Annotated in this window: 96 protein-coding genes and 2 tRNA genes; 44 read left to right on the top strand and 54 right to left on the bottom strand. The window is 48.9% G+C overall.

The genetic code is table 11. From position 1 onward, the window contains the following. Positions 1–202: 202 nt before the first annotated feature. The 3 genes from SE18_RS02775 to SE18_RS02765 all read right to left on the bottom strand — a co-directional run bounded on the left by SE18_RS02775 (position 203) and on the right by SE18_RS02765 (position 2,098). Positions 203–796: a hypothetical protein gene (locus SE18_RS02775; RefSeq protein ID WP_054532895.1), complete on the bottom strand. Its 594-nt coding sequence runs from the start codon at positions 794–796 to the stop codon at positions 203–205. 25 nt (positions 797–821) lie between these two features. Next, on the bottom strand, positions 822–1,160 hold the full coding sequence (locus SE18_RS02770) for a hypothetical protein (protein ID WP_054532894.1): 339 nt from the start codon (positions 1,158–1,160) through the stop codon (positions 822–824). Positions 1,161–1,480: 320 nt separating this feature from the next. Continuing rightward, on the bottom strand, positions 1,481–2,098 hold the full coding sequence (locus tag SE18_RS02765; protein ID WP_054532893.1) for a class I SAM-dependent methyltransferase: 618 nt from the start codon (positions 2,096–2,098) through the stop codon (positions 1,481–1,483). Positions 2,099–2,293: 195 nt separating this feature from the next. Between SE18_RS02765 and fsa the strand changes: the two genes are divergently transcribed. From fsa to SE18_RS02735, 6 genes are all read left to right on the top strand, one after another. Further along, entirely contained in the window at positions 2,294–2,959 is a 666-nt protein-coding gene (gene fsa, locus SE18_RS02760; RefSeq protein WP_054532892.1) for a fructose-6-phosphate aldolase, read from the top strand. Between the two features lie 108 nt (positions 2,960–3,067). Further along, positions 3,068–3,673: a CDP-diacylglycerol--glycerol-3-phosphate 3-phosphatidyltransferase gene (gene pgsA, locus SE18_RS02755; RefSeq protein WP_054532891.1), complete on the top strand. Its 606-nt coding sequence runs from the start codon at positions 3,068–3,070 to the stop codon at positions 3,671–3,673. 9 nt (positions 3,674–3,682) lie between these two features. Further along, on the top strand, positions 3,683–4,297 hold the full coding sequence (gene plsY / locus SE18_RS02750) for a glycerol-3-phosphate 1-O-acyltransferase PlsY (protein ID WP_054532890.1): 615 nt from the start codon (positions 3,683–3,685) through the stop codon (positions 4,295–4,297). Between the two features lie 99 nt (positions 4,298–4,396). Next, complete coding sequence (locus SE18_RS02745) at positions 4,397–5,047, top strand: uracil-DNA glycosylase (protein ID WP_054532889.1); 651 nt, start codon at positions 4,397–4,399, stop codon at positions 5,045–5,047. 59 nt (positions 5,048–5,106) lie between these two features. Further along, positions 5,107–5,628, top strand: a complete 522-nt coding sequence (locus SE18_RS02740; protein ID WP_054532888.1) for a hypothetical protein — start codon at positions 5,107–5,109, stop codon at positions 5,626–5,628. Positions 5,629–5,795: 167 nt separating this feature from the next. Beyond that, positions 5,796–7,505, top strand: coding sequence for a ribonuclease J (locus tag SE18_RS02735; RefSeq protein ID WP_054532924.1), 1,710 nt, complete (start codon positions 5,796–5,798; stop codon positions 7,503–7,505). A 105-nt stretch (positions 7,506–7,610) separates the two neighbouring features. Here SE18_RS02735 and SE18_RS02730 read toward each other — a convergent pair whose 3' ends face one another. Then, the gene (locus SE18_RS02730; protein ID WP_054532887.1) at positions 7,611–14,147 is read right to left on the bottom strand and encodes a carboxypeptidase regulatory-like domain-containing protein; all 6,537 of its coding nucleotides are present in this window, start codon (positions 14,145–14,147) and stop codon (positions 7,611–7,613) included. A gap of 839 nt (positions 14,148–14,986) precedes the next feature. On the opposite strand from SE18_RS02730, the gene leuS reads away from it, so the two are divergent. The 3 genes from leuS to SE18_RS02715 all read left to right on the top strand — a co-directional run bounded on the left by leuS (position 14,987) and on the right by SE18_RS02715 (position 19,280). After that, entirely contained in the window at positions 14,987–17,431 is a 2,445-nt protein-coding gene (gene leuS, locus SE18_RS02725) for a leucine--tRNA ligase (protein WP_054532886.1), read from the top strand. A 108-nt stretch (positions 17,432–17,539) separates the two neighbouring features. Further along, positions 17,540–18,355, top strand: a complete 816-nt coding sequence (locus SE18_RS02720; protein ID WP_054532885.1) for an STAS domain-containing protein — start codon at positions 17,540–17,542, stop codon at positions 18,353–18,355. Positions 18,356–18,464: 109 nt separating this feature from the next. Further along, complete coding sequence (locus SE18_RS02715) at positions 18,465–19,280, top strand: STAS domain-containing protein (RefSeq protein ID WP_054532884.1); 816 nt, start codon at positions 18,465–18,467, stop codon at positions 19,278–19,280. A gap of 2 nt (positions 19,281–19,282) precedes the next feature. Here the strand turns inward: SE18_RS02715 and SE18_RS02710 are convergent, their stop codons facing one another. The 5 genes from SE18_RS02710 to SE18_RS02695 form a co-directional block, all read right to left on the bottom strand. Continuing rightward, the gene (locus tag SE18_RS02710; RefSeq protein ID WP_054532883.1) at positions 19,283–20,806 is read right to left on the bottom strand and encodes a PAS domain-containing protein; all 1,524 of its coding nucleotides are present in this window, start codon (positions 20,804–20,806) and stop codon (positions 19,283–19,285) included. Between the two features lie 12 nt (positions 20,807–20,818). After that, a complete protein-coding gene (locus SE18_RS27365) occupies positions 20,819–20,995 on the bottom strand; it encodes a hypothetical protein (RefSeq protein WP_160319461.1) in 177 nt (58 codons plus the stop codon). Between the two features lie 235 nt (positions 20,996–21,230). Then, entirely contained in the window at positions 21,231–21,389 is a 159-nt protein-coding gene (locus SE18_RS27360; protein ID WP_160319460.1) for a hypothetical protein, read from the bottom strand. A gap of 11 nt (positions 21,390–21,400) precedes the next feature. Next, positions 21,401–22,033 carry a hypothetical protein gene (locus tag SE18_RS02700; protein WP_054532881.1) on the bottom strand — a complete coding sequence of 211 codons (633 nt, stop codon included), beginning with the start codon at positions 22,031–22,033 and terminating at the stop codon, positions 21,401–21,403. 74 nt (positions 22,034–22,107) lie between these two features. Further along, a complete protein-coding gene (locus SE18_RS02695; protein ID WP_152976535.1) occupies positions 22,108–25,461 on the bottom strand; it encodes a hypothetical protein in 3,354 nt (1,117 codons plus the stop codon). A gap of 886 nt (positions 25,462–26,347) precedes the next feature. On the opposite strand from SE18_RS02695, the gene SE18_RS02690 reads away from it, so the two are divergent. The 10 genes from SE18_RS02690 to SE18_RS02645 all read left to right on the top strand — a co-directional run bounded on the left by SE18_RS02690 (position 26,348) and on the right by SE18_RS02645 (position 33,157). Then, the gene (locus tag SE18_RS02690) at positions 26,348–27,250 is read left to right on the top strand and encodes a poly(ethylene terephthalate) hydrolase family protein (RefSeq protein ID WP_054532879.1); all 903 of its coding nucleotides are present in this window, start codon (positions 26,348–26,350) and stop codon (positions 27,248–27,250) included. 139 nt (positions 27,251–27,389) lie between these two features. Next, positions 27,390–27,962, top strand: coding sequence for a hypothetical protein (locus SE18_RS02685; RefSeq protein ID WP_054532878.1), 573 nt, complete (start codon positions 27,390–27,392; stop codon positions 27,960–27,962). A 161-nt stretch (positions 27,963–28,123) separates the two neighbouring features. After that, a tRNA-Leu gene (locus SE18_RS02680) sits at positions 28,124–28,210 on the top strand. A 109-nt stretch (positions 28,211–28,319) separates the two neighbouring features. Beyond that, positions 28,320–28,994 carry an adenylate kinase family protein gene (locus SE18_RS02675; protein WP_054532877.1) on the top strand — a complete coding sequence of 225 codons (675 nt, stop codon included), beginning with the start codon at positions 28,320–28,322 and terminating at the stop codon, positions 28,992–28,994. 97 nt (positions 28,995–29,091) lie between these two features. Next, positions 29,092–29,433 carry a thioredoxin gene (gene trxA, locus SE18_RS02670; protein ID WP_054532876.1) on the top strand — a complete coding sequence of 114 codons (342 nt, stop codon included), beginning with the start codon at positions 29,092–29,094 and terminating at the stop codon, positions 29,431–29,433. Positions 29,434–29,561: 128 nt separating this feature from the next. Beyond that, positions 29,562–30,071 carry a glycine/sarcosine/betaine reductase selenoprotein B family protein gene (locus SE18_RS02665; RefSeq protein WP_054532875.1) on the top strand — a complete coding sequence of 170 codons (510 nt, stop codon included), beginning with the start codon at positions 29,562–29,564 and terminating at the stop codon, positions 30,069–30,071. An 18-nt stretch (positions 30,072–30,089) separates the two neighbouring features. Continuing rightward, positions 30,090–30,398, top strand: coding sequence for a hypothetical protein (locus tag SE18_RS02660; protein WP_054532874.1), 309 nt, complete (start codon positions 30,090–30,092; stop codon positions 30,396–30,398). Positions 30,399–30,481: 83 nt separating this feature from the next. Beyond that, entirely contained in the window at positions 30,482–31,975 is a 1,494-nt protein-coding gene (locus SE18_RS02655) for a sensor histidine kinase (RefSeq protein ID WP_054532873.1), read from the top strand. Further along, positions 31,972–32,388 carry a response regulator gene (locus tag SE18_RS02650; RefSeq protein ID WP_054532872.1) on the top strand — a complete coding sequence of 139 codons (417 nt, stop codon included), beginning with the start codon at positions 31,972–31,974 and terminating at the stop codon, positions 32,386–32,388. Before SE18_RS02655 ends, SE18_RS02650 begins: the two co-directional genes overlap by 4 nt. Positions 32,389–32,413: 25 nt before the next feature. After that, complete coding sequence (locus tag SE18_RS02645) at positions 32,414–33,157, top strand: hypothetical protein (protein WP_054532871.1); 744 nt, start codon at positions 32,414–32,416, stop codon at positions 33,155–33,157. On the opposite strand, the gene SE18_RS02640 is transcribed toward SE18_RS02645, so the two are convergent. Further along, positions 33,158–33,985: an alpha/beta fold hydrolase gene (locus tag SE18_RS02640; protein WP_054532870.1), complete on the bottom strand. Its 828-nt coding sequence runs from the start codon at positions 33,983–33,985 to the stop codon at positions 33,158–33,160. It abuts the gene before it with no gap. 144 nt (positions 33,986–34,129) lie between these two features. On the opposite strand from SE18_RS02640, the gene SE18_RS02635 reads away from it, so the two are divergent. Further along, positions 34,130–35,101, top strand: coding sequence for an A/G-specific adenine glycosylase (locus SE18_RS02635; protein ID WP_054532869.1), 972 nt, complete (start codon positions 34,130–34,132; stop codon positions 35,099–35,101). 662 nt (positions 35,102–35,763) lie between these two features. On the opposite strand, the gene SE18_RS02630 is transcribed toward SE18_RS02635, so the two are convergent. The 4 genes from SE18_RS02630 to SE18_RS02615 are packed head-to-tail and all read right to left on the bottom strand — an operon-like array spanning position 35,764 to position 42,254. Next, positions 35,764–36,969 carry a Wadjet anti-phage system protein JetD domain-containing protein gene (locus SE18_RS02630; RefSeq protein ID WP_054532868.1) on the bottom strand — a complete coding sequence of 402 codons (1,206 nt, stop codon included), beginning with the start codon at positions 36,967–36,969 and terminating at the stop codon, positions 35,764–35,766. Next, complete coding sequence (locus tag SE18_RS02625) at positions 36,947–40,228, bottom strand: ATP-binding protein (RefSeq protein WP_054532867.1); 3,282 nt, start codon at positions 40,226–40,228, stop codon at positions 36,947–36,949. The genes SE18_RS02630 and SE18_RS02625 overlap by 23 nt, the downstream gene beginning before the upstream one ends. Continuing rightward, positions 40,225–40,857 carry a DUF4194 domain-containing protein gene (locus SE18_RS02620; RefSeq protein WP_054532866.1) on the bottom strand — a complete coding sequence of 211 codons (633 nt, stop codon included), beginning with the start codon at positions 40,855–40,857 and terminating at the stop codon, positions 40,225–40,227. The genes SE18_RS02625 and SE18_RS02620 overlap by 4 nt, the downstream gene beginning before the upstream one ends. Then, on the bottom strand, positions 40,854–42,254 hold the full coding sequence (locus tag SE18_RS02615) for a Wadjet anti-phage system protein JetA family protein (RefSeq protein ID WP_054532865.1): 1,401 nt from the start codon (positions 42,252–42,254) through the stop codon (positions 40,854–40,856). The genes SE18_RS02620 and SE18_RS02615 overlap by 4 nt, the downstream gene beginning before the upstream one ends. A 326-nt stretch (positions 42,255–42,580) precedes the next feature. Between SE18_RS02615 and SE18_RS02610 the strand changes: the two genes are divergently transcribed. The 4 genes from SE18_RS02610 to SE18_RS02595 all read left to right on the top strand — a co-directional run bounded on the left by SE18_RS02610 (position 42,581) and on the right by SE18_RS02595 (position 47,186). Further along, positions 42,581–43,000, top strand: a complete 420-nt coding sequence (locus tag SE18_RS02610; RefSeq protein ID WP_054532864.1) for a MarR family winged helix-turn-helix transcriptional regulator — start codon at positions 42,581–42,583, stop codon at positions 42,998–43,000. A 104-nt stretch (positions 43,001–43,104) separates the two neighbouring features. Then, positions 43,105–45,519 carry a 3-hydroxyacyl-CoA dehydrogenase/enoyl-CoA hydratase family protein gene (locus SE18_RS02605; RefSeq protein WP_054532863.1) on the top strand — a complete coding sequence of 805 codons (2,415 nt, stop codon included), beginning with the start codon at positions 43,105–43,107 and terminating at the stop codon, positions 45,517–45,519. A 205-nt stretch (positions 45,520–45,724) separates the two neighbouring features. Beyond that, the gene (locus tag SE18_RS02600) at positions 45,725–46,015 is read left to right on the top strand and encodes a four helix bundle protein (RefSeq protein ID WP_083469684.1); all 291 of its coding nucleotides are present in this window, start codon (positions 45,725–45,727) and stop codon (positions 46,013–46,015) included. Continuing rightward, positions 46,008–47,186 (top strand): acetyl-CoA C-acyltransferase, encoded by a 1,179-nt coding sequence (locus tag SE18_RS02595; protein WP_054532861.1) that lies wholly within the window; start codon positions 46,008–46,010, stop codon positions 47,184–47,186. The genes SE18_RS02600 and SE18_RS02595 overlap by 8 nt, the downstream gene beginning before the upstream one ends. Positions 47,187–47,272: 86 nt before the next feature. Here the strand turns inward: SE18_RS02595 and SE18_RS02590 are convergent, their stop codons facing one another. Then, positions 47,273–48,241, bottom strand: coding sequence for a C45 family autoproteolytic acyltransferase/hydolase (locus SE18_RS02590; protein ID WP_054532860.1), 969 nt, complete (start codon positions 48,239–48,241; stop codon positions 47,273–47,275). 184 nt (positions 48,242–48,425) lie between these two features. Between SE18_RS02590 and SE18_RS02585 the strand changes: the two genes are divergently transcribed. Together SE18_RS02585 and SE18_RS02580 are read left to right on the top strand one after the other, a co-directional pair. Next, on the top strand, positions 48,426–49,586 hold the full coding sequence (locus tag SE18_RS02585) for an acyl-CoA dehydrogenase family protein (RefSeq protein ID WP_054532859.1): 1,161 nt from the start codon (positions 48,426–48,428) through the stop codon (positions 49,584–49,586). Positions 49,587–49,672: 86 nt separating this feature from the next. Further along, complete coding sequence (locus tag SE18_RS02580; RefSeq protein WP_054532858.1) at positions 49,673–50,098, top strand: hypothetical protein; 426 nt, start codon at positions 49,673–49,675, stop codon at positions 50,096–50,098. 175 nt (positions 50,099–50,273) lie between these two features. Here SE18_RS02580 and cobS read toward each other — a convergent pair whose 3' ends face one another. Together cobS and topA are read right to left on the bottom strand one after the other, a co-directional pair. Next, the gene (gene cobS / locus SE18_RS02575) at positions 50,274–51,023 is read right to left on the bottom strand and encodes an adenosylcobinamide-GDP ribazoletransferase (protein WP_054532857.1); all 750 of its coding nucleotides are present in this window, start codon (positions 51,021–51,023) and stop codon (positions 50,274–50,276) included. 73 nt (positions 51,024–51,096) lie between these two features. Next, positions 51,097–53,478 (bottom strand): type I DNA topoisomerase, encoded by a 2,382-nt coding sequence (gene topA, locus SE18_RS02570; RefSeq protein ID WP_054532856.1) that lies wholly within the window; start codon positions 53,476–53,478, stop codon positions 51,097–51,099. A 508-nt stretch (positions 53,479–53,986) separates the two neighbouring features. Between topA and SE18_RS02565 the strand changes: the two genes are divergently transcribed. The 4 genes from SE18_RS02565 (at position 53,987) to SE18_RS02550 (ending at position 57,467) form a co-directional block, all read left to right on the top strand. Further along, a complete protein-coding gene (locus tag SE18_RS02565; protein WP_054532855.1) occupies positions 53,987–56,062 on the top strand; it encodes a serine carboxypeptidase in 2,076 nt (691 codons plus the stop codon). A gap of 115 nt (positions 56,063–56,177) precedes the next feature. Then, positions 56,178–56,600 (top strand): zinc ribbon domain-containing protein, encoded by a 423-nt coding sequence (locus SE18_RS02560; RefSeq protein WP_054532854.1) that lies wholly within the window; start codon positions 56,178–56,180, stop codon positions 56,598–56,600. Between the two features lie 125 nt (positions 56,601–56,725). After that, positions 56,726–57,028, top strand: a complete 303-nt coding sequence (locus tag SE18_RS02555) for a hypothetical protein (RefSeq protein WP_054532853.1) — start codon at positions 56,726–56,728, stop codon at positions 57,026–57,028. A gap of 61 nt (positions 57,029–57,089) precedes the next feature. After that, complete coding sequence (locus tag SE18_RS02550; RefSeq protein ID WP_054532852.1) at positions 57,090–57,467, top strand: PH domain-containing protein; 378 nt, start codon at positions 57,090–57,092, stop codon at positions 57,465–57,467. A gap of 45 nt (positions 57,468–57,512) precedes the next feature. On the opposite strand, the gene SE18_RS02545 is transcribed toward SE18_RS02550, so the two are convergent. Both SE18_RS02545 and SE18_RS02540 read right to left on the bottom strand, forming a co-directional pair. Continuing rightward, positions 57,513–59,264 carry a PA domain-containing protein gene (locus tag SE18_RS02545; protein ID WP_054532851.1) on the bottom strand — a complete coding sequence of 584 codons (1,752 nt, stop codon included), beginning with the start codon at positions 59,262–59,264 and terminating at the stop codon, positions 57,513–57,515. A 23-nt stretch (positions 59,265–59,287) separates the two neighbouring features. Continuing rightward, positions 59,288–60,121, bottom strand: coding sequence for an alpha/beta fold hydrolase (locus SE18_RS02540; protein WP_054532850.1), 834 nt, complete (start codon positions 60,119–60,121; stop codon positions 59,288–59,290). A gap of 154 nt (positions 60,122–60,275) precedes the next feature. On the opposite strand from SE18_RS02540, the gene SE18_RS02535 reads away from it, so the two are divergent. Beyond that, positions 60,276–60,956 carry a hypothetical protein gene (locus SE18_RS02535; protein ID WP_054532849.1) on the top strand — a complete coding sequence of 227 codons (681 nt, stop codon included), beginning with the start codon at positions 60,276–60,278 and terminating at the stop codon, positions 60,954–60,956. Positions 60,957–61,080: 124 nt separating this feature from the next. Beyond that, the gene (locus SE18_RS02530; protein ID WP_054532848.1) at positions 61,081–61,440 is read left to right on the top strand and encodes a single-stranded DNA-binding protein; all 360 of its coding nucleotides are present in this window, start codon (positions 61,081–61,083) and stop codon (positions 61,438–61,440) included. Positions 61,441–61,488: 48 nt separating this feature from the next. Here SE18_RS02530 and SE18_RS02525 read toward each other — a convergent pair. Next, a tRNA-Thr gene (locus tag SE18_RS02525) sits at positions 61,489–61,564 on the bottom strand. Positions 61,565–61,784: 220 nt separating this feature from the next. Here SE18_RS02525 and SE18_RS02520 point away from each other — a divergent pair. Then, the gene (locus tag SE18_RS02520) at positions 61,785–62,000 is read left to right on the top strand and encodes a KTSC domain-containing protein (RefSeq protein WP_054532847.1); all 216 of its coding nucleotides are present in this window, start codon (positions 61,785–61,787) and stop codon (positions 61,998–62,000) included. 60 nt (positions 62,001–62,060) lie between these two features. Here the strand turns inward: SE18_RS02520 and SE18_RS02515 are convergent, their stop codons facing one another. Next, positions 62,061–65,627, bottom strand: a complete 3,567-nt coding sequence (locus tag SE18_RS02515) for an ATP-binding protein (protein ID WP_054532846.1) — start codon at positions 65,625–65,627, stop codon at positions 62,061–62,063. 11 nt (positions 65,628–65,638) lie between these two features. Further along, a complete protein-coding gene (locus SE18_RS02510) occupies positions 65,639–66,592 on the bottom strand; it encodes a hypothetical protein (protein ID WP_160319459.1) in 954 nt (317 codons plus the stop codon). A gap of 504 nt (positions 66,593–67,096) precedes the next feature. Between SE18_RS02510 and SE18_RS02500 the strand changes: the two genes are divergently transcribed. Both SE18_RS02500 and SE18_RS02495 read left to right on the top strand, forming a co-directional pair. After that, positions 67,097–67,975, top strand: a complete 879-nt coding sequence (locus tag SE18_RS02500) for a CPBP family glutamic-type intramembrane protease (protein WP_054532843.1) — start codon at positions 67,097–67,099, stop codon at positions 67,973–67,975. Further along, positions 67,975–69,525, top strand: a complete 1,551-nt coding sequence (locus SE18_RS02495; protein ID WP_054532842.1) for a PP2C family protein-serine/threonine phosphatase — start codon at positions 67,975–67,977, stop codon at positions 69,523–69,525. The genes SE18_RS02500 and SE18_RS02495 overlap by 1 nt, the downstream gene beginning before the upstream one ends. Here the strand turns inward: SE18_RS02495 and SE18_RS02490 are convergent. The 25 genes from SE18_RS02490 to SE18_RS02370 form a co-directional block, all read right to left on the bottom strand. Next, entirely contained in the window at positions 69,522–72,038 is a 2,517-nt protein-coding gene (locus tag SE18_RS02490) for an ATP-binding protein (RefSeq protein ID WP_054532841.1), read from the bottom strand. The two genes, SE18_RS02495 and SE18_RS02490, sit on opposite strands and share 4 nt — an antisense overlap. Before the next feature lie 9 nt (positions 72,039–72,047). Next, on the bottom strand, positions 72,048–73,832 hold the full coding sequence (locus SE18_RS02485; RefSeq protein ID WP_152976534.1) for an ATP-binding protein: 1,785 nt from the start codon (positions 73,830–73,832) through the stop codon (positions 72,048–72,050). A gap of 3 nt (positions 73,833–73,835) precedes the next feature. After that, positions 73,836–74,924, bottom strand: a complete 1,089-nt coding sequence (locus tag SE18_RS02480; protein ID WP_054532839.1) for a tetratricopeptide repeat protein — start codon at positions 74,922–74,924, stop codon at positions 73,836–73,838. A 71-nt stretch (positions 74,925–74,995) separates the two neighbouring features. Beyond that, positions 74,996–75,514, bottom strand: a complete 519-nt coding sequence (locus SE18_RS02475; RefSeq protein WP_054532838.1) for an adenine phosphoribosyltransferase — start codon at positions 75,512–75,514, stop codon at positions 74,996–74,998. Further along, positions 75,511–75,948, bottom strand: coding sequence for a hypothetical protein (locus SE18_RS02470; protein WP_054532837.1), 438 nt, complete (start codon positions 75,946–75,948; stop codon positions 75,511–75,513). The genes SE18_RS02475 and SE18_RS02470 overlap by 4 nt, the downstream gene beginning before the upstream one ends. A gap of 65 nt (positions 75,949–76,013) precedes the next feature. Then, positions 76,014–76,754, bottom strand: a complete 741-nt coding sequence (pxpA, locus tag SE18_RS02465; protein ID WP_054532836.1) for a 5-oxoprolinase subunit PxpA — start codon at positions 76,752–76,754, stop codon at positions 76,014–76,016. After that, a complete protein-coding gene (locus SE18_RS02460) occupies positions 76,751–77,539 on the bottom strand; it encodes a mechanosensitive ion channel family protein (RefSeq protein ID WP_054532835.1) in 789 nt (262 codons plus the stop codon). Before SE18_RS02460 ends, pxpA begins: the two co-directional genes overlap by 4 nt. Before the next feature lie 20 nt (positions 77,540–77,559). Continuing rightward, complete coding sequence (locus tag SE18_RS02455; protein WP_054532834.1) at positions 77,560–78,222, bottom strand: DUF4230 domain-containing protein; 663 nt, start codon at positions 78,220–78,222, stop codon at positions 77,560–77,562. A 132-nt stretch (positions 78,223–78,354) separates the two neighbouring features. Next, positions 78,355–80,025 carry a C40 family peptidase gene (locus SE18_RS02450; RefSeq protein WP_054532833.1) on the bottom strand — a complete coding sequence of 557 codons (1,671 nt, stop codon included), beginning with the start codon at positions 80,023–80,025 and terminating at the stop codon, positions 78,355–78,357. A gap of 454 nt (positions 80,026–80,479) precedes the next feature. Continuing rightward, positions 80,480–81,616: a glycosyltransferase family 4 protein gene (locus tag SE18_RS02445; protein WP_054532832.1), complete on the bottom strand. Its 1,137-nt coding sequence runs from the start codon at positions 81,614–81,616 to the stop codon at positions 80,480–80,482. 64 nt (positions 81,617–81,680) lie between these two features. Further along, the gene (locus tag SE18_RS02440) at positions 81,681–81,995 is read right to left on the bottom strand and encodes a hypothetical protein (RefSeq protein ID WP_054532831.1); all 315 of its coding nucleotides are present in this window, start codon (positions 81,993–81,995) and stop codon (positions 81,681–81,683) included. Positions 81,996–82,054: 59 nt separating this feature from the next. Beyond that, positions 82,055–82,822 (bottom strand): 3-hydroxyacyl-CoA dehydrogenase, encoded by a 768-nt coding sequence (locus SE18_RS02435; protein ID WP_054532830.1) that lies wholly within the window; start codon positions 82,820–82,822, stop codon positions 82,055–82,057. A 173-nt stretch (positions 82,823–82,995) separates the two neighbouring features. Then, complete coding sequence (locus tag SE18_RS02430) at positions 82,996–84,150, bottom strand: thiolase family protein (protein ID WP_054532829.1); 1,155 nt, start codon at positions 84,148–84,150, stop codon at positions 82,996–82,998. Positions 84,151–84,506: 356 nt separating this feature from the next. Then, on the bottom strand, positions 84,507–85,787 hold the full coding sequence (serS, locus tag SE18_RS02425) for a serine--tRNA ligase (RefSeq protein ID WP_054532828.1): 1,281 nt from the start codon (positions 85,785–85,787) through the stop codon (positions 84,507–84,509). A 19-nt stretch (positions 85,788–85,806) separates the two neighbouring features. Next, on the bottom strand, positions 85,807–86,388 hold the full coding sequence (locus SE18_RS02420) for a hypothetical protein (RefSeq protein WP_054532827.1): 582 nt from the start codon (positions 86,386–86,388) through the stop codon (positions 85,807–85,809). Continuing rightward, the gene (locus SE18_RS02415; RefSeq protein WP_054532826.1) at positions 86,385–86,846 is read right to left on the bottom strand and encodes a hypothetical protein; all 462 of its coding nucleotides are present in this window, start codon (positions 86,844–86,846) and stop codon (positions 86,385–86,387) included. The genes SE18_RS02420 and SE18_RS02415 overlap by 4 nt, the downstream gene beginning before the upstream one ends. After that, positions 86,843–87,358: a hypothetical protein gene (locus tag SE18_RS02410; RefSeq protein WP_054532825.1), complete on the bottom strand. Its 516-nt coding sequence runs from the start codon at positions 87,356–87,358 to the stop codon at positions 86,843–86,845. The genes SE18_RS02415 and SE18_RS02410 overlap by 4 nt, the downstream gene beginning before the upstream one ends. Before the next feature lie 525 nt (positions 87,359–87,883). Then, a complete protein-coding gene (gene pxpB, locus SE18_RS02405) occupies positions 87,884–88,489 on the bottom strand; it encodes a 5-oxoprolinase subunit PxpB (protein WP_054532824.1) in 606 nt (201 codons plus the stop codon). 446 nt (positions 88,490–88,935) lie between these two features. Further along, positions 88,936–90,828 carry a hypothetical protein gene (locus SE18_RS02400; RefSeq protein ID WP_054532823.1) on the bottom strand — a complete coding sequence of 631 codons (1,893 nt, stop codon included), beginning with the start codon at positions 90,826–90,828 and terminating at the stop codon, positions 88,936–88,938. Next, on the bottom strand, positions 90,822–91,979 hold the full coding sequence (locus SE18_RS02395) for an iron-containing alcohol dehydrogenase (RefSeq protein WP_054532822.1): 1,158 nt from the start codon (positions 91,977–91,979) through the stop codon (positions 90,822–90,824). The genes SE18_RS02400 and SE18_RS02395 overlap by 7 nt, the downstream gene beginning before the upstream one ends. 216 nt (positions 91,980–92,195) lie before the next feature. Next, the gene (locus SE18_RS02390; RefSeq protein WP_054532821.1) at positions 92,196–93,143 is read right to left on the bottom strand and encodes a CpXC domain-containing protein; all 948 of its coding nucleotides are present in this window, start codon (positions 93,141–93,143) and stop codon (positions 92,196–92,198) included. Positions 93,144–93,155: 12 nt separating this feature from the next. Then, positions 93,156–93,788, bottom strand: a complete 633-nt coding sequence (locus tag SE18_RS02385; RefSeq protein ID WP_054532820.1) for a CpXC domain-containing protein — start codon at positions 93,786–93,788, stop codon at positions 93,156–93,158. Positions 93,789–93,808: 20 nt separating this feature from the next. Continuing rightward, positions 93,809–95,545 (bottom strand): long-chain-fatty-acid--CoA ligase, encoded by a 1,737-nt coding sequence (locus SE18_RS02380; protein WP_054532819.1) that lies wholly within the window; start codon positions 95,543–95,545, stop codon positions 93,809–93,811. 70 nt (positions 95,546–95,615) lie between these two features. After that, positions 95,616–95,804, bottom strand: a complete 189-nt coding sequence (locus tag SE18_RS02375) for a hypothetical protein (RefSeq protein WP_054532818.1) — start codon at positions 95,802–95,804, stop codon at positions 95,616–95,618. Positions 95,805–95,967: 163 nt separating this feature from the next. Beyond that, positions 95,968–97,404 carry a glycosyltransferase family protein gene (locus SE18_RS02370; RefSeq protein WP_054532817.1) on the bottom strand — a complete coding sequence of 479 codons (1,437 nt, stop codon included), beginning with the start codon at positions 97,402–97,404 and terminating at the stop codon, positions 95,968–95,970. Positions 97,405–97,622: 218 nt separating this feature from the next. Here SE18_RS02370 and SE18_RS02365 point away from each other — a divergent pair, with 218 nt between their 5' ends. The 5 genes from SE18_RS02365 to SE18_RS27915 all read left to right on the top strand — a co-directional run bounded on the left by SE18_RS02365 (position 97,623) and on the right by SE18_RS27915 (position 102,217). Further along, on the top strand, positions 97,623–98,582 hold the full coding sequence (locus SE18_RS02365) for a TIGR00266 family protein (protein WP_083469680.1): 960 nt from the start codon (positions 97,623–97,625) through the stop codon (positions 98,580–98,582). A 316-nt stretch (positions 98,583–98,898) separates the two neighbouring features. Beyond that, a complete protein-coding gene (locus SE18_RS02360) occupies positions 98,899–99,342 on the top strand; it encodes a GNAT family N-acetyltransferase (RefSeq protein WP_054532816.1) in 444 nt (147 codons plus the stop codon). Between the two features lie 83 nt (positions 99,343–99,425). Next, positions 99,426–100,460, top strand: a complete 1,035-nt coding sequence (locus SE18_RS02355; RefSeq protein ID WP_152976533.1) for a hypothetical protein — start codon at positions 99,426–99,428, stop codon at positions 100,458–100,460. Positions 100,461–100,613: 153 nt separating this feature from the next. After that, on the top strand, positions 100,614–101,735 hold the full coding sequence (locus SE18_RS02350; protein WP_054532814.1) for a Fic family protein: 1,122 nt from the start codon (positions 100,614–100,616) through the stop codon (positions 101,733–101,735). A 38-nt stretch (positions 101,736–101,773) separates the two neighbouring features. Then, on the top strand, positions 101,774–102,217 hold the full coding sequence (locus SE18_RS27915; RefSeq protein WP_054532813.1) for a hypothetical protein: 444 nt from the start codon (positions 101,774–101,776) through the stop codon (positions 102,215–102,217). 96 nt (positions 102,218–102,313) lie between these two features. Here SE18_RS27915 and SE18_RS02340 read toward each other — a convergent pair whose 3' ends face one another. The 4 genes from SE18_RS02340 to SE18_RS02325 form a co-directional block, all read right to left on the bottom strand. Continuing rightward, positions 102,314–102,910, bottom strand: a complete 597-nt coding sequence (locus tag SE18_RS02340; RefSeq protein ID WP_054532812.1) for an ANTAR domain-containing response regulator — start codon at positions 102,908–102,910, stop codon at positions 102,314–102,316. Between the two features lie 745 nt (positions 102,911–103,655). Beyond that, positions 103,656–104,192 (bottom strand): bifunctional nuclease family protein, encoded by a 537-nt coding sequence (locus SE18_RS02335; protein ID WP_054532811.1) that lies wholly within the window; start codon positions 104,190–104,192, stop codon positions 103,656–103,658. Positions 104,193–104,358: 166 nt separating this feature from the next. Continuing rightward, complete coding sequence (locus SE18_RS02330; RefSeq protein WP_054532810.1) at positions 104,359–105,429, bottom strand: quinone-dependent dihydroorotate dehydrogenase; 1,071 nt, start codon at positions 105,427–105,429, stop codon at positions 104,359–104,361. Positions 105,430–105,793: 364 nt separating this feature from the next. Further along, positions 105,794–106,708, bottom strand: a complete 915-nt coding sequence (locus SE18_RS02325) for a 5-oxoprolinase subunit C family protein (protein ID WP_160319458.1) — start codon at positions 106,706–106,708, stop codon at positions 105,794–105,796. A gap of 375 nt (positions 106,709–107,083) precedes the next feature. On the opposite strand from SE18_RS02325, the gene SE18_RS02320 reads away from it, so the two are divergent. The 4 genes from SE18_RS02320 to SE18_RS02305 all read left to right on the top strand — a co-directional run bounded on the left by SE18_RS02320 (position 107,084) and on the right by SE18_RS02305 (position 112,886). Then, positions 107,084–109,279 (top strand): Kelch repeat-containing protein, encoded by a 2,196-nt coding sequence (locus SE18_RS02320; RefSeq protein ID WP_054532808.1) that lies wholly within the window; start codon positions 107,084–107,086, stop codon positions 109,277–109,279. 460 nt (positions 109,280–109,739) lie between these two features. Next, entirely contained in the window at positions 109,740–110,249 is a 510-nt protein-coding gene (locus SE18_RS02315) for an HD domain-containing protein (protein WP_054532807.1), read from the top strand. Positions 110,250–110,376: 127 nt separating this feature from the next. Further along, positions 110,377–110,862, top strand: a complete 486-nt coding sequence (locus SE18_RS27095; RefSeq protein ID WP_152976532.1) for a hypothetical protein — start codon at positions 110,377–110,379, stop codon at positions 110,860–110,862. 122 nt (positions 110,863–110,984) lie between these two features. Continuing rightward, positions 110,985–112,886, top strand: a complete 1,902-nt coding sequence (locus SE18_RS02305; RefSeq protein ID WP_236706790.1) for a bifunctional metallophosphatase/5'-nucleotidase — start codon at positions 110,985–110,987, stop codon at positions 112,884–112,886. Between the two features lie 42 nt (positions 112,887–112,928). Here the strand turns inward: SE18_RS02305 and SE18_RS02300 are convergent, their stop codons facing one another. From SE18_RS02300 to SE18_RS02290, 3 genes are all read right to left on the bottom strand, one after another. Then, entirely contained in the window at positions 112,929–113,963 is a 1,035-nt protein-coding gene (locus tag SE18_RS02300; protein WP_054532805.1) for a hypothetical protein, read from the bottom strand. Then, on the bottom strand, positions 113,963–114,307 hold the full coding sequence (locus SE18_RS02295) for a hypothetical protein (RefSeq protein WP_054532804.1): 345 nt from the start codon (positions 114,305–114,307) through the stop codon (positions 113,963–113,965). Before SE18_RS02295 ends, SE18_RS02300 begins: the two co-directional genes overlap by 1 nt. Positions 114,308–114,646: 339 nt before the next feature. Further along, positions 114,647–115,343: IS982 family transposase (locus SE18_RS02290; RefSeq protein ID WP_054532803.1), on the bottom strand; the 697-nt coding region annotated here is incomplete at its 5' end.

Genomic DNA, 115,343 nt, shown 5'->3' with positions numbered 1-115,343 from the left:
CACAAAACGAGCCGCTCTGGCCATGCACCGTTGAGGCTGCTCAAACGAGGCTGGCGCTGCATTGCGCATCTCAATTGATATTGTGAAGTATAGTGCAAACTATGGAGATGTCAAGCGCTTTTAGGCGATTCTAATGCTCCGTTTAGCTAGTGCAGGCCAACATTTTACGGTTATTGGCTGATTCGCAAACTGTCGTTAACTATTATTGAGGCGGCAATCCATACTCATTAATCATCCCCTCGTTAGTATCAATAATTTGAACTTTGAGCGCTGGATTGGTCAAGGGCAATACCCGCACTTGCAACCCAGAATGAGCCTCGAAATAAAATACCTCACCATTTGCCAAATAGATTTTGGCCATTTGATCGAAATCATTGGGCATGTATCCATAAACTGCGTATTGATCTTGCTCGGGTAGCTTAAATTGCGCAATCGGGGCCTCAGGAACTTCTGTCCATAAGTTGATTAAAGGACAATGCTTACTAGTTTCTTGACCCTTAGCATCAAATGTACGTTCGATAAAACCAAGACATAATCCAGAATCGCAAATAAACGCGAAGCTAAAGATTTGGTTATCGTTTAAACTAGCGATTGCTTGCACAACCACATTGCGAACATTTTGCGACGAAAACGATTGATCAAGCCATTCTGCAAGCAATTGCTCAACCGATTGTGCTCCGGTGGAAAACTGTTCATGTGTTTGCAGGGTCACAGGTGCACGACGAGCAAGCCTTAAACGGCTAAGCAGAAACCCACCAAGGATCAAACAGACAATCAGGATATAAAGATAGGTCATCGGCTACTCCTCTCTCTTTCTGACTTTAGGCTAATGCCTTGAGGTCTTCGACTGTTAATGGTTTTTGGCGAAACCATGGATACTCAAAAACTCGTTCAAGCTCTTGATCCATATCCACTGTTTCCGAAGGAAAGCCCGTACTCGGAGTACCCTCAGCTTTGCGCACTACCAAAATTGTAATTTGAGGTAGTCCTTGGTTGGTACAATAGCGCAACAGATGCTCCAAGTAATTTCCCAAAAAACGGTGTGGGAGATCAATCAATTGCCCCAAGGTTTCATATGTGAGGGTCTTGCGTTGGTAAGCAAAGCTCATCAACACTTGATAAATTTGCAATCCTCGCTCGTAGGTTGTCATTCCCGGCATAACGGCTCCTTGCTTTGCGGTCGAATCCAAGATCGATTATCAAGCATTTGCAGCCTACTCGTCAAGAAGGGCAGGCTATTAGCTTTTGGCTATAGAAACAGTAATCAAGCGAATCTGTGGAATCTTTGACTAAAAGTGGATTGCTTTTAACGCAGAGGAAGGAGGGCTATCGGCTCTAGGCTTCAGGCTAGCACAATAGATTTACAATTTCCAATAATCTCTTATCCCCAAAGCCCAAAGCCCAAAGCCATATCCTTCGCTATCTATGTGCTCTTCGCAGTTACACTGATCCCCGATCCCCAACAACCGATCCCCAGAACCTAAATCCGTTCGATACAGGCAGCTAGCGCAGCAACTGGTGGCCCGACCCGATTGAGAAATTCGGCTGGATGCAAGGCCAGAATGCGCCAACCACGCTCAGGAGTAAAGCGGTTGCGAATTTCATCCTCGGTGATGGCACGAGGCACATTGACGCTAGCGAATTCAACCCCAAACGCCAATAGATAATAGCGGCCTTGCGGTTGTAGAGCTTGAGCTAAATCAGCAATAAATGGCTCGCTATCAGCTTGATTGAATAAGTGGTAAAAGCCTGTATCGACGATTGCGCCAAATTTGGTTTCGAGCAATGAAGGTTTGAGGCCATCGCCAACTTCAAAGCTTAGCCGTTGGGCAACCTCGGCGGGCAAGGCTGCAACTTTCGTGCGCGCTTGCTCAATCGCGCTTGGCACAAAATCGACCCCAACAACGCTATAGCCAAGTTGAGCAAGGCCAATTGCCAAATCACCCGAACCACAACCAACATCAAGAATAGGATTCTGCGGTGGAAAAGCCTTGATCAGGTCGATCAACGCTGGTTGGGGTACGGTCACATCCCACGGTGGCACATCAGTATAGACATGTTTAAAAAATTCCAGCGGTTCTTCGCCAAATCGGCCCATCACACACCTCCCAATAATTAACGCTTTTAGGAACTATAACAAAGTAGCGTAGGTCAAAACTCAGCCCTGATACCGAATTTATTGAACTTCATATCCAAAGCTGCATAGGTATAATGCAGCGCATTATGCTGCTATAATGCAAGAGGAAGTCTGAGAGGCATAGGTTCTAACCAGGGCAATCAAAGGAGCAACTGGATGAAAATCTTTTTGGATACTGCTGATGTAGAAGAAATTCGCCAAGGTGTGGCGATGGGCGTTGTTGATGGTGTGACCACCAACCCTTCATTAGCAGCAAAAGCAGGCCGTAACTTCCGTGATGTAGTTTTAGAAATTGTTGAAATTTGCCCAGGCCCAGTCAGTGCTGAAACCGTGGCCTTACAAGCAGATGAAATAGTCCGCGAAGGCCGCATTTTGGCCAAATGGGCACCAAACATTGTGGTTAAAGTTCCCTTGATGGCCGAAGGCTTGAAAGCTGTCAAGCAATTGACCAGCGAAGGCATCAAAACCAACGTAACCTTGGTGTTTTCGGCCTCACAAGCCTTGTTGGCAGCCAAAGCTGGCGCAACCTTCGTTAGCCCATTCCTTGGGCGGCTCGACGATATCGGCCAAGATGGCATGATTTTGATTCGCGATATTGTGCAAATCTTCAAGAATTACAATCTCCAAACCGAAGTTTTGGCTGCCTCAATTCGCCACCCAGTACACGTGCTGCAATCGGCATTGGCTGGCTCGCATGTTGCTACTATGCCGTTCAAAGTGCTGCAACAATTGGTCAAGCACCCGTTAACTGACAAAGGCATCGAAACCTTCTTAGTTGATTGGAAACAAGTTCCCGATGCCGCAACTGTGTTTGCTGAGTAATCAATGAGTAATGCACCTTCATCAGGGCAATCACCCGCTCCGCGTTTTCAACGCAGTAAACGCCCCCCGCTGCTTCGTAGGAAGGAGCGGGCTGGGCGTAAGCCTTGGGTGAACCCATGGAACTGGGCCAACATTTTAAGTTCGATTCGGATCATCGCAACGATTCCGTTGTTGATGTTGTTGCTTAACGACACTGCCGTCAGCTATTTCTGGGCATTTTGGTTTTATGCAATCGTCGCAATCACCGATTTGCTTGATGGCCAATTGGCCCGCAAATATGGCTGGGTCAGCAACTTAGGCATCTTCCTTGATCTCACTGCCGATAAAATTTATACTGCCGGCATTCTGATTTGTTTGGTTGCAACCAACCTGCTTGCGCCTTGGGCGGCGATTATTATTTTGGTGCGCGAATTTGTGGTTACTGGTTTGCGCTCGCTAGCTGCTTCCGAAGGCGTGGTTATTCCATCGGGGCGCTGGGGCAAGCTCAAAATGATCATCACGATTATTGCGCTTGGCTGGATTATGGTTCGCGCCAATATCGACCGCGCTGGCTGGTTCAATGCAATTGATTTTGGTGGCGGCTTGACGTGGCTTAGCCATTTATCATCAATTGTCTTGTGGCTGGCGGTGTTGCTCACCATCATGTCGGGAGTTGAATATATTTGGGCTGCTCGCGAGATTTTCCGCCAACCACCACGCCAAAACCAAGACTAAGGAGGCTGCGTGAATTACCTGCTGATTACTGTAATCAGTTATTTGCTTGGGTCAATTCCTTTTGGATTGCTGATTGGGCGCATGGTTGGTGGGATTGATGTTCGGTCGTTTGGTTCCAAGCGCACCGGCGCGACCAACGTGCTGCGCACCATGGGGCCGCGCTATGGCGGTTTGGTGTTTGTGCTCGATGCGCTCAAAGGCATTGCAGCAATTTGGGTCGCGCGGTGGCTCTTGCCCGATAATGCTTGGGCCATGGTGCTGGCAGCAATTATTGCCGTCGTTGGCCATATCTACCCAATTTTTGCAGGCTTTCATGGCGGGCGCGGCGTGGCCACTGGCTTGGGCGGTGTTTTAGGCCTGTTCCCTTGGGGCTTTGTGGCAGCGGCCATAGTTTGGTGGCTGGTTGTTTGGTTGACCCGCTATGTTTCGTTGGCCTCAATTTTGGCGAGCATCGCGGCGGCAGTTACTGCTGGCATATTTTTTGCGCTCGATCAAACCCACATCGCAATTGTGACCTACTGTGGCTTGATTGCCTTAGCGGTGGTTGTTTCGCACCGCGATAATATTACCCGCCTCCGCAACGGCACCGAAAGCAAGTTTGGTCAGCGGGTGAGTGTCAAATAGCTATCCAGAATCAGACAAGCTTAAATTCGTGTACAATATCAAAACATGCAAACGATGTTTGATTAAGGTTTTGAGCAACTCTGGGTTTAAATTGCGCCTATGACCGATGCAGCAGCAACCTTGGCACTGATTGCTGAAGAAGTCGCCCACTGCACTGCTTGCCCACTTTGTCGCACCCGAACCAATGCAGTGCCGGGCGAAGGCCCAGCCGATGCCGAAATTTTGTTAATTGGTGAGGGGCCTGGCCAACGTGAAGATGCGCTTGGTCGGCCTTTCGTTGGGCCTTCGGGCGACTTACTGGAACAATGGCTGGCCGAAATTGGCCTTACCCGTGAACAGGTGTTTATCGCCAATGTGGTCAAATGTCGGCCACCTGGCAACCGCGACCCTGAGCCAAGCGAAATTGCCGCTTGTGCCCAATTTTTAGATCGCCAAATTGCGGCCTTGGCTCCCAAGTTGATTGCGACCCTTGGGCGGCATTCGATGAACAAATTTTTCCCTGGTGGCAAAATTACTAAAATTCATGGCATTCGGGGCGTGAAACGGGTTGGCCAAACAGTATTTTTACCCTTGTTTCACCCAGCCTATGTGCTGCGCAACATGAACGCCATGCCCGATGCAATCGCCGATATTCGGCTGGTTCCACGGCTAATTGCGCGGCTCAACCAGCGCTTACACGAAGAAGCAGGCCAACCAAGCGAGCCTGAAAACGACCAGCCAACGCCGCCACACCAAACATCAATGTTTTAGGTCTCAGTGCAGAAACCACAGAACATCCGAATTGGTTGATTTAGCGAAGAGGATTATGCATGAGCTTTTTTCGGCAACGCAGATCATTAATTGGGCTGGGTTTGCTGAACACTGGCTTATTAATCGCCACATGGTGGTTGCTATTTAATCTGTTGGGCTTAGAATTAAGTGCCTTGTTTCGTTCATGGCAACAGCAAGCGCCAACTTGGACTGCTGGTCAAAAAACCACAGCCTTTCTTTTGCTGAGTTTGGGCTTGAGCTTGCCACGCATGCTGTGGCAATTGCTCTTGGAATGGCAAACCAGCTATCAATTTGAAGCTGATGGCTTGACGATTCGCACAATTGGCTTGCTACAATTTTATCCGTGGCAGGCAGTTGAGCAATTGCGGCCAGCCTATAGCTACGATGATTATGTGCAGCGCATCGATGTGCTGATGACAGACGCATTCGGCAAAGCGCCATGGTATCGGCGTTGGTTTTATCGCCATTATTGCAATAAAGTGCCGTTGTATGCCACATCTGGCCAATTAACCAGCTTGTTAAGCCAAATCAAGCAGCATTGGCCCAATAATGCAGTTTAGGTCAGCTGGCCTACGCTGTGATCTGAAGAACTGCTACTCATCGTTATGTGGAGTGGTACGACCAAGAAGCTTTATTTAACAACTATCTCAGCCAATGGGGTTGGGATTATCCATGAAAGGAGCCATGACGACAGTGCGAGCCTGCTTGCACTGTGGTTTGTATTCGTATGACTAAAAACAAATTACGGGTTATCCCACTTGGGGGCGCATCGGAAGTTGGCCGCAACATGTGGGTTTTTGAGTATGAAGAAGATATTATCATCTGCGATATGGGCGTGATGTTTCCCGAAAGCGAGATGATGGGCGTGGATTTGGTGTTGCCCGACATTACCTACCTACGCGATAAAGTTGCCAATATTCGCGGCGTGTTGCTCACCCACGGCCACGAAGACCATATTGGGGCTGTGCCGTGGTTGATTGGCGATTTGGGCTTTCCCACGGTCTATGGCACGACTTTGACCTTGGGCTTGCTCTCGAATAAGCTCAAAGAACATCGCTTGACCGATAAAGTTTCGACCAAAACAATTGCCCCAGGCGATAAATTCCAGCTTGGCTGCTTCACGATTGAGCCATTCCACATTGCCCACTCCATCCCCGATTCGGTCGGCTTTGGCTTGACCTCGCCAGCAGGCTTGGCCTTGTATATCACCGACTGGAAGCTTGACCACACGCCAGTTGATAACTGGCCAACCGAAATCGATCGCTTGGTTGATTTTGGCCGCCGCAATCCCATTGTTCTGGTGACCGACTGTGTGCGGGTGGAATCGAAGGGCTACACGCCATCGGAGCGCGTGGTTGGCGATGCCTTTGATCAAATTTTTGCTACCGCACCTGGGCGGGTGATTATGGCCACCTTTGCCTCGAATATTTCGCGGGTGCAAATGGCGATTAATGCAGCGATTGATTATGGCCGCAAGGTCGTGCCTGTTGGCCGCTCGATGGAAAATAACACCTCGATTGCGCGCGAATTGGGCTATTTGGAAGTACCCGATGGCGTGTTGATTCGGCCAGGCGATATGAAAAACCTGCCTGATGATCAAATTGCCATTGTCTGTACTGGCAGCCAAGGCGAACCAATGGCGGCGCTTTCGCGCATGGCCAACCGCGATCATCGCCAAATTTCGATTCAGCGTGGCGATACGGTCGTTATTTCGGCCTCGCCAATTCCAGGCAACGAAGTTTCGGTCTACAAAGTGATCGACAACTTGTATAAACTTGGCGCGAATGTGATTTATGGTTCAGATTTGCCAGTCCACGTTTCGGGGCACGCAGCCCAAGAAGAGCTAAAAATGTTGCTCAACTTGGTGCAGCCACAATATGTCATCCCGTTCCACGGCGATTATCGCCACCTTGCGCGTTACAAGCAATTGGCCGAGGGCATGGGCTTTAATGGCGACAATGTGCTGATTGCCGAGGGTGGCTCGATTATGGAATTCAGCCAAAACTATGGCAAATTGGTTAGCCGTGCGCCAGTTGGGCATGTCTTTGTTGATGGCGTTTCGGTTGGCGATATTGGTGGCGCCGTGGTTCGCGACCGCCAAATGTTGGCCAAAGATGGCATTTTGATGGTCGTTGTTTCAGTCGAATTGCAAACTGGCAATTTGGTAGCCGGGCCAGATATTGTCAGCCGTGGCTTTGTATCGACCCGTGACTCAACTGATTTGATCGAGGGAGCCAAGGAAGCAGTGCGGGCTTCGTTTAGCGAAAGCTACGTTGTGCCAGCGCGGGCCTTCAGCGATGGTGAAGAAACCGCCGAGGGCAACTCGCCAGCAGTTTCATCGCCAGCAGCGCGCAAAATCAAAGAAGTGGTTGGGCGCTATCTCTACGAACGCACCCGCCGTCGCCCAATGGTTATTCCGGTCGTAATGGAAGTCTAAAAAAACAGCTAATGAAAGCCCGCCTTGGAGAACTTCCAAGGCGGGCTTTTTGGTTAACCAAAGCCATTGGCGGCTCCTGAGCAAGCCCAGGAGCCGCCAAGGATTTTAGTTCTTGTTCACCCAAGGCAAGTAGACCTTGCGGGTTGGGTCAACATTCTCAGTCACGTTGATCGTCACTGGAATTTGAACGTTTGGCTTGGTTGTGTCGTTCGATTGAACACACAGGTTGACCGTGTGGAGACCAGCGGCCAAGCCGTTGGTGTTGAATTCAAGTGCCACATTAGCTGAGCCATCGGCTGCAATCGTGCCGCTATTTGGCACTGCGCGAACCCATGAAGCTACGTCTGGCGTACATGAAGCGCTAGCACCACCCATATCGAGCGAAACATCGTCGATAAAGAAGTTGGTGTTACCACTTGCATCTACGAACGAGTCAAACAGCAATGTATGGCTGGTTGTATCGGCCAAGACTGCCGCAGTAATTGGCACTTCAATCAAGGTATAACCTGTGAAGTTTCCAGCTTGAGCATTGGTTACCGTATAGACAGTTGTACCATCGATCTTGACCTTGAGATAGTCACTGGCGGTACCACCGTCGTCAACGACATTTAACCAGAATGATAAGGTACCAGAAGCATTACCATTAGCGGTAAAGGTTTGTGACAAGGTACCAACTTCATCATCTGGGGATTGAGCTGGATCAAGCCCGCCGAACCAAGCGTACCATGTTCCGGTATGTGGAATATCGTTACTACCAGTTGAACAACTGGTTGTACACAACACAACGCCGAAGTTGGTTGAGCTTTGGCTCCAGAACTGATTGGTGTTGCCATTGCCAACAGCAACGGTTGTCTCGAAGCCACCATCCTGAATGACTTCTTCAGCAGGAGCGGTTTGCTGGCTAGCAGCAGGACGTTGGCTTGCCGTTACTGGGTTTCGGCTGAGCACACCTTCACCACGTGGGGCTGGGCGGCCATTTGCAGCCAATTCACCAATCGTCCAAGTCAATGGTGCAGCACCATTGTTTTCCAAGGTGAGGGTTTGGGTCGTGATGGTGTTGATGCCAACAGTTTCGCTGATTGGCGTGGTATCCACATCCAAACATGGCGCGTTCAAGCGCAGTTGGGCATTTTGGGTTACAGCACCACTTGCCGGAACCGTCACGGTGAAGGTTTGGGTCACATAGCCAGCTTTAGCAATGGTAACCGTGTAGGTTCCAGCAGCCAAGCTATAGCTATATGCGCCAGCAGCATTCGTTGTTAAGACGGTTGGGGTTGCAGTGTTGATCGTCACGGTTGCGCCACTTAATGGAGCAGGTGAGACATCACATGCAGCCAAGCCTTGAACCGTACCGCTGACCGTACCGAAGTTGGCAGGCGCAGTAACCGTCAAGGTAACTGGAATGGTTACTGCTGGTTGTGGGCTGTTGTGGGTCAAGATCAAGTTGCCAGTGTAGACCCCAGCTTGGGTCAGACCAGTGGTCGAGAAGACGACATTGACAACTTGGTTGCTTGGTGGCGTACCAGCCAAGCCAGTAATCGTGGTTGGCGATTCGCTCAACCATGAAATCCCATCACAGGTTGCCGAGACACACAAGGCCATTTCGTTGCGCACCCGTGGTTGGTTGAAGCTGTATTGAACAGCTTGCGCCGTGGTTGCGCCGCGAACACCAACGGTTGCGCTAGCACCATTGTTGAAGGCTGCATCGCCGTAATCGACATCCTTGTATTGGTAGACCATGCCACCTTGTTCTTTGATCACAACTTGGAACGTGCCGCTACCAACGTTTTCGTAGTGGGCGCGGTTATTCCATTGAACAATCAATGAACGATTTGGCGCAGTGCCAATAACTTTCCAGAAGACTCCGCCAGCGCCGTCATCAATATCATCCCAGAATGGAGCGATGAGATTGTTGACGCTACTCGTCAGTAACGAGCCATTGCTTGCTGCAACATCGCCAGTCGTCGCCCCAACCAAAATCCCACCATTATTGCCGACCCGCAGGTTGCGGCTACTGGTGTTGAAAATGGTAACGGTGAATGGGCTGGTGATATTGGCTGCGCCATCATCAGTCAAAGCCAAGTCAGTGCCATCGTTCGCTTCGATCCAGCTATAGGGAACTTCAGCAATGGTGTAGCCAGCTTGGCTAACGGCGCTGAGGCTTTGTTCGCTGATGGTTGCGTTGAGTGGCTGAGCACCCTTGCTGGTCACAACCAAGGTTTGGGTTACTGGAGCAGCACCCAAGACCAGTGAAGCGCTCAATGAACTTGGGCTAACCGTCACACAAGGCTTGTTCAAGCGCAAGGTGAAGTTTTGGGTCACATTGCCACCGTTAGCCACTGTTACACTTTGTGATTGGCCAAGGTGGTCAAGGGCACTAGCAGCAACCGTGTAGGTGCCACCTTCTGGCACGAACAAGCTATATTGACCAGCTGCGTTCGTGGTAGTAGTTGCGGTCAAGCCACTGGTGTAGGTAATGACGATCTTCGCGCCGCTTGCAGGAGCAGGCACAGTATCACAGACACCAGACGAAACAACCGTACCCGAGATTTGGGCTTGAGTTGCTGATGGATTGACGACCATCGTCACTGGAACATTGAAGGTTTGGCTAATCACTGATGAGTAGCTAAGGCTCAAGCTACCAGTGTAGGTACCTGGCTGAGTTACCGCCGATGGATACCAACCAATGGCAACATTGGTCGTATCACCACTAGCAATCACGCCAGTTACTGGTACTTCATTCAGCCAAGCTAAACCATCGCCACCAACAAGGGCTTGCAAGACACGCCCAAGCACAGTGCGCTCGATCGTTTCGCCAACAGCAGTTGTACCAAGGTTGACGAAGTCGGTTGCAAGGTAAACAGCTTTGTAGCCATTACGTTGGATGAAGCTACCGCCAACTGCGTTATTCACATAGCGGAAGATCACGGTTGATGAGCTACCTGGGGTGTAGTAGTCAGGGAAGCTATCGCCTGATGCTGTATTTACCCCAGCCATGAAACCAGCGCCAGTTAAGGCCCGGTTAGCAGAGCCTGGATCGTCGCCACCATAGGTTGAGTCAAGCATGGTCTTGTAGAACACGCCAGGGTTGGTGTAGTAACCAAGGTCGTTATCGGCGATAAACAGCTTGCCGCCAGCATTCAAGTATTCGGTCAGCTTGTTTTCGCTGGGGTTCGGGCTACTGCCAGTACCGCCAGTTGCACCGAAGTAGAGCACTGCATCGAAGGTTTGCAGGTTGGCCAAGCTACGGGCTTCGAAGGCAACATTATCGATTGATTCGAAGGTATAGCCAAGCGCGGTCAAAGCAGTCGTTGCAGCCGTGGCCGATGTGGCCGAAGAGCGTTGAACGACCAAGATTTTACCGGTCGAATTGCCAACGCGCTCGCGAATGGTGTAGGTAAATGGTTGGGTGTCATTGTTGGTCAATGTCAAACCAACCGTATCGGTGAATGGAGCATCACCAAAGTTAAAGGTGCGGCTCAAGCTGGCTGGGGTGTAGCCAAACGCTGGGGTAATTGCCAGATTTTGGGTTGCAGTAACCCCATTCGTAATCGTTAAGCTTTCGCTGTCAGCAGCAAAGCCAATTTTTGAAGCAGTCAGGGTATAGCTGCCTGGCTCCAAGCGAATTGCAAAGCTACCATCAGCTTTGGTTTTCACATATTGGTTGCTAATTGCCACGGTTGCATCAGCCACCGGAGCACCGTTAGCGCTGTTGGTCACAATCCCTGCGACCGCACCAGCGGCTAAGCTGAAGTCTTGGGTAGCGTTGGTTGCATCAGCTACCGTCACAGTTTGTGATTGGGTAACATACTTCGGAGCGCTAACCGTAACCGTAGTTGAGCCAACGTTTGCCACTGGAATGGTGTATTGACCAGCAGCGTTGGTGATGGTGCTATACCCGGGCACCGAAACGGTTGCCCCAGCAACAGCGTTACTTGGGGTAAAGGCATCACGCACCGTCCCACTGATTGAGCCATAGCTCAAAGTGAAGTTTTGGGTCGTGGTGACATTTTGGGTAATCGTTACGCTTGGTACAGCTTGGAAAGCACCTTGCAAGCTGGCAGTTACTGCATAGGTACCAACTGGTACAACCATGCTGTAGTTACCGCTGGCATTGGTCAAAGCGCTTGCGCCAGCGCTAGTCCGCACAGTTGCTCCAGCAACTGGGTTGTTGTTGCTTTGGGCAACGCGACCAGTCAAAGTGCCCGTTGGGCCAACTGAGCCGTTGTAAACATACAAGGCAAAGTCTTGGTCAGTGGTATCGGCATTGCCAGGAATTGCATCGCCAGCAATATTGCGGGCAATAACTTTCACTTGGATGGTGCCGGTGGTACCTGCTGGCAAGTACACGCCTTCAACGTTGTTTTTGTTATCGGCGGTGCCACCAGTAGTCGAAAGGGCGCCGTTGAAGACGTTACCTTTGTAGGTTTGGCCACCAGCGGTTACTTCAAGGTCAAGATCGTTGACATAGCTGTTACCAGTTGTGCTGCCAGCTGCGTCAGTCCAGGCCAAGGTAATCCGAACGGGCTTGGTTGATTCAGCAATTTGACCAACTTGGGTGAATTCTTCCCCAGTTGCGCCAAAGGTGCGGGTTTGGTCAACCAAAATCCGTTGGGTGCTATCCAAGGCTGGCGTCAAGTTCACATCGCCCCAACCTTGGGTATTTGATGGCAAGCTGCCACCGGTATTTGCGCCATTCAGGTAGCGGGTTGAAGCCAACATATAGGCTTTCAACATTGCTGGGCTTGGAGCAACCCCACCGCCGAAGCTGGTGCGATATTTGGTGTAGAGCAACGAAGCCGTGCCTGCAACCGCTGGGGTTGAGTGGCTGGTACCGCTCGACCAGGTGTAGAGGGTTTGGCCGTTTGGATAGTGGGTACCACTAGCTGGCCCACAAACGCCAGTTCCGTCAAAGCTACCGATTTGCGGAGCAGGTCCCATCACGTGCGTCCCAGGAGCCATAATGTCAGGCTTGATCCGGGCATCATCGGTTGGGCCGCGGCTTGAGAAGGTCGCTAAATCATCAGCATTATCAGCATCCGGAATGTTACAACCATCAAGCACGCCTTGATCGCGCACGTTTTCGGTTGCACCAACGGTGATAACGTTTTTGGCAGTCCCAGGCGCACCAATTGTGTTAGCGCCTGCGCCATCGTTACCAGCAGCAATAATGTGGGTCATTTGTTGGTTGCCAGCAGTCGTGCTGCTTGCATCGCGGGTGCCTTGGTCGAAGGCTTGCGACGAAACGCTATAAGCACCACCAGTGCTTGCACCCCAACTATTGGATGAGATTGCAGCGCCATGGCTATAAGCCATTTCGATAATCCCAAAGTAGTTGCTACCACCACCACAGTTGGTTAGGTTGAAGATCCCAGCGTTATTGAAGATTTTGGTGCTGGCCATCCGACCGAATGGCGAAATACCTAAGCCAACCCGATAGCCACCGGTAATCCCAGAGCTAGCGCCATCAACGTAGGGCGAGCCAGTCAGATTATTGTAGCCGCCAACAATCCCAATATTGAGATTCCCGTGGCCTGCTTGGCCGTTACCGGTTGAATCGTTGGTACAGTTACCAACGGCGGTAATCCGCGAAGCACCTGGCATGGTTCCATTGACATAGAAATCAGGATGGCCTGGCGAGGTCGTGCCGTTATCCAAACCATCATCGACAACATCGACAATTGGATATTGGTTAGGATCAGTTGGCACGCCTTGGCTTTGCAACCATTGAAGGTAGCCTGGGCCACTTGGCACAGTTTTGCCACCAGTGGTGGTTACGTTGCCAGCCAGAATTTGGCCTTGGCGTTCGTCAAATTTTTGGGGAGCTTGCCACGACTCAACGTTGTAGACATTGGCGCGGCGCGCAATTGGCCCCAATGCGTCTTCGCTCACTTGCACCGAAATCGTGGTGAAGTTGAGCACTTGCCATGGTGTTGCATAAACTTGAGCGCTGGCTTTCAGCACTTCGTTCACATCTCGCTCAACCGTGGCACTGTTGTAGAACTGAATCGTGACATCGACCAGGCCCTTTGCGTCGGGATTGCTGGCTTTTTGGCGCAATTCAGGTGCCAAGCGATATTCTGGGTGATAGGCACCAGCCCATTGAATCGCTACATTGCTCTTGCTAAGCGAATCGAGTTTGGCCAAGGTTTGGCCGTTTGCCCAAATGAGGTAGGCGTTATTGGGCATGTAGATGACACGTTCGGCCCCGGCTTTGGTAATTTCATCCAACCACGCATCCTTGAGCGGCCCCGCAAATTGCACCAACCACAGTTGTGGGTCGGCAGTTGGGCTTTGGCTCAAGCTTGATTGCACCGTGGGAACGTTCTTTAAAGGATTAAAGCTAATCCCGCGCAAGCCAATCGTATCGAGATCGGCGGCTTGGGCACCAGCTAATTGGTTTAGGCTGTTGACGTTACTATCAGCAACTTGCCAAACTGAAAAAGAACCATAATCGGCAATTAACGTGCCATTTGTGCGGACAAATTTATTAGCTGGGCTGTTGGGTTCAACGAGGAACTTGGTCGTCGCAGTCGGAGCACGCAATACTTCTGCACGGGCTGGTTGCGCCGCACCTTGAAGTCCCAATGAGAGCGTCATTGCAATGAGGGCTGCTTGCCGAATGAAGGGGAATTTGGCCATGCCATCCTCCACACACAAGTGTGTATGTAATACCAGTCAATTTCCAAGCGGTACGATGGTGAGCAAGTGGCTAAAATATCAAAATACGAATACTACGCTGCATCCCTCCTTTCATCAAAAGGGGATTGTCGCAAATTGGTGAGAGTTATAGCTTAAAGAAGCCCGTTCACTGGTTATGAGCGTATGGTAACGCTTCAGTTTGAGGCGCTATGGGGCAACAATCGCTTAAATTCGTATCCCGTTGGGGATGGGACTATTGTACTAGCAAGCATTTCTTTATGCAAATTTAACCTAACTGCTGATTCTAATCAGGAGAACCTTTACTTTGCTTAGCTTAAATGGCTTTCAAACGCTTGTTTGTAGCGATCTTAGGCCAATGAGTTTCAAAAGCGAGGTATGTAGTTAGTTATGATCACAGGTACCCAGCTAATCTTGGTTAGAACTAGTTCCTTTGTCACGTTCAGGCCTTTCGTTCTGATCAAGCAACGATTAGGCAAATAGCTCCATCCAAAGATTGATGGATGCTGATCAAGCCGTGGTATAATCGCGATTAATTGATAGTAATTGGTTGGCGGGAGTATTAAGCGCGTTTTTACAGAGAGTAGCTGGTTGGTGCAAAGCTACAGCAAGCGCCCAACTCGCCCGTTTATTGCCCCACCAGGGAACAGCCTCGGCTACGTAGTTGGTGGCGGGTGCGCCCGTTATTGCGCCTACAAGTGATGTGCTTCGGCTCATAAGCAGGGTGGTACCACGGGGTTTTGCTCCGTCCCTCGCATGGGTTCGGGGTTTTTTGTTTTAGATTTTTGCCAATTCAGATATGTTTAACTAAGGAGTTATGTATGGCCACTCGTTATGACAGTAGCGTCACCGAGCCAAAATGGCGCGAACGTTGGGAACGTGATGGAATTTATCGCTTTGAGCCAGATAGTGATAAACCAAAACATTATGCAGTTACCATGCTGCCCTATCCATCAGGCAACTTGCACATCGGCCACTGGTATGCCATGTCGCCCAGCGATGTGCATGCCCGCTATATGCGCATGCAGGGCTACAATGTCTTTTTCCCAATGGGCTTCGATGCCTTTGGCTTGCCCGCCGAAAACGCCGCCATCAAAAACAACTTAGATCCACGCAAATGGACTTATTCGAACATCGAATATATGCGTGGTCAATTGCAATCGATGGGAATGATGGTCGATTGGAATCAACAAATTATCAGCGCCGACCCTGAATATTATCGCTGGAACCAGTGGTTTTTTATTCAGTTTTTCAAACGTGGCTTGGCCTATAAAAAATTCTCAGCTGTCGATTGGTGTCCCAAGTGTAATACAACCTTGGCCCGCGAACAGGTTATTGGCGACGAACGCCGCTGCGAACGCTGCGATAGCTTAGTTACCAAGCGCGATTTGGATCAATGGTATTTCAAAATCACCTCCTACGCCGATGAATTGCTGGATTTCTCGGGCTTGGATTGGCCAGAACGCATTACGTCGATGCAACGTAATTGGATCGGGCGCTCGGAAGGTGCCGAAATCACCTTTAAATCTGAAGCTGGCGACCCAATCACGGTCTTTTCGACCCGACCCGATACCTTGTGGGGCGCAACCTTTATGGTCTTGGCTCCCGAACATCCATTAGTTGCCAAATTGACCAGCGCCGAGCAAAAAGCCAGCGTCGATGCCTATGTCGCCGAAGCAATTCGCAAAACCGAGGTTGAGCGCCAATCGACCGGCGACGAAAAACCCAAAACAGGAGTTTGGATCGGCGCTTATGCGATCAATCCAGCTAGCCAAGAGCGCGTGCCAATTTGGATTGCCGACTATGTGCTGATGACCTATGGCACTGGTGCGATCATGGCCGTGCCTGGCCACGACGAACGCGATTTTGCCTTTGCCACAACCTTTGGCTTGCCAATCAAGCGCGTGGTTATCCAAGCAGAACAAACTGCGGAAACACCCTTGGAAGCAGCAGAAGCAGCCTATGGCACGGTGGTTAATTCTGGCCAGATCGACGGCTTAAGCTCCGCCGATGCCAAAGAAGCAGTGATTAAGTGGTTGGAAGCTGAAAAATTGGGCAAGCGCGCAATTAACTATCGCTTGCGCGATTGGCTGGTGAGCCGCCAACGCTATTGGGGCACGCCGATCCCAATGATCTATTGCCCAACATGTGGTACTGTACCCGTGCCAGAAGATCAATTACCATTGCTGTTGCCTGATCAAGTCGATTTCAAGCCAACTGGCGAATCGCCCTTGAAATTGCACCCAACCTGGCGCTTTACCACCTGCCCCAATTGTGGCGGCGAAGCTGAGCGCGATACCGACACCATGGATACTTTTGTCGATTCATCGTGGTATCAAGCCCGCTACTTAAGCCCCCACGATGCCAACGCGCCATTTACCAAAGCCATCGCCGACAAATGGTTGCCAGTTGATCAATACACTGGTGGGCGCGAGCATGCAGTGATGCACTTGTTGTACACCCGCTTCTGGTGGAAGGCCATGCGCGATATGGGCTTGGTCAGCGCCAACGAACCAATGACCCGCTTGATCAACCAAGGGGTGATTTTGGGCGAAGATAGTAATAAAATGTCCAAATCACGTGGCAACGTGATTGACCCTGATATGTTGGTAGCCCAATATGGAGCCGACACAGTGCGCACCTTCTTGATGTTCATCGGCCCGTGGGAGCAAGGCGGCCCTTGGAACAATCGCGGGATCGAAGGTTGTGTACGTTTCTTGGATCGCGCGTGGCGCGTCGTAACCGATACGCCACAACGCCACGATGCAGCGGGCAATCCCAGCACGTTGGAACGCCAAACCCATCGAATCATTAAAAAGGTTGGCGACGATATTCAACGCTTTGCCTTCAACACCGCAATTGCTGGCTTGATGGAATTCGTCAACGAATTGATGAAAGCCCGCGAAACCGATGTTTATGGCAGCGAACAATGGCGCAAAGCCAGCGAGGCCTTAACCTTGTTGTTAGCGCCAATCGCGCCGCATATTGCCGAAGAATTGTGGGAATTCTTGGGCCATAGCGAAAGCGTGCATGTGCAAGCGTGGCCAAGCTACGACGAAGCCTTATTAATCGACGAATCAATTGAATTGCCAGTGCAAATCAATGGTAAAGTTCGCGGTAAAATACAGGTAGCCGCCAGCGCCGATGAAGCAACAATGATTGCAGCCGCGTTGGCCGATGAAAAAATTGCACCGTTGGTCGAAGGCAAGACCATCGTCAAGCAAATTGTTGTGCCAAATCGCTTGGTCAACATCGTCATCAAATAAGTGTTTGGAGTTGCAACGGAAGGGTCGTAGAGAAACCCTTCCGTTGGCCAAACCAGAAGCGAGATACCTTGGCAATCGGGAAACCTTGCCAGCATTCAAGGAGCCTGCATGACCAACTATTATCAAATGTTCAAGCAGCACGAAGAAGTCATTGTCGATCGCGTTATCAACGCCTTACAAAGCCAAATTCCCACCTACGGTTCAATGCCCAGAGATGATGTGCGTAAACGGGTAATAGCTGGGCTTGATCCATATGCCCGCGATCTCGATAACGACAAACCGCAGGCTTTCCCTGATTATTGGCGTCAAACCAGTTATGTACGTGCCCAACAAGGCATTCCTATTGGCGCGTTCTTAGAGGTATTGCTTGTTTCTACCGATATTATGATTAAAAGCTTGCGCGAAGCCTACAGCGATAGCCCCGACGATCAAATTAATGTGATTGAAAAAGGTCATCAAATTACCACCGCCGCAATCGCCGCAGTCTACGAGGGCTTTCAGCAGCACAAAGATGAAATTATTTCATCGCAAACTTATGCGCTCGCCGAAGTTTCATCGCCAATTGTACCTGTCTATGAGGGCGTGTTAGTCTTACCGTTAATTGGCTCCATCGATTCAATGCGCGCAGGCCAAATTATGGAATCGCTGCTTGAATCGATTAATACTTATAGCGCCGATGTGGTAATTTTAGATATTACCGGCGTACCAGTTATCGACACCGGGGTTGCCAATTATCTCTTACAAGCAGCCCGTGCCGCCCGCTTGCTTGGCTCAACCGTTGTTTTGGTGGGCATCGGGGCCGAAATTGCCCAAACAATCGTTCAATTGGGCATCGATTTAACTGGCATTATCACCCGCGCCAACTTACAATCGGGCATTGAATATGCCTTAGATTTACAAGGCTTGGCTATTCGCCCACGCTAATCACGCCCAAACGCTGTTAAATCAGCATAGTTAGAGACTCGGCAGATCGCAGTAGGTTGGTCTCTTGTATCGCAATCCATAAACCTAACTTTTAGGAGGGCTCGCAACTGTGGCAGATTTAGCAGCTTTTTATACCAAACACTTCGATGAAATTATCGACGCCACGATCGGGGTAATTCAAGCCAATGTAGTTGAATATAGCAAAATGCCGCGCGAGGAACTTAAAAAACGCACAGTTGCCTCAATGGATGCATTAATTCAAGATTTGCGTGATCCAGAGAAGCATGCCTATCAACAACATATGCGCGACATTAGCTACGATCGCTTTCGCCAAAATATTCCCTTGAATAGCGTGCAACAAGTGTTGCGTAGCGCCAACCAAGCCACTGCTAGCGTGTTGCGAAACTACTATGCAGATGATCCGGTCTTCTTGCTCGAAATGCTCGATCGCTTACATGAACTTACCGCCGAAGGCATGATGGGCATGTTCAACGGCTATGAAGATGCCCAAGTCGAAATTATCTCCAACCAAGAATCAGCCTTAGCCGAAGTTTCATCACCAATTGTGCCTGTTTATGGCGGCATTTTGGTGCTGCCCTTGATTGGATCGGTCGATTCGCGTCGCGCAGGCCAAATTATGGAAGCCTTGCTCGAAGCAATCAATACCTATAGCGCCGATGTGGTCATTTTGGATATTACTGGTGTGCCCGTTATCGACACTGGGGTTGCCAACTATCTCTTGCAAGCCGCCCGCGCTGCCCGCTTGCTTGGCTCAACCGTTGTCTTGGTGGGCATCGGGGCCGAAATTGCTCAAACAATCGTTCAATTGGGCATCGATCTAACAGGCATCGTAACCCGCGCCAACTTGCAAGCAGGGGTTGAATATGCGCTCGAATTGCAGGGCTTGGCAATTCGCCCGCGCTAATCTCAACATATAGGGGCCACATCAGCGAATTTTTGGTGCTTGATGTGGCTCTTGTTTGCAATAATTTGACCAATTGCTGCTTGCAAGGTTGCTGCTGTCGCTACAGTGTTCAACTCAGCTCCCATCCTTACCAATGCTTGCGCAACATCTGGCCGAACCCCAATCAATGTTGTTTGTGCTCCCAGCAAGTAGGCTGCACCCAAAATCCGTTGCATGCCAATTGCGCCCTGATCATCAATCGACTGAACCCCAGTTAAATCAATTAATAAGCGTTGCACCGCTTGCTGATTGAGCGTTTCCATCAAGACCCGCTGGCATTCAGCAATTCGCTGCTGATCGAGCACGCCAATCAACGGCATGACCAACACACCAGGTAAAACCGGAATCGTTGGAAACGAAAGTGCTTGTACTGCCTGCGCCAATTGATTGCGCTCTGCTTGTTCTTGCTCAAGTTGCGCTACTGTCGTACTCAGCCGCCACCGTTCCTGCTCAAGCAACGCCGTGCGCCGTTCCAATTCAGTAATATCGCGAATGAACAACATCGTGCCTTGAATTTGCCCAACATTATCCAACACTGGCGAAACAGTATTTTCAAGCAAGCGCAATGGCTCGCCTAAAGCCAGCGTTTGAGTGAAAGGCTGAAATGGATCGTGTGCTAATGCATGCTGCAATGCTGCGATATCATCAGTAGCAACCCCAATTGTGGCTAAATTGTGCTGAAGTGGTTGTTGATTCTGCAAACCAAGCTGTTGAGCAGCATAATTGAGATACACCAACATGCCTTCGCGATCAACCACAAGCATAGCCTCGCTCATTGTTTGTAGCGCCTGTTGCACCGCCACTTGTTTAGTTTGAAATAAACTCCCACGCAGCACAATATAGGTTAGGCTTACAACTAAGGGTACCGTTTGCAAAATACTTGCAAGCTGCCCGCTTGAATCCAACTTAATAATTCCCAAGACCGAGTTGGTAAGCACTGCAAATAGAATTGCGAACATGAGCCAGCTAATCGAGCGCCGCGTTGCTGGATTGCGCCAAAATGCCGTTGCCAACAAACCAAGCTGAACCAACCAACCAAGGCTGAATAACCCCAACATTAAGCCAGCCGCCGAACCAGCAATTGGCCGATAAATCCCTTTAGATAGCTCAATCCCCGCCGTAAACCAGCCAAATTGGCCAATCAGATCAAGCCCTACTATGCCAATTGCCCCACCATAAACCAGACTGATCAAACGAATTGGGCGCTTGCCTTCCCACCATTCAGGCATAAATAGCGCCGCAAACAGCAACAGCATTAATAAACACAAGCTGCCCAAGCTCATCAACGCAACACAAACCAGCTTATAAGAGATGATTGGATCAGTGGTTAAGTTACGGGCCAACGCCGTGCTATTGATCACCACCAAGCACAAGGTTAAGCAAAAGAAGATTCGGGCAGGCCGATACTGGCTTGCCCGAGCCAGAATAAACGTCCCTAAAGCAGTTTCAAGCACCACAAAGACCAAATTAATCCAATAAGCAAGCATCTAAACAGTATCCTAGGTTGATTGGCTAACCATGTTATGATAGCTGATCACCAAGAGCTTGCCCAGACTTGCCAACCCATAGCTATGCTCAATTTGGCCAATTGTAATCGTTTGATCATCCAGCATGTGACTGGTAGCACTGCTTGGTTCAACCAACGAGCCTATTTGCGCTTCTGCAACTTGCGCCATGGCTTAGCTCGATAGCATGCATACCACGCAAACATAGCCGAAAGCAGCGTTACCACAGCCCAACCAACTTGATCAGCATCACTAACGTCGACCTGCATAAATCCAAACATAAATCCATTTATCAGGATCAAAAGCCCCGCGAGAATTCCTAAACTTGTTGGCATATACTTCTGTTGCCAAATTAATGGATTTATCAGCAACAAACCAATTGGAAACCAGATGAATGATGCAAAATTCACTTGATGCCAAGGATCATCAACCCACCAACCAACGATATTTTCAGCTGTAAAATCAAGAGATAGATTGCTAATGAATATAGCCCAATATTAATAAGATAAAGATATTTTTGGACATGAACCTGTTGCCAACGGCGTGCTTTTCTAACTTGATACATAACAACTTCTCCTATTTACAAGAATCCTGATATTGCTCTTCTCGAAGCCTAATTGCCTCTTTAGCTTCAACATCGTTGATCATGCCACACCAATCCACTATTGCCTGATGGATTTCGCTAATATCTCCTTTTTGGAGCATAGATTCAGGTATTTCTTCAGTAAAATTTGTAAGATCATCGTACAATTGCTGAATTCGAGCACGACTTGCAACACTAACAGATCCTTCTTTTTCAATAATACTGCTAATATGACTTATTTCAACTGAATAATAATCAAATAATTGCACAAATCCAATCACATTGCCTGAACCTAAACTTAAATTCCACCATGGTTTAATAGGCCAATTTAGAGAAGCATTATAATTATAGATAAATTGTGAAGATGCTTCACAATGAAGTTGTGCATTAGAAAGATATTCTAAAACCTCTGTTTGAGCATTACGATCACTAGCTCTTAAAACCCAGGTAAGTTTATCAGCACAAAAATACCAACTAAACCATAATGATTGGCCTGTCGTCGCAATTTGCCCACGCTGGCGTGCTTCAATAACCTCTAAATTATGATTGATTGTATAACTATAAAAACTAAGCACCAAACAGCTAATCAGCGAGGCCGCCAGCAACCACCGTTGAAATGTGTTCATAGTCATTCCTTTGCTACTAGTAGGAATTAGCTTACCTTATAGGGGTAATCTAATTCCTACGCTATTCAAACTACCTAATTATTACAAGGACCACTCTTATAATCGACCAAAAAGCTTCTATTATATAAATTAACATTCAATTCTTTTCTGGAAACATTATCATAAAGTGGAATATCCCAATATATTTTCACCAACATATCTCGATTACTATTTTGTTTCTTACATGCAATGGTAGCAGAAACCATAAAATAATCTCGTTGTTTAACGAGTACAGATTGCTGAAATGGTACACGTAAGACTTTTATTTTTGTATTAGGATTATCATCCCAGTCATTTAATATCATACTATTTGATAAGGAAGGTTTATTTCCCATATCTGGTGTACTTTCTGGGAACAATTGTGATACATCACCAACAGTAATCGGGATTGAAAATAGTTTTGAAACCATATCAACCGATTTGATCAAATCGCCAATAAATTGATCAAACCAGAGTTGATTACCTTTAAATCGAGTAGCATCGCCCCCAAAGGTTGCATCACTCAAATAATCACCTTGGGCATCATTGCCCGTTAAATTGTTACCTGAGGACACAATTTTAACAGTCACGGGATCATCTCTAGAGCCTAAAGTAACGCCAGCATTATCAGCATCATAGATATCACATGAATCTGCTGGCCACGATTGTCCAGGTGTTACATAACCATTAGAGATTGATCCCAATACTTCCAGTTGACTTCCAAATTTGCCGCTATTTTGACCAATATTTCCATCTGGAACTGAAACTACGACACCAAAATCAAGCCGTTGTAATAATGTGCAATCTTTACCAATCGTGGTGCGCTTCCATGTCCACTTCTTTTCGTCAGGGTCACCTAATGCTTCAAAAGTAGATTGAGGTTCAAGAAGCTTGCCAAACCAGTAATCGTCAGCATAATTAGCACTAATAAGCGCTGGCAGCTCGAATATTGGGCTTAACAATGCACTCAGTGAATCATCTAAGCCTAGATCAATTAATGTAGCCTCTCGTGTTCCATGGCGTTGGAGATATAACGAGAGATTTTGATCAACGATTGAAGGATTGGCTTGAGGCCCAAATGGTTGTTGACGTAGAGCAAAATAAAGGGCTTCAAAGGTTCCAGTGGTGTCTTGAAGATCAGCCACAATATCACCAGGTGTTCCTAGACTAGAGTGATACAAATCACCAGTCAAGGCAAATGGATAAGTCTTATTGCTATAATGCACGTGACCTGCCACTTCCATATACTCATCATAAATAACTAAGGAATTTATTGTCATTGTCGTTGGGGTAGTAATTCCGGCTAATTCAGCAAGTGGTACATTCAAATATGTCACGCCAGGAACATTGATTGGGCCGGTAATGCTTGCTCGTGGATTGAGCAAGGCAACCTTATCAATCCGCACGATTGGGGCAGAAACCCAACCAGGGGCGATAAAGCGAATTTTAATCGTTTGATTTTGGAATTGCTGAATTGGCAATTGTGCGATCTTCCAGCCATCGTTAAGCGAATGATACAGTTGATACTGATCGATTCTGCTAATGGTTGTAAAATTAGCCCCTGAAAGTACTTCAACTGCCAAATGATGTTGCGCATTCCCATGATCTTTATTGCCAACTTGATAGACAAAACGCAAGAATTGACTATCGCTGGCGAGTTCAAAACTAGAACTCGTAACATACTGACCAGCGCGTGAGATTTCGATAAAAGCATGATCAGGAGCATCTTGGGCTGCTTGTTTTGCCCGCGTTTCGCCAGCAATTAACTGAAGATTATCCAGCCAAGAAGTCGAATAGCCATGACCTTGATGCTTAAATTGGAGCTTAATCGTTTGGCCTTGAAATTGAGCCAAGCCTAAGTGGGCTTCGTGCCAACCATTATTTGGGTCGTTGCCATAACCATAGACTAAGCCTGCATCAATCGGCGTAACGATTTCAAAGCCGTCGCCACTTAACACATAAACCTCAATCACCGAACGCCACCACGCATCAGGGTGTTGAGTTTTATAGTTAAATTGGAGAGCTTCAGTATCGGATAGCACAGTCCAGGCATCGCTGGTAAAACGCGCGTTACTGCCAGCAAATCGCACAACTTGGCGATTCGAATCACGGGTTTCAAGCATAATTGGCGTATGCTCGCTGCTCGACCAGCCAGCTAGAACGTGGCCTACTTGAAGATTATCTAACCGCAAATAGGCAGTATTATGGGCTTCTAAGGTGAATTGAAGCTTAATTGTTTGGTCTTGGAAGCGCTGCAAATCAAGCGCTACAGTTTGCCAGCCTTGATCGGTTGAACCAAGCAAAGAATCGGCTGGAAGCGCATGGACAATTTCAAAGGTATTGCCGCTCAAGATGCTGATTGCAACTCGCTGGCGTGCAGCAGGATTGTCGCTAAAGCCCGCTTGATAATCGAAGCGCACCTGTTGAGCAGTCAGCGGAACAGTAAAATCTAGCGAGGTTAGCTGCGTTGCATGGCCATACAGATATCCATAATTACCTTGGGTTGGATTGTGATCAATGCTAAGAAATTGATGATTCTGCACTTGCCAAGCAGGTACATCTTGAACAAGTTTGAACGCTTTAATCTGGCTGATTGGGCGCCCATACGCATCATTAATAAACTGGAGCTTGATGGTTTTCCCACGATAGCCAACCAAATCAATTCGACCTTGTTGCCAGCCTGCTTGGCTCGAACTTACAAAGGTATGACCTTGAGGAAATTCAAGAATTTCAAAGTTTTCGCCGCTCAATAGCGTTACCAGTAGCCGACGAGTATTATTAACATCATCAACATCGCCGACCATATATTCAAAATGAATACTGGTTGCTGCAGATGGCACGCCAAAATCAACACTACTTGCCCTCGTTTGCAGGCCTTCAAGATTGATCAGCGGCTGTTGTAGTTCAGATAGCACGAGTTGATCTTGTTCAAAATCAGGGTTTTCAATCACATCAAAGGCGATAAAATCTTGTTCAAAATCAACGTTTAATGGGGTTCCTGATGGGAGTGCTGCTGTATTAGTTCGCACAAAACTTGCATTTGAAATATCCCAACCAGGTACGGATCTATTAAATGTGAAACGATCAATCGCCGTAACTTGAGGATCGTGTGGCCACCAATCGTTGATAATTTTGATTTTAATCGTTTGACCACGAAATGCCTGAACATCCAGCACTGCTTCGTGCCAACCATCAGTTAATCGGCCTTGCAGCGTCCACTGATCAATATTAGTGACAGTTGCAAATGTTGTACCACTTAGAATCTCAACAAAAAGCGGTGCGGTACGATCGCTTTGCCAACGCCCAGTTCGGTAACGAAATGTCAGGCTTTGAACTTGCTGATTTAGATTGATGGGGGCAGAAATAAGACTAGCGCTGGCCCCGGTAATCACCGCATACGCGCCGATCAAATGATCATTATGAATGGCAAATTCGCCAATAGTCGATAGCTCCCAATCAGGGATTTCTTGGACTAAGCGCAGATTGCGTACTTGGGCCGATGGCTGATCAATCCACCACCAATCATTAATAAAGCGGATCTTAATCGTTTGGCCCCGAAATGCTTGAATATTTAATCGGCCTGTTTGCCAGCCAAGCCGATATTGGCCCTTAATCCGCCAATTGCTAATATTGGTCACCGTCGCAAAGTTTGCCCCACTCAATACTTCTACATACAGTGGGGTCATGCTATCAGCTGTTTTGCGCCCAACGATGTATTCAAACATCAGCATTTGGCTAGCATCCGGCACAACCAATGCTTCAGTTGTAAAGGCTTGATTGGCATTTTCAAGGCTGAACGATTCAGGACTAAGCGTTGCCAAAATTTCCCGATTGCGAGCAAACTCGCAGTTCAACGGGTAGTTTGTAGGTGGTAAAGCCTGGTTGGTATGCTTGACTGAGGCATTTTGTGGCTGATTAGGTGCCGGCTCCAAATCAGGCAAATCAACGCTTGCAGCAGGCTCAGGGCATGGATCGGTTTCCAAATCAAGGGTTGAATGTTCGGCATCAAGCAGAATATCGTTTAATGTGGCATGCTGGGCGACGGGCTGAACAGTGGACGCGGTTGATTGAACAGCTTTTGAAGGGACGATACCAATCATCATACTACTTACAATCAACATACTCATAACACGGCGTATTGGAATCATCGCAGCCTTCCTTGTGATGTAGAAACTGACAATCGTAGCGCTACAACCAACCCTAGATACACAAACCTCTAATTTTTGGCATGCAAGACGCACCAATTTGCTAAATTGGCTAAAATGAGCGTAATTTGGCTCGGATGAGGTTGCACATATGGCAGGCAAGAAAAAACTACTTTGGGGATTTTTAGGCAGTTTTATCGTATTAACTTTGCTCTGTATCATCGGGCTGAAATTCACCGCTGGTAAACGCAGCACTTATGCCTTTGATCCTGCGTATCCATTGGAATTTAATTATTCGCAGCATGGAAGCTTAGCAATTAACCACAATCAAGTCAATCTGAACGATCAGCAAAAAGCAATTATATATTATCCAACTGATTTAGTGCGTGCATATCCAGTAATTATTTGGGGCAATGGGACGATTGCTTCGCCAGAAAAATATGCTGGTTTATTTGAACATCTGGCAAGTTGGGGATTTATTGTGATTGATAGTTATAGTGAAAATACTGGCGATGGGGCGGCGATTATTCAAACTCTCGATTATTTAATTGCTGCCAATGCAGACCCAACTAATGCTTTATTTCAAAAAATTCAGCTTGATCAGATCGGAGCTGTTGGTACATCGCAAGGCGCGACTGGAATAATCAATGCCTCCAATCGCTATCCACAAGGCCAGATGATCAAAACTTTGATCACCAATGCGCTACCGCAACAGCGCTGGACAGATGAAGCACACACCTATGATCCAAGTTTAATCGCCGTTCCGTGGCTCATTCTAAGTGGAACCCGCGATCTGATTGTCTCGCCGGCTGCTGCCAACCAAGCCAGTTTAGAACAATCAAGCGCGCATAAGCGCTTTTTGGCAATCTCAGTTGGCGCTGGGCATACAGAAATCGAAGATGATGGTGGCAGTTATCGCGGCTACTTAACTGCGTGGCTACTGGGTTTTCTGGCTGATGATCAGCAGGCATTGAACATATTTGAGCCAACTCATGGCGAAATTTGGGCTAATCCACATTGGACACATGTAGTGAGATATTCAGTCGCTAAATAAATCAATATTGGCCTTACGACAACCAATCAAAGAGTTAGCAAGCAAAAAGGCTGCTTTTCGCTTGACACAGAACGCATGTTCTACTATACTCACAGCCAGCATATTTGTTCTCAAATGGTTGACTCACAGGAGGTTCGCTATGGCCATTACAAGTCGCGATCTACGTTCAGCGGAGGTTGTGCGCCGCACGAGACCTACCACCGTCATTACCCTTCCGCAAACGCGGCAACGCTACGCAAGTCGCTCGGTGTCGTTTGGTGTGCATAACAAATTTGCCTATGCTATCACCATTATCTTAGCGTTGATTTTGGCCAATGCGATGTTCAGCCCCATTGTCTCGTGGTTCAAAGTTAAATACGACGATGTAAAATATGGCCGCCCGCGCACAATGCAAACCACCGCCTTCGTTGGCCACGACGAAACCAATGGTTTGCCGTCGCACTTTGTCGCAATGAATATGGAACGCCGGATCGTCATTGTCGAAATGCCTGGTGGCGACCCAGCCAAGGCTCGCACCATTGTTGGCCCATACCTGTTTGGGGCCGGCGAAGACTTAACTCCTGTTAGTCTGCGCTTTGCTGATGTCAATGCTGACCAACGTTTGGATATGTTGGTGAGCGTCAAGCAAGAAGAAATGGTGTATATCAACGATGCAAGCAGCAACCAATTTCGCATGATTACCAGCGAAGAGCTTGCCAAACTACAACAATAATTTTTGAGTATTTCAGGGCAACCGAGAGTCAACAGCAAATATGTGAGTATCTACAGCACTTCAGAGTCGCAACTGCGGCTCTGAAGTTTTTTAGCCCCAACTTGCACAATCGTTGAAGATTTGCTATACTTGATAACGTTGCTTTAGCAGCAAATCCCTTAGCCGATGTGGCGGAATTGGCAGACGCGCTACGTTCAGGGCGTAGTTCTCGCAAGGGAGTGTGGGTTCGACTCCCACCCTCGGCACCAAAAAACAATCGCGAATATTCGCGGTTGTTTTGTTTTAAACACGCTACATCAGCACCAAACGGCTGTGATAAGATAGGGTATAGTATTTGTTTAATGCCGAGGTATAGGGATGAAACCACTTAACCTCATTCTTTTTGGCCCCCCAGGTGCGGGGAAATCGACTCAAGCAGCCTATTTAGATAAATTAGCAGCGATTGACTCCATCTCGACTGGTCAACGGTTGCGCCAAACTGTCGAAACTGGCTCGGAGCTGGGCCAAGAAGTTGCCCAGGTGATGGCCGCTGGCCGCTTGGTCGACGATACATTGATGAACAAGCTCTTGAACGAATGGCTGCTAACTATTCCCAGCGACGTTGGCGTGTTGCTCGATGGTTATCCGCGCACGCTCAGCCAAGCCCAAAGCCTTGATCAATTGATGCAAGCAATCAACCGCCCGCTTGAAGTAGTCATTGCGCTCACGCTCTCCGATGAAGAGGCAATTCGGCGCTTGAGTGGCCGCCGCATCTGCCGCATCAAAGGCCAGCCCGACCAAATTTTGCATATCAGTGATCAAGCAGCCATAGATCAATGTCGTGCTAGCGGCGGCCAATTGATCGAGCGCGATGATGATCGACCAGATACCATCAAACGCCGTTTAGCTGAATACAATGCCAAAACTGAGCCATTGCTCCAATACTACGGCGAACGCGATTTGTTGATTTTGATCGATGCTGATGGCACTCCCAATGAGGTTTCTAGTGCAATTGAGCAAGCCTTACAACAACGTTTTAGCGCTGCCGAGTAGCACCTAAACATTAATATAACGCTTATTAGCTTTTATCAAAAACGTGCTACACTACATGCAGGTGCAGCAATGCACAAGCTATCAAGGAGGACTTTCAATGGCCAAGCCATTAGCAGTTAGCGATGCCGAATTTGAATCAGCAGTGATTAATTCCGATATTCCGGTTTTGGTTGATTTCTGGGCACCATGGTGTGGACCTTGCCGCTCAATCGCCCCTGTGCTCGAAGAATTGGCCGATGAATACCAAGGCAAATTGTTAATTGCCAAGGTAAACACCGATGAAGATAGTGGCAATGCCATGAAATTCGGGGTTCAAGGGATTCCTACCTTGATCTTCTTCCAAGGTGGTCAAGAGGTCGATCGGATTGTTGGCGCAGGTCCCAAGAAGATCTACCAAGAACGGATCGAAGCGATTCTTAACCCAGCAACCGAAGCCTAATTTAGGCTTGCTCGTAAGCACAAACAGCACCAATCGTTGTGATTGGTGCTGTTTTTTATTGCCCAACAATTTTTGCCATGCTACACTGCCAATAGCACAATTGCACATTTGATGCTTGGAGTTTGGCAATGCGGCGAGCATTCAATCAACTTGGGGCTTGGTTCTATCGAGTAATGCCTGGGCTTGGCCAGCGTTGGGCCAAACGCTTTCAGGTTCAAACGGTTGAAGCTCATATTCCATGGGCTGCGGTGCGTGGAACGCTGGCTCAACAACGAATTAGTTTAATCACAACTGGCGGCGTTCATCTGCGCAGCGATTCAGCTTTTGATATGCACGATCCCCATGGCGACCCCAGCTTTCGCTTGATTCCAGCCAGCGCGAAGCCCAATGATTTGATGATTACCCACGATTATTATGATCATCGTGATGCTGATCAGGATGTTAATATCGTTCTACCAATCAGCCATTTTCAACAGCTCGCAGCCCAGGGCACAATTCAGCACCTCGGGCCATGCTATAGCTTTATGGGCCATATTACCGACGAGCATATCGACACCTTAATCAAGCAAACCGCGCCTACAGTTGCCCGCAATTTACGCGCTGCTGGAATTACAGCAGCAGTGCTGACTCCTGCCTGAGGGATTTGCAACCAGTCCGTGGGACTGATCGCGCGGGTCTTGGAAGCAGCTGGCATTAGTACGGTCAGCTTTTTTCTGCTGGCTGAGATCGCCCAACAACTTGGTGTACCCCGTGGCGTGAGCGTCAAGTTTCCCTTTGGCCATGTGTTAGGCGAGCCGCACAACGTCGTTCAGCAACAACTGTTAATTAAGCATGGCTTGGATCTCTTGATGCAGGCCCGCCAAGCAGGCACATTCGTGCAATTGCCATATCGGTGGAAACGTGAAGATTGGGCTGGTTTGGCCCAAACGCAACAGGTTGATTTAGCGCAATCAGACGCACAATAATTGCAAAATCATGGTATGATTTTGAGCCATAATCAAGCATTCGCAACCCAATCGAATTAATGCAACTGAACGGTGGCCCCACGATGGAAGAACGCGATCAAATTGATGCCAGCCTTCAGGAAAATCTCCTATCGTTTCGGCTCGATACACTCACGATTTTGATTTATTTGTGCTTGGGCTTTGGGGTATTTTGGTTTGCCATGTTGCTAACCCAAGTTACTGGCAACCCAAGTAATTATGCCCTTAGCGGCCCGCCATGGGCCTTGTTTGCAATTGGCACAGGCGTAGCATTTTTAGGCTTGCGCTACAACAACATTCGCCTAGCTCGTGGCGCATTCTTCTTCTCGATTGTGGGCACACCAACCATTAGTTTGTTTTTGCTGCCTGGCACAACCGAATTTATGGCCTACTCGCTGGTGCTCGCAGTCATTGTGGCTGGGATTTTGTATTCACCACGGGCACCATTTACTGTGGTTGTCTTGGTTGTCATTATCTTTCTCTCAGTTGGCTTTGCTTCGGCCACCAATTTCACCAATCATTATGGCTCGATTACCCAATTTATTACCACCTTTACACCACCAATCGTAATCTTAGTTTTGGCAGCCCTCACCAGTTGGCTTGCCACCCGCGACTTAGTGGCAACCGTCGAATGGGCCATGGAAAGCCATCGTTTGGCCGAGCGCCGCGCCGAACGGTTGCGGGTCAGCGAGGCGCGGGTAGCCCGCACACTCTTGGAGCTTGAAGGCGCGTATGAGATGCAATCGCGCTTGAATAGCCAGTTGCAAGTGCTGAACAAAGAGCTAGAAGTCGCGCGGACTGTTGCCGACGAAGCTAATACCTTGAAAACCCGCTTCTTGGCCAATATGTCGCACGAATTGCGCACGCCACTTAACGCAATCATCAACTTTACCCAGTTTTTGGGCAAACCACGCTATGGTGAGCTAACGGCGCGCCAAATTGAGCTGCAAGAACGGGTCTTGGTCAATAGCGAGCATCTGCTTGGCCTAATCAACGACATCTTAGATCTCTCGAAAATTGAAGCAGGACGGATGGAATTGCAGCTCGAATTGCTTGATTTACAGCCAATTTTCAATGGGGTGATGGCCACCGCGGTTGGATTGACCAAAAGCAAAGGGCTGAACCTCGAAGCAGATGTTGAAGAAGAAATTCCGCCAGTCCGCGGCGATAAAGTGCGGGTACGCCAGATTTTGCTTAATTTGCTCTCCAACGCTGCCAAATTTACCGATAGCGGGGGCATTACGCTACGCGCCTTCGAAAGCGATGGCATGGTGCAAATTTCGGTGATTGATACAGGCGCAGGGATTCCCGCTCACGAGTTGCCCTTGGTTTTTGAGGAATTTCACCAAGTTGAGCAAGCTGCCTCGGCACAGCGCCAGCAAGGCACTGGCTTGGGCTTGCCAATTAGTCGGCACTTGGTAGAATTACAAGGCGGCACAATGTGGGCTGAAAGCCAATTTGGCAGCGGTTCGAGCTTTAGCTTTACCCTGCCGATTGCCGAAAATCTTACGCCCGAAGTTGTGATTTTTGACCCACAGACGAAACAGACAGCGCTATGATAGACCCAACCTTTGCCCATGTGCTGGTCGTTGAAGATCGTGACGATACCTTTTTTGTCGTGCAAGATCTGTTGATTGCTGAAGTTGGCGTGCGTTCGTGTGTACGTTGCCGCGATGGCCGATCGTTAATTACGATGCTTGATGCACCAACATCAGGCTTGTTCGACTTAATTTTGTATGATATTAAACGGCCTTTACGCGCAGCATTTGCCCAGTTGCCAATATTAAGAGTCCATCCAAAACTCATTGGCACGCGAATTATCGCCTTAACCGCCAATATTATGATCGATGATGTAGAACGAACGCGGAATGCTGGTTTCGATGGTTTTATTGGCATTCCCATTAATCAAGATCGTTTTCCCAACCAAATTTGGCGCATTCTCCATGATGAATGGGTTTGGGAACCACGCTAGCCAACCCAATAACCAGGAGCGCTTTATGCAAACAATTTGGATGCTCGCAGCAGGCGATTTGCTTACCTTTTCATTAACTACCGCTGCTTTATGGTGGATCACCAGCATGATCGGCTTGATGGATGAGGAAAGTGGCTATTTGGCAGGGCTTGGCGCACTGATGATAACCATTGGCGGTGCATTATCGTCGCTGAATCGCTTCAGCAAATTAAGCTCTGGGCAAAGTCTGTTTGGGTGGTCGATCGATCTCTTTCAATTTTTAACCCCAGGTTTTGTGTGTTTGGCCTATGCACTTTGGCATGGCCAACAAGCCTTGCAGCTACGGCGCTCGGCCCAAATTTGGCTTGCGCCAATCCTCACGATTGGTGGCATTCAGGGTTTTACGGCGTTGATGCTTGGCCGCCAAGCAGGCCCAAGCAAATTCATTTTGCTGCTTAGTTTCACCAGCATTGCTACATTTATTGTGATTGGCTTATGCATTCGTCAAGCCCGCTGGCAACGCTTGCGCACGGTCATTCTGTTCTCAACTGCCTATCTGACGATGATTAGCAGCATGAACATTATTGCGCATAGTTTCAGCACTCCATCTGACCTCATGGTTTCAATGGTTTTGACCACGAATATGCTAGCTTCACTCTTTTTTGCTGGGGCGGGCTGGATTTTGTATCAAACTACTAAGCGGCGGCAACACCTGCACCGCACAATCGCCATGCTCGACGATACATTGGCCCAACCTTTATTAAATGGTCGGGCTGGGCCAATTCATTAATTACAAGTGATTGCGATCGATAAATTCGTCAATAATCCGATTAAATTCTTGGGGCTTTTCGAGGCTGACCATATGCGCCACATCGGGGAAGGCCACATATTGGGCATTGGTCACATGCTCGGCCATATATTTCGCTGCTTCAACACAATCTGCTTCATCAAGTAGGCCAATAAAAATCAACAATGGCACTTGAATTTCTGCCAAACGGCCAATTGCTGGCGGATCTAATGGTTGGGCAGCGGCTTCAACTGGCTGATTGATATAATTCTCGTAGGTCATTGAGCGCACAACTTCATAGACAGCATTGTCGGCGCGTCCTGCTGGCTGATTTGGCCCATCGGCCCAAAAGCGGGCTTCTAATTCGGCTAATAAAGCCCAATCTTTGGCTTCTTGGGCGGCTTGCATTTTGCCAATTGGCTCCACCAAATCGGGGGGAATTTCTTCTGAGCCAAAGCCACCCAGGCCTGAGCCAAGCACCACTAAGCCCTTGACCCGATCAGGAAAGCTCAAGGTTGAATCAATCGCGATACTGCCACCGCGTGAATTTCCAATCAAAATCGCCCGATCAACCTTGCAATGATCGAGCACAGCCAACAAATCTTGGCGATTGGAAAAACTGACGGCTTCGGTTTTGGAGCGGCCAAAGCCACGGGTATCATAGCGAATAACCCGATATTTCGGCGAAAAATGGGCAACTTGGGCATCCCACATACGCGAATCGGCCACCCCAGCGTGGATAAAAACCAACGGCAAGCCACTGCCCACCGCTTCATAATACAATTCACCACCATCAACAGCAACATAGCCTGTTTCAAGCGTCTGACTCATCAAGAGTCCTCCCCATACAATGAATAAGTAGGTTTAGTATAGCCGCACAATTGTTCGTTTTCTAGCGCCAAAAGACTGATCTTGCAGCCAATTTGCTGAGTTTATGGTACGATCAAGCTAGAACATTTTAGAACAGAAAGAGCTATGAACGAAACAAGCGCATTGCAAACCGATCTGTTGGCGTGGTTTCAGGCCAATGGGCGCGATTTACCGTGGCGACGCACCCGCAACCCCTATTATATTTTGGTGTCGGAAACGATGCTGCAACAAACCCAAGTTGATCGGGTTATTCCCAAATATGAGGCTTTTTTGGCGCTGTTTCCCACCGTCGAAGCCTTGGCTAGCGCCTCAACCGCCGATGTCATTCGTTCGTGGCAAGGCTTGGGCTACAATCGGCGGGCAGTTAATTTGCAACGTGCCGCCCAAGCGATTGTTGCTGCTGGCTTTCCCGCCGATCCTGCTGGCTTTCCTAATACGCCCGAAGGCTTGCGCAATTTGCCAGGCATCGGCGCTTATACTTCGGGCGCAGTAGCATGTTTTGCCTTCGAGCGTGATGTGGCGTTTCTTGATACCAACATTCGGCGGGTAGTGCGGCGCTTGTTAGTTGGCCCCGAAGATGCACCACCAGCAACCACTGAACAAACCTTGATTGATTATGCCCAACAATTAATTCCACCAGGCCAAGGTTGGGCTTGGAACCAAGCAATTATGGAGTTAGGAGCTTTGATTTGCACCGCAGCCAAGCCGCAATGCTGGCGCTGCCCGCTCAATCAGCATTGTCGAGCCTATGCGATCTGGCGCGAGGCCAATACCCAGCTTGATATGTGGCAACCACCAGTGATCAAGCCCCGCAAAAAGGCTGCCGAGCAACCGTTTCATAGCTCCAATCGCTATTTTCGCGGGCGAATTATCGATGCGCTGCGGGCGCTTGAAGCGCAACAAAGCCTCGATTTGGCAAGCTTGGGGCCGCAAGTTAAGCAAGATTGGCTGGGCAACGAGGCGGATCTGACCTGGCTTGCCAAGTTGGTTAGTGGGCTAGCTCAAGATGGTTTGTTGATTTGGCAATACCAACCTGAGCAGGATTTGGCTGGTTGGAGCGTGCGGCTACCAGCCTAAGCAGGTGAAGGAGTCGCTACGATACGTTGCGAAAGTGTTTCATTGATTATGGCTAAGCAGCAGTATTATAAACCCATAAACAAACGAGGCCACGTGAAGCACCATCACTGCTGGACACAATCGTCAGAGCAATTCTGCTCAACGAAGATGCGACGCTTCACAGCCTAGTTTCAGCAAAGCCTTCATACGAAGGCAAGCAGCGTCCAAATATCGCCGTTGGCTCAATTCAGCAAGTGGTTAATGCTAGGCCATTCCAACCACCTGAATCGCCAACAACGTTCGCGGGTTAGCCGTCGCAATGCCTGAACCGAGTACCTACCAGCCCTTAACTGGTTCACAAACCTCAAGCTGGATATACTCATTCGGTTGATCCAAGGACTTGATAGTTGCAGCGCAGTTGCTCCCAAACTTGGTAGCTTGTTGAGCTAGGATTCTCTGATTGCCGGTCTGCGGCCAAGGCCCTCCTTTCCACGATCGCTATCGTGGTGCTATTGGCCAATATGGTGCCGGACGTTCTGGCCTTGATCGTTGACTGTTGCCGTGACTTGGCACCCCATGGATTGGCGCAAATTCCACCGCGCCTCCTGCTAAGCCAGCAACGGTGTAGACACCTCCTTCCGCCGCACCTTTGCCCAGCGTCCCCCTCGCTGGGCAAAGGATTTTTAGCCACCTAAAAGATCAAGTTGCTCTTGCTCAAGTTTTACATTCTGGGCCAGCATTGCGTCAATTAAGGCCCAACAATCAGCAAGCAGCGGGTGCTGTTGAAGTTCGCCAAGGCTGTGGCGCTCTTTTTGATGCAACGCTTGCGTCGCATTGGGCATCCGCTCAAAAATGGTTGACTCAGGCTGCCATAGCTGAATTTGGGCAACGTGTTGGCGTAAATGGGCTAGGATTCGCAAGCCACCTACATCATAATCACCCCAATGATACCAACCGACTCTTGGCAATGCGGTTGCGAGCTTGACCAGAAATTGGCAAAGGCTTGGACTAGCAAAACCACCAGTATAGATCAGCATCGCTTGTGGCTGACGGGCAAGCATACTGTGGAAGCTGGTTAAATTTTCAATCGTAATAATTTCACTGCAAGCTGAATCGAGCACCGTAGCCTGGCGCAAAATTGAGCTAGGTAAGCCCAAACTTGGTCGAAAATCACCCAATTCTAGAATTTTTTGATTCAATCTCAACCGGACATCACCAGCAAGCAGCACATACTCCGGCACTTTTTCGAGATTAAAGGCTTGCAGCAAAGCACGATCATCATCGCCAAACTGCTTGGCTTGGGGTGCAAATTGGCGCAAAACTCGCAAAACTGCACCTTCTAGCTCGCTAAATCGTTTGCTCTGGCCAAGCCAGCGAACACTAAATAAGCGTTCTAAGATTGGGGTTGCTAGTTGAGTTAGGCCATAAATCGCCCGTAGCAGATCGCGATTCCAAGTGGGGTCGGTTAAATCAAGTGGTTGGATTGAACGTTGTTGAATTAATTGCTGTTCGAGCCACGCCAACCACTCAGCAAACCAAGCCTGTGGGTTCGCATACTCGGCCAACAATGCGCGCAACGCCTGTTCTTGCTCAGCCAATGGTTGGCGTTTCAGCAAACGATACAGCGCCGCCGCATCGAGTAAATCAACAGCTTCAAGCCAATTATGCTCTTCCCATTTGCGCCAATGGAGTTTAACTACCTTTGTTCGCGCCAATTCAAGCAAACAACTATTAGTTTGTTGGCGCTCATCAACCTGTTTTTCATCAAAATAACGCGAAAATTTGGCTGCTTTAACCTGGACCCGATTAACCCGCTGGCGATCGCGTTGTTCATGTTGGTCAAGCAATTGCTGCAAAATAGCGGTGCTAGTTTTGGTCAGATTCAGCATTCGGCGCCTCTAGACGTGCTGCATAATTCCGATATGGCTCAACCAAAACTCGCTGTTGCTGATCTTTCAAGCTCGTTAAAACCAAGGTTGTGCACATTTTTGGCACGAGATATTCGCAACGTTCAATCGGCGTAGCAGTGATAATCTGCAAACCAAAATGGTGGAACAGATCGAGGGTCGAGCCAATCCGATCTTGATCCATTTTTGAGAATGCCTCATCGAAGGCCACAATTCTGATGGTTGAGCGTTTGCTGCGTTCGCTAATTTTATACAATTGCACAAACGATGCTGCAATTGTCACATAAAATGGCGTTTGAGTTTCGCCCCCTGAGGTTTGGCCCATAATCTTGCTCAAACGAGAGCGCGTGCCATCACGATCAATCACATCGATATCGTAGCTCAAATAGCGTCGATAATCGGTAATTTGAGCTTGTTCAAGCTTTTCTTGATCAGTTAATCCAGGCTGAATCAATAATTGGAAGAAGCGATCAAAGGTTGCCTTATGCTGTTGATAAAAGTCACTATCTTGAATAATTTCACTGGTCACATTGGCTGATTGTTCGATTAGTTGATAAAAATCGCGCAGCGAATCGGCAATTTCATAGCGAAAATGATAACGCTGGCCATTGAAATCTAAGCCTCGTAAAGCATCATTAATTCGATCGAGTTCAGCTTTAGCACGGCCAATATTTTCGCGTAACTTGTGTAAAACATGCTCACGTAGCTCGGTTTCAGTTTCGTGTTTCGCTTCAGCAATTTTCTGTCCAAAATTGGGCAAATCTGTAGCCTCTAATTCAGCTTTTCTGGTTTGGAAGCTAGTTTGCTCAATATCTGCTAGTTCACGTGCGCCAAAATCGCGATTATAGAGCAGAACTTGTTCACGCAAAGCTTCTTGGCGATTATTGAAGCGCGTATGATAGCCGCGACTCTGTTGCTCAGCGGTTTCTTGCAAACGGCTAAATTGCGCAGCTTCAGTATTTTCACGCTGAAAATCGGCGCTTGCATCTTCAATTTGGTTGGGATACTGCTGCTGCATATGTTCAAACAGGCTTTGAGCATTCAATAATTGATGGTTATCTTGTTGAATTTGGTGTTCAAGTTGGCTAATTTTAGTTTTAAAAGCACCATTTAGCTCAGTAAAGCGGCTAATATTTATAGAATATTCATCATATATTATTCGCAAACGTTTAACTTCTGCTTCAAGTGCTGCCACGCCGCTGGTATCAATGCTATCGTGCTCATGTTGTAATTCTACAAGCGTTCGTTGTAATTCACTCGCATCAAGTTCTTCCTCAAAATATGAATCTAAACCTAATAACATTTGTTGTAATTTTTCAAGTTGCTCAGAATATTGACGTTGGCGCTGTTGTTCAGGACGTAATATCGCCAACTCAGCTTGGATTTCGGTTAATTGCTGGCGGCGACTTTCAATTTGTGAGCGTTGTGCGCGTTCGCCGATAAACCAAGGCCGAAATTTGCGTGGATCGATTGAACGTGCCGTCCATTCTTGATAAACCATCACTTCAGCGGTAATTGCCCGCCGATGTTGGCGCAAATCTTGAACTCGTTCGCATGTGATAATATCGCCTAAAATCGCTGCAATATATTTATCAATTAAGCCTGTTTTGGCTTTAACTTTCGTTGCCAATGATAATAGTCGTGCTGGGCGAGTTTCCGCGCTTGCTTGCTGCAAATCAACCAAGCCCACATCATAGAGCCGCTGTTTATCACGTAATTGGTCAAGCAAATCTAGTGCTTGGCTATAATATTTAGGTTCAACAATAATATTGAATCGGCGCTGACCAAGCATTGCTTCAACAGCATCTTGCCAATGTTGATCAGGAATTTCTAAAAGCTCACAAAGCAAAAAAAGTTCAATCTTTAATTCTTGCTTTAAGTAGTTACGCACATTTTCCACATTTTGTGGATAATGATTTTGGCGATTTGATTGTTCAAGGCTCGCGATTTCCTTTTTTAAGCTCCCTTCTTGTTCCATTAAGCGCGCAATCGTATCATCAGTTCTCGTCAGTGCTTGGAGCTGCAATTTTAAAGCAGATCCAGTCGCCATGTTCTGTTGCTGTAATAAAGGCACAATTTGCTGTCCTTGAGGAATTTGCTCAGGCTGCTGCAATAGATTAACTAAATCTTGCTCAGCAATTCCTGGTAATGTATTCAATGATTGAGCAATTTGAGTTAATTTTGCTTGGAGTTGCCGCCAGCGTTGATTAATTTTTTGAATTTGTTGCTGCAATTGCTGAATTTCGTTGGCAAGTTGTTGTTTACGCCGTACAACATCCGATTGACTTAATTGAAGTCGAGCTTCATCCCAAGCTATCTGGACATTTTGTTGCAAACCAAGTTGTTGTTCTAAATCAGTCTGATTCAATTCATAATCACGGCGGGTATCGATTAATCGTTGTTGGTGTTGATTAATCTGTTGTTGAATTGCCGCAACGTTGTAATGCGCCGCTAGAATTTCAAACTTACCTTGCAAATCTCGAAATCGTTTCGCTTCATCTTGGGTTTTGATAATTGCGTTGAGGCTTTTTAATTGATCTTCGACTTGTTTGGCTTTGCGTTCCAAATCACGAAGTCGTTCAACAACATTTTGCAAAGTATGCACATCAAGCGAATTCGGCTCCAACAACCATTGTTCAACAAACTCACGAATATTACGAATTGGCTGGAAGGTCAAGGCGCGCAGAAATAAATCGAAAAAGCGCTGATTGAGGCCACCAAGTCGATTCAACAACTCGGCCTGATATTCGCCAGTTTGATCGAAACTGTTAAAGCTTGTGCGATTGCGAGCCAATTTCTTAAGTTCGCTGCGGGTAGTTTCTTTGCCCTGATTAACAAACAGGTCAGGATTAAGCTGACCATCAGCAATAAAAAAAGTTCTTTCAAGATTCTGGTTGATGGGCCGGGCTTCGATACAAATCCCGCTGATAAAGGCTTGATGCTTCAGATCGTCAGTCCACTCTAGCACCACATAGCCAATCGTATTGCCAGGCCGCAGCCAATGTTGCTCGCCAATTTTGCCGCGCACATAGCTATCGAGCGATCGTTGAGAGCGATCTTGGGCGGCGCTGTTAAAACGTACTCGCCCCAAATCGGCCACGAGCACAAGTTGCAACGCATCAAGGATTGATGATTTTCCAGAGCCATTATGCCCAGCCAAATACAAACTATCTTGCACATCAAACACATGCCAATCGAAGCGATGCCAATGATACAAAAAAATTCGACTCAGCTTAATCATGCTTGCTCCTCGTCTGAACTGCTTGGGCGTTGATATTCGGCTAGACGTTCGGCCAAAGCGGCGATGCCACTAGCAGGAACAATCACCTCAAGGGCTGGCAATAATTCAATCACGGTCTCAGGATCATTGGCTCTCAGCACCGTACTCTGCGGGGCACGAATTAATTTAAGCTCATTGAATAGACGTAAAGCACTATCAAAAACACCTTTTTTGCGAATAGCTCGATTGGGAAAAAACTCACTATAACGGGTATAGAGATCACTTACCGTCGTAGTAGGATAGCGCGTCAAACTCGGATTAAGGGATTCATATTGTTCAGCGTAAATCAAGCGCAATAACAGCAGCCAGAGGGTTTCCTCTTTATCAAAGCGGCGGCGATGGCTGCCATCACGATGAAAGACATGAAAAATATGTAAATTTTCAGCGTAATGCAGTTCCCAACCTGCAACTGCTAAATAATCACGCACCAAATCGATGCGGCGCACTAACCATGCAAAAATCCGCCGATCCTGCTCATCTTCGCGCCAAATCAGGCCGTCGCTGAGTAAACGCCGCACGCTATCGGCAAATAATTGTTGCTCGCTTGATGAAAGTTGGCTATATTCTTCAGCAAAATTAACTAAACTCATGCTGGTTGCTCCGTTGAAACCCGCCGCACCAAGAAATCGCGAAAGCCCACGCCATCGCGCTCAACCCACACACCATTATCGATTGGCTCAACTTTATAACCCAGCGAGCCATCACCATATGAGCGCAAATAGATAATTAATGATAAATCGTCAATACTTTCAAGCTCAATCTCTGAGCCACGCCGCTGCTCGGCATCGCCCAATAGTTGTAAGGCATAACGGCGCACTCGATCGCGACTGATCGAACGACGCAATTGGCGCAGGGTAGCCGCCTGTGCTTGTTCAATATCTGCCTCGCTAATTGGTATATAGCTATCAGCCTGACTTTCAAAAGGGACAGCCGCGCGCGTTGGTGCAGTTAACGATTGTTGATCAGTTAATTGAACCTCGTAAATATTCAAGAGTTCGTTAATTTCTGGGCTGGCTTGGGCATAGGCTTCAGGATTAGGTAAGATGTGGCTCAAAATACTGTGGAGTTGGCCGCTAGTGCTGGTGCTAGCACTGAGAAATAATTCAATATTGCGCACTGCCGAATCAACAAATTGGCTATGACGGAGATCAATCACCCTAATTAATTGATCAAGTTGCTCAAAATGACTACGAATTGTCTCAATTTGATCAGTCAATCGATTGTAGGCTGATTCAAAATCAGCAGCCTCACCACGACTAACCAAATGCTGCGCCGATAGATCGATGAGATTAGTACGCTCAATTTTGTGCAAAAATTGTAAAATTGCAGGCCGATAGCGCGAAAGGTGGTCGGAGGTGCGCAATTGGTGATAGGCTTGATCAACAATATCTTTGCGATAGCTGCCAAAAACATGTTCAAGCACATCTTTAGTTTTGAGGGTTTTGAGCACGGTTTGAATATGTAAACCAATATTGTGTTGCAATTCTTTGAGCGCCTGCGTCAGAAAAAGCGTCTGGTCATAGGCATTCGAGAGCCGATCATGGGGTGCATCGCCGGTGCAGGCTTTTTCGAGCACATCGTGAATGCCACAAATCATGCCGCGCAAATGTTGGCGCTGTTTGGTCGCAAGGTCTTCAAAAAGTTGTAAGAGCCGAAAGGCATAATCGGGTAAAATAATCGCCGAGGAATAATCGCTTTGTTGTTCAAAGCGCAGCCAGCCCCAAGCCCGCAGCGAGCGTAAAATCGCCGAAGCATGGTTATTTTGCTCAAGTTCCGATTCTTCTTCGTGGGCATCGCTCGTCAAATCTTCGGCGTTTGGGAGTTCTAATTGTTGTTCAACAAGGCTTAATGCCCGTTCTCGGCTAAGTGGTTGTGATTGTTGTTTGGTAGCGGCAAATAGTGCTAGCAAAACCTGACTATAAATTGCAGCACCACGGCTAGCCAATGGGCGAAAAAGGGTGGCTGGAATGGTCTCGAACAAACTCATGGTAGCACGCATTTCTCTGGCGGATGCATGGTGAATCCATGACCAAGTGAGGATTACCTAATCATAACAAGCTTTCCCCACCCTCGCAAGCAGCCACTTCGTAGCAAAATTCTCAATCTTGACAAAGCATAACGCACTGCGTATAGTTAGTTTGTGTACGGACTATTTGTATACGAGGGATCAGAATTCAGGGGCTAGGGGTCAGGAATAAACATTAGGGGCAATGCACAAATAATGAATTGAGAACTCATTCGTGCGCTTCGTGTCCTTCGTGGTTAAATTAATCGATTCGCTGTTCTTCATCAAGCTTACAAGGACGTAGCATTGTGGAAGCGCACTATCATTTGTGTTTTCAAGTTGGGCGCGTAGCCCGCCAATTGATCAGCCACTACAATCGGGTGTTGGCTCCCTTGGGGCTGACCACCGCCCAATACTTCGTTCTCGTAGCCATGAAGCCCGATGAAGCTCCAACCATGGGCGAACTTTCCAGCCGCACCTATCTCGATAATTCAACCCTAACGCCAATCATCGATCGCCTTGAGCGCGATGGCTGGCTCGAACGCATGCCCGACCCCAACGATCGGCGCACTACCCGCATCCAATTAACCAGCAGTGGTTTGGAGCGGTTGCCCGATGCGCGCCAACGTGGCGATGCGGTCGAAAACGCTATGCGCCAACAATTGGGCGATCCATTGGTCGATTTATTGACCGATGGCTTGCGTAAGGTTGCCCGAATCGAACTTTAATTGTTTTTCCAAACCTGCAATCAGCCTCAACGAGCTGCAAAACCCTCGCTGATTACAGTTGATCGTTGATTAAATCGCTTCCAACCAGAAAGAAAGGTGGTTCAATGACGTACCGCATTCAACGGGCAGTGGTAATTGGCTCAGGCACAATGGGCGGTGGTATCGCCGCGCATCTGGCCAACGCTGGCGTGCGCACCGTGTTGTTGGATATTGTGCCAAGCGCGTTAACGCCTGAGGAAGAGGCCAAAGGTCTTTCGTTGCAAAGCAAAGCCGTGCGCAATCGGATTGTGCAAACTGGCTGGGATCGGGTGGTCAAAAGCAGCCCCGCCGCGCTGATGAATAAAAAAGCTGGCGAGTTAGTACAACTTGGCAATCTCGAAGACGATTTTGCTGTGATCAGCGAAGCCGATTGGGTGATTGAAGTTATCGTTGAGAAACTCGAACCCAAGCAGCAACTGATGGCGCGCATCGACGAAATTCGCAAAGCTGGCAGCATTATTTCATCAAATACCAGCGGGATTCCAATTCACAAAATTGCTGAAGACCGCTCCGACGATTTCAAAAAGCATTTCCTTGGAACCCACTTCTTCAACCCACCCCGCTACCTGAAATTGCTCGAAGTGATTCCAACTCCAGATACCGACCCAGCGATTATTGACTATATTCGTAGTTTTGGCCAAGAACGCTTGGGCAAAGGCGTGGTTATCGCCAAAGATACACCAAACTTTATTGCCAACCGCATTGGCACCTTTGGCGGCGCATATGCCATGAAGTATATCGTCGATAACGGCTACACGATTGAAGAAGTTGATGCATTAACTGGCACCTTGATCGGCAATCCCAAATCGGGAACCTTCCGGCTTGGCGATTTGGTCGGCATCGATGTGATGGTTGGGGTTGCCCACAACCTCTACAATCTCGTGCCCGATGATGAATCACGTGATGCGCTGCTGGCTCCGGCCCCAGTTCAGGGCTTGATGGAACGCGGCTGGCTCGGTCAAAAATCTGGCCAAGGTTTCTATAAAACCGTCAAAGGTGCTAACGGCAAGGAATTTTGGGTGCTCGATTGGGAAACTGGCGAGCATCGCGCTCCGCGTGAAGTTGATTTGCCAATCATCAAGCAAGCCAAAAAACAGGGCAATTTGGCCGCACGCTTGCGCTTCTTGGTCAACCAAAGCCAAGATCGCGGCGGTAAGTTGATTGCCGATACCTTGCTGCCATCGTTGGCCTATGCTGCTCGCCGCGTCCCAGAAATTAGCGACCATCTGTACGATGTCGATAATGCTTTGCGTTGGGGCTTTGCCAAGGAGATGGGGCCATTTGAAATGTGGGATGCGATTGGCCTCGCCGATGGTGTGAAGCTAATGCAAGAACGCGATATTCAGGTGGCTGATTGGGTGTTGGCGTTGCTTGAAAAAGGCCATGCCTCGTTCTATCAAACGGTCGATGGCGCCAAACAAGCCTACAGCCCAGTCACTGGCGAATACGAAGCAGTGCCAAGCTCCGACTTGAAGCTTGACCTTGACGAATTGCGCAACGCTGGCAAAGAAGTGGCGCGCAACGACTCAGCCAGCTTAATCGATTTGGGCGATGGCGTCTTGTGCTTCGAATTCCATTCCAAGATGAATGCGCTGGATAGCGAAATCACCGAAATGGGTTTCAAAGCCTTGGAATTGCTCAAAGACGATCGCTGGACGGGCATGGTCGTTGGCAACCAAGGCTCAGATTTCTGTATCGGTGCCAATATCTTTATGCTGATGATGGCAGCTCAAAACGATCAATTTGATCAGCTTGAGCAAATGTTGAAAACCTCGCACGACTTGATGCAAGGCATGCGCTTCTCGCCCAAGCCAATTGTCACCGCGCCTTTCGGGCGGGTACTTGGTGGTGGCGCTGAAGTTTCGATGCATGGCTCGCGCATGTGTATCGCCGCTGAAACCTACATGGGCTTGGTTGAAGTTGGGGTTGGCTTAATTCCTGGCGCTGGCGGGGTCAAAGAATTTGTGCGCCGCGTGATTTCTCCGGCAATCAAACTAGCTCCCGAAAGCGATCCAACGCCATATCTGCAACGAGTATTCGAGCAAATTGGCATGGCCAAAGTTGGCACTAGCGCCTTCGAAGCCCGCGATCAAGGCTTTGTCACCGAAGCAGATCGAATTGTTATGAACAGCGATGAATTGATTGGCCGTGCCAAGCAATTTGTGCTTGATTTGGCTGCTGCTGGCTTTAGCCCACCAGCCCGCGAAAAGCTCTATGCCGCTGGCCGCGACGGCTTGGCTGCAATGCGGGTCGGCGTGTGGATGATGCAACAAGGCGGCTATATTTCCGAATACGATGCCTTTATTGGCAACAAACTGGCCTATGCCATCGCTGGCGGCGACCTCAGCAGCCCCCAATGGGTCGATGAAGAACATTTCTTGGCCATGGAGCGCGAAGTGTTCTTGGCGCTGTGCCACGAACCAAAGACCATGGAACGGATCATGTTTATGTTGCAAAACAACAAGCCGTTGCGAAATTAGAAGGATGATGGGTCAGTTTACCGGAACCGCGAAGATCGCGAAGATCACGAAGGCTGAGTCAGGTTCATCAAGCACCGATTGCGAACCACAACACGCCCTTGAGGGGGTGCAGGGGGATTAAAGCCCCCTGCGTCTCCCGCCTTGAGGCGGGACGGAAGGGTGGTGAACAAAGGATCAGCGGTCAGTGAATAGGGATTAGTTTCGGCTGTATCAAGCGGAATATATTCGATTTTTATCAATTGCTCGTGGCTCGCTGATGGAAGTTCAAACTCATATTCTGCTTGCAGAACGTTTGGAATTTCTTCAACCAGACCAACTATCTGAAACCAAAGGATTAATCGGGCAAGTTGGGCGTTTAATCAATGGCTTATTACGCTCGCTTCGAGCAAATCAAGCCACTGGGCGGGTCAGTGAAACTGGTATTGATTACCAATCCGATCCCCAGTCCCCAACCCCCGATCCCCACATCCATAAAGGAGTATTCAACGATGAATGAAGCTGTGATTGTTGCTGGTGCGCGAACCGCCGTCGGCAAATCCAAGCGCGGGATGTTTCGCAATAGTCGGCCTGACGATTTGGCAGCGGCAGCAATTAAAGCTGTGGTTGAACAAGCTCCAGGCCTAGACCCACGCGAAATCGAAGATTTGATTTTGGGTTGTGCGATGCCTGAGGGCGAGCAAGGCCTGAATATTGCGCGGATTGCCGCTTTGCGTGCTGGCTTGCCAATCGATGTGCCAGCTCAAACCGTCAATCGTTTTTGTGCTTCGGGCTTGCAAACAATCGCCTTGGGTGCAGAACGGATTATGGCAGGCGGCGCTGATGTGATTATCGCTGGCGGCGCTGAATCGATGAGCATGGTGCCAATGTCGGGCAACAAATTTGCCCCCAACCCATGGATGGCCGAGCACTATCCAGAAATTTACATCAACATGGGCCTAACCGCCGAAAATGTCGCCCGCCAATTTAACATCAGCCGCGAAGATGCAGATGCTTTTTCGTATCGCTCGCACATGAAAGCGATCGATGCAATTCAAGCAGGTCGCTTTGCTGATGAAATTGTGCCTGTTGATGTTGAGTTTGCCGAGGCTGAAGCAGGCGGCACGATCAAACGTAGCAATGCGACAGTCAAGGTCGATGAAGGCCCACGCCGCGACACCAGCTTGGAAGGCTTGGCCAAATTGCGGCCTGTGTTCCATGTCAAAGGCACAGTAACCGCTGGCAATTCATCGCAAACCAGCGACGGCGCAGCCGCAGTGCTGTTGATGAACCGCCAAAAAGCCGATGAGCTTGGCCTCAAACCCTTGGCGCGCTTTATTGGCTTTGCAGTTGGTGGTGTTGGCCCAGAAGTCATGGGCATTGGCCCAGTCGTGGCGATTCCCAAGGTTTTGAAAAAGACTGGCTTGAATCTCAGCGACATCGACTTGATCGAATTGAACGAAGCTTTTGGCGCACAAGCCTTGGCAGTGATTCGCGAGCTTGGCATCGACGAAAGCAAAACCAACGTCAATGGCGGAGCAATCGCCTTGGGCCACCCACTCGGTTGTACTGGTGCAAAACTCACTGTCCAAATTATCAACGAACTTCGGCGCCGTAATGGCCGCTATGGCATGGTAACGATGTGCGTTGGTGGTGGTATGGGCGCTGCGGGCATTTTCGAGTTGTTGTAAGGGCGAAACTACGAAGGACACGAAGCACACTAAGAACGATTAACCAAGTCTTCGTGAAACTCCGTGTCCTTCGTGGTTAGATAACGCTAAAACTCCAACTCTCGATAGCCGACTTGGCAGGGTGCGCCAAAACTATAGGCCACTCGTTGCTGAGTTAGTTCATATAAGCCCGACCAAAGTGTGCTCGAAAACTCTTTATGGCAACAAAGCGGAATCTGGTGATCGCTCATGGTTTGGGCGGTTTGCAACCAAGGATCGCCATATTCATGACCAACCGCTGCGCATAAAAAGGCTTCACGCGCCTTGGAATCACTCAGCGGACGACGGCCTTGCAACGGACTCAAATCTGGGTGATTGAAGTGGTTGGTGGTTGCCAACAGCGTATCTGCTTCTAAAACGCCGATTGGCTGACCAGGATAGCACTCTAAACGAGCGAAACGGCCATGACGATCAGCGACAGTATAATTAAAGGATGAAAGCTGGGGCAACTCGCGAAACAAGCTAATTACTTCGGCAGTGCTGGTACATAAATCTAAGGCCAAACGCGGCAGCAGATGAAACGGCACACCTGGTTGCAAATGCTCCTGCCGATCGGCCATAACTTTGTGCAAGCCCACAAACAAGCCATGTTCGTTGATGCCATCGTAGCGACCGCCAACCAAGCCGCCGTTCATGCCAATGTGCTTATAGCCATAGCTGCTGTGGGTCGCAAGCAAATCGCGAGTTGGCATATTGATATAAAAATCGTAGTTACGCCCAACGAATACTTGGCCGCTGGAATGTTGCCAAGCCACTGCTGAACAAGCTTGAGGCAAGGCCGCAGCCCGCAAAAACAAACTGCGTTCTGCTGGTGCATCAAAGGCATCAGCAAAGCTCGCCAACTCATACCACAAAGCCGAATGGGTATGCCGAATAATCGCCGCACATTCGGCCAAAAAGGCCAAATCATGCTCCCACGAGCTTGAGCGAAACGGCGATTTAACCCGTTGGAGCATACTCGCCAAATAGCGCCCAATCTCGCTTGGCGAGCCAATTAATTGTAGAAAACGATACATAGAAAGTCAAAAAGCAGAAGGCAAAATGCAAAATATTCAATCTAAGAATTCATGCTTAAATGATACACCCTAATTTAAGTGCTGAAAACGTTATCTAAATCCTGCTATTTTGTTTTGGCCTTTTGCCCTCTGAGTTTTGATTTCTGACTTTTGACTTTTTCCTTTACATTAGGAGGTTTCCCCAATGGAACTCAACGAAGAGCTACGCATGTTGCGTGAAACCGTTCGCGATTTCGCCGTCAAGGAAATTAAGCCGATCGCCCGCGAGGTCGACGAAGCAGAGCGTGTGCCATTCGAAACGATTCGCAAAGCAGGCAGCTTAGGCTTGCTCGGCATTCCATTTCCCGAGGAATACGGCGGCGCTGATGCTGGGATCGTCGGCTATTGTATTTTGCAAGAAGAAATTAACCGCTATTGCGCTTCAACTGGCACGATTATCGGCGCGCATGCTCAGTTGTGTGGGATGTCGATTTTTCTTTCGGGCAACGATGAGCAAAAATCACGCTACCTCAGCAAGCTCAACGAAGGCAAATTATTGGGTGCTTGGGCGCTGACCGAGCCAAATGCAGGCTCCGACGCTGCCAGCATTACCACGACTGCAACCCAAGATGGCGACGATTGGGTTATCAACGGCGGCAAAATGTGGATCACCAATGGCTCGTTTGCCGATGTGATTGTGGTGTTTGCTTCAACCAATCGCGAGCGCGGCGCACGCGGCGGCATCACGGCCTTTATTGTCGAAAAAGATTTTGCAGGCTTCAAAGTTGGCAAAGTCGAGGAAAAAATGGGCTTGCGCGCTTCGCATACCGCCTCGATTTTCTTTGAAAATTGCCGCGTACCAGCCAAAAACGTGCTTGGTGAAGTTGGAGCTGGCTTTGGCGTTGCAATGAAAACCCTTGATATTGGGCGCTGTGGCTTGGGTGCAAGTGCGCTTGGTTCGGCCAAAGAAGCCTACGAATTGGCCTTGCACTATAGCGTCGAACGCCAACAATTTGGTCGCCCAATCGCCGATTTCCAAGCAATTCAGATCAAGTTGGCTGAAATGCGCACCAAAATCTATGCGATGGAGCAAATGGTCTATCATTGCGCAGCCTTGGTTGATGCAAAAAAACCAGCCACACTTGAATCATCAATGGTTAAGTTGTTCTGCACCGAAGCTGCTTCGCAAATTATCGACGAAGCGATTCAAATTTACGGCGGGATGGGCTTTAGCCGCGAAGTACCGCTCGAACGTATGTATCGCGATGCACGGGTCACACGGATTTTTGAAGGCACCAACGAAATTCAAAAATATGTGATTGCTGGCGAAGAACTTAAAAAACTGGGCCATAAAATCAAAATGTAGTAACGAAGGTTGTTGCTCGTAACGCTACAATGCCACCATGAATTAAATTATGGTGGCATTCTGCATTTAAACAAGTGAGTATAATTATGCGTCAAAGATGGCAGTTGGGCTATGGATTGCTATTTGCGCTGTTAGCTGGCTGTGGCGAGATAGCTGCCGTAAGTTTTGCTGATGCATGTCAAGCAAGCAATAATGGCCAGCGCATAAGAACGGAAGGCTATCTAGTAGTTGGTTTGTCTATCTTTTGCTCGAATATAAGCAGCAGTACTGTGCAATGCGGGCTGGATTTTGTCGCTGAACCGAGCCAAAACGAAGGTTTTACAGCAGATATAAACGAAGGCACTGGCAAGAACCAGATTGTAGTGCCAGAAGATTACACCAAAGAGACCATTGTTGTTCACGATGCTGCGGGAGCGGTCGTCAAGCTTGGCGAAAAAGTGCAGCTTGAAGGCACAATGTTGGTCGGCGAAGCCTGCTTGATCAAGGTTGAAACCATCATCCGCCTACCATAAGCAGCGCACCAACGCCCAAATCAGCCAAAGATCTCAATCGTAGCTTGAAACGTTACGATTTTTTGGGGTTGCTGCAACATTTGCTAACAAAGTCCGTAGATATATCCGAGCAGAAGCGGGTTCAGCAATGAATTCTCGTACTCATCCGCGCCACGGTTGTTGGCGCGGTAGTATTTTAAAGCATTTGATGATTAACCAAGGCTGCGACTACTGCTAAAACCAGCATTTCAGCAATTTCGCAGAGCGCGCCATAGGTATCACCAGTCAGGCCGCCAAGCGAGCGCACCATCCAGCGGGCAATAATGATCGTGGCCACAATCACCACGCCAAAAAGCAAGCCAGCCCACCACCAAAGCAAGCCAAGCGCTATCAAAGCAGCGCAGATCGTCGCCCACCAAAAATCGCTACGCCGCGTATGATCGTGGAATGTGCGCCCAAGCCCGCCCTCAGCAGCAGGTGGAAACCAAAAAATCCCAATAATATCGACCCAACGACCAAGGGTTGGCGCAACAATCAAAGCCCGCCACGCAAGATCGCCACAGCCAAGCACAAATAGCCATTTCAGCAGCAAAATACTGATCAGTGCGATTGCCCCCATCGTGCCAATCCGACTATCTTTCATAATTTCAAGCTTGCGCTCACGCGAACGCCAGCTAAACAGCGCATCGGCACTATCGGCAATGCCATCTAAATGCAAGCCGCTGGTAATTGCACCCCAGCTTAAAATTGCACATAAACTACCGATTGGTGCACCCCACAGCCAGGTTGCACCAAACCATGTGGCCGCTACCAAGCCACCAATCAGCGTGCCCGCCAAGGGAAAAGCCACCATCGAACGCACAAGCGCGTGTTCGCTCATGGCTGGTTTGCCAGGCACAGGCAAAATGGTGAGAAAGCGCAAAGCTTCGGCAAGCTGCTTGAGCACAATGATCTCCTTGGTTAAACAGCAACGCAAGGCTTTATCGCACAACGATAAAACCTTGCGTCAAACAAAAAGCTTAGGCTACTTCTTCGGAAACTGCCACAGGCAATGCATTGCTGGCATAAGTACAATCGGGGTAGCGGGTGCACGAATAGAAGGTGCGGCCACCACGAGCACGTTTGGCAACCACTTTGCCCTCGCCACATTGAGGGCAAGTTGGGGCATCGTTGGGCGTTAAGCGCACAATCGAGCGACAGGTTGGGTAGCCAGTACACGACAAGAATGGCCCGAATTTGCCCTCTTTTTGCACCATTGGGCGGCCACATTTGGGGCATTTTTCTTCGGTTGGCTTGGGCGGCGGAATCACCACAAAATCCTTGCCCTGAGCGCGCACTTTGCGAATGCCTTTGCAGGTTGGGTAGTTGGTACATGCCAAGAATGGGCCAAAACGGCCTTTTTTCAGGCTCATTGGGTTGCCACATTCTGGGCAGGTGGTGTTGCCGAAAATCTCGGGCTGAGTGGCAATGTGAATGCCACCTTCGCCATCACGCTCCAAATCGCCAGTCCAGCTACATTCTGGATATTGCGAACAAGCCAAGAACTCGCCATTACGGCCCCATTTGATCACCAAATGATTGCTACATAACGGACATGGCAGCTCGGTTTTGATTTCTTCGCGCTTGACATTGCGCATCTCGGTTTCGGCAGCATGCAAGCGCACAGCAAACGGATCGTAGAATTCGCGCAGCACAGGCACCCAACGGCGCTGGCCTTCAGCAATATCATCAAGCCGCTGTTCCATATCCGAGGTAAAGTTGTAATCGACAATATCTTTGAAGTGTTCAACCAGCAAATCGGTCACCACGCGGCCTAAGGTCGTTGGCATCAATTTCTTTTCAACCAACTCAACATACTCGCGGGCAACAATCGTCGAAATTGTTGGCGCGTAGGTTGATGGGCGGCCAATGCCTTCGCTTTCCATCTGCTTGACCAAGGTTGCCTCGGTATAGCGCGGCGGTGGCGTAGTAAAGTGTTGCTCGCCAAACAGATCATGCAAATCGAGGGCTTGGCCTTCGTTGAGTTGCGGCAACAAGGCCTCTTTGTCTTCGTCCTCGTCGCCTTCATCAAGGCTCACGTTATAGACGGCCAAGAAGCCATTGAATTTGAGCACCGAGCCAGTTGCGCGAAAGGTAAAGGGCGCGCCAGCAGCAGTTTTGATGCCAACTCCAGCGCCAATATCGATGCTGGTGCTATCAAAAATTGCCGCTGCCATCTGCGAAGCCATAAAGCGCTTCCAGATCAAATCGTATAAGCGCAGCTCATCGCGGCCAATCGTGGCTTTTAATTGATCAGGACGGCGCATCACGCTAGTTGGGCGAATCGCTTCGTGAGCTTCTTGCGCGCCTTTGGCCTTGGTTTTGTAGATATTGGGTTTGGCTGGCGCATATTCCTTGCCATATAGCTCGGTAATTAAGCTGCGAGCCTCGTTTTGCGCATCGACAGCAACGTTGGTCGAGTCGGTACGCATATAGGTAATCAACCCAACCGTGCCATCCTTGCCGCCAACATCGACCCCTTCATAGAGCTTTTGGGCCACTTGCATGGTGCGTTTGGAGCTAAAGCCCAGCTTGCGGCTGGCCTCTTGTTGCAAGGTACTGGTGATAAATGGTGGCGAAGGCGAGCGGCGTTTATCCTTGCGCGTAATCGCCCCGACAATATAATTTGCGCCTTCCAAGGCATTCAACACAGCATCAGCATCGTCTTTGCTAGGAATCGCAAATTTATCGAGTTTTTTGCCATTGCGGGCGTAGAGAATTGCGCGAAAAATATCGTTTTTAGCCAGCTTTTTCAGGCCAGTTGGCGATAAATCGGCCTCGATCGTCCAATATTCTTTGGGTTCAAAGCCTTCGATTTCGCGTTCGCGTTCGACGACCATGCGCACAGCAACCGATTGCACGCGGCCAGCTGAAAGCCCGCGACGCACTTTGGCCCACAAAATTGGTGAAATTTTGTAGCCAACTAAGCGGTCGAGCACCCGCCGCGCTTGTTGGGCATCGACCAAGTTGGCATCAATTTCGCGTGGATTGCGAATTGCGTTCTGAATCGCTTCCTTGGTAATTTCATTAAAGGTAATTCGATAGACGGGCTTGCGTTTGCCAATATTGGCTGCTTGCAAAATATGCCAAGCAATTGCTTCGCCTTCGCGGTCGTGGTCGGTTGCGAGGTAAATTGCAGAAGCAGCTTTGATTTCGCGTTTCAAGTCGGCAATGAGCTTATCTTTGCCCGCGCTAATTTCATAGACCGGGGTAAAATCATTGTCAATATCAATGCCAATTTTACTCTTGGGCAAATCGCGCACATGGCCCATGCTCGCGGTGACGCGATAGCCAGCGCCCAGATATTTTTGAATCGTTTTTGCTTTAGCTGGCGACTCAACAATCACCAATTTAGTATCCATAGGGTTTTTCCTTAAAAGTTCACACTGTGCCACCAACCGACGCATTCAAAACGCGGCGAATCAGTTCAAAGTTGACGTGTACTGGAGCAGCGTCGCTTAGGTGGCCTCGTTGAGGCACGAGCGGGAATTCGTGCGGCGTGAAGTACAGTGCCACAACTATCCACTTCTGTCAATATAGCGCAGAGCATAGAGCATAGAACACAGAGCATAGAACATAGCGAAATTATGAAGGATGAAGGATGAAAGCCAATAGCCCAACGCCCGATACCCGATACCCAGCCATTTATCCCTACAATTTGACTTTTGATTTTTGATTTCTGACTTCATGCTTATGCTCTCTGTTCTTTTTTGACTTTTGACTTCTGATTTTCACCTTGCATTGCCTTGACATGCAATAATCGGCTATAATCGATGTAGAAACATTGCTGTACTTCGCTATGCTCACTCCCTAATCTCAAGCGCGATCGATCCAACCTCCGATTCGCTAGGCTTGCAATGAGGATTCACTATGAAAGAAGTAGTCTGTATCACGCTCGGTCGTTCGCGGCGTGACTTTAGCTTTACAACAACGCTGTTGGGCGAAGAAATACGGGTGCGCCGCATTGGAGCCGATGGCGATGTCGAACGGGTCAAGCAGTTGATTCGCGAGCACGATGGCAAGGTCGATGCAATTGCGCTTGGTGGGGTGATTGCTGATTTTCGGGTTGGCAAGGCCACTTATCAGCATAACCAAGCCTATACAATCGTCAACCAAGCCCGCACCACCCCAACCGCCGACGGTGTGTTGCTCAAATCGACCCTCGAACGCTGGACGGTTGCCCAAGCTGTTGCCCGCGAACCTGGTCGCTTCAACTATCGGCGGGTCTTGGTTTTTTCGGGCATCGAACGCTATTCATTGGCCGAATCGCTGAGCAACTATAACGTCGATTTACGCTTTGCCGATCCCAAGGTGCATTATGGTTTGCCGTTTACGCTTAGCTCGTTGAGCCAATTGGAGCGCTACGCTAAATTTGCCATGCCCGATTTGGCCAAAAAGCCCTATCGGCGCATTCACCCAATTGGCAAGGGTGCAACCCACGATAGCCGCCTGGAAAAAGATTGCGCTTGGGCCGATGTGTTGGCTGGTGATTTTGCCTTCATTCGACGCTACGCGCCCCAAGATTTGCGTGGCCGCACGATTTTGACCGACGATCCTTCGCCTGCTGAGATTGAAGATTTGCGCCAACGTGGAGCGCATACCTTAATTACGCTCACGCCAAAAATTAGCGAAGAGCATCCGTTTGTTTCAGCAGATGTGCTTGAAGCCATGATTTTGGCCGTAACGGGCAAGCGCGAGCTTGATGAAGCAACCGTCTTGCAAATTACCGCCGATGCCAATTGGGAGCCGCACATTCAGCGCCTGACCAACGACGAAGAATTAGAAAAATTTGCCTTTGTGATTCACCCGCTCTCGACCAAATTTATCTATAAAGATCCGCGCTTCAAGGTGCTCAAATATGTGCCGCAGCGCTGGGTCGAACGCGCCATGGCCCATTTGCCACCGCTCTATCTTTCAAAGATGAAGGGCATCAAATCGACGGGCACGGGCAAAGAGATTGAGGGTATTTTATTGACCTTAGGCGCTACGCCACGCGAATTAATGCGCCGCCCAACCGCATTTACCTATCGCCGCTTGATCAAAGCAGCGCGCATGGCCGAACGCATGGGCGCAAAACTCATGGGATTGGGCGCATTTACCTCGGTAGTTGGCGATGCTGGGATCACCGTGGCCCAAAAATCGGATATTGGGATTACCTCGGGCAACTCGCTAACTGTCGCCGCAACCCTCGAAGCTGCAAAACAAGCAGTCATTTTGATGGGCGGGCGGGTTGATCAAGGCACTGCTGTCGTGATTGGGGCAACTGGCTCGATTGGCGCGGTTTGTTCGCGCTTGCTAGCCCAAGCCATTGGCGACGTAGTATTGATTGCGCCCCGGCCTGAGCGCTTGATTGCCTTGAAGAAGCAAATCGAAGCTGAAACGCCCAATGCCAAAGTGACAATTGCCACCAAAGCTGATGATTATGTTGGCAGCGCCGACTTAATTGTTACCACCACGACCGCACTTAATACCAAAATTGTCGATATTGAGCGCCTAAAACCAGGCGCGGTAGTCTGCGACGTGGCCCGCCCACCAGACATCAAAGAAGAAGATGCAGCCAAACGCCCAGATGTGTTGGTGATCGAATCGGGCGAAATTACCTTGCCCGGCGAGGTCGATTTTGGCTTTGATATTGGCTTGCCAGCAGGTACAGCCTATGCCTGCCTCTCTGAGACAGCCCTCTTGGCGCTTGATGGCAAATTCGACGATTATACCCTTGGCCGCAACATCGAAATGGATCGGGTCAAGGAAATGTATCGTTTATTCAAAAAGCATGGGCTGAAATTAGCTGGTTTGCGCACCTTCGACGAGTATGTAACACCCGAGATGGTGGCCGAAAAACGCCGCTTAGCCGATCAGCGGCGCAGGGATTTGGGTTTGCCAGTAACCACCGAGGCAGAAACTCTCGCCAGCGAAATGCCACTCGAAGTTGGTGGCAGCAGATAACGACCGTCAACGGCGTGAGCATTGAGCTTGCGCCGTTGTTGCTTTGGCTTGCAACACTCGCTTGCTGGCAGCGTATAGTTTTTGCTTGAAACGAGCATCTACTAGCGAGAGATTGATGATGCAAGCATGTACCTATTGTGGCGGCAATGTCCCCGATGATTGGGAAGAGTGTAAAACTTGTGGATGGCTGCGCGATGGCTCGTTGGCGTTGCCGCTTGAGCCTACCAAATGCCCCTATTGCGACGATGAAGTTTCCGAAGATTGGGAAGAATGCCCAAGCTGTGGTTGGCTGCGCGATGGCTCATTGGGCATTACCCCACCAGAACCAGCGCCGCCAAGTGTACGCCAATTGATCTGCTTGCGCTGTCAGGCTCAAATGACCTTTTTGGGCTTCAAACAATTTCGCGAAAGCTCGAACTCGCTGGATATTTTGCAAGGTCGCTTTGGTTCGTTTCGCCACGATTTTCAAATTTTAGAATTACATGGCTGTGGCTATTGTGGCTATGCAGAATTGGCCTTGCCCCATATTGGTAGTTAGTTACAAATTAGCAACCGCGAAGAATGCGAAGGCCACGAAGGCGATCAATCGTGGTGAAAAGCCATCTTTTAAATAAGATCAAATAGCGATTCACAAGAATTTAATGAAGTTGAAGGGAGCTGAGAATGCAACAGTGTAGTTATTGTGGCGCTGACGTTGCCGACGATTGGCAAGAATGCGCAACCTGTGGCTGGCTGCGCGATGGCTCATTGGCCTTAGCTAGCCCAATTGGTGAGCGCCAAGTCGCTTGTTTGCGCTGCGATACGGCGCTCGAATTTCGTGGCGTAAAATATTTCCACGAAGGTTTATCCTTAACTGGAGCCTTGGTTGGTGCAGTTGGCAACTTCATCAAGCGCGAACGGCTTGAAATGTATGTTTGCCCACAATGTGGCCGCTGCGAATTATTCGAGCCAGAGCTAGGCCGCTAACGCAACAATCGCCAGCGTGCGGCGTATAACCCCATAGCGAACCACAACAGGAGGAACCACTATGGGCTTATTTGATGGATTAATGGGCAACGCTTCGGAAGTCGATCCGCAAGTAGCGCAACGCGATTTTGGCCAACTGCTGGCGTGGGGCGAACAAGTTCAACGAGCCTATCAGCTCATTCGTGATTTCTTTATTTTTACCGATAAACGCTTGATTTTGGTCGATAAACAGGGCATTACTGGCAGCAAAGTCGAATATCATTCGATTCCCTATCGCAGTATCACCCACTTTAGCATCGAAACCGCTGGCCATTTTGATCTCGATGCAGAGTTGAAAATTTGGATTTCGGGCAATCCTGTGCCGATTCAAAAACAATTCAATAGCCGGATCAATATTTATCAATTGCAAGCTGTTTTGGCTGCCTTTGTTGCTCGTTAAATAAAAATAGCTCGCATGATTTTTTCATGCGAGCTGTATTTTAATTTATTCGGCGTGAAACTCCAATACATACAAACCATAGCTCAAATCGCTGACATAGACATATTGATCGCGCACTTGCACGCCCCACAAATTGACGCTCGGCGAGTTGCCGTTTGGCCATGCGGCAACCTCTTGGGGCTGGCTGGGATCGCTAATATCGAGCATGCGCAAGCCATCGCGATACCACGAAGCATACAGATATTGGCCTTGCACCTCGGAATTATGCACAGTTGGGTTGGTAGCGCGCTTCGCATCAATCGAATTTGGCGTGTTATAACGGCCAATTTCAACTGGCTTGCTGGGATCGCTGAGATCAAAGAATTGAATTGCCCCACCACCATCAAAATACTGTTCGATTGTTGCCTTGGCCTCAGGTTGGCTCAGCAAGGCCGCAGCGGTTGTGCTGCTCAGCAAATACATTGGCAAATTAAACTCAGTGATCAAATCAACATCATCGCCAAATGGTAGCTCTTGGTAAGGCTTGTTGGCATAGAGCAACAAGCCTGCTGCCTTGCCAGTTTGAGCCACGATAAACTTACGCTCAATCGAACAGCCCGCTATTTCGATCAGCACAAAGCGCCCAGCAAAATCGGGATAGTCGGCCTTGGGATCGCAGGCTTGCTCAAGCGCCACAAACTCGGCACTCAAGGGTTGATCAAGCTTTTCGCCAAAAGGCAGCGCATGGGCGTAGGCTGGCTCGGCAAGCGCTGGGTGGCTAATTTTGGCTTGACCATTGCTAAAATCTTCGTTATTCAAGGCCAAAAATTGCCCATCATTCCAATCGACAACCGAGTGCGCATCGCCCTCGGCGAGCGCTGGATAAGGCGTTTGACCAAGGTAGACTGGTTGGGCAGGATCTTGAATATCCAAAATAATCACGCCTGCATCCCAGTAAGAGAGATAGGCGCGTTGGCTATTGCTGCTGGCGCGCACGCTATGCAAAAAGATGCCAGGAAAATTACCACGCGCTCGGTCGGCATAATCAAGCATTTGCCAATCGAGCTTTTGATCGATGCCCCAGCGGCTGAGCTTGGTTGGTTTGCTCGGCGTGCTCAGATCGACAATCCACAATTCGGCTCGATGCTCAGCCATAGGTGTTGAGCCAAACACGTTGTTGGTTGGCGCTGCAAGCAGAGCCAAGGCTTGGCCGCTTGAGTTGACGGTCAGATCAAGCTCATGCACGCCGAGGGTGGTTGCAAAACGAGCCAATTCGACAGGCTTGCTTGGATCAGTAATATCCAAAATTTGGATGCCTGGCTTGGTTTCACCGCTACACGGCTGCATGCCCACAATTGCAATATCCTGTTCGCCAATCCGCGCTACATCCATATCTTCGAGCGACACATTTTTGACCACTGGCGAGTAGCCAGCAACTTCTGGCTGGCGTGGATCACTCACATCAATTAATGTGATGCGATTTTCGAGTTGGCATGAACTTGGCTGCATGCCCAACAAAATCAAATCGTTGTAAAGGGTAAGATCGGCGTGGCGACCCTCGGTTGGTGGCTTGAGCTGCAAGCCGCCAACTTGCTCAAAGTGCGGGCCAGTGATAATTGGCGTTGCGGTGGCAGCTGGACGCGGCGTTTTGGTTGGGTTTTGATTTGGACTATCTTTATCGGCGCGCTTTTGCTCCGCAGTCGGCTTATTAGCAAGCTCAGTTGGCGGTGCAGGAGTGGCATTTTGGCTGGCGCAGGCAGCGATCAAGCTTAGGCAGATTGCCACGCTAAAACAGCGCGCTAGACGTTGAAACAACATTCGTTCTCCTCTCAGCATAGTGTTTATACGTGGCTTACTGGTTGTTGGCGCATAAATTGAAAAATTGTACGAATAAATTTAACTGGTTCCTCAAACGGTGGGCAATGGCCGCTACGTTCGAAGTGAATCAAGGTTGATTGGGGCAAATGTTCGTGCAAATATTCGCCAACCTTGCCTGGGTAAAGCCAGCTTTGCCCGCCATAGCACAACAAAATTGGCACATTCATACTTGCCAACAAATCACGATAATCACGATCGGCCATATCTTCGGCCAAGGGCAAAAGCGCTTTGGGATCGTAGTTGCGGCGATAGGGCGAGGTGAACCAAGTGGCAAAGCGCAACAGTGGCCGATTAGGATGGACGACACCCATCGCAAAACGGCGCAATACTCGGCGCTGCTGGCTTGCGAACAATTGGCGCATGCTGGTGATATGGTCGGCGGTATAGGCCCCAAACAAACCCATGGTCCATTCTGTGCTGGTTTGCATACACGGGGTCTGATCAACTAAGACAATACTTTTGAGGTTATCGACTCCAAATTGGCGCACATATTCAAAGGTGGTCAAGCCGCCCATCGACCAACCAACGATTGTTGGTTTTTCAAGCTTGAGGTGCTCGATTAATTGATGCAAATCTTGGGCTAAGCGGGCAATCGTCAGTTCGCCTTGGCCTGGAGTGCGGCCATGGCCACGTAGGTCGATCGCGATACAGCGATACCAACGGCGCAAGGCTGTGGTAATGCCAACCCAGTGCGAGCCAGCGCTCGTCCAGCCATGAATAAAGATAATTGCTGGCTTTTGGCCACCAGTATCAGTATAAAAAATCGGGTTTTGATCATCGGCTAAAAAGCTTGACATAGCATTCCTCCATAGTTTAGGGGTGTTTCACGGCCAGCAAGATCGATTTGTGACGTTATTTGACACAACTGTCAGCTATACTCATCTCAAAACCAAGCGGGTCGTGATAGTAAACGCTGGGATGAGTATTAACGATTGAACTGGAGTACAAACGATGGAACAGGAAGCTTTAGTAACCCGCACCTACCGCGCTGCAATTCGCTCTGGAGATGATTATATAACGATTGAAGAAACAATTGCACTCCCTCCAACGGCTGATGATGCAGCAATCAGTCAAGCTGTCGAAACTGGCTGGCGCATCTTTCGCGCCCAGCAAGCAGCGGTCGAGGCCCAAATTAATGCCTTGCGTGATGCCCACCCTGCGATCAATACGCCACGCATCGCCGACCCCGATTCGCCTGCGAGCGAAAAACAACGCTCGTACTTAGAGTATTTGATCAATACATTGGCGATTAATGATGGTCAGATGCAAGCAACCTTGCAAGAACACAATGCAAGCTATGAAACGCTTACCAAAGGCCAAGCCTCAGAAATTATCGATGGCTTGAAACAGCAATTAGATCAAAAGCCTGCAACCAGCCAAGCGAGCGCTGCGGCTGCGGTCGCTGCTAGCCCAAATGCCAACGGCACCAGCAACATGCTCGAATCGACGGCGAGCGAGCCACCAGCCAGCACGCGCCAATTGGCAGCGCTGCAACGAGTCGCCGGTCAGCAAGGCGTTGATCTGAACGCTGAAATTCGCCAACGCTTTGGCGCGCAACAGCTTGATGATCTTTCGGTCAACGAAGCAGGCGCACTCTTGCAAGAACTGCAACAACGCAGCTTACGGCGCTAAAAGTCCTATCGCAGGCTAGCCCATGCACCAGCAAAAACAATGACTATTGGCTAGCCAAAAATTCACAATCTGCGTCTCTAACTATGGGCAACTGAGTAAGTACACTAAACCAGAGGAGTTTCAAATGAACGTTAAAGGAACCGTAAATCGAGTTGAATTGATCGGCTGGCTTGGCGGCGAACCAACCCAACGCTTCTTGCCATCGGGAGTTGGGGTCTGCGATTTCAATGTGGCGACCAAGCGCTTTGGCAGCAAAGACGAACAAGGCGAGCAAACCTTCGACACCGAATGGACGACGATCGAAGCTTGGAACGGGCTTGGCGATATTTGCCAAGATCGTTTGCACAAAGGCAGTCGGGTTCGAGTAGTTGGCAGCTTGCACACCCGCTCGTGGGAAGACAAAGACAGCGGTCAGCGCCGCTCCAAAACCGTCGTTCGCGCCGATGAAGTCTTGTTTCTCGATAGCTATAGCAACGACGAATAAGCCTAAAAAACCAAAGCCCTCAGCAGATTTGCTGAGGGCTTTGATGTTTGGAGCCGCATGTCGGACTTGAACCGACGACCTACCACTTACAAGGCGGTTGCTCTACCAACTGAGCTAATGCGGCTTAACGCGAATTATTATACGCATGAATCGTGGTTTGGTCAAGACACTAGCAAAAGAACAAAGAACAAAGAGCATAGAGCATATGACCTCAGGATACTGAAGCTTTTGACGGCTCTCTGAAAAATAGCCCCTGCGCACTGGCCCCTCGGCCTTGATCTAGTAGCCAAACTGATAGAAAATTTATACAATGAGCCAATTAGCGTCCCTAACGGAGGCAGGGTATGAAACGAACTCCAGTTGATTCATCAAATTTGGCTTCGGTTGGCTATGACGCGACTAATCAGACCTTAGAGATCGAATTTCAAAACCGCTCAATCTATCAGTATTTTGAGGTACCCGAGGATATGTATAACGAGTTGATGCAGGCCGATTCTCACGGCAGTTATTTCAACGGCTATATCAGAGGCGCTTTTATGTATCGTAAAGTTTCGCGCTAAAAACGCAGCAGGGCTAGCAATTTCCAGCCCTGCTGCGTTTTGAATGACTATTTTTGTAGCCTAAACATCCAAGTTTTTCACGTCGGCGGCGTGGGTTTGGATAAAGCGTTTGCGCGGCAAAACAATTTCACCCATCAACATTGAGAAGGTTTCATCGGCAGCTAGCGCATCTTCAATCGTCACCTGCAAAATCATGCGATTGCCAGGGTTGAGCGTCGTGTCCCACAATTGGTCGGGGTTCATTTCGCCAAGCCCTTTAAAGCGCTGAACGATGACTTTAGTGCCAGCTGGCAATGAACGAATATATTCATCGCGGGTTGCTTCATCGTAGACATATTTGTAGGCCTTGCCATGTTGCACCCGGAACAGTGGTGGTTGGGCAACATACAAGTGGCCATTGGTAATCAAATCACGCATATGGCGGAAGAAGAAGGTCAGCAGCAAGGTGCGGATGTGACTTCCATCCACATCAGCATCGGTATTGTGAGCATACAAACCACCAGTGCCACACAAGAAGTTTTCGTCTTCTTCGACTGAGAAGTCGTAGACAAACTCACCAGTTGGGGCTAATTCTTCAACCGCTAAGACTTCTAAGCCAACCATATCGTCGCTGATTGGCGTGAAGGCTTGGGCTTTGGTGGTTGGTTTAGCCAAATGGGCTTCGACTTTGGCGGCCAGATGATGGCGTTGCCAAACGCTACGCAATTGTTCTAGCTGTTGCTTGCCACTAATTGCAATGTTGTAGTAGTCGTGCACAGTTTGAATTGGTGCATCGGCTGGCAAGTTGGGCTTGATGTTGCTCACGCCAGCAAAAATGCCAAGTTGACCAAATAAGTAGAGTAAGCCATCTTTGAGTTCAGGCGAGTTGGTTGTCATGCTAATGGTGCTATCACAGAGCGTGCCATCACCAAGAAAATAGCCTTCGAGATAGCTGCGCTGTAAATCGCTGCTCAAGCTGAAGAGCATATTAGGCACTTGTTTTTGATGGGCAACCGCACCCAAGCCCAAAGCACGAATCAAACGAGCTGCCAAAACGCTATGGAAGTAGCATTTAATGCCGCCATTATCGGGCGATTGATAGAAACGTGGCGTTTCACCAAAAAGCTGTTCAATTGTGGTTTTTAGCTCAGCGAAGAAGGCTGCATCTTTTTGGCCTAACGATAAACTAACTTGATGTTTGCTCAAGGAACCTTCGGCAGTAAACCAGCCCAAGAACCACAGCAATTCTGGCGTGATCGCCAACATCCGAGGGAAGGCGCGATCGTCGTGGGCTTGCGGCACAAGCTCGACATCACGATCAAGCAAATCTAGCTCATCGTTGTTGAAGCTATTAAAAGCTTTGTAGTTACTGACTTCACGCCAACGTGCATTGGCACTGCTATCATCTTGCAACAACAAACGCTCAAGCTTCGAAGGCACTAGCTCATAGCTAATTGGTTCTTCCCAGCCAATCGTTGCCAAGTAGTTATCAAATTGCGATTGAATAGGCCGCAACATGCCACGTTCCCATTGGCTAATCGTAATTGCTTGCTTCACCCCAAGCCGTTGAGCAACCATTTTTTGGCTTAAGCCATGGGCTTGGCGATATTCAACCAAACGTTCCCACGCAGCAGTATGCAAGCTAATGCGGGCTTCGTTCCATTGCTCAGGCTGCGAAACATTGTTTAGCACTCGCTGAGCAGCAATCGCGCGCACACTTTCACCCCGCAGATAAAGATTATCAATCAAGCCTGCTTCAGCAAACAACTTGATCAGGTCGATTTCGCGAGGTTGAATTGCTGGCCGTGGAATGCGGCGACTGGCAACCAATTGATCACCAAGTTTGATCTGATTGCCTTTTTTCAAGACTGGCTGGCCATTTTCAAGCACAAACACACTATGCGAGGCAGTTACTTTGACTGAACGGCCATAGCGCGTGCTAAGTTTGTACATTGGCTCGTGGTTGGCGTGACGCATCACTGCTTTGAGTGGGCGGAAGCGCGCAAGATTGCGTTTTTGGTCGAAGCTAATGACTTCGTACTCGCTTGCCTGGCGTTGGCCTGCAATACATTGATCGATAAATTCGCCAATCCGTACAAATTCAGTATGGCCTTGACCATTACGAATCAGGGTTGGTTCATCGCCAGCAACGCTCATAATCAAGATGCGATGGTAGCGCAAGCGCGAAATATCGAATGTTTCGCCAATACCAGTGCCAAGTGCAGTAATTAATGCACGAACTTCGTTATTGGCAAGCATTTTATCCAAACGTGATTTTTCTACGTTCAGAATTTTACCGCGCAAAGGCAAAATTGCTTGGAACCGCCGATCACGGCCTTGTTTCGCGCTTCCACCTGCACTATCGCCTTCGACGATGAAGATTTCGCAGTGGGCTGGCTCTTTATCCGAGCAGTCAGCAAGCTTGCCAGGCAAGGCGAAGCCTTCGAGTGCGCCTTTGCGTTGCACCAAATCGCGGGCCTTGCGGGCTGCATCACGCGCACGCGAAGCCAAAAGCGATTTTTCGATGATCCGGCGGGCTTCGTTGGGATTTTCATCCAAAAAGCCCGACAGGGCTTCATTGAGCACCGTTTCGACTGCGGTTTTAGCTTCTGGCGTGGCCAACTTCGATTTGGTTTGGCTTTCGAATTGAGGGCGGAACAGTTTGATGCTAATAATTGCAGTCAAACCTTCGCGCACATCTTCGCCAGAGAGCGTATCGCCTTCTTTGAGCAAGCCTTTGCTGCGGCCATAGGCATTGATCGTTCGGGTTAGGGCAGCGCGATAGCCAGTAACGTGCGTGCCACCATCGGGATTAGCAATGTTGTTGGTAAAGGCTAAAAGATTTTCGTTGAAATCGCCAGTGTATTGCATGGCAATTTCAACATTAACATTTTCATGAGCTTTTTCAACATAGAACGGTTGCGCGAGCAATGGGCCTTTTTCGCGGGTCAGATGGCGCACGAACGAGACAATCCCACCATCGAAATAGTAGGTTACTTCGCGATCGTTGTTATAATCGATCAGCTTGAAGCGTAGGCTCTTGTTGAGGTAGGCCATATCGCGCAAACGGTTCGACAAGGTGCGATAGTTGAATTCGACGGTGGTAAATAATTGGGCATCTGGTTTAAAGATAATCGTCGTGCCCGTGCCAGTAGCATCGCCAACCTGATGAACAGGAGCTTGAGGCATGCCAAGACGAAAATCTTGGGCCCATAATTTACCATCGCGTTTAACTTCGGCGCGCAAAAATTCGGAAACCGCGTTAACTGCCGAAACCCCGACCCCGTGCAAACCACCTGAGACTTTGTAGCCTTGCGAGCCTTTGAATTTACCGCCAGCGTGCAGCTCAGTCAGCACAATTTCGAGCGCTGAGCGACCTTCGACGGGGTGAATATCGGTAGGAATCCCGCGCCCATTATCGACGACAGCAATTGAACCGTCAGTGCGCATTTCGACGATAATCGTATCGCAGTAGCCAGCTAAAGCCTCGTCAACCGAGTTATCGACAACTTCATAGACCAAGTGATGCAAGGCCGATGTGTCTTGGCCACCGAGATACATCCCCATGTTTTCGCGTACTGCTTCCAAGCCACGCAACATTTGAATCTGAGCGGCATCGTATGTACTCTGATTAGGATTTGTCGCCATCGAATCGAACCTCACTTTTGTGTTAGGGCAACAGGAAAACGGTGGGCAAGTGAGCCAACACGTTCGTTATAAAAGACTAATTTGGCTGCTTGTAAACTACAGCTCAGCAACCCAAACAGGGCGCTTGCTGCAAGAATGCTGATCATGTTGGTGGCCAGTGGCCGCAGCAAAAAGGCCGTCCCATGAATCAAAACTCCGCTAGCGATAATCAGCGGGAGGGCTTCGCGTGGTTGTTGACGTACCAAGTTGTAGCTCTGATAGAGCGCAATCAAGGCAGATTGTTGGCCAAGCATAATTGCTGCTGGCGCAAGGCTGGCATAAACCCAGAGGGTAATCAGCACCACCCCAAAGGCGGCAAGCACCAATTGCGCCCCAAACGCGCTGGCAGAAAGCAAAAAGCTGGCAGCAACCAACGCAGGGATGCCAAATAACAAACCTAAGCCAACAATAATCAGGCTCAGTTTGGCCAAATTCCAGAGCTGTTTGGGCAGGGCTGCCCATGCAGGCTGCGCCTGATCGAGATTGCGCCCCAGCCAGAACAAAACGATTGCGCTAAAGCCAAGCCCAAGCACATTCAACCCAAGCACCAAGAGCAAGGTCAACCAGCCATCGAACAGCCATGGAGCATCATTATGCAGCGAGGGCGAGCCAGCACCGCTAAACAAACTTGGCACAAGGTAAGTTCCGACTGCGCTCGAACGCAAATCGACAGTTTGCAACAGCTCGTTGGCCTGCGCCCAAAGTTGTTGGCTCTGAGCGCGGCTAAATCGATTGACCACGCTGCTAATGCTGGCAAGCCAACGATTAGGCGCTAAAGCTGGCAGTAACCTCAGCCAGAGGTCAAGCAAAATGGGCATTAAAATAACCCAAGGTGCGCGACGAACGATGCGAAATCCTTGGCTTAGACGTTCCGGAAGATTACGTCGTTGTGGCTCTTGAGCTTGTGGTTGTAAACGTCTATTCATGGCTTTATTATACCACAAAAGCCCTATTCTAACATAATATTTTAGCACATAATTTCTATATTTAGAACATAGGGCATAGAGCATAGAACATAGAATTGAGAGCTAGCTTTTAGACACAGATTGCACAGATTATTGTTGATTATGTCCTCCTAGCCCAAAGCCAATAGCCGATAGCCATCATTGTTCTGCGCCGCTGGGTTAAAATTACGAGTGATAAGGGCTTTTTTTAACGACGAAGAACACAAAGCGTACGAAGGTTTCGTTTTTAGCCACGAATTGCACGAATTGCACGAAAAATATTCCGATAGCCCAAAGCCCATAGCCATCATTGCTCTGCGCCTCTGCGTTAAACCTATCATCCACGAAGCACGATTTTTTTGCCACAGATTCCACAGATAGGTTTGATTATTGACTTCAACCTTCATCCTTCATCCTTGTTCTATGCTCTTTGTTCTATGTTCTTTGCCCTATGCTACAATAGCGCTCACGACCAACGGAGGCCCTATGTCGCTGCTTGCTTTTCATCAACTTGAAACCCCAGAACGCCGTTTGTTGCAACGCCCGCCATGGCGCTACGGGCTGACAATTGGCTTAACCCTGCTTTGTGCCTCGGCCATGATGTTGTGGGGTGCGACGTTTGAAGGCCAGGTTATGCAAGGGATTGTGACCGAGGTTGGTTCGTGGGTGCTATTTGTTGCTGTTTTTTGTGGGCTAGCCTGGTTTCGCCAGCCGCATGCCAAACGCCGGACAGCAGTGCTATTTGGATTTTGGGCTGCGGTGGCAATTGTAGTCAATGTGGCGGCCAAACATGGCCTAAACCAGCATTTTTTGGCCGCAGGTTTGGGCGATTCGCCACGCTTGTATTGGGCTGGCTTATTTTTTATTCCCCCAATGTTGCTGCTTTGGTACTCACAACACGATCAACAATTGCAACATCATGGCCTGCACCTGCGCAAATGGCGCGATCAAGTGCTGCTTGGCTTGTTGGCAGGAGTGTTCATCGCGCTGCATTTTTTATCGACCGTGCGCTTTAGTGGCATCGTTGGCCTCAGCATCAAACCTTGGCAATATATGTTTTGGTCGCTGGGCTTTGAGGTTTTTCAATCGCTCGGCGAAGAATTATTTTTTCGCGGCGTGCTCTTGCGTTCGTTGCAAACGATCTATAAGCTCAATTTTTGGCTTGCTACCGCCGTCACCACGCTTGCCAATTTGAGCATTTATTTAATTCGCAGCCAATGGCAAAATCCCATTCAAATGGCAGGTGTGGTCATTTATTTGTCGATGATATCGATTGCCGCCTCGCTCTTATTTCGCCGCTATCAAAGCGTCGTGCCAGGCTACCTGTGTAATATCGTATTTAGTTTTAGTGCGCTTTTACGCTGATGAATCGTGCTCACCGCCAGCGTGATGTGATTAGCATCAGCCTTTTGCTCTTGGCCATTACGATTGTGATGTACCTTGGCGAAGGTCGTTGGGCGGCTGCGCCTGCCTTGCGCTACCTCTATTTGATTCCAATTGCCCACGCCGCGATGGGTTTTGGCGTGATGGGCAGCATGGCGGTGGCCATTTTGGCCGATCTGCTGTTTGCGCCGCTCGTCGCAACCTCGTTAACGAAATATGGCTTGGTTGGCGCACCAACGATCGAAATTATTGTGACTTTAGTTTTGATGCCAGTCTTGGCCTATTTTGCTGGCAGCGGTTGGGGGCGGCTGAGTCGCCAGCGCGAGCTGTATCAATTTTTGAGCCGCATGGGCGATTTATTTGGCCGTTCGTTGCCGCGCGATCAACTGCTTGGCGAGATTTTGCAACAGGGCGGCACATTGATCGATGCGCAAGCAGGCGAGATCATTTTGCTTGAACAAGGCCAAGCCCGAATTGCCGCCAGTTGGGGCTTTGAAGCCCAAGCCACCGCCGCCTATCAAACCAGCTTGGCTGCCTATATTCTCAAACGCAACGAGCCTTGGTCGGCGACTAGCCTCGAAAATAACAGCGATTTTCAGCGGGTTGGCTTTGGCCAGCGTATCGATGCAGCCTTGGCCGTGCCACTGCGCTTAGAGGGCAAGCCAATCGGCTTATTGGCCTTCTACAATCGGCTTGGCGGCTTTAGCAAACAAGAGCAAGCCACCGTCGAAGCCATGGGCAGCAAAGTCGAAGTTGTCTTGGAGAACTTCCGCCAAATTGAGGAACGCTCGGAGCGTGCTCGTTTGCAACGCGAGTTTGACTTGGCGGCTGAGGTGCAGCAACGCTTTTTGCCCCAGCAATTGCCAGCCATCAGCGGCTACGAAATTGCGGGCTTTACCCAACCAGCGCGCGAAGTTGGCGGCGATTTCTTCAATGTCATCGATTTGAGCGATGATCGTTGGTATCTTGGGGTTGGCGATGTTTCGGGCAAAGGTGTGGTCGGGGCGTTTTTTATGGCCATCGCCATGAGCGTGATCGATTTATACTTGCACGACAGCCCTCCCAGCAACCAATTGAGCCTTGCCAATCGGCTTAATCCGCTGTTTTATCGGCGCATGGCGCAGCAAAAAATCAATACCGGCTTGGCCTATGCCATGCTCGATGCCAAATCTGGCCAGCTGCAATTGGGCAATGCAGGCTTGATTTCGCCCTTGCATATGCGCAAAGACGGCCAATGCGAGTATCTTGATTTGACGGGGTTTCCCTTGGGCGCTGTGGCCAACGCTCAGTACCACGAAGCGGCCTTGGAGCTACAAGCTGGTGAGAGCTTAATTTTCGTCAGCGATGGCGTGGTTGAAGCCGCCAACAGCCAACGCGAATTATTTGGCCTGAATCGGCTGCGCAATTTAATTAGTATGCTCAGCCAACGCCCGGCAGCCCAGTTGGTCAACGAAATTATGAGCGCAGCTAACCATTGGAGCGACGGCCAATATCAAGACGATATGACCGTCGTCGTGCTGCGCCGTAACTAAGCGTCGCGATCTTCCTGCAACGCCCGTTGTAATTCCTCGATTAAGCCCAATGGCGCTAAGCGCACACCCAGCAAATTACTGACTTCTGCTGGATCGGCGTTTAGCACTTCGTCGATGCTGCGGAAGTGTTCGGCCAAGGCTTGGGCCAAGCGCTCGCTCACAAATTCGTAGCGCAGAAAATCGGCGGCACTCAGGCGGCTAGCTGCTTGGGCCAGATTTAGTTCCTGCAAAGCGTGGCGCAATGAATCACCCCGCACGCCCAAATCGTAAACCGCATCAATCGCCGGAATCGCCAAGCGATCAGCTTCGCCAGCACGCAAGGCGATAATTGGCACATTTGGGGCAAGCGCCCAAACCGCACCCAACGCCAGCAAACTTGCTTGGGCAGGCTCGCTGGCATCGACCACAATACAGGCTGCCTGTTGTAGGCTCTGCAAACTATGTTCAGTCAACGAAAGCGCCGCGTCAATTCCCACCACGCGCAGGAAAAACGGCGCACTCTCCAGCACAGAACGGACTTCTTGATTAACTTGAGCATTGCCAAGCGTATTAATCAACAAGACATAGGGCGCAACAGTTGCTGGCGGCAGATTGATCACGCTAGGAGTGCCAGTAATTGCATTCATCAAAGCGCTGGCCACCCGATTATTCGCATCGAAAATTTGCTTGGCATGTTCGGGCTTGACGAGCCGCTGCGCGCCTTGAGCACTCAACATCAGCGCATTGTTGTAGAGAAAAATCAATACATCGCGCATTTGTGGGTCGCTATAGTGGTTTAATGTTGCCACTTGATTAATGACTGGATTGCGCGCATTCAAATAGAGCATGCCTTTGTTGGCAGAACTTTTGCGCTCAGCTTTGCGCTCATCGAGCATCGCCCGCAGCAATTGCTTAATCGATTGGCTCAAATTGGGGTCGGCTAAAAGTGTATCAACCTGCTCGGTCGTTTCCGAGTTTTCGGCGAAAATCAAAACCGCAGGAATCGATTCGGGCAGATATTGCGCAACTTGGGCTTGCACGCCCATTTCAGCGTAGCGTTCTTCGAGTTCAAGCCAACGCTCATCTTTGTTGGTCAGCGCCTCGAAGATGAAATCGCCGCCAACATCTAAGCGCCGCAGGCCAATATTTTCGGTTAGCTCAGCATAACGGCGCAAAAACGGTTCATCGGGAAAATATTGGGCATCGATCACCCGCAATCCTTTGGCCGCAAACAACACCGCATGTTGGCCAATGCCACCAGGCGTGGTGAAATAGAACAACAGCCGTTGATGGGGATCGTCGCTGTTGATGCCGCTACGCGAAAGTTGCGATTGCTCAAAATAGCGTGGCAAATTCATGCGCCCTGCATCAGTGTCAAACAGCACAATATCTTTTATGCGCGCAAACAGTTCGTCGGAGATCAAGGCCCACGACTTAATCACCCGATTGTGCTGGGTGACGATCTCGCGGAACAAGCGTTGATCGTTGAGCGCCAGTTGCTCAAGATAATTAAGAATCACTTGGCCAAGGGTGCGCTGCACCCGCTCGAAATATTCATCGCGGCGCAAAGCCTCGCGCGAGGTAGTTTCGCGTAAATTGGGGCTTTCGACCACACCTTTGACGAACTTTGCCCACTCTGGCAGCAAGCTGCGCTCGCCACGACAGACAAACATACGCCGCACATAGACAATTAAATCGCCATGTTCGCGTACATTCAAATAGGGCTGTTTGGGAATAAACAAGACCCCGCCAAGCTTGAAAGCTCCGTTATCTTCCTCGACATTCAGCGGAATCACCGCTAACACCGATTCGCTAGGATACAGCTCGTTCAAATAGCGAATGTAGTCGCTGTCGCTGGCTTCACTATGCCATGGTGCTTGCATCACATTGACTGGGCGCGGCGATGGATCAAGATAAATCGGCACGCTAAGCAAATCGGCAAACAAGCGAATCAGCCTACTCAGCTCATCTTCGCGCAGCAAATGCACTTGGCCTGGCTTGATTGCGACCGTAACGGTTGTGCCAGCAGTAGCGCGGGTAGTTTGGCCCATTCGGTACGATTGCTCGCCAGTACATTCCCACCAAACTGCCGCCTCGCCTTCGCTACGAAACGAACGGGTTACAAACTCAATTCGCTCGCCAATAATAAACGCCGCCAGCATGCCCAAGCCAAAGCGCCCAATCAAGCGCTCGGCCAAACTGCGCTCGCCAAGAGCCTCAAGCCGCGAGCGCACAGCATCGGTGTTACTCGCGCCAATTACCGAGAGAAACTGCTCGACTTCGGCCTCGGTCATGCCTGTGCCGTTATCTTCGATGGTCAGGCTGCGGCCAAATGGGTCGTAGCGCACATGAATTTCGGGCAACGGCGCATTTGGATCATCGGCTTGGCGCACCAGGCAGGTATCGTGAGCGTTTTGCAACAACTCGCGAATTGCCACATGCGGATCGGCGTATAAACTTTCGCCAAGCGTGCGAATCACGCCAGGCACGTTAATCGTCATTTGACCTTGGCGAATTCCATGAGGTCGTTGCATACCAACTCCTTAGCCTTGAGTAAGCGCCAACTCTAGCAGCGACATTTGGGCATGTTGCACCGCCTCGCCTAGCTCAGGGGTTAGTTCGATGCCGCTAGAAAGCAAGGCATAGCCCCACAAAGCCCGAATAACAGTTGCCCAGCGTTGGTCGCTCGGTTGGCCATCGCGCAATTGCTGAATCAGCGGATTGAGCGTGTTGAGACACAGCACATAATCATCGCTGCGCTTACGCCCCACCGATTGGACGAAGTTGAGCAGGCTTCCGCTACCTTTCAACAAGCTATCCACAACTTGTTCACGTTTATAATCGCTGGCGCGCATTGCCAACGCCGCCAAATTGCTTGGCTCGAAGCGCATCGCATAGACGTGCATGCCCAATTGTTCGCAGTGTTGTTCGAGTTTGCGCCATTGGGGGTCGGTTTCAGCTTCGAGCAATTCGGCGATTCCAGCGGTGAGCGGCTGAAAACTTACGCCATGACGGGCTGCACAATATTTTTTCAGAAACTTTTCTTCGATTAAATTAACGTGCAGCACTGGCACGCCGCGTGCGCCGACGATCGCACGCTGCTGGGCACTAGGTGGCAAATCGTTGAGCACATAAAAAATTGTGCGTTCGCCAGCACCGCGCACTGGAATCCGCTCAAGATAGCGGGTTAAGGTAATTGGGCCAAGATCGCTCTCGAAGGTCAGCAAATCAGCGACTGCTGCAAAAAATTGATTATCATTCACCGCTGCTTGCTTTATGCCGCTATTGTGTTGTTTGACCACTTGCAGAAACGTGGCTGGCTCGCGCTGGGCCAAACGAATTAAGAACGAACGCACAGCATCGGCCAATGCTTCACGCAAGGCCCGATAGTTGGGCCGCTCGATCATAAAGCCTTCGCGACTGGCAACCAATTCGAGCAACGGCGCATCGATAATGCCACACACAAACGTCGCCCAAGCGGGCAACAATTGCATATCTTCGCAAACATACATACGTCGCTGAAAGACATCGAGCTTGCGGGGGTGAATTTTCAGCGCTGCTGAGCTTGGCATAATTGCCAAAACCCCGCTACATTCTGCATTGTGCTGTTTAATGGCGATTGGCTCGACTGCCAACGGCACAGCGCCAAAGCGATGCTGCACATAGTCGATATATTCATGCTCCGAGCCATCCAAGTGCCATGGCCCGTTCATGCGATTGATTGGGCGCGCATCGTCGCCAAGATAAACCGGAAATTGAATAAAATCTGCATAGCAAATGATCGTCGAGCGCAACGTACTTTCATCGAGCAAATTATAGAAGGCTGGCTCCAACTCAATTGTGACCGTGGTGCCGATGGTTTGGCGCGTACCTAGCTCAAGGCTATAATCGGCGCTGCCCTGCGAGCGCCATAACACCGCTTGCTCGCTGCCTTCGGCCAAGGTATCGACGGTTACTTGCTGGCCAATTACAAAGGTCGAGAGAAAGCCAATCCCAAATTGGCCAATTAACATTTGGGCAGCATTCTGATCGGCGGTTGAGAATTTGACTTGGCGGGTTTGGCTGGCTCCAATTGTGGCTAAATAGCGCACCACATCGTCGCGAGCCATGCCAGTGCCATTATCTTCAACAATCAACAAGCGTTGGTTTGGCTCGATGCGCACATGAATTGCTGGCTTAAACAGCGCTTGTTGGGCAATCCGCCGCACACACGAATCGCTGGCATTCTGAATCAACTCGCGAATTGCAACATGCGGGTCGCTATACAAATTTTCAGCCAACAAACGAATCAAATGTTCAAAATCAACTTGAAATGTTCCAGTACTCATCACTCAGCGCTTTCCGATTAGACGATCAAACCATGAGCCTTGGGTCTTGGCGGCGATGGGCGCTGCTTGTTTTTTGGTCAGCGTTTCGATCCATTCGCGGGCTTCTTTCAGCCGATGCTCAAACTGTTGGGTTTGGGCAAAATAATAGGCTTCGTTGGCAAAATACCAAGCTTCATCGCTGCGATTCAATTTGTACAACGCCCGCACATTAGCTAACAACGCCCAAGCCTCATCGCGAGCGTGCAAGCGTTGGCGGGCCAAGGCCAGCGCTTCGCGGGCAAACTCCAAGGCTTGTTCGCCCATCTCTAATTGTAGGGCAATTTCGGCGCGCCACATGGTCGCATCTTGATGATCGTTGGCACAATCGTAGGCTAAGGCTGTGGCAACATTTTCGCTAAACAAATTAAATGCTTCTTGCAAATTGCCTTGTTGATAGTGGAGATGAGCCAAATAACGCCGTGCCAGCACAACCCAAGCAGGGTTGCCTTCGCGTTGAGCATACTCAAACGAGAGCAAGCCATAGCGTAAGGCATCGGCATGTTCTTCGCGCTGCGAATGCAGGCGTTGGAGCACGCGATAAAAGACATAGCGGTAGAAATCGGCGGAGTAGGTATCGTGGCGAATGATGCTCAAGCCCTGTTGGGCATAGCTCAGGGCATCATCATACTCTTGCATGGTCATAGCGTTGCCAGCAAGCAAGCGCAAACAATCGAGTTGCCAAGCACTGGTCTCGCGGGCTTCGGCTTGTTGCAAACAATCGAGCAACAACAACTTAATTTCAGGCCAACGACCTTTGAGATCAAGGTCGATCAACGCGCTACAGAGCCGAATCGTGGCTACTAATTCATAGTGTGGCTCGTTCAGCTGTCGCGCGCGCGCCAACATCGTGGTTGCCAACTCCAAGGCCTGTTGACTTTCGTCCAAGTTCATCAGGGCTGCGGTCAGCTTTTGGTAGCACAGCAATTCATTATCTTTATCGGCTTCTTGGCGCGCGACGACAATTCCCTGCTCCAACAAACTCGCAGCGCTGCGAAACTGGCCTTGCCGAAAAAGCTGAGTTGCTTGATTACAAAGATCGGCGGCGTACCCCATCGCACCAACCTCCCGCCATTGGACAACCTAAGACCAGCATGCTTGTGGCGCGTGCTGGCCTCATTGTCGGTTTAGTATTGAATTTGGGCGTAATATGGCCGATCGCCAAGTTTTTCGCGCCCACCTAAAAAGGTCAATTCAATTAAAAATGCTGCCTCAACCACCTCGGCCCCAAGCTGATTGAGCAAATCGCAGGCCGCAACCACGGTTCCGCCAGTCGCCAAAAGATCGTCGATCACGACTACGCGATCGCCAGCTTGCAAGGCATCGTGGTGAATTTCCAAACGATTGGTGCCATATTCCAAGCTATAATCGACGCCGATAGTTTGGGCTGGCAATTTGCCTGGCTTGCGAATGGGCACAAAGCCAATCCCCAAGCGCAAGGCTAACGGTGCACCAAAAATAAAGCCCCGTGATTCAATCCCGACAATCGCTTGTAATTGCTGGTTGGCATAGCGCTGGGCAAAGTGCTCAATTGCTGCATCGAAGGCTGCTGCATTGCCCAACAACGGCGTAATATCTTTAAATTGAACCCCAGGGATTGGAAAATCGGGGATATTGCGAACAAACTGGGTTAAATCGAGGCTCATTCAATAATTTCCTTGGCCGAACCCGGCCCAGCTTCAATATAACGACGAGCAGCAGCCACCAATTGGGTTAGCCGACCATCAACAATTTTGCGCCATTCAGCTGATTCTTGATCAGTTAATGCGCCGCCGCCATAATGCAGCTCCATGGCTAGCTCCCAGCCACGGCGTAAAGCAAATTTTTCGATAATCGCTTGGCGATCTTCGGGCCAGCGCTTGATATAGCGTTGAAAGGCAGTTACTAATTTTTTGGAGCCATCAGCGTTGAGTGCGGGCAAGTCGAAATAGTTATTATTGGCATCTTCCGGCGCAGGGTTTTTGGCGCTCGAAAAGTAAATTGTTTGGGTAGTAAAACAATAGCGTGCCTGACCTGCCTTCTCATAATCGCCGGGATTGCTGGCAATTGCCCCAATCAACATGCGATCAGTGATTGTCATAGGCTACTCCTGTCTGGATTGTGCTATAGCGAGTCTAGCATAGCCAACACGCCATCGCAAGTTGCTCAGCATGCTGCCCGAATCGTCATAGCGTCGGCTACTAGCGCAGTACGAACCGCTTGGGCAAAAGCCAGTGCTTGCGGCGTATCGCTATGCAAGCACAAACTTTGTACGGTTAATCTGATTGGTACATTAGTATAACTTGGAAACGGCATGCCTTTGGCAAGCGCTAAAGCCTGTTGGAGTGCCACCGTCTGGTCGTGATGCACGGCCCCAGCCAAGCTGCGCGAACGCAATTGGCCATCAGTTTCATAGGCTCGGTCGATAAAGCCTTCGGCGATCGTCTGCACGCCTGCCGCTGCCGCTTGTTTAAGCAACACACTGCCAGCCAACCCCATCAGCACAAGGCTTGGATCGATGTTTTGAATTGTTGTAATCAGCAACTGCGCCAAATCCGCATCAATCGCAGCTTGATTATATAAAGCGCCATGCGGTTTAACATAGCGTACCTTAGTCCCTTGCTCACTCGCCAAACGTTGTAACTGGATAATTTGCTCAATGATGCTCGCTTGGAGTTGGCTTGGTTCAAGCGCAATCACCACCCGCCCAAAGTGCGCCCGATCAGGGTAGCTTGGATGAGCGCCAACACAAACATCATGCTGCTGGGCCAAACGCAAGGCTGTGCGCATGCTTTGTTCGTCGCCAGCATGGCCGCCGCAGGCAATGTTGCATGACGAAAGCAGCGGCATCAACTGGGTATCAAATGCACCACCTTCGCCCAAATCTGCATTGAGATCGATGCTCATGCCAGCCAATCCTCGGCTAGGGCTTTGGCCCGTAAACGCCCAGCCAAATTAGAGCGCACGAGATTACTATCCACGCCCTTCGATGGCAACCAAAAACGAGTTTCGACAATCAGGCCATCAGCTTTTATCGCAGTAATCAACACTTCGGCGGCAGGTTTTTCGAGCACATGCTCAGTGGTGCGGGCAATTTCAGTTAAGGCTTGTAAAACAGGGGCAAAATCAACATCACGTTTGAGGGTTAATTCAACGCTATGGCGGCGTTGCACGTAGCGGGTCAAATTGGTGATTGTGCCAGTGTAAATCGTGGCATTCGGCACCATCACCTCGCGGCCATCAGCAGTGCGCATAGTCGTGGCTCGCACTGCAATATCGGTCACAGTGCCCTCATCATTGCCAATTAAAATCCGATCGCCAACTCGAAACGGGCGCTGAAACAATAACAAAATTCCAGCAGCCAAATTTTTGGTGATATCTTGCAAAGCAAAACCGATGATTAAGCCACTCACACCTAAGCCAGCCACAAACGAAAGCGCCAGCTGGCCCCAGCCCATCACCAGCAATACAATCACCAAACCTGCAACGATCACCAAAATGCGCACCAAGCGCAAAATTAAGCTTTCGGCTTCACTCGGTAGCTCAACGCGTTTAAGTACGCGATTGGTTGCACCGTTGGCCAGCCGAATGCCATAGCGCAAGGTTAATAAGATAACGATTGCGGCCAGCACTCGTGGCAACACCCGAATTGCAAACTCCTGCGCCTGCTGCCCCCATAGATTCCAATCCATAGACGATCCTCATACTTGGCTTATTGCGGTTTGGTTGAGTAGAGAATTGAGCCGTTTGAGGCCCGAATAGTGATGTTTGTATAGCCAACATCAGTTAATAAACGCCCAAGTTCTTCGCTAGCTTGTTGCTGCGATTGTGAGAGAATGCCTTTTTCCAGCGCATCTTGACGAACTTGCTCACGCAGCGTATTTTGGGCTTCGATGGTCATGTCGGCAATTTCGTGTGAACAACCAGGCAACCACTTGGGCGTATCTTGAGCAATCAGCCGACTATTTTGGGTATCAAGCTCGTTGCTCAATAGTTCGGCATCGGGCAACACAATTTCGACGGTTGCTTGGTCGGGGTAGCCATCGTTGCTGACAATTAAGCGTTCTTCGCTAATTTTGCTCAAATCGATGCCTGCTTGCACATTGAAATAGCCAAGATAGGTAATTTCCTCTGTACAAGCGCCCAAAACGCCATGTTCACGAATAATTGTGGTGTCTTTGGTGAAGCTCATCGAGAGGGTTGAAAGTTTAGCTTGGCGGCGGATTGCTTGGAGCACGGTCATACCTGGCTTAATTGTTGAGGTTGGTTTGGCCATAATTCCATCAACACCAAATGATGGTGATAGAAACGCATAGCCAACCACGCCAATCAGCGCCAACACCAACACCAACATGAGCGTCGTCCGAATTCGCATAGGGTTATCCTCCCCACTATGAAATAGCCTTACGCGCAATTATAGTAGCCGAGATTAAGCCAAAAAACAAAAGAAGCGTCCCACAATATTGTGGAACGCTTCTTGCTTCTATGGTTATCTATGGAACAGCAACTAGCGATAAGGCCGCAGCGCGCCGTAATAGTGATTGAGCCAGTAGCTGCTATAGATGCTGACAGCACCAACACCCGAAGCGGGAGTCATTGCGTTGACCATAATACCATCGCCAACGTAGATGCCTACGTGAGTGATACCAGGGCCAGCAGTGCCAGCGTAGAACAACAAGTCGCCTGGTTGCAAGTTGCTCATGCTACCAATGAAGGTGCCATAGGCGCTGCTATATTGGCCAGCAGCACTGTGAGGCAAGCTCACGCCAACTTGGCGATACAAATACTTGGTCAAGCCACTACAATCAAAGCCGCCACTTGGGCTTTCGCCGCCCCAGCGATAGCTGTAGCCAACATAGGCCCAAGCCATCGAGGCAACATCACCGCTAGCAGTGCCACCACCACCGCCGCCACCAGCAGGTTGAGGCTTAGCGGGATTGCTCTTTTTAGGAGCAGGTGCAGCAGGAAGTGAAGGAACATTATCGGTAAATGGCACCCGGCGGAACACAAAGTTGCTGACATCAACCAAATCTTGTGAGATCCAGCCTTTGGTTCCCTTCGCTGTTTCGACTTTGACCCATTCTTTGTAACGAGCCAACAAGCCTAATTCAGCACCTTTGCTCAGTTTACCCAATGAATCGAACTTGGTGCTTGGGCCAGAGCGCAGGTTTACGCCTTCGTCAGTTGCCCAACCAACCAAAGCTGGGTTGGCTGATGGAATCGATTCGGCTTCGGCGATGCGCTCGGCAACGCCAGCTTCAAGATTCAAGAATTCTGCTGAAACCCAACCAACAGTGCCTTCACCAGTTTCAATTTGATACCAACCTTGGTAGCGGGCCAACAATGAAACTTGGCTATCAAGGCCCAGCTTCTTCATACTGATATAGTCAGTACCGGGGCCATCACGCAAGTTCAAATTGTCTTGGGTGATTTTGCCCACTTTGGCTGGTGGTGGAGTTGGCACGTTTGGCGCATCGGGCAAAGCATCGATCACTGCTTGGTCTAAATCAACCAAATCAGCGGCGAGCCAGCCTTCTTGACCACCTTCGGTGCGCACTTGCACCCAATCGGCGTGGCGAGCCACAACCTTTACCTTGGTGCCAGAATCTAATTTATCTAAGCGATCAAATTCAGTGCTAGGGCCATTGCGCAAATTGGCAATATCGCCGCTAATCACTGCTTCGGGATAGGTCGGAGTATTATTGACAGGTCGGCCTACAGGAATAACCAACGAATCATCAAAGTCTGGGCTCGTAATTGGCCCATCGCCAACACCTGGATCAGGCGTGGCCTCTGAATCATTGAGGGCTGTCAACGGTGCTGGTTCGTTACGGTGGGTCATGGTCATCAAACCAAGGGCTGGCCGAACTTGGCGTTCAGCAGTTGGCGATGCGCTGACCAGAATTGCTGTATCGACCTGAGGCGTGGTGGCGTTTTTGTTGACCACTAAACCAACAGGTAACAGCGAAAGCACCATAAGATGAAGTAGGTAGCGACGTGGAGCTTTGCGCAGGTACGATGGAACCGCACGAAGTGCAGAAACAGAACGGGCATTTACGCGTTGGCGTAAACCGGTCGTTCGTAAAAGCGAATTTTCGTTGTTCACAGCCCGCTGCTGGAAGTCTTGGAGATCATGATCTTCTTGGATCAGATCATTCGAGGACTTAGCATCTTGCATGCAGCTGTAACCTCCCTATTATCAAACGCGGCTTAATGATATCGCGCTGACAATTAAATAATTAACGTTTATGCATCGTGCAATGCCGAAAGGGAAGTTAACATATTTGTTCCATGTTTGCAAATCTCAGCTATTTTTCAGACTCCTCGCTTAAGCTTTTCAGCTGCTTATCAGATAGGACTTTTAGCCCATTCCAAAGCCATAAATCAGCCCATTTTCGCTCTTTTTAGCACATACTTTCTTGAAAATGGATGAGAAAACTCTAATCATTATGTGATGCTAAGCACAAAGTTGACCATAATTTAGTTGCAAAATTAAGCTCTTTTTTACTAATTTTCGTAGTTTTATTAATATTATTTAACTACAATAAGCAGCTTTTTGGCCCCATGCTCAGCGGAAAAAGTGGCAATTTAAAGGATTTAGGGCTTTGCAATCATCCAAACATGATCATGATCTAGGCTTTCTCATAAACCTTAATCATCTGGGCTGCAAAGCTATGCCAATTAAATTGGCTGGCTCGTTGCAAACCACGTTGGCGATATTCGGTATTTAATGCTTGATCATTTAACATGCGCAGCATTGCCATGGCCCACGCTTCAGTATCATGCGGCGGCAGCAAAATTCCAGCTTCGCCAATGATTTCGGGCATGCTACTGGTGTTTGAAGAAATAACAGGCGTGCCACAACTCATCGCTTCTAATGGTGGCAAGCCAAAACCTTCATAGGTGGAGGGCCAAACAAATGCATGCGCGCCAGCAAATAACGCCGCATTTTCTGCATTCGATACGCGACCAGTAAAAATAATATCAGCAGCTAAATCTTCATCGAGGATTGTGGTTTCTAAAGCAGGGAAAAATGCTGAAGTTACTTTGGGGCGGTTGCCAGCAATCACTAATTTAATTGGTTGATCGATGCGGCGACGCACGCGGCCAAATGCGCGTAACAAGGTCGTGAGATTTTTACGCACATCAAAACCGCCAATATAATAAAAATAGGGCTGGGTAATATTAAATCGTTGCAGGGTTTGGCTAATTTGGGCTTCGCTCTGCGGTTGATAATCAGGGGCAACACCTTCATAAATTGTATGCACTTGTAAGGCATTAACCTTCAAAATATCAATAATATCATCGCGGGTATGGTCGGAGACCGCGACTAATTGGCGGCAACGCCGCACAGCGCTTGTGGCCAGCGCAGTATACGCCCGCATCATCATCGAGCCACGATAAACTGGCAAAATTAATGGAATCAGATCGTGCACCGTGACCACGGTTGGCACTAATTGGCGGCGTGGCGGTGCATAATAGGGCACATGCAACATATCAACTGCCAGGCGCAAAGCAGCGCGGGGCAACTCGATTTGCTCATACCAGAGCTTGGCCAATTTTGGGTGCAGCTTATCGAATGGAGTTGGCACCAAATCGACAGCAATATGCGGAATTTGGGGAATTTCGGCTTGAGTATAGGCGGGCAAGAAGAGCACATATTCATGCTGTGGCCCAACATGGGGCAAATGTTCAATTAAATGGCGTAAATATTGGCCGCTGCCCACCATTGGTTCAGCCCAGAACGTGCCACTAATCCCAATCCGCACAATAAATACTCCCATTGCTGCAAGCGATCAGGCTGCATTATACCAGTGCTCAGGCCGATTGCTGCTATTGGCCAAACATTGCGACAACCCAAGTGATTAGAAAAATTGAGAGAATCGTTGGAATAGCGGTAATTAATGGAAAAATACTTTGTAGCACCTGAAAGCTTGCCCGTTTGCCAGTGCTCAATTTGGCAGCGTCATTCGGATGAATTTCCCAAGTTTTGCCTTTAAAGCGCTCGCTCCGCCGAATTTCTACCTGCCAACGCTGGCTCAGCCATTGACCAAAAAACCAATTTTCGCTGGCACGAACCCCACGCAACCACCACAGCACATTCCCAGCCAAAATCAAGGCAGTTAAGAATAATTGGCTGCCATTCATCAGCATGCTCCTAAAAAACCAAGGCAGTGGTAGCTTGGACCACTGCCCACGCTTACGTTTTACTTATAACCCATTCGCAATGCGCCATCTAAGCGAATGGTCTCACCATTTAACATTGGGTTTTCGAGAATATGCTGGGCCAACATGGCAAACTCAGCAGGGTCGCCCAAGCGCGGCGGAAAGGGCACTTGCGCAGCTAAAGTTTGGCGCGCTGGTTCTGGCAAGCCAGCCAACAATGGCGTGTCAAACGTGCCTGGAGCAATCGTCATCACCCGAATGCCATGGCGCGCCAGTTCGCGGGCGGCAGGCAAGGTTAGGCCAACAATCGCGCCCTTCGAGGCACTATAAGCCACTTGGCCAATTTGGCCGTCGAAGGCAGCAATTGAAGCTGTGTTGATAATAACTCCACGTTCGCCTGCGGCATTTGGCTCGTTTTGGATGATTCGTTCAGCGCCCAAACGTAGCGCATTAAACACACCATTTAAGTTAACTTGCATGACTCGATTGAATGATTCGAGGCTATGCACGCCATTACGGCCCAGAATTTTCTCGGCACTCCCAACGCCAGCGCAGCTAATGACTGCTTGCAAGCGCCCATTTATCGCAATCGCTTGATCTAATGCAGCAGCCAGCGAGGCTTCATCGGTTACATCGCAAGCCACAAATTGGGCATTTGCGCCTAATTCACTGGCCAATGCCATCCCAACCTCTGCATTGCGATCGGCAATCACAACCTTGGCTCCAGCGCTATGCAAGCGGCGCACGGTCGCGCCACCCAAGCCCGAAGCCCCACCAGTTACCACAACACTTAAAGCTTGAATTTCCATGAGGTTTCCTTATTTAATGGAGCTGGTTATTGGGGCTGGAGATAGGGTTTTTAACCACGAAGAACACGAAGAGCACGAAGTGCAGATATCTCTTTATTTGATTATTCTGCTATGTTCTATGTTCTTTGCTCTATGCTCTACCAGTCCCCAATCCCCAACAACCGATCCCCGATCTATACTCGCTCAATAATCGTGGCGGTTGCTTGACCATGGCCGATGCACATCACTTGCAAGCCAAATTGAGCATCGCGGCGTTCGAGTTCGTTGAGCATTTTGCTCATCAACACCGCGCCAGTTGCGCCCAAGGGATGGCCATGGGCAATAGCGCCGCCATTAGGATTGACTCGATTTGGATCAAGCTTGAATTCGCGCAACCATGCCAATACCACCGAAGCAAACGCCTCGTTAATTTCCACTATATCAATATCGTTGATGCTCAAGCCTGCTTTGGCAAGCGCTTTGTGGGTTGCAGGAATCACTTCGAGCAACTGCATGCGTGGATCGCCAGCGGCAACCACTCGTGCCCGAAATTTGGCACGCGGCTTGAAACCATCGGCGAGGGCTTGTTCACGTTCGCCAATTAATACCACTGCAGCACCATCGGAAATTTGGCTAGCATTAGCGGCAGTCACCACGCCATCGGCGCGAAACACGGTTCTGAGCGTGCCCATTTTGGCGCGATCAGCCTCAAAGCGAATGCCTTCATCGTAGAGCAATTCGTGGGCATTACCAGCTTTATCGCTGCCAACAATTGGCATAATTTGGCTACTAAACCAACCAGCCTTGGTTGCGTCAGCTGCACGCTGATGGCTCTCGAAACTCCAATCATCAAGCTCAGTGCGCGACAATTGATATTTCTCGGCAATCAATTCGGCGGATTCGCCTTGATGCACAAGCTGATGTTTTTCGTTAATTGCAGGATTGAAGGTGGCGAAATCGCCAGTTACATCGCTAAACATCGGCACGCGGCTCATCGATTCGACGCCGCCAGCAATGACGTAATTTGCATCGCCTGCAGCAACTGCTTGCGAGCCAAAATGAATCGCCTGTTGAGCCGAGCCACACATGCGGTTGAGCGTAACCGCAGGCACCGTAATTGGTAAGTTTGAAAGCATCACGCCCAAACGGCCAATATTTGCGCCTTGTTCACCAGTGTTGGTAACGCAACCAGTCATCACATCTTCAATTAAGCTTGGGTCGATTCCAGTGCGTTCAATGAGGGCATTGAGCACATGACCATACAAAACATCGGGGCGCACGTCGCGCAAGCTGCCCTGTTGGCGACCAATCGGCGTGCGAACTGCATCAATTAACACTGCTTCAGCCACGAGGCTACCTCCTTGGAGCTACTGACCACCTGTGTTATGAGCGAGTATAGCAGATTCTAGCGCGAGGCTGGGGTTTATCGTCCCTCACCGAAGCAGTGAGGGACGATTGATTCAGCAATAGCTATGTTCTTTGTTTTTTGTTCTCACCCTTCGGTCGCTCTGTGCCTCTGCGTTAAAAAATCGTTCCACGAAGGTTCTTTAGCCACAGATTGGCCCAGATTAGCCCAGATGATTGTTTTCATAGCTTATAGCCCAAAGCCCATAGCCATTCTCGCCTCTGCGTTAAGAGTTGCTCTCATACTTCATCCCTCATACTTCATCCTTCATACCTTCCCCTATGCTCTATGTTCTTTGCTTTATGCTTTCGATTTAATAATCCGTTCGATACCGCCCATGTATGGCCGCAGCACTTCGGGAATCGTCACGCTGCCATCGGCATTTTGGTAATTTTCGAGAATTGAAATAATCACCCGGGGCAAGGCCAAGCCTGAACCATTCAGGGTATGCACAAACTCTGGTTTTGCCCCAGCTTCTGGACGATAGCGAATGTTAGCACGCCGCGATTGATAATCGCCAAACAGGCCACACGACGAAACTTCAAGCCATTCGTTCATGCCAGGTGCCCACATTTCCAAATCGTATTTGATGGTCGCAGTGCCCAAATCGGCGGTGCACAATTGCAACAAACGATAGGGAATATTCAAGCCTTTGCACACATCTTCGGCGTTGCTAATCAGCGAGAACAGCTCATCGTAGCTGGTAGCAGGCTCGACCAATTTAACCATTTCGACCTTATCGAATTGATACAGCCGCTTGATGCCACGGACATCGCGTCCAGCGCTCATTTGCTCGTTACGGAAACATGGGGTGTGGGCAACGTAGCGCAATGGCAATTGAGCTTTATCCAAAATTTCTTCACGATGCAAGTTGGTTACTGGCACTTCAGCAGTTGGAATCAGCCACAAATCAGTATCTTCGATATGAAAAATCGTGTCGGCAAATTTGGGCAAATTGCCAGTGCCAACCATAGCATCGGCCTTCACCAAGTAGGGCACTGCCAATTCGGTATAGCCATGTTGATCGACGTGCATATCGATCATCCAGCTAATCAAGGCCCGTTGCAAGCGCACGCCCAAGCCCTTCATCACGAAAAAGCGGGTTCCGCTCATACGCACGCCACGCTCGAAATCGAGAATTCCTAGCTCTTCACCAAGCTCCCAGTGTGGCTTCACCGCAAAATCGGCTTCTTTGATTTCACCTTCGACGCGCACCACCACATTATCGTGTTCATCCTTGCCAACAGGTACTTCGGGCAACGGCAAGTTGGGCAAATCGAGCATCAAATTATGAAGCTCAAGATCAATTGCGTTGGCTTGGGCATCAAGCTCGCTAATTTGATCGCCAACCAGTTTCATGGCAGCAATTTTCGCATCGCGTTCTGCTTTATCTTTGGTGCGGGCAACATCTTTCGAGCCAGCGTTGCGCTCGGCCTTGAGCCGTTCAACTTCGGTAATCGCCTCGCGCCGTTTCACATCCAAGTCGAGCACTTGATCGACTAAGCCAGGGTCGCGGCCAACTTTGGCAAAACCTTCACGCACAACATCGGGCTGTTCACGAAATAAACGAATATCAAGCATAATGAAACTCCTTGCATAGCTATGCATCGATTGACGCGGGATCTTGATCTAATGCTTCAATTGCAACCACAATTCCTGGCCGAATCACGCCAAATGCCACATAGAAGCGATAGGCTTGCTCGGGCTTAGGCAGGGTTTTGCTGTGTTGATCGTTGAGCAAAAACATATATAAACTATCGCGGTGCAAGGTGGCCGAAACGGCCTCAGAACGATGCACCTTAACCTGATTAACGCTACCATCGATGGTTTCGACTTTGGCTTTTTTCAAGCGCTGGCGAGCTAAAGCACCATTAATTGCACTGATTAATGGAAACAAAGCAATTGCCAAAGGAACCCAAAATTGCCACGAATTGGTGCGTTGGGTCAGAGCAAAAACCAGAAAGAAGCCACCAAAGGCCAAGCGAATCCAAATATCAAAAATCGAAATTTTCAAAATCCGCTTGATTTGATCAGGGTGCAGCTCGCCCCGCCGATTGCTTTGCAACTCGGCCTTGATGCCCCAAACCAGATCAGTTGCTTGTTGCGGGGCGATTTGGGCGTTGTGTTCGAGAATTCTGGTTAGTGCTTCGCCGCTTGGGCGTTTGGATTGACGCTTGCTCATGCTGTTTCAACCGCCACAATAATGCCCATACGTGAAACGCCTTTGGCGACATAGATTGTATAGTTTTGGCCGACGGTCAGCGGCTGATCGCCTAATTTGGCCAAAAGCGCATACGAGCGTTTGTTGATCACCAACTCCGATTCAAACATGGCAAAGGGCACTGGGCGAATTTTTTCTAGCTGGCCGGTAATGGCCTGCACAACCCCAGTTTTGAGCGCAGCTTGGCTTTGGCGGCGCGTCCAAGCATTGAAAAGCAGCACCGCACCTAAAGCCACTACAACCCAGCCAAGCACATCGGCGCGCGATATGCCAAAACTGATCAGGGCAAGCCCAACCAACAGCATTGGCAAGAATGGCACGCGAAAGGCTCGCATTGCTTGGAGCTGGCGTTGTTGGTCGGGGGCAAGTCGGCCTTCGCGATTATGAATTAAATCGGCTGCAGCGCCACGAATAATCATACATGTTCCTCTGGTTCTGGCTCATTCAGCGCTTCTGCTACCAAGCTCCGCTGGGGCTGGGGAATTGCGCTCAATGAGCTATAGATGATTGTTTCGATTTCGTACAGGCGGCGTTGACCGCGCCGCAAGACTGCAAATTCAAGCACTTGGTGGCTGCCTTGATGTAGGATTGCTTGGCGAATCCAGCTTTGCAACACACCTTCACAATGCGGACAGATCGATTTAAGCTCGCCACTTTCGCTACTGGATTGGGCAACTGAGGCCAAAAAAGCTGGCATTTTGCTAATATCAGGCAGCGCATGACTAAAATTACATTGTTTACAGCGCACAACAATCGATTCTTGATCTGGTTGGGCAAATTGGGTACTGATTGGCCGCTCTTTGGTTGGTTTGAGCAAAACGTATGATGGTTGTTGCATGCCACCACCCCAAGCCAAACGGCTAAAAATCCAGAGAATAATGACCAACCCAAGAATGCTACCGAATGTAACTAATCCAATTTCCCATGACATACAAAACCTCAAACATGTGGTTGCGCAACCATTTCGCCATAAAAAAACGCCCCTCGTCCCTAGAGAAGGACGAAGAGCGTAAAACTCTCGTGGTGCCACCTTCGTTCGTCGTTGCATGCAACGACCTCGAAAAGCTTGCTAACGGAAGCAACCCGAACGCGGGGCGTTAAGACTCGGAAATTGGATAGTTTGGCAATGTTCGCCGCAATCGCAGCAGCTGCGGCTCTCTGAAGAACAAAAATACCCAAACCACGGATTTCGTCAACGTCAATAGGCCCATTATACCACGAAGCCTCAGCAGCCCGTGAGGCTTATTGGCGATGCTGGTTCCGCCAAAAGACCGATTCGATTGATCCACGAAGGCCACGAAGGATGGGAACCGCGAAGCACGCGAAGAGCGCGAAGGGCAAAAACTACCAAGCTTTATTTTTTCACCACGAATTGCACAAATTCTCTATTTCATCCTTCATCCTTTCTCTGCGCCTCTGCGTTATTGTTTTGCTTTTTGCTTTCTGCCTTTTGCCTTTATTTCATATTTTCAAAATAGACAATATCGCCAGCATTGAGCAGAGCTGGAGGGGAAGCTTGTGGGTCAAACAAGTGCAAGGGGGTTGTGCCTAAAATATGCCAGCCGCCAGGTGAGCTTTGCGGGTAAATCCCAGTTTGATCGTTGGCAATTGCAACTGATCCAGCAGCAACTTTGGCTCGTGGGGTGGCGCGACGCGGCAAATGCAACGCTGTTGGCAAGCCATCGAGATAGGGAAAGCCAGGCAAAAAGCCAACCATCGCCACTCGATATTCGGCGCTAGCATGCAACTCAATCACTTGATTAACGGTTAATTGGCAGCGCTCAGCAACTTCAGCCAAATCAATACCATCGTAACGTATTGGAATTCGATGGATGGTCGGCGTTGGCAAGGTTTGCTGGGTGACTTGGAGCCGATGAATGCTCCGTCGCACTTGGCGAGCATTGGTCTTAGCCAAATTAAATACAACAGTGACTGTTTCTAACCCTGCAACCACATCAAGAACCCCAAATAATTGGGCATTGCGCAGCGTCAAGGCCAATTGGGCTGGCTGCGCGGTTGTAATCAACAAGGCACTATCGCCAAATACTTCAATCTTTAGCATACGTAGAACCTAGAGCAAAAAACATAGGAATTGTTATTGATCCACGAAGAGCACGAAGAGCACGAAGCCAGCAACCGCGATTTAGCCACAGATTGGCACAGATTTTTATGATTTGCTTCTTGCTTTCCCATAGCCCAAAGCCAAGAGCCAAGAGCCTACTGTTCTCTGAGCCTCTGCGTTAAACATCTGATCCACGAAGGCACACGAAGGGCACGAAGAACGTTTTGCCAAAGATTTGCGGGATTTTGATTTAATTCCCAAATGGCCGATCCCCAATTTTGACTTCTGGCTTCTCTTTCATCCTTCATCCTTCATTTTAGCCACAGATTGCCCAGATTGTTTTGATTATGCTCCACTAGCCCATAGCCTATAGACTCGTCCTTTTGACTTTTGCCTTCTGACTTCTGATTTTTGCCTTTTCTTTCATCCCTCATACTTCATCCTTCTTAAAACGGTTCCGGTGGGCGAATTTTATAGACCATTGCAGCAAACCAAACAATCATGCCAAAAATTGCACAACCACTAGTAATGAGAATTGCTGGCCAACGGCCCCAGCGTGTGCGTTGCCACAGCCAATCGAGCGCAATTCCCGTAGTGAGGGCAATCGCCCAAGCGCTAAACATCAACCAGCGGGTGGTAATGGTCGAGCCATTAATAATTGGAAAGGCCGCCAAAATGAGGCTAACCACAAAGGTTGCGCCAGCTACCAATTGCAAACCACGATGCTTGCGTGCCAGCCACCAGCCAAATGGTGCAATTAGCACGGGCAACAAGCCATAGTGCCGCCAAAAACCAAGCTCAATCATATCCCACAGCAATTGCATACGCGGCACAGCTTCGCGCTGATTGACCGCGTTCATGCCGCCTTCGGCAAACGATTGGCCTTGCTGCAAAAATAGCCCGATAAAGCTAGAATAATAGACCGCCCAGACCAGCACTTGGGTTGCCACAAGGCAGGCTAAGAGTGCCCAACCCTGCGAACGTGGGCCGCGCCACCACAGCCACAGCACCAACAAACCGCCCATCAAGCTAGTGTTGAGATAAAAGCCAAAGTGGCCGAGGGCAATCGTGCTCAAACCAAGCGTGATCCAAAGCCAATTTCGTCGCTCATGCCAATGTTCCCACGTCCAAACCATAAACGCAGCCAACAGCAAGGCCACAAATTGGCTAAAAATATGCGAATCAAACGACCAAGCGTTGGTCATAAAGCCAGCTGGCACCAGCCCATAGATGATTGCGCCAATCAGCGACCCGCGCTGTGAGCCAGTTGCCCGCAAGCCTAAGCAAAACAACACGGGCAAAGCCAAGGCTTCGCAAGCAGCTGCGGTTAATTGCAACAACCATTCAGCCGTAATTCCGGTCAGAGTCAGCGGTTGCAACAACGCATACAAGACTGGTGGATACGGAAAATCGATGCCGCGATGGCGCGATGGCCGAAACAAATCGCCAAGATTGGTTGCATGAATCCGGTTGCGATGAAAGCCAATATCGCCCGGCATATGTTCGAGCAGCAACCGTCCACCCAACTTGAGTGCCCACACCAGCACGGTTGCCAAAATCAGCCAGCGCAACAGATCGCGATTTACTGCTAAGCCCAAGCGCTGCAACATTGGCGGCAAGGCCCAGCGCAATAGCAACAGTGCAGCCAAACCATATACGGCTGTTTGGGCAACCGCTGGCGCTGCATAGCTGGCCCGCAACGGCGCAAACCAGGTCGCCGCCACAATCCCGAAGCCAGTTAAGCCAAGCGCCAAGCCAATTTCAAGGCTCGAACCACCAAGCCAGAGAATGCTTAGGCCAAGCGTTGTGAGCAAAAAGAGCCACGCTAAAGTAGGCCAAAGTGCTGGCCAAGCCCAGCCGCTGCTGCTCAATTGCCCGCCACTAAACGCCGCCCCCAACTCACGAGGGTCGTCGGTAGCAATCGGCTGATCAACCTTAATCGCCACCTTACCAGCTGCATCAGCAGGCAGCAACAGGTGCAGCACCCGCCCAGAAGTGCTGGAAAATTGGCTGGTGCCGATGATCAACGTAGCTGGATTGCCCGTAAGTTGCGGCAAATCGAGCCAATAGTTGCGTTGCGCCACATACGGAAAGCGCAATTCTGCATTCAGGCTTGACCAACGGTAGCGCGCTGAGCGATCAGGCAATTGTTCGCCAGCATTAAAGCCCACAACAAACGGAGCATCGTTGTTGATGCCCTCTTCTAAGCCAATATTCAACGGCACTTGCCATTGGCGATTGGAGACAAGCCCCAAGCCAATTAATAGGCCACTTAACAACGTAACCAGCGTCAACCATTGGCGACGCTGGCTTAATACATTCAGCTTGTCAACTACCATGCTGCTTGCAAAATCCCCAGTAAATCTTCAACTGATGGTGCCAACGGGTTATGATAGACCGCCCCATCGCTAAATGCCTGTTCTGCCAACATCGGCAAGGCATCCTCGGGAATGCCCAAATCGCGCAATTGGGTAATCAGGCCACAATCGCTGGCCAACTGACGCAAGCCTGCAATCAAATCATCAATTACTTCTTCGCGAGGCCGCCCACCAGTGTTGATCCCAAAGGCTCGCGCAATTCGCGCATAGCGATCAGGCACGGTGTTGGCGTTGAATGCTACCACATGCGGCAAGAAAATTGAATTCAGCAAGCCATGATGCAAGGGAAAATGGCCGCCAGTAGCATGGGCCAAGGCATGCACCGCGCCCAAATAGGAGTTGGTGAAGGCAATCCCTGCCATACACGAGGCAATCAACATCTGGCCCCGCGCTTCCTCGTTGGTTGAGCCATGATGGGTTGCATCGCGCAGGTAATTGGAAACGATCTCGATTGCGCCCAGTGCCAAGGCATCGCTCATTGGCTCGGCTTCGGTCGAGACATAAGTTTCAAAACAATGGGTCAGCGCATCCATGCCCGTGGCGGCAGCCAAATGTGGTGGCAGGCTTTGGGTCACTTGCGGGTCGAGAATTGCCAACTCTGGCGCAAGATAGGGGCTGGTAAACGAGAGCTTAACGTTATTAACTTCATCTTTGATCACAGCAAAATTGCTGGCCTCGGAGCCAGTACCAGCAGTCGTTGGAATCGCCACCATCGGAATTAAGCGCCGCTCAAGCACATTAATTCCTTCGTAATCGAGCAAGTTGCCGCCTTCGGTAATCACAATTCGCATCGCTTTGGCGGTATCAATCGGCGAGCCGCCACCAAGCGCAATCAACAAATCGGCTCCCGCCTCGCGAGCTTGAGCAGCAGCAGCTTCAACGACCGCAACTGATGAATTCGGTGGCACATCGCTATACACGCCAACAATCTCGATCGTTTCGGCCAAGGCTTGTTGCACTTGCGCAACCAAACCCGACTTCACCAGCCCAGCATCGGTCACAATAAAGCCTTTGGTTGCGCCAAGCGAGCTTAATTCAGCGCCCATTTCAGCCACCAAGCCAGCTTTATACAGCACCCGTGGAATTAACCGAAACTCAAAAAATTCTTGCATAATCAACTCCTTGTATGTTGGGGATCGGGTTTTAGGGGCTGGGGACTAGAAGCTGAAACCACGAAGAACACGAAGCGCACGAAGGACTATTTATCCACATTTTTGCGTGCCCCTGAACCCTAATCCCTGAACCCTAGATCTATGTTCTTTGCTCTATGTTCTCCCTATCCGATCCCCAAACCCCATGTTCTATGTTCTTTGCTCTATGTTCTCAATTTAGCGTTCGCCGCGCAAAACTGCGCGGGCCTCGCCAATCAATTGGGCGCCGCCTAAATCGCCAACATCGCGCAACGCTTGTTGATCTTCGGCAAGCCACGCATCAGCATCAGCACTGGCCAAAATTGGATATTCGGCGCGCAAGGCTGCCAGCTCGCTTGCATCTTCACAGGCCAAAACTGCCCGTCGAATCGTATTCCAATTGGCTGGCGGCGGCGCGCTTGCTTGCGCAACCGTAGCAGTTGGCTTCGGATTAGCACGGCTTTGGCTCGATTGATCAAGGGTTTGGCGCAATTGAGTTAAGCTCATTCTGGCTCGCTCAAAGGCTTGGCTAATTTCAAATTCGCCAGCATCAACTGCTGCTTCGGCCAAACCAGCCAAGCCCTCGTCCATCGCTTCATCAAGCAAGAAGGGATATTCATGCAACACTGCTTGCAATTCTTCTGGTGTATCGGCGTCCAGCATGCGCATAATTGCTTCGGCCAGAGGCGGCAACTCTTCTGAATCATCGGAGCCAAGCGCATCGCCAATTGCTTCAGCAGCCGATTGCGGCGTGTAATTAAGTTGATCTAAGGCCTCGGCCACGCCAGCAACCCCAGCTTCTGCTTGCACATTGCCAAGGTAGGGCAATTGATCTTCGCGCGGCAAGGCTCCAATCAACATCCACAATAAGCCTTGGGCCAATTCATTCCATTCGGCCTCGGGCATTTCGTAGGGCACGCCAAACAACACCGCCCGCGCCCGCCGATCGTGGAGCAGAACGGGAGCAGGCACAACCCCAGTTTGGCCACAGCTTGAGCAACGGGTATCGTGCAAGGTTACATCACGAATCGCCTGCACCAAATCAGGCCGTTCCTCGGCATCAACAATCAACCACGCTTCGGCCACAAACGGCGTTTGGCAGGTTGGGCAAACAAGTTCGTAGGGTTGGCTATATGAAATTGGCATATGCGGCTCTCGCTAGGCTATGAATCGACGCAAAAAATCGCCAAGCCCACTGTCCATTGGCACAACTGTGGCTAAGCGATCGAGCATCAACGTTAAGTCAGATTGTTGGGCAACAGTTAAGCTTTGCCAGAATGCTTGTTGCTGATCAGGGTCATGGCTTTGGACTAAATCTTTTAGCAATTCAATCGTTGCTGGTTGCGGCCACGACCATGCTGCGCTTGCCATAAAAGTATTTAATGCGCGCTGTTTGGCAGCATGATCAAGCATCAATTGCAAATCGTCAAGGTCAGCAGCAAGATGCACATGGCCCAAATATTCAGCCTCAGCCAACTGTTCGAGTAGCAATTGCTGATGCAACAAGCCAACCAGATGCTGCGCCAAAGACTCAGCCTCGCTAGCACTCGCAACCGACAATGGCAAGGCCAAAATCAATTGCTCATAGCGTGCATCGTGGTAGAGCAGTGGCGCAATTAACGAGCCAAGCGCGTCGCAATAGGGACATTGGGTTTCACGCAAACGACCATCAAGCAGCTGTTGCAACAAACCAGGCTGCTCCTCGCCATCGAGAATCAGCCAAAGGGGCGCATCGAATTGCGCCCCACAAGCGGGGCATTGCACCACGGCAACTTCATGGCGAGAACGCATATTCCAACGTTAGGTTGAGCCTAACTTGCCTCCTGTTGAACTTGCTGAGCCTGCTTTTGCTTTTCCATCTCGACCAAAACCCGCCGGAGCACTTTGCCAACTTGGGTTTTGGGCAGTTCCTCGATAAACTCGACTTGAGTAGGAACTTTATAAGGCGCGAGATTTTCTTTGCAGAAGTCGCGAATTTCTTTCGCCGTGGCTGCTGAATCTGGTTTGAGCACCACAAAGGCCTTAACTGTTTCCCCACGATAGGTATCGGGAATGCCGGCCACCGCCGCTTCGAGCACGGCTGGGTGCATAAACAGCACTTCCTCAACTTCGCGTGGCACAATATTATAGCCTGAAGCGATAATTAAGTCTTTTTTGCGATCGACAACATAGAAGTAGCCATCGCTATCGGTTTTGACAATATCGCCAGTCCGCAGCCAACCATCTTCGGTAAGCACCTTGGCGGTTTCATCATCGCGGCCCCAATAGCCCTTCATAATTTGCGGCGCACGAATCAGCAATTCACCTTCGCGCTCCGAGCCAATCGGCAGCGGCTCTTCGGTCTCAAGATCCAAAATTTGCACTTCAACATCGGGCATTGGCACGCCAATTGAGCCAGATTTACGCACCCCAAATACTGGATTACAGTGGGTTACTGGCGCGGCTTCGGTCAGGCCATAGCCTTCGACCAAACGTCCGCCCGTGAGATCGCCAAATTTCTCTTGCACTTCCATTGGCAAGGCTGCCGAGCCACTGATACAGGCTTTGATCGAGCGCAAATTGTATTTGTCAATATCTTTATGGTTGATAATCCCAATGTAGAGTGCTGGCACGCCCGGGAAGATCGTCGCCCGCTCGTTGTGCAAGGCTTCGAGCACGCCATCCACAGGCCGTGGATTAGGAATGATGACCATTTCGGCGCCAATTGCGACCGCGAAACACATGCCAACCGTCATGCCATAGACATGGAAAAACGGAATTGCACACATCACTCGCTCTTGGCCTTGCTTGAGGCCATTCATCCAATTCAACAATTGGCTGGTGTTGGCCATAATGTTGTAGTGGGTCAGCATTGCAGCTTTGGGTGCGCCAGTTGTGCCGCCAGTATATTGAAACAGCGCCACATCTTGGCCTTCGACCACAACTTTGGGCGGAGCTGGTGGATATTCAGCCAACAAGGTGCTAAATAAGAGCGTCGTGCGATCAGGCGTAATGTCAACCCAGGTTGGGTCTTTTTGTTGGGTTCGGCGCACGAGCATGCTTTGAGGGAAGGCTAAAACATCGTGAACGTAGGTCACAATCACCCGCTTGAGCGGCGTTTCAGCCAAAATTTCTTGCACTTTGGGGTAGAACGAACTGAGCACGAAAATCGACTCGGCTCCAGAATCGGCCAATTGGTGTTTGAGTTCGCGGGGTGAGTAGGTTGGGTTGATGTTGACGACGGTTGCGCCTAAGCGGAGTGCAGCAAAAAAACCAATCACAAATTGCGGCGTATTGGGCAGCATAATCGCAAAACGATCGCCCTTGCGCACGCCCAACCCATGCAATGCCGTCGCGAATCGATCAACAGCTTCCTTCAATTGCCGATAGGTCAGCGAACCGCCAATTGCCACCCGACCACCAAGTACATATTTCAGCACAAAGTTTGTCGCCACCTGATTGGGATAATTGGCAACGGCGTTATCCAATAACGAAATCAACGGCTCGCTGGAGTATTGCAATGAGGGCTTGACCGTTGGCTCGTAGTGTGTTGTCCATGGCGTATCCACAATGATACCTCCTCAACAGCGGACAAGCAAAAGATTTAGTGAGGCAACAGGGCGAACAGGGTGGGTGGGTTTAGGATGCAGGTGTTTCCTCTGCGTTGGCTTCAAACCAACCCCGTTCTTGGGCAATGAATTTAATCGTGGCATCATCGGGGGGATACAAACCCGCCACCTGATAGGCATAGGCCAAGAGGGCTGCGCCGCCAACTAAACCCACAACTGCGCCAATAACAAAGGCTAGAATCGCTCCAAAACGCCGCATGCTGGAAACTCCTTGTGTGTCGGTGGAGACCATTGTGATGGCAGATTCTGCCCATCCCCAACGGTAGAAACGCGCTACCATCATAACGCATAGCAGCATTAAGCGCAACCGCTGTGCCAATTTTCAGCCTAAGCTTCAGTTCAAAGCGGTTTTGGCCAAAAACCTAACGATTCGGTGCTTTGATTTCGTATTCACCAAGACAATCAATCCGCGCAATTTCGTGGTAGCTACGATCAGTTGCTTGCAACACATCAAGATCATAGGCCTCGCCCTGAAAAATAATCAAATCGTAGGCTTTAGCATCAATTGTTTGAATAAAATTATCGACTGGAGCATCCCAGCCTTTGTGCCGAAAAAACTTAAGCACTGCTGCATTGCCAATCACATCCTTATGATTAATCACCGCAAAACCTGGGTTTTCGACCAGAATCGGCCCTTTTGCTACTTGAATATGCGCGTTGAGTTGATCGCAGGCTTCACGATCTGCAAGGCTTGGATTCAAGCCAAAATCTGGCGTAGTTTTATTAAACCAGCTAACTGGTTTGATGTTCGGGAAGGCAAAAAAGCCAAGCTGAAGCAGAATCAAACTAGCCCAAGCATAGCGCAATCGATAATTATGGGGCTGTTCCAGCAAATCTTTGCTGATAAAGCCCACTATAATTGCAGTAATTGCAATCGATTCAATAAAATAATTGGTCGAAGCACCGTCGCGGCCCGTCGAAATAGTGGTTACTAATGCAATCGTTGCATAGATTAGCAATAGTTGCTCGCGTTTGAAATACTTAATTGCAAACCAAGCATAGGCCAATACAAATATAAAATGGGTGGCTACAAAATTTTTGGCTTGGCCAAGAAACACCCGCGGATACCATTCTAATTGGTTATAGGTGATGATATGGCGCAGAAATTCACCGTTGCTACTGGAATTTAACCACAAAATTGATGGAATGAGCAGGCTTGCCCAAGCACTCAAAAAAATTATTAATAGTTTACGATCGTGAATGAGTAAATATAAGCCAATTGCAGCCACCGCAGCTAGGGCACTTTGTTTGGTAGCAACCGCCGCAAAACATGCCAGCGCCGCCAAAAGCACCGCACGCAGATTTAATTTAATCTCAATTGCAACAATTGCCAGCAAGCTAAAACAAACCGCCAAGCCATCAACCCTGCTCCAAGCGCTCCAATAATAGACGTAGATCGAATTGAAAAAGAGCAATTCAGCGAATATACAATAGCTCAGGGCAACATTCTTTTTATGCAGCAGATAGAAGATTAAACCTGATGTAGCGATAAATGCGAGCGCTGAAAGCAGTCTGGGTGCAATAAATGTCGGCCCAGTAAGCAGCATTATCTTTGAGGCTAGCCAAGCAAAGAGTGGTGGATAATTCGAAACCAGAAATGGGCTTTGTTCAATCGGTTGATAAATTTGGGAGCCTTGCAAGAGCAGCGCAGCATCACGCAGAACAAAGCCTTCGCCGTTGGTAATATCATACGGAAACGAAATAACCGCATAGATATGATAAAAACCACGCAGCGTTAAAATAACCAAAAGGCAGTTAATAGCGATCAAGAGCCAATATCCAAATGTTGCTCGGCCCATTTCTATCTCCTTCGCTCAAATTTTGGTGCCATCTTACAATAGTTTTGCTGATTAAGCTTTAGCCTCAATTAGCTGCTTACTGAAGGCATGGCAATTGCCACCTAAGCCAGTAACCAAGCTAGCAACCTTTGACCAAGCACCAACGTACTAGACGAAGGTTGTACAATGAAAATACCTATTGTGTTGCACTTTTTTGTGCTAGCGCTGAGGAGCGTGTGATGTCTGAGAACGACTATCGGCCTAAATTTGATCCCCAAACGGGTCAACCAATTCCAAATCAGCCCAACTACAATCAGCCCCAAGGTGGCTATCCACCACCACCGCCCCAACCAAACTATGGCGCACCGCCAGAAGGCGCATATACCGTGGCCAGCGAACCAGGTCGCCCACTTGATTTGCCCGAACCACAAGTTGCCTTGAGTGGCCGTGGTATGACCACTGGTTTGCGCTACAAAGTGATTGGATCAGTGCTGCAAGCGGTGATCATCGAGCTTGATCCAGGCCAAATGATCTTCTCGGAAAGCGGCGGCATGTCGTGGATGAGCGGCAATGTGCAGATGAACACCAACTCTGGCGGTGGCATCGGCAAGATGTTCAAACGCGCCTTCTCGGGCGAATCGTTGTTCATCGTCGATTTCACGGTTGCTGGTGGCACTGGCTTGATCGGTTTTGCCAGCGAAATGCCTGGCAAAGTTGTGCCATTACACCTCGCACCTGGCCAAGAAATCATCATGCAAAAAGACTCGTTTATGTGTGCCGAAAAATCGGTTCAGCTTGATATTCACTTCCGCCGCAAATTAGGCGCAGGCTTGTTTGGTGGCGAAGGTTTTATCATGCAACGAGCCACCGGCCCGGGCGTGGTTTTTGCTGAGCTTGATGGCGAAGTGGTTGAATACTACTTGCAACCAGGCCAAGTGATGAAGGTTGATACTGGCCACGTGGCGATGTACGAGCCAAGCGTCCAATTCGATATTGAAATGGTACGCGGCTTCAAAAATATGTTGTTTGGTGGCGAAGGCTTGTTCCTTGCAACCTTGCGCGGCCCAGGTAAAATTTGGCTGCAAACTATGCCAGTCATGAACGTTGCCAAGAAACTGGCCGAATATATGCCAGCCAGTGGCAGTGGCGGCGGTGGCAATATTGGTGGTGTTATCGGTGGCCTACTCGGCGGCGACTAATCAGGAGCACGATTCCAGCGATGAAGGCCCAGCAACCTTCATCGCTGTTTTTTTAAGCCTTTGGGGTTGGGCTATTGGCTTTTGCTTTAACGCAGAGGCGCAGAGAAGTTAAAGCTTTGTGCTCTTGGCTTTGGGCTAGGAGAACATAATCATACGAATCTGTGCCAATCTGTGGCTAAAAGACATTCGCTTTAACACAGCGGCACAGAGATATGAGGGTTCTTGGCTTTTGATTCTTGCTTTCTGACTTTTGACTTTTGCGTTTGGATTCATCCCTCATCCTTCATCCTTCATCCTTCGGAACAGGAGTTTTAAAATGGCGACGATTCGCTTAGAACCAATAACTGAGGAAAACTTTCGACCTGTGCTTAAACTCAAAGTCCGCGACGATCAAACTCAATTTGTAGCCCAAAATATGTTTTCGGTCGCCGAAGCCTATGTTCACCCCGATTGGGAGCCACGGGCAATTTATGCAGATACCGATTTGGTGGGCTTTGTGCTGATGGGTCGTGATTCTGACACTGGCCACGATTGGATTATTCGTTTCATGATTGGCGCTGAACACCAAGGCAAAGGCTATTCCAAACCAGCACTTTTGGCAGTCATTGATCATCTCAAACATAAATCGTATCGCAGCGAAATTCGCCTGAGTTATGTGCCAGGCAATGCGGTTGCCGAAAAGCTCTATCAAAAAGTTGGCTTCGAAGCAACTGGCGAAGTCGAAGATGGCGAAATCGTTATGCGTTTGGTCGAAGCATAATCAGCTTATCAGCATAGCATCATAGCAATCTCACCCCCAACCAAGCAAAGGCGGCGTATACTGCACGATGAAAGGAGGCCATCGTGCACCGTTATTCACGTCTGATGCTTATTTTGGGGCTTGGATTGCTCACAGCCTGTAGCAATAGCACCCCAACTCCAATACAACCTCTACAGGAACAAGCAACCGCTAGTATTCCTGCTGCCAGCAGCGAGCCAACTCAGCCAAGCCCAACCCAAGCCGCTGCCGCTCCCGCAGTGGCTGAAACTGCGGTTGTGGTTACTGAACCAGCGCCACCAAGCAAAGCAGATCTAGCTGTTTTCGACGATCAACAAAGCCCGCTGAGTTTGCTAGCCAGCTTTTACAACGCCGTTAATCGCGCCGAATATCAACGGGCCTACAGCTATTTTGAGCTTGAGCCAATGCCGTTTGATCAATTTGAGCAAGGCTACGAGCAAACGCTCAGTGTCGATGTCTTAGTCAATCCGAATGTTGAGATTGATGTAGGAGCTGGCAATCAACATGCGCGGGTTGCCGCCGCCTTAATTGCCTACGATCGCCAAGCAGGTTGGCAATATTTTGTTGGTTGCTACGATTTGCATCGAGTTAACATCAATGGCCCAAGCGAGCCATGGCAAATCCGCGGCAGCCAATTCGAGCTGGTCAACGATTTGCAAACATTAAATCAGCGCGTTGGCCAAATTTGCCCAGCAACCAGCCAACCAAACGAAGCTCAAACCCCAGAACAATTGCTTACACTCTACACGAATGCGCTTAATCAAGCAGATTATGCTCAAGCATTCAGCTATTGGCGTGAGCAACCAGCTAACGATGTGGCAGCTTGGAGCCAACAATTTGCTACCAAACAGTTCAACCAAGTCTTGATCAACCCTCAAGGCTTAAGCGATGCTGGCGCTGGCAATATCTATTATTCGACCAATCTGGTTTGGTTTAGCCCCGATAAAACTGGGCAATTGCAATTTGAGGTGGGCTGCGTCACGTTGCATCGCAACAACACTGAGCCAGATCAGCCTTGGCAAATCCAAGGTTTTGCCCTAGAAGCGATTGAACAAAGCCCTGCCGTAATTAACCAAGCCCTAGCTACAAGCTGCCAATAAATTTAATTCAGCTGACAAGCTATTGTGCGAATTACTCAATAGCTTGTTTCTATTGACAAAAAGTACCTATTTCTGTCAATAGAAATTGACATTAAACCTAAATAAAACTATCCTATTGACAAATTAGCGTATTTTTGTCAATAGGATAGTTTTATGGAAACACCAAGCGGTCGCTATATTCGATCAATGGCAGGGCATCAAACATTTTTTCCAAATCCATTACCCCCCGAATTAATCATCTCATCTGCTTTACAGAATAAAATTGAGCAAACAACTCATGCTCTTGGTAAAGTAGAAATGTGCCGTAAATTACTACCAAATGCAGATCTTTTGATTTATAGTTCATTACAACGTGAGGCAATTGCAAGCTCTACGATTGAGGGAACAATTGCTTCAGTTGATGAACTTATTCGGTTTCAAATAATTGAGGATAGTGAACGTCAAGCAGTACGTGAGGTTGCGAATTATGCCGAAGCGTTACGCTGGGGAGTCACAGAACTTGAACGTATTCCAATCTCAATTAATTTAATTTTGGGCCTTCATGAGCGCCTCTTACATGGTGTTCGAGGATCAGGCCAAGCAGGAACATTTAAGCAAGCTCAAAATTATATTGGTAATACAGATCAAATTACCATCGATAAAGCTACATTTGTTCCACCACCACCAGAACTTGTTTTATTCTTGATGTCGGGCTTAGAACAGTATATTAATAGTGAACAAAGCTCAGCACGCTTAATCCAATCCGCATTAACTCACTATCAATTCGAAACTATTCATCCATTTCATGACGGTAATGGTAGGGTTGGAAGGTTATTAATCATTCTTCAGTTAATTCAACAAGGCTTGCTTACGGCACCGCTAATTTATCCTAGCGTATATTTTGAAAGTCGTCGTGATACATACTATAGGTTACTACAATCGGTACGCGAAGAGGGAAATTGGCTAGAATGGATTGAGTTTTTTATTGATGGAATTTATACCCAAGCCCAATCAACAATTCAATTAACAGATATTATTATTGATTTACCGAAGCTAATATTAAAAGATATTTCACCACGCAAACGATCAGTTGCTCAAGAGGTTTTAGAGGTCTTTTTCCATCATCCTATCAGGACTATCCGCGATATAACTGATTATACAGGACGATACCATACATCTATTCAACCAGTCATTGATGAGCTTCAATCGCTAGAAATTATTGAAGAAATTTCTGGTAAACAAAAAGGGCGTACATATGCATGTAGACCGATCATCGATATAATTATTCGTGGATAAATATACTTCGATTTATAAAATGCTGAGGAATGCTAGTTATGCCAGTTGCCAAACGCCTCCGTGGCTTGTGGGTTGATGCAGTGTTGTTAGTGCTCGCGATTTCGCTCTTTATTCCAGCAGTTGGGGTGGCCCAAATGGCCGGCTTTTCGCTGGGCATCACCATGACGCTGCTGCTAGCCCTAATTGCGGGCTTAATATTCAAGGCAATTCGCCATGGAATGCACTTGTACAGCCCGCCAGCAGAATGCGAAGCCAAGCTCAACGGCAAAATTCAAACCGCAACGGTGCTGAGCGCAACCCCAACCGGTTGGTTGCGCGGGACTTATGGCCGCCGGATTTTCGAATTTGAGCTTGAATTAAAACTCGAACAAACCACCCTCAAAATCTATCCTTTCCTTGAGCTGCTCAAAGCTCCCGATGCTGGCGATACGGTACAGGTCAAAATTCACCAACACAACCCCACGGTAGTTGTGCTCGCTTAATCGCTTGAAGCGCCTTTGTGGAAATCCACAAGGGCGCTTCAAACCTATTGAATAGCGCAAAAAGACCAAATGCAAACAACAACAATGCTGGGGCAATTATGAGAGCAAGGCTTCAGCATCGATAATGGTTTGGGCTACATCTTTGAGTTTAACCCGCTTTTCACGAGCACGATGACGCAAACGCTCATAGGCATCGTGTTCGCTAATATTCAGGCGCTGCATCAAAATACCCTTGGCCCGTTCAATCAATTTGCGTGCTTCCAGCGATTCGTGCAAGGCATCAACTTCTTGGCGCAAGGCCCGAATTTCGGCAAAGCGCGCTAAGGCGATATCGATCGCTGGGGTTAATGCTTCCATCGTTACTGGCTTGACCAAGTAGCCCAATGCTCCAGCTCGTTCAGCTTTGCGAATCGTGTCACGGTCGGTAAAGGCGGTAACCATCACAATTGGCATTGGACGCTCAGCATACAGGCGCGCGGCAACCTCGGTTCCTTCCAATTCTGGCAACTTAACATCAAGAATCGCCATATCTGGGTCTAATTGGCGCGCCAGTTCTAAGGCTTGGGTTCCGGTGCGGGCAACACCCACAACCTGATAGCCCAAATCGGTCAGATATTCTTCCATGGTCAAGGCCACAAGTTCGTTATCTTCGGCCAATAAAATCCGAATCGTGGCTCGCTGCTCATCAGACATAACAAAGCTCCGTCTTCACTAGAAATGGCTACCTACATCCTAGCATACTTTAAAAAGCATTTACACAGATTAAATCCAGGCAAATAAGCATCTAAATATATAGATAAAGTAAAAAATTATATGGTAGGGCTACGCTAATTTCGTTGATTTGAACCTTCAATCGCTTTATTTCAATTAGGCTTAATCCAATGCGTAGCATTGGGGATTTCCCCAATATATTATTTAATAAGGATCATGAAATAGACGTTAACAGTAGAGCATGTGGATTTGTGGAAAGATCGCTTTTCATGCTCTTCTAATGCGCCATGCTTGATCGGGATAGATCGTGGACGAGTTTCCCCATGTTCCCCATGCTTTTGGGGATAGGCGCATGCTGTGGATTCTTGTGCACGATCTGCCAACATGGTTTCCCCATGTCTGTCCACATGTTGGCTAGTTTTCCACAGCAAAGGGCTAGTTATCCCCAATTTGTGGATAATTTTGGGGATAACTGGCGAATAAACGGGGATAACGCTACATCTAGGCTACTCAGCATGTGCATAGCCCTAGATATAGTAGATCCTGATCGTGGATGTTTTGTGGAAAAGCTGCTGATAACTTGGTGGAAAACCTCTGGATAACATGAGCGCTGCATGAGCCTGTGGATAGCTGTGGATAGCTGTGGATAAGATGCAGGCTTGATTTTAGCCAAAAAAAGCCGCCACTGAAGCTTCAGTGACGGCAAAAGGAGCGGATAATGGGTTTCTTATTGATCCGATTCTGGATCGATTGAGTCGATGAATTTACGGAAGATCGAAAGCTCTTCTTCATCGGTTGTTGGGGCAGCCTCAGGCTCGGCCTGCGAAACCGATGTTGTTGGAATATCTTCGCTTTCGTCTTGGTCGTCCATCATATGGCCCAATTCTTCCATCACATGGTCGGCCACGAAAATAGGGGCTTCGGCGCGAACTGCCAAGGCAATTGCATCGCTAGAACGTGAATCAAGCTCGATCGCTTGGCCATTGTTATCGATGACTAAGCGGGCAAAAAAGGTGCTATCGCGAAAATCGCTAACTACAACTTCGCGAATCGTGCCGCCCAGTGCTTTAACGGTGGCCAAAAGCAGGTCGTGGGTCATTGGGCGAGGTGGCTCATGGCCTTGGACGGCTAGTGCAATTGCATCGGCTTCAAACGGGCCGATCCAGATTGTCACATAGCGACGGCTGTTCAGCTCCCGTAGGACAACAATCCGTTGTTGTGTGAGTAGACTAAAGCGTATGCTATCAACCTGGACACGAACCATAACGCTGAAACCTTTCTATGCATCATCGTGGTGCATACTTATGAATTAATGCCGCTCCCTTGCGTTGCATCTTACCACGCCCCCTATAGCAGCGCAACCAGTTATGTCATGCTCTGGTGTCATCTTGGTTTTGCCATATGGGTGACTTATGTTCACCTCTGTAGCGTTAAATTGCTGACCCAACCGCTGCTTGAATCGAATTAAAGCCATCGCGCCGCAACAATGCAGCTAGCTCACGGTTGATTGTACTTACCAATTGTGGCCCAGCATAAATTAGGCTGGTATAGAGTTGGATTGCGCTCGCGCCAGCCAAAATCCGTTCGTAAGCATCGTGGCCATTAGCAATGCCACCAACGCCAATCAATGGCAGCTTGCCATTTGTGCTTTGATAGATATATTTGAGGGTTTGCAAGGCTTTGGTTTTGAGCGGCGCACCACTTAATCCGCCAGTTTCGGTGTGCTGAGCTGAACGTAAGTTTTCGCGGTTGATGGTTGTATTGGTGGCGATAATCCCGTCAACCCCAGCATCAAGCGCTGCGCCAAGTGCTGCATCTAAACCAGCGCGATCTTCGTCGGGCGAGAGTTTGACGAACAATGGCGCTTGATGGCGTAATTGTTGGCGGGCAGTTTGCACAACCTGCAATAATTCGGTTAATGGTTCGCGGCGACTAAGTTCACGTAAACCTGGCGTGTTGGGTGAAGAAATATTGATCACAATATAATCTGCATATTCGCCAAGCAAGTTAATTCCTTGGCGATAATCATCAGCTGCTTGTTCATTGGGAGTGTTTTTATTTTTGCCCAAATTAATGCCCAGTGGAATTAAACGCGGCTGTTTGGCTAAACGTAAGGCTAAGGCTTCAATCCCTGCATTATTAAATCCCATACGGTTAATTAATGCCTGATCTTCGACTAAACGAAATAAACGCGGCTGTTCGTTGCCAGCTTGTGGTTTGGGCGTAACTGTGCCTAATTCCAAAAAACCAAAGCCCAATTGGCGCATACCACGAATATGTGTACCATCTTTATCGAAACCAGCAGCTAAACCAACAGGATTATTGAACGTTAACCCACACAAATGTGTATTAAGTATTGGGTCATTGTGATGAAAAGAACGGAATATATTTGAGGAAAATGGTAAATACGTAGCTAAATCAAGCCCAACAGTCGTAATTCGATGGGCTTTTTCTGGTGCTAAACGAAATAATAATGCCTTTGCAAGCTGATAGATATGCATAAAAGCCTCACATAGGTGCGAATGGCAGCGACACTCGCTTGCCTTGGCGATTATACACAATCATTTGCGGGCCATGAAATATCCCACATATCCCAAGTTTCCCACATATCCCACATGGTTATCCACATTTTTGGGGGTAACTTAAGCAATTTGGGGATAGTATTCAGAACATGTGTTTTTATTAACAAGCGGGTTTTATAATTATTTGAAACATTTGTGTTATTATGGCTCTAGAAAAAGAATTAAATTGACAAATTCCAAAAAGTTATCCCACATTATCCCACACTTACCCACATTTTTAGGCTATTGTTTATTTTTGCACAATCTTTTTGGGGAATAGAGAGTTAGTACCATGGGGTTAAGCTTAAATTGGTGTCCCAAGAATGAGTGGTTCTAGCTCGAAGTTGGCCTTGAGGAGATTCAGTTGTTCTGCAAAAGCGCGTTCAGCTAGTGTAAGCCCAATTGGCTGAAATTGCAAATACTCAGAAGGCAAACGCTGGGCGAGTTTTGGCAAATCGGCTCGAATGACCACTCCAAGCACCGGATAGCCGCCAGTGGTTTGGGCATCGGCCAAAAGCACAATCGGCTGGCCATCTGGTGGCAGCTGAATCGTGCCTGGCACAACTCCAAACGAACGGACTGGCTTGGCTGGGGCGGCTAAGGCTTGGCCTGCGCAACGATAGCCCATCCGATTGCTTTTGCTGCTAATACACCAGGTTTGGGCTTGAAACTGGCGCTGAATTTTGTTAGCCAGTCGGCGATTGGGTAGATAGCGAATTAGGCTTTGGCTCGAATCAATGGACGTTGTGTCCAGGCTGCGGCCTGCAATGCTTAGATCTGGTTGGTTATAGCTTAATTGATCGCCGATTCTCAATGGTTGTGCCAAGTAGCCCGACCATGGTGCCCCAAGCAAACAGCTTTGCGAGCCAAGTTGGGGTGTAATGTTGAAGCCACCAGCAACTGCCAAATAGCAGCGTGCGCCGTGCCGCCGTTGGTTAAAACTCAACTCGCTATTGGGTCGCACCAACCAAGCTCTGCCAAGTGCGATTGGTTGGCCATCAAGCTCAGCGCCTAAATCGGCCCCAACCAAACTAATGATTGTTAACTCGCTGAAATGTAGCCGCGCGCCTGGGCCCGTAATTTCGAGGCTGGCCAACTCAGCTGCATTACCAACCAAGCGACTAGCGAGACTATGCGCCAACCAATCGAGTGCGCCGCTGGCAGGCACGCCCCAATGGCGCAGCCCAGCGCGCCCCGTATCCTGCAAGCTTATCAACATGCTCGTTTGGCGAATCGTCAACATACATCTAAGTATAAAGCGAAATCAAAAGGCAGAAGGCAGAAGGCAAAAAGAACAGAGAGCAAAGAGCATAGAACATAAAGGCAGAAATCGAAAATCAAAAGGCAGAAGGCAAAAATCATAGTTTTAACGCAGCGGCGCAGAGCGACCGAAGGATGAATTATGAAGTATGAGGGATGAAAGCAAAGCCCATAGCCTATAGCCACATCTTCGTGCCCTTCGTGGATCAAAACTTGAACCCTCACGACTTGCCTAAAGATTGCGCGTATAATGATGCTACGCATTGTTCTGTTAAGTTGATGAGCTACTATCGAATGTCGTTTTTGGCGATTGTACTTGTTTGGAGGCAAGCCTATGACTACTCGTACCCTTCGGATTGTGCTCCTGCTGGGGTTATTGCTGCTTTTTTTTGGTGGCGCGAATACGCAAGCGCGTGAGTTACAACGGCCAATGCCCCGCCCACAAATTGCCCTTGTCCCAACAATTTACATTAACCAAAGCTTCGATAGTGCCATTTTTCCACCTGCCAATTGGGCAACCACGATTATCACTGTAACCGATACGCCTGATCCTGAATGGACCCAAGTAACCAGTGCTACTCGCCCAACCGCCCAGCCTCATAGCGGTGCAGGTATGGCCCATTTCAATAGTTATTCGACGAGCAATGGCAATGCAGCGCGCTTATCAACCGTGCTTACGCCAACCACCAATGTGCTACGGGCAAGTTTTTGGTATTACCATAGCGCAATTTTTCCAACCTCGGCTGATACGCTGTTGGTGCAAACCAGCAATGATGGCCAAAACTACACGACGCGCGCTAGCTATCCACGCTATCGAGCAACTGATGGCTGGACGCAGTATCAGCTTGATTTGCCATTTGCCAGTGTCGGCCAGCCGTTTTACCTAGGATTTTTGGGCATCAGCGATTTCGGCGCCAATCTCTTAATTGATGACGTGGTGATTCAAGACACGCCGCCAATTGAAATTTTCGGCACGACCAGCAACCAAGGCTGTGCTGGTGATACCTTGCTCTATCCATTAAGCGTGCGCAATAATTATCCCAATTCGCAAACGATTAACCTTAATCTTGCACCGAGTGCTTGGCCAAGCAGTTTACCTTTTAATACGCTGACGATTCCTGCTCAAAGTAGTCGCCCAATTACAGTGAGCGTAAGTATTCCGGCAACGGCCCAACCACGCACCAGCGATCAAACAACATTGCAATTAAGCAACCAATTGGTTGAGCTTAATCAAGCAATTGTGACCAGTTGTAGCCTTGGGCATTGGCTTGATCGCGAAGATTCGTTGCTGGCGGCTCGCTATTCGTCGGTCGTTAGTGCTGATGGGGCACTATTTCAAATTGGTGGGCAAGGGCCAAATAATAATTCTCCTGCCTTGCCCAATACGTTGCGCTACCAGCCAATTACTGATAGCTGGCAACAACGTGCGCCAATGCCGATTGCAACCTTTGGGACTGATGCGGCTACGCTCAATGGCGAAATTTATGTGGTTGGCGGCTATCGTACTGGCGGTTCAACCACCACTGGCTTGATTAGCGATCTGCAAATTTATTCGCCAACCCTTGATCTATGGCGTAGCGGCCTAAGCCTGCCAACGCCCTTGGCTTATTATCAATCGGCGGTGCTTGCTGGCAAACTGTATATTATTGGCGGCTCGAATGGCACTAATGCTCTCGCCAGCGTTTGGATTTTCGACCCAGCCAGCCAAACATGGACTGCCGGGCCAGCGATGAGCACGCCGCGGGCGTTCGCCTCTGCTGGAGTGGTAGATAACAAACTTTATGTGGCTGGCGGTACGGCGACAATTAGCAATCAAACGGCCTTGGATACGATGGAATTCTATGATCCAAATGTAAATGCTTGGCTGGCTGCGCCTAATTTGCCTCGGCGCCAAATGCAGGGCGGCGATGCCCAAATGCTCGATCGCTTTTTTGTGATTACAACGGGCTATTCGATGCCAGTTGTGGCCTCAAATTCAAGCTTAATTTTCGATCAGCAGACCAACGAATGGTCGGAAGTGCTGTTGAACAGTTCACGCTATGGAGCAGAAGCAGATAGCATCAACGATACGGTGTTTGTGATTGGTGGTCGCCAATTTGCCAACAATAGCTTTACAATGAGCAGTCGCAACGAATCGTTCCAAATTTGTCGTTTTGTGCTAACGACGGCTACGCCAACGCCAACTAATACGAATACTGCCACAGCAACCGCGACCAATACGCCAACTAGCATGCCAACCGCGACCAATACGCCAACCAACATCAATTCGCCGACAATCAGCCCAACTCCGACTAACAGCCAAACGCCAACCGCGACCAGCTCGGCAACAATCAGCCCGACCCCAACCAATAGCCAAACGCCAACCATAACAACCACGCCGCCGAGCAGTACGCCAACCCATTCGCCAACCGCGACGCTGAGCCAAACCCCAACAATCTCGGCCACACCGCCAACCAATACGCCAACTGCGACCCAATCGATTGGGTTGCGCAAGGTATTCTTGCCGTTAGTTGGGAATCAGGTGCGTTAGCAAAGAACATAGAGCATAGGGAGAAATTTAACGCAGAGGCGCAGAGAAATTATGGCTACAGGCTATGGGCTTTTGACACATAATTAAAACAATCTGTGAAATCTGTGGCTAAAACAACCTTCGCGTCCTTCGCGCTCTTCGCGGTTTCAATCCTGCGTCGATCGAATTTTTAACGCAGAGGCGCAGAGAAATTATGGCTACAGGCTCTGGACTTTTGGAACATAATTAAAACAATCTGTGGAATCTGTGGCTAAAATAGCCTTCGTGCTCTTCGCGTTCTTCGTGGTTTCAAACTGCGCGCTTTGCATCCTGCGTGGCCCAATTATCGTCTTATTGCTAGGCTCCTAAATCTTACGATACTAAAAAATAGGTTGACAATAAAAAGTTACGCATGGTACAGTTTGTGATATTGTGATCACGATTGACGCAATTCAATTGAATCGGCCAGGAGGAAAGAACGATGGATGATTTGATTGAGGATCTACTTGCCCATCCCAAAGTGCTGGAAACCCAAACCCATCTGCACCATGGGATTGCAAAATACGAACATCTAATGCGGGTTACCCGCTATTCATATCGCATTGCCCGTTTGCTGAAAGCCGATGTGCGAGTTTGTACTCGGGCTGCCTTGCTGCACGATATTGATTCGCGTTATGGCACGCTGGAAAATCATGGCGCTGTGGCTGCACGCTGGGCCGAAGAACAAGGCGAAGATTCGGCTGTCTGCCTAGCAATCGTTGGCCATATGTACCCGATTGGCCCCGCCCCCATGACCCGCGAAGGCTGGATTTTGTCGTTGGCCGATAAGGCTGCTTCATTGGCCGATTTGACCGCTTACGTGCGAGGCTTGGTTAATGGCCGTTCGCAAAAAATCAAACGCGATCTGCAAGCCAGCGATCCATTTTATCGCCCACGGCGCAAACCAAAACGGCGCGAACAACTGCGCAAAATGCTCGATATTGATATTTAGTCAAATCCAAATAATTGAGCGCTAGATCGAATTGTGTAACAGTTTTGTTGCACAATTTTTGTATTTAAAATACTACGTTTAGTATATGATTCGTCATGATGTTTCTAATTTATAAGGAATTATAGCTATGTATACTCTTCCAAAAATCGATAAATTGCCTAAAAGGAAATCGTTTATCGGTTTTATAGTGAAAAATACACTTAGTATTTCATTAATGACATCAATTCCAATTGGGATATTGATGGTTTACGTCAATAACTATTTTCTATCAATACTTATGTTTGTCTATTGTATGTATTTGTATGTTCCAATAGGATTCGTTGTGGTAACTGCGCATAGCTTGTTAACAACATTTTGCATTAAACTTCTTGGCGATAAGAATCGAGAACAATTAACAAGCATTTGTACGATTATTGGAATGCTCTTAATCATTGGGGTTTATCTCTATCGGCCACTTAAACAGCCAGCTTTGGGCGCAGAACTGGTTGGATTCAGTATGTATTTTGGCGGATTAATCATGCCAGCGCTGCTCCAAGTTGGCTCTGTTATCTGGGCTATTTGGCATGATCTAGACCCGTGGGATTTATTGGGTGTTAGAGCAATCGCTGCTTAATCCAATGAGGATGATCTGCTTAAATAGAACTTAAAATTTTTGACCGAATCTCCGGAGCGGCGTATTATAGCACTATATGCTTGGATCTCAATACGAGCATATCAGTGTTTTAGGAGGATTGAATGATGCGTTTGCTACGTGCGTTCGCGTTGTTGCTATTGGTGGCTGTTTTGGCTCCGCTCGGCTTACAGAGCGGTGTCGTCAAGGCCCAAAATGAGCAACGCACGGTCACAATTTTGGAAACCAGCGATATTCACGGCAATTTGATGGCGTGGGATTACTACACTGGCAAGCCTGCCGAATGGGGTATGACTAAGGTTGCAACCCTGATCAAACAAGAACGAGCGCTCGATCCCAATCTGTTATTGGTCGATAATGGCGATACGATTCAAGGCACGCCCTTGACCTACTACTACAACGCAATCGATCAAAATGCCGCCCATCCAATGGCTGCGGTGTTTAATGCACTAAAATATGATGTTGCTTCGTTAGGCAACCACGAATTCAACTATGGCTTGGATGTGCTGAATCGTTATATTAGCCAAGCGCAATACCCCGTAATGAGTGCTAACGTGCGCAAAAGCGATGGTAGCGAAGCCTTCAAACCGTATATCATCAAAGATGTTAATGGCGTGAAAGTTGGCTTTTTGGCTTTGACTACGCCAACCGTGCCAACCTGGGAAAAACCAGCCAACATTGCTGGCTTGCAATTCGCCGATCCGGTTGAAATTGCCAAGCAATATGTGCCGCAAATTCGCGCCGAAGGGGCCAACATCGTGGTCTTGTTGCAACACACTGGCTGGGAAAAACAGCCTGCTGATGCAACCAAGCCTGAAGCATGGCTGACCGACCCCAGCACATGGCGTGATACTGGCTCGTTGCCAGGCGAAAACGTCTCGATCAAATTGGCTCAAGAAGTGCCTGGCGTTGATGTGATTTTGACTGGCCACTCGCACTTGAGCGTACCCAAAGCGGTGATCAACAACGTGTTGCTGATCGAGCCATCATACTGGGGCCGCTCGTTGGGCAAGGTTTCGATTACGGTTGAGAAAAATGGCGATAGCTGGAATGTGATCAACAAAGATTCAACCAACATTTCAGTTACCAATGTTGCCGAAGATCAAGAGATCAAAGTAATTGCCCAGCCTTACCACGACCAAACCTTGAGCTACATCAGCCAGCCAGTTGGTACAGCCAGCGCCGAATTTGCTGGCGGCCCTAAGGCTCGTTATCGCGATAGCGCCTTGGCCGATTTGATCAACAATGTGCAAAAGCAAGCTGCCGCTGATGCAGGCTACCCTGTCGATCTCTCGCTGGCAGCAATTTTCACCGATGGCGGCATGATTCCGGCAGGCCAAATTACGCTGCGCGATGCCTACAGCATTTATGTTTACGACAATACGCTGTATGTGATGGAAATTAATGGCGATATTCTGCGCCGCGCCTTGGAACGTAACGCCGAATATTTCCGCCAACTTGATCCCAATGCCTTGCCCGATGACCCAAAGGCTGTGGTCAACGATAATGCCCGCGATTACAACTGGGATTTGTACACCGACATCGACTATAGCTACGATTTGACCAAGCCAGCAGGCCAGCGCGTGACCAAACTCCAATTGAATGGAGTTGACATCGCGCCTGAACAAACCCTGCGGATTGCAATCAACAACTATCGAGCTGGTGGCGGCGGCGGCTTTGCCATGTTCCGCGAAGGCAAGATTTTATATCAATCGACCAGCGAAATTCGCGATTTGATTGCAGAATCGGTTAAAAACGCTGGCACAATTGACCCAGCGGTGGTGAATAAAGTCAACTTTACTTTAGTGCCAGATTTGTATGCGCACTACTATGGCAATGCGACTCAACCAAGCGCAACGCCAGTGCCAGCAGCACCAACTGCCACACCAGCGCCAGGCGTGCCAATTACCTTGCCTGATACCAGCAGCACTCCAAGCTATGGCTGGGTTTGGGCCTCGGTTGCCATGCTCTTGCTCGTGTTGGGCTTGATTGTGCGCCAACGATAAACAGAAAGTATGAATATTTAGGGTATGGTATAAAGCCATACCCTATTCAAAAGCCTCAAATAATGATCTTCTTTCTATATTGTAGAAGTCGAGAATTACGCCTATTATTGATTGTAAATCACTATCAATCAATGTTAATGGATAAAAGGTTTTACTATAAGCTAATTTCTCGAAAATAATTGCTAGGCTAAAGAGATTTTTAACAATATCACTTTTACTAAAATAGTCACTCAATATATTAACAGGGATTGAATCGTATACTTCCTCTAAATTCCTTTTCAATGAAGAAATACTACCTGTATTTTGTGGCATATAATCTCTGATAAGCTGTAATGCCATCTCCACAATTTTTTTTGTTCCATCTTCTCCTAAAGATCCATGAAGAAAGCCATTATTTAAAATATTTATTCTTGTCTGAGAATCTAAAGAAGATAAATCTTTATATATAAAATCTATTCCTATCAGAAGATATGATATTAGTAGATACATTATCCTACAGGCAGATTCTCTTCTGTGGTGAGATACAAGTATTTGATTAGCGAAAAAATATATTTCCCCAAGCCAATAATTGCATCCACTATAATCCAATTGAGTTAAAAGAAAACTTTTTGATTGATTTATTCTTTTTCTCCAAAAAACACTATTTTTTCCTTTATCATCTATATCAATAACTTGTATAAAATCTTCTTCTATTAAACGAGATGGATCTAATGGTATTTTTGATAATCTCGAAAGAAAACTTCCATCTAACACAATTACATCATTATCTATGCCAAAATTATTTACAGAGGAACGATCATCTGTAGTAGCAATCATACATTTCTCTAAACCTAGAGCAATTTGTAATCCTTTATTCCAGAAAATTCTTTCTATAGCTTGAGGGGTTTTCTTATTCTTTATGTCAACATTGATTCTTTCCCTAGTTAAAGTTGATTGTTTCATATACAGCCATAAATCAATATCAGTTACGTCAAAACCTTCGTATCTAAAATTTACACCCCTGACAACAAAATAACCTAATTCTCTAAAGTATTGTCTTAATTGTTCTTCCATTGCATAACCTTTATTAATATTCATTATTTACTCCTTAATGTTCTTAACATATTAACAATTGAGTTCTTGCTTTGATGAGATTGTTTTCTTCTTATGATTTCACGATTATACTCAGGATTACCATATTTTATTAATTGTGCGCTACCAAAATTCGGTAACGAAGCCTCACTTATATCACCTTCTTGAAGCGCCTGCAATGCTAACTGACCTACTTCCTTTTTTAATAATCTCATTAAGTATAGATTATTATTTAACGATTTTACTTCAATAACTCTCTTTAACTCAAGCACCTTATAATCCTGTCCTATAGCTGTAGCAGGCCCAACCCAATCTCCAGCTATCAACTTTTTCATCAATTGTGGTAACATAGTAATTCTTCCTCGATTATTACCGCTATAGTTTATACCATAATGTAGAGAAGTAACAAATGCTTTTACTAAATCTAAGGCATCATCCTGTAAAGGATTACCATACTTTCCAAATGAAGAAGGCTTTGTGATAAAATAATATTCCGATATATCATTGCTTACACTATTTACATCAAATAATCCTATAGATAAAACCTTTGTTAAAAGTGTATCACCTAATATTATTTTTGCCCTATCATAAGATATTACAACATTATTTTCCAGTTCCTGATTAATTTGATTAATACGTGTTGCATCTTGATTATTTAACGAATTTACTATAGATACGCTTGATGTGAGTTAGGCTTCTTTAAGAATGGTGAAGGTGAGCACATCGATCCCAAAGCGTGCACGCAACACGGCTTTTAAGACCAGATGGGTCACCTTGCTCGCAATACGGGTCGCCAAGCCTTCTACGGTTTTGGCCAACAAGCGCTCGACATGCCGTCCGGTGTTTTGCAGTTCATGAAACGTCCCTTCGATCCGTTCACGGATCGACCCGAGGAGCGCATCAAATGGCGCGGGATTCCGTCGTTGATTGTGGCGTTTGGCCGTCCAGATGCGATTCGTAGTCGTGTTCCGCACCGCCTGCTGCCATTGTTGACCAAGAAAGCCTTTATCCGCCCAGACATCGGCATTCGTGATTCGGTCGAGTAGTTCGTCCGCAGCGGCTCGCTCATCGGTATGGGCAGGAACGAGATCATAGGCGACGGGAATGCCATCCAGGGTCGTGAGCATGACCAGTTTATAGCCAAAATAATGCAATTTGCGGCTAACACAGTACCCATAGCTGGCACTGCCAGCAAAATCGCTGCGGGTTTTGGGGCGGGCATACCCAACCACGGGAATCGGTTTGGTATCCAGAATGACCTGCGGACGAGTAATGGTTGCCCAGGAGCGGAGCCACGACTGGCGTAATGGTTCAAGCAGGCCACACAGGCGGCGAGCATGACGATTGAATTGGCTTTGATGCGGCAGGGTCGGAAATAAATCGGCA

The organism is Herpetosiphon geysericola (assembly GCF_001306135.1).
GTDB classification, from domain to species: Bacteria; Chloroflexota; Chloroflexia; order Chloroflexales; family Herpetosiphonaceae; genus Herpetosiphon; species Herpetosiphon geysericola.
This window is presented reverse-complemented; position numbering and strand designations above follow the sequence as displayed.

Coding starts and splice junctions, on each gene's coding strand:
- SE18_RS02640 (WP_054532870.1), bottom strand. CDS start 33,985: ATGAGTCAGACGCTTGAAACAGGCTATGTTGCTGTTGATGGTGGTGAA.
- SE18_RS02630 (WP_054532868.1), bottom strand. CDS start 36,969: ATGCTGAATCTGACCAAAACTAGCACCGCTATTTTGCAGCAATTGCTT.
- SE18_RS02480 (WP_054532839.1), bottom strand. CDS start 74,924: ATGGGGTACGCCGCCGATCTTTGTAATCAAGCAACTCAGCTTTTTCGG.
- SE18_RS02515 (WP_054532846.1), bottom strand. CDS start 65,627: ATGGCGACAAATCCTAATCAGAGTACATACGATGCCGCTCAGATTCAA.
- SE18_RS02555 (WP_054532853.1), top strand. CDS start 56,726: ATGCAACAGTGTAGTTATTGTGGCGCTGACGTTGCCGACGATTGGCAA.
- SE18_RS02295 (WP_054532804.1), bottom strand. CDS start 114,307: ATGTTACCACAATTGATGAAAAAGTTGATAGCTGGAGATTGGGTTGGG.
- SE18_RS02645 (WP_054532871.1), top strand. CDS start 32,414: ATGCAAACAATTTGGATGCTCGCAGCAGGCGATTTGCTTACCTTTTCA.
- SE18_RS02620 (WP_054532866.1), bottom strand. CDS start 40,857: ATGAGTTTAGTTAATTTTGCTGAAGAATATAGCCAACTTTCATCAAGC.
- SE18_RS02300 (WP_054532805.1), bottom strand. CDS start 113,963: ATGAATATTAATAAAGGTTATGCAATGGAAGAACAATTAAGACAATAC.
- SE18_RS02340 (WP_054532812.1), bottom strand. CDS start 102,910: ATGTCTGATGAGCAGCGAGCCACGATTCGGATTTTATTGGCCGAAGAT.
- SE18_RS02740 (WP_054532888.1), top strand. CDS start 5,107: ATGAGCTTTTTTCGGCAACGCAGATCATTAATTGGGCTGGGTTTGCTG.
- SE18_RS02400 (WP_054532823.1), bottom strand. CDS start 90,828: ATGGTAGTTGACAAGCTGAATGTATTAAGCCAGCGTCGCCAATGGTTG.
- SE18_RS02775 (WP_054532895.1), bottom strand. CDS start 796: ATGACCTATCTTTATATCCTGATTGTCTGTTTGATCCTTGGTGGGTTT.
- SE18_RS27360 (WP_160319460.1), bottom strand. CDS start 21,389: ATGTATCAAGTTAGAAAAGCACGCCGTTGGCAACAGGTTCATGTCCAA.
- pxpA (WP_054532836.1), bottom strand. CDS start 76,754: ATGAGCATCGATCTCAATGCAGATTTGGGCGAAGGTGGTGCATTTGAT.
- SE18_RS02460 (WP_054532835.1), bottom strand. CDS start 77,539: ATGGATTGGAATCTATGGGGGCAGCAGGCGCAGGAGTTTGCAATTCGG.
- SE18_RS02330 (WP_054532810.1), bottom strand. CDS start 105,429: ATGCATATCTATCAGCTTGCAAAGGCATTATTATTTCGTTTAGCACCA.
- SE18_RS02490 (WP_054532841.1), bottom strand. CDS start 72,038: ATGCAACGACCTCATGGAATTCGCCAAGGTCAAATGACGATTAACGTG.
- SE18_RS02395 (WP_054532822.1), bottom strand. CDS start 91,979: ATGCAAGAATTTTTTGAGTTTCGGTTAATTCCACGGGTGCTGTATAAA.
- leuS (WP_054532886.1), top strand. CDS start 14,987: ATGGCCACTCGTTATGACAGTAGCGTCACCGAGCCAAAATGGCGCGAA.
- SE18_RS02535 (WP_054532849.1), top strand. CDS start 60,276: ATGGAACAGGAAGCTTTAGTAACCCGCACCTACCGCGCTGCAATTCGC.
- SE18_RS02565 (WP_054532855.1), top strand. CDS start 53,987: ATGAAAGAAGTAGTCTGTATCACGCTCGGTCGTTCGCGGCGTGACTTT.
- SE18_RS02360 (WP_054532816.1), top strand. CDS start 98,899: ATGGCGACGATTCGCTTAGAACCAATAACTGAGGAAAACTTTCGACCT.
- SE18_RS02650 (WP_054532872.1), top strand. CDS start 31,972: ATGATAGACCCAACCTTTGCCCATGTGCTGGTCGTTGAAGATCGTGAC.
- SE18_RS02495 (WP_054532842.1), top strand. CDS start 67,975: ATGAATCGTGCTCACCGCCAGCGTGATGTGATTAGCATCAGCCTTTTG.
- SE18_RS02560 (WP_054532854.1), top strand. CDS start 56,178: ATGATGCAAGCATGTACCTATTGTGGCGGCAATGTCCCCGATGATTGG.
- SE18_RS02325 (WP_160319458.1), bottom strand. CDS start 106,708: ATGTTGATAAGCTTGCAGGATACGGGGCGCGCTGGGCTGCGCCATTGG.
- pxpB (WP_054532824.1), bottom strand. CDS start 88,489: ATGCTAAAGATTGAAGTATTTGGCGATAGTGCCTTGTTGATTACAACC.
- SE18_RS02595 (WP_054532861.1), top strand. CDS start 46,008: ATGAATGAAGCTGTGATTGTTGCTGGTGCGCGAACCGCCGTCGGCAAA.
- SE18_RS02700 (WP_054532881.1), bottom strand. CDS start 22,033: ATGAACACATTTCAACGGTGGTTGCTGGCGGCCTCGCTGATTAGCTGT.
- SE18_RS02530 (WP_054532848.1), top strand. CDS start 61,081: ATGAACGTTAAAGGAACCGTAAATCGAGTTGAATTGATCGGCTGGCTT.
- SE18_RS02585 (WP_054532859.1), top strand. CDS start 48,426: ATGGAACTCAACGAAGAGCTACGCATGTTGCGTGAAACCGTTCGCGAT.
- SE18_RS02385 (WP_054532820.1), bottom strand. CDS start 93,788: ATGCGTTCTCGCCATGAAGTTGCCGTGGTGCAATGCCCCGCTTGTGGG.
- SE18_RS02305 (WP_236706790.1), top strand. CDS start 110,985: ATGATGCGTTTGCTACGTGCGTTCGCGTTGTTGCTATTGGTGGCTGTT.
- SE18_RS02315 (WP_054532807.1), top strand. CDS start 109,740: ATGGATGATTTGATTGAGGATCTACTTGCCCATCCCAAAGTGCTGGAA.
- SE18_RS02335 (WP_054532811.1), bottom strand. CDS start 104,192: ATGGTTCGTGTCCAGGTTGATAGCATACGCTTTAGTCTACTCACACAA.
- SE18_RS02440 (WP_054532831.1), bottom strand. CDS start 81,995: ATGAATGGCAGCCAATTATTCTTAACTGCCTTGATTTTGGCTGGGAAT.
- SE18_RS02365 (WP_083469680.1), top strand. CDS start 97,623: ATGTCTGAGAACGACTATCGGCCTAAATTTGATCCCCAAACGGGTCAA.
- serS (WP_054532828.1), bottom strand. CDS start 85,787: ATGCTTGATATTCGTTTATTTCGTGAACAGCCCGATGTTGTGCGTGAA.
- SE18_RS02615 (WP_054532865.1), bottom strand. CDS start 42,254: ATGAGTTTGTTCGAGACCATTCCAGCCACCCTTTTTCGCCCATTGGCT.
- SE18_RS02745 (WP_054532889.1), top strand. CDS start 4,397: ATGACCGATGCAGCAGCAACCTTGGCACTGATTGCTGAAGAAGTCGCC.
- SE18_RS02370 (WP_054532817.1), bottom strand. CDS start 97,404: ATGGGCCGAGCAACATTTGGATATTGGCTCTTGATCGCTATTAACTGC.
- SE18_RS02590 (WP_054532860.1), bottom strand. CDS start 48,241: ATGTATCGTTTTCTACAATTAATTGGCTCGCCAAGCGAGATTGGGCGC.
- SE18_RS02770 (WP_054532894.1), bottom strand. CDS start 1,160: ATGCCGGGAATGACAACCTACGAGCGAGGATTGCAAATTTATCAAGTG.
- SE18_RS02510 (WP_160319459.1), bottom strand. CDS start 66,592: ATGAATAGACGTTTACAACCACAAGCTCAAGAGCCACAACGACGTAAT.
- SE18_RS02375 (WP_054532818.1), bottom strand. CDS start 95,804: ATGCGGCGTTTTGGAGCGATTCTAGCCTTTGTTATTGGCGCAGTTGTG.
- SE18_RS02550 (WP_054532852.1), top strand. CDS start 57,090: ATGGGCTTATTTGATGGATTAATGGGCAACGCTTCGGAAGTCGATCCG.
- SE18_RS02420 (WP_054532827.1), bottom strand. CDS start 86,388: ATGAGCAAGCGTCAATCCAAACGCCCAAGCGGCGAAGCACTAACCAGA.
- SE18_RS02390 (WP_054532821.1), bottom strand. CDS start 93,143: ATGCCAATTTCATATAGCCAACCCTACGAACTTGTTTGCCCAACCTGC.
- SE18_RS02655 (WP_054532873.1), top strand. CDS start 30,482: ATGGAAGAACGCGATCAAATTGATGCCAGCCTTCAGGAAAATCTCCTA.
- topA (WP_054532856.1), bottom strand. CDS start 53,478: ATGGATACTAAATTGGTGATTGTTGAGTCGCCAGCTAAAGCAAAAACG.
- SE18_RS02320 (WP_054532808.1), top strand. CDS start 107,084: ATGACTACTCGTACCCTTCGGATTGTGCTCCTGCTGGGGTTATTGCTG.
- SE18_RS27095 (WP_152976532.1), top strand. CDS start 110,377: ATGTATACTCTTCCAAAAATCGATAAATTGCCTAAAAGGAAATCGTTT.
- SE18_RS02500 (WP_054532843.1), top strand. CDS start 67,097: ATGTCGCTGCTTGCTTTTCATCAACTTGAAACCCCAGAACGCCGTTTG.
- SE18_RS02485 (WP_152976534.1), bottom strand. CDS start 73,832: ATGAGTACTGGAACATTTCAAGTTGATTTTGAACATTTGATTCGTTTG.
- SE18_RS02720 (WP_054532885.1), top strand. CDS start 17,540: ATGACCAACTATTATCAAATGTTCAAGCAGCACGAAGAAGTCATTGTC.
- SE18_RS02635 (WP_054532869.1), top strand. CDS start 34,130: ATGAACGAAACAAGCGCATTGCAAACCGATCTGTTGGCGTGGTTTCAG.
- SE18_RS02730 (WP_054532887.1), bottom strand. CDS start 14,147: ATGGCCAAATTCCCCTTCATTCGGCAAGCAGCCCTCATTGCAATGACG.
- fsa (WP_054532892.1), top strand. CDS start 2,294: ATGAAAATCTTTTTGGATACTGCTGATGTAGAAGAAATTCGCCAAGGT.
- SE18_RS02765 (WP_054532893.1), bottom strand. CDS start 2,098: ATGGGCCGATTTGGCGAAGAACCGCTGGAATTTTTTAAACATGTCTAT.
- SE18_RS02455 (WP_054532834.1), bottom strand. CDS start 78,222: ATGCGAATTCGGACGACGCTCATGTTGGTGTTGGTGTTGGCGCTGATT.
- SE18_RS02475 (WP_054532838.1), bottom strand. CDS start 75,514: ATGAGCCTCGATTTAACCCAGTTTGTTCGCAATATCCCCGATTTTCCA.
- SE18_RS02410 (WP_054532825.1), bottom strand. CDS start 87,358: ATGTCATGGGAAATTGGATTAGTTACATTCGGTAGCATTCTTGGGTTG.
- SE18_RS27365 (WP_160319461.1), bottom strand. CDS start 20,995: ATGGCGCAAGTTGCAGAAGCGCAAATAGGCTCGTTGGTTGAACCAAGC.
- SE18_RS02470 (WP_054532837.1), bottom strand. CDS start 75,948: ATGACAATCACTGATCGCATGTTGATTGGGGCAATTGCCAGCAATCCC.
- SE18_RS02665 (WP_054532875.1), top strand. CDS start 29,562: ATGCGGCGAGCATTCAATCAACTTGGGGCTTGGTTCTATCGAGTAATG.
- SE18_RS02435 (WP_054532830.1), bottom strand. CDS start 82,822: ATGGAAATTCAAGCTTTAAGTGTTGTGGTAACTGGTGGGGCTTCGGGC.
- SE18_RS02545 (WP_054532851.1), bottom strand. CDS start 59,264: ATGTTGTTTCAACGTCTAGCGCGCTGTTTTAGCGTGGCAATCTGCCTA.
- trxA (WP_054532876.1), top strand. CDS start 29,092: ATGGCCAAGCCATTAGCAGTTAGCGATGCCGAATTTGAATCAGCAGTG.
- SE18_RS27915 (WP_054532813.1), top strand. CDS start 101,774: ATGCCAGTTGCCAAACGCCTCCGTGGCTTGTGGGTTGATGCAGTGTTG.
- SE18_RS02735 (WP_054532924.1), top strand. CDS start 5,796: ATGACTAAAAACAAATTACGGGTTATCCCACTTGGGGGCGCATCGGAA.
- SE18_RS02710 (WP_054532883.1), bottom strand. CDS start 20,806: ATGCTTGCTTATTGGATTAATTTGGTCTTTGTGGTGCTTGAAACTGCT.
- SE18_RS02580 (WP_054532858.1), top strand. CDS start 49,673: ATGCGTCAAAGATGGCAGTTGGGCTATGGATTGCTATTTGCGCTGTTA.
- SE18_RS02675 (WP_054532877.1), top strand. CDS start 28,320: ATGAAACCACTTAACCTCATTCTTTTTGGCCCCCCAGGTGCGGGGAAA.
- SE18_RS02350 (WP_054532814.1), top strand. CDS start 100,614: ATGGAAACACCAAGCGGTCGCTATATTCGATCAATGGCAGGGCATCAA.
- SE18_RS02685 (WP_054532878.1), top strand. CDS start 27,390: ATGGCCATTACAAGTCGCGATCTACGTTCAGCGGAGGTTGTGCGCCGC.
- SE18_RS02625 (WP_054532867.1), bottom strand. CDS start 40,228: ATGATTAAGCTGAGTCGAATTTTTTTGTATCATTGGCATCGCTTCGAT.
- SE18_RS02605 (WP_054532863.1), top strand. CDS start 43,105: ATGACGTACCGCATTCAACGGGCAGTGGTAATTGGCTCAGGCACAATG.
- SE18_RS02415 (WP_054532826.1), bottom strand. CDS start 86,846: ATGATTATTCGTGGCGCTGCAGCCGATTTAATTCATAATCGCGAAGGC.
- SE18_RS02520 (WP_054532847.1), top strand. CDS start 61,785: ATGAAACGAACTCCAGTTGATTCATCAAATTTGGCTTCGGTTGGCTAT.
- SE18_RS02540 (WP_054532850.1), bottom strand. CDS start 60,121: ATGTCAAGCTTTTTAGCCGATGATCAAAACCCGATTTTTTATACTGAT.
- SE18_RS02450 (WP_054532833.1), bottom strand. CDS start 80,025: ATGCAAGATGCTAAGTCCTCGAATGATCTGATCCAAGAAGATCATGAT.
- SE18_RS02690 (WP_054532879.1), top strand. CDS start 26,348: ATGGCAGGCAAGAAAAAACTACTTTGGGGATTTTTAGGCAGTTTTATC.